This window comes from Pseudomonas sp. lyk4-TYG-107 (assembly GCF_030209055.1).
Lineage (GTDB): Bacteria > Pseudomonadota > Gammaproteobacteria > Pseudomonadales > Pseudomonadaceae > Aquipseudomonas > Aquipseudomonas putida_A.
Window position 1 is genome coordinate 1 of sequence record NZ_JARVST010000009.1, and the last position, 115,343, is coordinate 115,343.

Genomic DNA, 115,343 nt, shown 5'->3' on the forward strand with positions numbered 1-115,343 from the left:
GTGTCGCTGAAGGTGGTTCGGATCGTCTGCAAGAACGCCGTGTCGCTGAAGGTGGTTCGGATCGTCTGCAGGAACGCCGTGTCGCTGAAGGTGGCTCGGATCGTCTGCAGGAACGCCGCGTCGCTGAAGGTGGTTCGGATCGTCTGATCGAAAGCCGCAATGCATAAAACAACGGCTCTAAAGCAGTCAAAGAAGCCCGGCCTGATCAGCCGGGCTTTTGCATTTCGTCGTTTGCCGGAGTGGTTCTTTTCAACAACCCGCGTCAGAAAGGATCTTGCCTTGTAGGGCATTGGCGAAACTTCCGACGGTGCTTATCCGAAGCGACCGACTGGCAGCCCGACGCTTAATGCGCATACCATGCGGCCACAACGTCCAAACAGAATTTGCCTGCCCATGCTCAAAGCCAGTCTGCGAAGTCACCTGACCCTCTGGTTCGCCGGTTTGTCCCTGCTGACCCTGGCGATCGTCGGCTTCTATGTCGGGCATATCGCCACCGAACAGATGAAACAGGTCAGCGGCAATTCACTGCTCAATACCGCGCGTTCTGCGGCAACGTTGCTCGGTGACCAATTACGCGAGCGCCAGCTGGAGGTCTACCTGCTCAGCCGTGCGCCGCATCTGGAACGCGGCGACCTCGACAACCCGGCGATTCTCAAATCGATGCAACTGCGCACCCAGGCCCGGGCCGAGTATGCGTGGATGGGCGTGACCGATGCCGATGGCCATGTGCATCAAGCGGTCAATAATTTGCTGGTCGGGCAATCGGTGCAGCAACGGCCATGGTTCCAGGCTGGCCTGCGGGGTGAGTACACCGGTGACCCGCACGAAGCGGTGTTGCTGGCCAAACTGCTGCCGGGAACGCCCAACGGCGAACCGCTGCGTTTCATCGACTTCGCCGCCCCGATCCGCAACGCCGACGGCCAGGTGATTGGCGTGCTGGGCGCGCACGCGCACTGGAGCTGGGTGACGCGTATCGTCGAATCGGCAGCGTTCTCGCATAAAAATGCGTCGCCGGATATCGAAGCGCTGATCATCGATCACGACGGCAAGGTGCTGTACCCGGAAGCCCTGATGGGCCAGCAACTGGCGGTGAGTGATTCGAAGTCGCCGGGCTGGTCGGTCGGCAACGGTTACCTGACCAGCATGGTTACCGTACCGACGCCTTCGAGTACGGCGTTGTCCTGGTCGATTGCCGTGCGCCAGCCACTGGACACCGCTCTGGAGCCGGCGCGCCTGCTGCTCTATAAATTGTTGCTGCTGGGTGTGGCCGCCGCCGTGGCATTCGGGCTGGTGGCGTACTATCTGGCGCAGTATCTGAGCCGGCCGATCGAGCAACTCGCGCACTCGGCCAAACAGGTGCAGAACCAGCAGCCCGGCGCACACTTCCCGCTGCAGCACCCGGTGCGGGAAATCGCCCAGCTTGGGCAGTCGATCGACGCCATGACCCGGTCGCTGCTGGCCAAGGAGCGCGAACTGCAGGAAGCCAACGCCTCGCTGGAAGCCACCGTAGCCCAGCGCACCGCGGCACTGATGCAGGCCAATGCCGACCTGTTGAACCTGGCGACCCACGACGCCCTGACCGGCGTCTACAACCGTCGCCGCTTCGATGAAAAACTCAGCGAATACAGTCTGCTGTTCCGCCGCACCGGGCGACCGTTTGCCCTGCTGCTGATCGACGCCGATCACTTCAAGCGTATCAACGACACCTACGGCCACGCGATTGGCGACGACGTGTTGCAGCAATTGGCGCAGCTCATTCAGGTCAGCGTGCGCGCCACAGACTTCGTCGCCCGTTATGGCGGCGAGGAATTCGCCGTACTGCTGCCGGAAGTCGCCCAGCCTGATACTCCAGAGGTGGTCGCCGAAAAGATCCGTGTCGCCGTGGCCCAGGCGCACTTTGCCGAGATCGGACAGGTCACGGTGAGCATTGGCGTCGCGCTGGCCGACCCGGCGGACAACAGCCACACGATGCTGATCAAACGTGCCGACCAGCAGCTGTATCAGGCGAAAGCGGCGGGCCGTAATCAGGTGGCTTGATCAGCCCTCTTTGACTTCGCAAATGCCGTTGGCCTGGTTTGCCGGGCCGGCCGAGCAAAATCTTTAATTGGAGAACTGCTGCAGATACGCCAGCAAATTATCGATCTTCTCCTCGTCACTCAGCCCCCAGAAAATCATTCGTGTGCCCGGCACCACGCCCTTTGGATCTTTCAGATACGCAGTCAGCGTTTCGCGGTCCCAGGTCTTGCCCGAATTTTTCATCGCCTCGGAATACACGTAATTGGCCGAGGTTCCGGCCGCTCGACCGATGATGCCGTTGAGTTGCGGGCCGAACCCCGGGCGCGCATCCGGGCCAACCTGGTGGCAGCCGCCGCACAGGCGCGGGAAGATCTTTTCGCCGGCCTGCGGATCGCCTGCGGCGCGGGTGGTCGAGCTGAACAGTACGGCGGTGGCGGTCAGGGCAAGCAAGAGTGCAACAGTGTTTTTCATCGAAGGTTCCGGAACGGCTTGAATCTGGCTGCGCAAGGGTAACATCTGTCCCCCGGGCCTCGTTTTACAGGTAAGCGGCAATGACCTTCCTGACGGTGGTCAAGGCCTGCCGCAACACATCCATTTCCACCGAACCCAGGGCCAGTCGAATCGCATGCGGCACATGGGCCGACACTGCAAACGGCTCGGCAGTGGTGACCGAAATCTGCTTCTGCATCAGCTCCACCACAATCTGATCGGCACGCACGTCTTCCGGCAAGGGCAGCCACAGGAAATACGAGTTCGGATGGGCGACGCATGGCAACCCTTTGAGCAACTCGGCAGCCAGTGCCTGGCGCGCCTGAGCATCTTGGCGTTTTTGCGCTTCCAGCTCGATCACGGTGCCGTCGTCGAGCCAGCCACAGACAATCGCGGTCATCAGTCCCGGGGTGTTCCAGGTGGTTGCGCGAATCACCCGCTCCAGTGCCGGAACGTGGGCCGCAGGCGCAGCAATGAAACCGACGCGCAGGCCGGTGGCGATGTTCTTCGAAAGGCCCGAAACGTAGACCGTGCGCTCAGGCGCCAGGTCGATCAGAGGACGCGGCGGGTCTTCCACCAGAAAAGCGTAGGCCGCGTCTTCGATAAGGGTCAGATCATGCCGCCGCGCGATGGCAGCCAATTCTTCGCGCTGCTCGATTGGCATCACCCAACCAAGCGGGTTATGCAGGGTCGGCATGCTGTACACCGCACGCACCGAGCGACTGCGGCAGAGCTTTTCCAGCGCGGCCAGATCCGGCCCCTGCTCGTTGACCGGGATCGCCACCACTTCCAGATGCAACGCCTCGGCCAGCACTTTGAACCCGGAATAGGTCAGTGCATCGGCGGCGATCACATCGCCGGGCTTGAGCAACGCCATCAGCGTCACCGCCAGCCCCTGCTGGGCGCCGTTGACCAGCAGCACTTGCTCAGCGTCGACGTTGACACCGCGACTGAGCAAATGGCGCGCGACCGAAGCCCGTTCGTGGGCCCGGCCGGCATGGGGCTGATAGCGCAACAACGCTTCCAGATCTCCCGACAACGCCAGCTGGCGCAGTGCGGTGCGCAACAATTGCGTCTGACCGGGCAAGGACGGGTAGTTGAAATTCAGGTCGATCATGCCGACGGCCACGTCTTTCTGGTCGATGCCCTGCCCCGGCGACAACGAGGTTTCGCGCACGAAGGTGCCGCGCCCGGTTTCGCCGCTGACCAGCCCCATGGCTTCGAGTTCGGCGTACACCCGCGAGGCCGTGACCAGCGCCAGGCCTTCCTGCGTGGCCAGTTGCCGGTGCGTCGGCAGACGGGTGCCGGGCGCCAGACGTCCGGTGCGAATGTCGGCGGCGTAAGTGTCGACGAGGGTCTTGTAGCGAGAGCGGGACATGTCGGGATGTATCCATGACAATTTTTTGATTGTCCTGATTCTCAATCATAGGATTCTCTCAAAGCAACCCACAATGAGTGTGAATCGTATGGAACGGACTTCAAACGTGAGCAACCCGGCACTGGAAAAAACCAGCGGCTGGATCAACGGCTTTATTGGCGTGGTGTGCTTCAGCGGCTCGCTGCCGGCGACGCGCCTGGCCGTGCTGGAGTTTGACCCGGTGTTTCTCACCGTCGCGCGCGCCGCCATTGCCGGCGTCCTGGCCGTTGCCCTGTTGTGGTTGTTCCGTGAGCGGCGACCGTCCAGAGATCAGTGGTTTTCGTTGTTGATCGTGGCATTGGGCGTCGTGCTCGGTTTCCCGCTGCTGACGGCGTTGGCATTGCAGCACGTGACATCGGCGCATTCGATCGTCTTTGTCGGCTTGCTGCCATTGGCCACTGCGCTGTTTGGCGTCTTGCGCGGTGGCGAGCGTCCGCGCCCGGTATTCTGGTTCTTCTCGATCCTCGGCAGTGCTCTGGTGGTGGGGTTCGCCTTGTCACAGGGATTGTCCGCCTCGCCCACCGGTGACCTGCTGATGCTGGCCTCGATTCTGGTCTGTGGTCTGGGTTATGCCGAAGGCGCAAAACTGTCGCGCACCCTGGGTGGCTGGCAGGTGATCTGTTGGGCGCTGGTCTTGTCGCTGCCCCCGATGGCAATTGCGAGCCTGTGGCTGGCCCCGCCGTCGTTCAGCGGCATCAGCGTGTCGGCATGGGTCTGTCTGGGCTACGTTTCGCTGTTCAGCATGCTGATCGCGTTCGTGTTCTGGTATCGCGGCCTGGCCCAGGGCGGGATTGCCGCGGTTGGTCAACTGCAGTTGCTGCAACCGTTTTTCGGCCTGGCGCTGGCAGCGACGTTGCTGCATGAGCAAGTCAGCATCGGCATGCTGGTGGTGACGGTGGGCGTGATTCTTTGTGTGGCCGGGGCGAAGAAATTTTCCCGATAGTGATCTTTGGCATCGCCGCTGTGGGAGCGGGCTTGCTCGCGAAGGCGTAATGGCAGTCGATACCGTTTCACCGACATACCGCCTTCGCGAGCAAGCCGCGCCCACAACTGCAATCAGTGGTGTTCGACGCCGGCGCGTTTCAACAGCTTCTTGCAGCGCTCGGAGAGATGAAACACCTGCAGTTCCTTGCCCGCCTTTTCGTAACGCTCGCGCAGGGTCTTCAACGCGGCAATCGCCGAGTAATCGACGAAGCTCAAATGCCGGCAATCGAGGGTCACTCGTACTGGGTCATTGGCCGGGTCGAACTGGTTGAGAAACGGCGTGGTCGAGGCGAAAAACAGCGTGCCGTGCAGGCGGTAGAGCTTGCTGCCGTCGGCTTCCAGATGCTCATCGGCGTACAACTCGCGGGCCTGCTGCCAGGCGAAATTCAGCGCGGCGATGATGATCCCGCAGAGCACGGCGGTGGCCAGATCGGTGAACACGGTGATAGTGGTCACGGCGATGATCACCAGTACATCGTTGAGCGGCACTTTGTTCAACACCCGCAACGAGGCCCAGGCGAAGGTCTGCTGCGAGACCACGAACATCACCCCTACCAGTGCCGCCAGCGGAATACGCTCGATCAGCGGCGACAGAAACAGGATGAACAGCAGAATCAGCACCCCCGCCACCACCCCGGACAAACGCCCGCGGCCGCCGGAGCTGAGGTTGATCACGGTCTGGCCGATCATCGCGCAACCGCCCATGCCACCGAACGCGCCCGAGACCACGTTCGCCGCGCCCAGCGCCACGCACTCGCGATCCGGGTAGCCGCGGGTTTCGGTGATTTCGTCGGTGAGGTTCAGGGTCAGCAGGGTTTCCAGCAGACCGACCAGCGCCATCAGAATCGCGTACGGGGCGATGATGCGCAGGGTTTCCAGCGTCCACGGGATGTCCGGCAGCGCGAAAGTCGGCAGACCGCCGGCGATGTGCGCCATGTCGCCAAGGGTGCGCGTCGGCAGACCGAACAGGTAGACCAGCAGGCCCACGCCGAGGATCGCCACCAAAGCCGGCGGCACCGCGCGGGTCAGGCGCGGCAGGATGTAGACGATGGCCATGGTCAGCAGCACCAGCCCGGTCATCAGGTACAGCGGCGTGCCGCTGAGCCAATGTTCACCGCTCTTGAAATGCTCCAGTTGCGCCAGTGCAATGATGATCGCCAGGCCGTTGACGAAACCGAGCATCACCGGATGCGGCACCATGCGCACCAGTTTGCCCAGGCGCAACAAGCCGAACGCCATCATGATCAAACCGCCGAGCAACACCGTCGCTAGCAAGTACTGCACGCCGTGCTGCACCACCAGCGCGACGATCACCACCGCCATCGAACCCGCCGCCCCGGAGACCATTCCCGGCCGGCCGCCGAACAACGCGGTCAGCGTACAAATGATGAAGGCGCCGTACAGGCCCATCAGCGGATTGAGATGCGCCACCAGCGCGAACGCAATGCATTCGGGCAACAGGGCAAATGAGGTGGTGAGTCCGGCCAGGACATCGGCGCGCAGACGTTTTGGTTTCATGGCTTACCTGACTGAGCGGCCAACGAGGGTGGCCGCGGATGTTCGCGAAAATGAGGGGTGCGGATGTTACGGAATAGTTCGGAATCGGGCCAGTGATCGCTGACACCCGTCGACGCGCGATTTATCCTGACGCGCTTCTGCCCCCATCGAGTACGACCATGACTGCATTGCTGACCGCCCGCGACGTTTGCCAGCGCTTGCGCGAGGCTGCGCTGGGCGTGCTGATGTTCAACAGATCCAAGACACCCAGTGATGCCGGACTGATCGCGGTCGATATCGAGGGCTGGCGCCTGTTGCTTGATTTTGAGGGTGGGCACTTGCATCACTGTGAACAGTGCCGCTGCCCGGATGGCCGCGAATGGCAATTCAACAGCCGTTACGGCACCGACCCGGTGAATCTGCTCAGTACCTGGGAACTGGCGCAGATCGAGAATCTGTTGAAGCTCTGAGCGCTTCACGGTGAAGTCGGTTGCTCAATGATGGCACTCTGCCCATAATTCGCCCCCCTTATTCCTCACGCAAGGAAACGCCGTGAAAAAGTCTCTGTTGTTGATCCCGATGCTGGCAGTGCTGCTGCAAGGTTGTGGCATGACCATGACCCGCTATGAGCCGAGCTTCGAAAACGTTCAGAAGCTCAAGCAGACCCCGCCCCTGCAAGCGATCAGCAATCCTCAGGTAACTGCCGAGTCTGGCGAAGGTTCGCTGACAGTTCGAGCCAACCCGGTGCGCTCGCCATCCGGCAGCATCCCGGCGCATATCCAGGACGCGATCACCGAAGAACTGCGCAAGGCCGGTCTGCTTGATCCGCAGGCTCAGCGTCAATTGAAAGTGCTGGTGGTGAAGAACAACCTGTCGGCCGGCATGGGCACAGGCGAAGGCCAACTCGCGGCACGCTTCACCCTGCTTAATGGGCAGAACGTGGTTTACGACGCGACCAAGCATGTCAGCAGCCAGTGGAGCAGCAGCTTCTTTGGTTTCATCGCGATTCCGAATGCGGTCAACGCCTATAACCCGATGCTGCGTGATCTGTTGAAGGAACTGTACAGCGATCCGCAGTTCATCCAGGCCCTGAAGTAAGGGCGAAAAAAAGAGCCGCGATTGCGGCTCTTTTTTTTGGCATCAGGCCCGTGGATTACGGGGCTCGAGTGCCGAGTATTTCAGGTTGTTGTTGTCGATCATCTGCTTGAGCAGCGCGTTGACCTGGCGGGCGAAGGTGTCGTTGACCGCCGCCTTCGGGGTGTTGCCCATCAGCGGAATGAACCAGATACCGATCCAGGTACCGACCGCATCATGGTTGCTCGCGGTGGTCAGGGCCTGGCCTGTGCCGTCGACGGCTTCGAGGCTCATGGTGTACTGATCGGTACCGTATGCCGGGATCACCCCCAGGCTGAAACCACTGATGAAGCCCAGCACCATCGAACCGGCATTCGGCGGATGGTTGTACATTTTCAGACGCAGGCTGTAGTCGCCCGGTTGCTTCTGGAACTCGTCCAGGGTGACACGGCCGAAAAGGCCTGAATCGCTCAGAATCTTTTGCAGCTCAGGCTTGAGCTGGTCACGCGCCTGCGGCACTTCTACGGCCGAAGCGCTTTTCGGCTCGCCCTGATAGAAGTCGAAGTCCACATAGACATTGGGTTTGTTGGCGTAGCTGGCCATCGATGGCAGTTTGACCGGCGCCACTTCGTCTTTGGTGAAACTGGCACAGCCACCGAGCGCAAGCACCAGGCCCAGCGCCAGGATTTTCCCGAATTGCATGTTGTCTTCCCTATGTGAACCGAGCCAAATGATAGCAATGAGCCTCCATTGCGGAGGCGGGGCGGATTCTAGAGAGAGCGCTCGCTTGAGGAAAGACTGAATCGGGAAATTTACACAAAAATATCCGCTCAGCCCTGTCGCAAGTGGAACAGTTAGCTGGCTTCGCCGCTATATAGTTTTGTATATTGCGAAACCGAAATTGCCCGTATCTGCCCATGCCTTCTATTCACAACGTGTTCCCATGAGCGCCATCCGCGTACGCAACGAGCAACTGATCCTCGCCGCTGCCAGCGAAGAATTTGCCGCCAACGGCTTTGACGCGACCCAGACCCGCGACATCGCCGCCCGCGCCGGCGTGCCCAAAGCCAACCTGTATTACTACTTCCAGACCAAGGAAAACCTCTATTCCAAGGTTCTGCTGGAGTTTGTCGAACCGCTGCTGGAAGCCTCAGCGGCGTTGCGCGAAAGCGACGATCCCATGATCGGCCTGCGCGCCTACATCGCCGCGCGCATCCGCATCGCCCGTGAACACCCGGCGATTGCCAAGGTATTCAGCGGCGAGCTGCTGCTCGGCGGGCGCCAGTTGCCAGACGAATGCCGCGACCTGCTGCACGCCGAAGCCCGACGCAACGTCGAGTGCCTGCGCAGCTGGATCGAGCGCGGCCTGCTGGCCCCGGTGGACCCTGAGCACTTGATGCTGTTCATCTGGTCGGCGACCCGCACCTACACCAATATTGGCTGGCAAATGGGCTGCATCACCGGGCGCGCAGTGCCGCAGGATGAGGATTACGCGACGGCAGCCGAGACCATTACGCGGCTGGTGCTGGAGGGCGTCGTGGCCCCGCGGGTTGGGGAGATTCGTGGGGTTTTGTTTGCGACTTGAGGAATGAGGGCCGCTACGCAGCCCAGCGCGAGCAAGCTCGCTCCCACAGGGGGTTTGTGCTGGGCAAGGGAATCTGTGAACACCACCAATCATTGTGGGAGCGGGCTTGCTCACGAAGGCGTCGGATCAGCCCACACATCCGTCACAGGTCCACCGCTTTCGCGAGCAAGCTCGCTCCCACAGGGGATTTGTGCTGGACGTGGGAATTGGTGAACACCCTCAATCATTGTGGGAGCGGTCTTGCCCGCGAAGGCGTCGGGTCAGCCAACGCATGCGTCACAGGCCCACCGCTTTCGCGAGCAAGCCCGCTCCCACAGGGGTATGCGCTGGGCGTGGGAATTGGTGAACACCATCAATCATTGTGGGAGCGGGCTTGCTCGCGAAGGCGTCGGGTCAGCCAACACATGCGTCACAGGCCCACCGCTTTCGCGAGCAAGCCCGCTCCCACAGGGGTATGCGCTGGTTTTAGAAAGTGATCTCGGCTGCGGGTTTGACGTCGACCCGGGCCGTGGCGCCGGTCAGGTGCGCCAGGTCCTTGTTGTGTTCGGCGATGATGTCTTCGGCGCTCATGTTGCCGTTGTCGACGGTGGAGTGAGCGTCCGCGACGAGCACCACGTCGTAACCCAGCTGATGGGCCTGGCGCACGGTGGCGTTGACGCAGTAGTCGGTCTGCAGGCCGCAGATGATCAGACGTTCGAAGTCTTCGCTGGGCAGCAGCTTGCCCAGCTCGGTGTGGTAGAAGGAATCGGGGGTGGTTTTGCGTACGCGTAGATCTTGCGCGGCCGTCAGCAGGCCGTCGGCGAGTTGCCAGCCTTCGGCCCCATGGGCCAGCGGGCTGTCCTTTTCCTCATGCTGAATCAGCACCACCCGCACGCCCGCCTCACGCGCACGCGTGCTGAGCTGGTTAATGGTGTCGATCACACGGTGGATGTCGAAGCACTGATACTCGCCTGAGCAGAGAGCCTGTTGGACGTCGATGATCAGCAATGCAGTAGACATGATGGGCCTTCCTTGATCGATCCTTGAGACAGGGGGCGGAGCCAAGCCCCGCCGCCTGTTTTACGCCTCTCAGTAACCCAATGACAACCCGGTATTACGCCGTGGATCGTTGGCCCCGTAGAAACGGTTTTTGCCCACGGGTTTACCGCCCAGTGACGGCGCGCCGACCAGGATCGCGGCGATGTGGTTGGCATCCTGCGGCCCGGCGAATTTGTGGCCCCAGCTCTCGAGGATCTTCTTCGTATCCGGGCTGGCGGCGAAGTCTTCGAGGTTGGTTTCTTCCGGCATCCATTGCTGGTGGAAACGCGGCGCGTCGACCGCTTCCTGCAGGCCCATGCCGTAGTCGATGACGTTGAGCATGGTCAGCAAGGTCGCGGTGATGATGCGGCTGCCACCCGGCGTACCGACCACCATCACCACTTTGCCGTCCTTGGTGACGATGGTCGGGCTCATCGACGACAGCGGGGTTTTGCCCGGGGCGATGGCGTTGGCCTCGCCCTGCACCAGACCGTACATGTTCGGCACGCCGACCTTGGAGGTGAAGTCATCCATCTCGTCGTTGAGGATCACCCCGGTCTTGCTCGCCATCACCCCGGCGCCGAACCAGTCGTTGAGGGTGTAAGTCACCGACACTGCGTTGCCCCACTTGTCGACGATCGAATAGTGCGTGGTGTTGTTGCCCTCATGCGGGGCGACGCCGGGTTTCAGTTCGGCGGAGATCCCGGCCTTCTGCGGCTGGATCGCGTTGCGCAGCTTGGTGGCGTAGTTCTTGTCCAGCAGATGCTCGATCGGGTTCTTCACAAAATCCGGGTCGCCCAGATAGCTGTTGCGATCCACGTAAGCGTGGCGCATCGCTTCGATCTGGTAGTGCATGCCCTGGGCCGAATGGAAGCCCAGATCCTTCATCGGATAGCCTTCGAGAATGTTCATGATCTCGCAGATCACCACCCCGCCGGAGCTTGGCGGTGGCGCCGAAACCACATGGTAGCCACGGTAATCGCACTCCACCGGGGCCAGTTCGCGGGTCTTGTATTTGTCGAGGTCGGCCTGGGTGATGATGCCCTTGTTGGCCTGACTGGACGTGACGATGGCGTCGGCCACCCAGCCTTTGTAGAAACCGTCAGCACCTTTTTCGGAAATGGTGCGCAGGGTTTTCGCCAGATCCTTCTGCACCAGCTTCTGCCCGACCTGCATCGGCTCGCCGTTGTGCAGGAAGATCGAGCCGGAATCACGCATGTCCTTCTTGAACACATCGGTGGCGTAGTCCAACAGATCGACGTCGCCCTGCTCCAGCTCGAAGCCGTCTTCCGCCAGTTTGATCGCCGGAGCGATCATGTCCTTGCGCGGTTTGGTGCCGTACTTGCTCAGCGCCAGCTCCATGCCCGACACGGTGCCCGGCACTGCCACGGCGAGGTGACCACGGGTGCTCAGATCCGGGACGACGTTACCGTCCTTGTCCAGGTACATGTTGGCGGTCGCCGCCAGCGGGGCCTTTTCGCGGAAGTCGAGGAAGGTCTTGCGCCCGTCCGCCAGTTGAATGGTCATGAAACCGCCACCGCCGAGGTTGCCTGCGGCGGGATACACCACCGCCAGCGCATAGCCCACAGCGACCGCCGCATCCACCGCGTTACCGCCGTTTTTCAACACATCGACGCCGACATGTGAGGCCAGGTGTTGAGCGGTGACCACCATGCCGTTTTCGGCGGCAACCGGTGCTACGGAAGCGGCGTGGGCCATGAGGCAGCTCAGTGCCAGTGACGTCGCAATCAGCGTTTTGGCCAAAGGTTCGTACTTCATGAGTCGATCTCTTTTTGTTTTCGGGTTCTGTGCAGAACAGAGGGGAACGCAGCAAAAGCACCAAGCAGTATGGTCGCTATTGCGATTTGCGCCTCCCCGCTCAGGCAGTATGCTGGGCGCTCTCGCCGTACCGATCCGGAGTTCTGCCCATGTCGTACACGTTCATCACCCTGCCCTCACCGGTCGGCGAATTGAAGCTGGTTGCGAACGGCTCACGACTGGCGGCCATCCTCTGGGAAAACGACAAACCGGGCCGAGTGCGCCTCGGGCCGATGACGGAAGCGCCGGACAATCCGCTGCTGCAGCAAGCCGCGCAGCAGCTTGAGGAATATTTTGCCGGCAAGCGTGATCGCTTCGACCTGGAACTGGATTTTGTCGGCACCGATTTTCAGAAAAAGGTCTGGGCGGCGCTGTTGACCATTCCGTTTGGCCAAACCCGCACCTACAGCCAGATCGCCGAGCAGATCGGCAACCCGACGGCGGTGCGTGCGGTGGGCGCGGCGAACGGGCGTAACCCGATCTCGATTGTGGCGCCGTGTCATCGGGTGATCGGCGCGTCCGGGAAGTTGACCGGGTTTGCGGGTGGGCTTGAGGCCAAGGAGCGGTTGCTGACACTGGAGGGGGGTGACTGGTCTGATGTCGGTAGAACAGGCGACCTGTTTTAACCCCGTAAATGCCCTCGCCACAATGGATTGGCGTTGAATCAGCTGTCGAAAAGGTTATTCATCGCCGCGTATTGCAACAGCATGATGGTCTTGGCGTCGCAGATCTCGCCGCGCTGAAACGCCGCCAGTGCCTCATCGAAGCGCCACTCCAGCACTTCCAGTTCTTCGGTTTCCTCTTCCAGGCCGCCGCCCTCGCTGACCTTCGACTTCGCGTCGTATTCGGCGATAAAAAAGTGCAGCTTCTCGGTCACCGAGCCGGGGCTCATGTAGGCCTCGAAGACCTTCTTCACCTCATGCACGCGGTAACCGGTTTCCTCTTCGGCCTCATCGCGGATCCGCTGTTCCGGCGCCGCACCTTCCAGCAGCCCCGCCGCCACTTCGATCAACAAGCCGTCGTGGCCGTTGACGAACACCGGCAAGCGAAATTGGCGGGTCAGCACCACCGTGCGCTTTTCGCGGTTGAACAACAGAATCGCCGCGCCATTGCCACGGTCGTAGACTTCGCGAGTCTGCCGCTGCCAGTCACCGTTGTTGCGCAGATAGTCGAAGGTGATTTTCTGCAACAGATACCAGTCGTGGGACAACACCTGAGTATCGACAATGTTGACCCGCTCGGCTGTCTTGGTCATGACGCCTGTTCCTTGTGCCATCGGAAAACGCCCATAGTCGAATAATCGCGCGCACAAAAAAAGCCCGGCAATGCTGTCGGGCCTGTTTACTGGCGTTCGCGGAGGTTGTCAGAGATCGACCAGGTGCCGGTCGATGCGCTTGAGCACGCCTTTGATCAGGTTCATCGCACTGTCGGCGCGAAACGGCAGGTTAAGCGAAGGCTCGCAGATCTCCATTTCCATGATCATCGGCCGACCGTCATAGTCGCGGATCACGTCGACCCGGCCGTAGAGCAACGGCAGCTCAAGCCCGAGCACCTCGGCAGAAGCCACCAGCGCCGATAGCGCCACCGCCTGCTCCTCGGCATCCGCCTCGCGCGGCTGGCGAAATTCGGGGGTCGGCACATTCACCGTACCGTCTGCCATGAGCATGGCACCCTTGCGAATGGAATGGCTGAAGGTGTTATCGAAGAAGGTCAGGTCCGTCTCGCCGTAAGTGTCGATGGTGGTGATGTACGGCTGGATGATCACATGCGAACCGCGCTTTTGCAGCGCGCGAATGTGCGCCAGCGCGGCCTCGGAACCGCCGCGGACAAACCGTTTCACCCCGCGCGAATACGAGCCGATCGTCGGTTTGACGACAAATTCGTGGCTATCGGTGTTCGCATCGAGGAACTCAGCCAGATAACCCTCGGGAGCATCGTCGGGCGCCAGGAACACACTGGGAATAATCGGCACGCCGCGCGCAGCAATGTCCTTCAGGTACAACTTGTTCAAACCCCACCGGGCCACGGACGGCACGTTCAACAGGCAGGTCAGTGCATGCACCTTGTCGCACCAGGCAAAGAATTCGTCGAGGCTTTCAATGCAGTCCCACGGTGAGCGGATCAATACCGCGGTATACGCCGCCCAATCGACTGACGGATCGTCCCAGAAACACACATCGGCGTTGATCGACAGTTGCTTGCAGGCTTCAAGCAATGGCGGCATGTCGTAGTCAATGTGCAGGTTCGGCTTATCGGTGACGAGTGCAAGCTTAATCATGAAGAATCCTTTCTACTGAACAGTTAAAAGCAGAAAAACAGCGACGACTCACCAGGGAATCACGCGGTCCTGATGGCGGTAAGTGCCCGTGGGGCCATCGGCACCGATCAATGCCAGAGCGACACTGGTCCGCGCGCCTTCCTGCACATCGAGATCACCGGCGCCGTCATTCATGCCGGTTTTGGTGTAACCGGGGTGCACGGCATTGACCTTGACGGGCGTGTCGCGAAGCTCGTAAGCCAGATGAACCGTCCACGAATTCACCCCGCTTTTACTGGCGCTGTAGCCCGGCAAGGATTTGAACATCGGTGAATAGGCGTAGGAATCGACGTCCGTATGGGTGGTGAGCGATGCCAGCAGACTGGATACGTTGACGATGCGTCCGGCCGCAGATTGACGAATCAGCGGCAGACAATGCTGGGTCACCGCGACCATGCCGAACAGGTTGGTTTCAAACGTCTGGCGCCACTGTTGAAGTGGTTGTTGCGAAGGGTTCAACCCGTAGGATTCGATACGGATCGCCGCGTTATTGATCAGGATATCCAGTCGACCGAACTTCGCCTCCAGCAATTTGACCGCCGAGGCGATGCTGTCTTCATCCGTGACATCCAGCAGGCACGGGAACGCCTTCAGGCCCTTGCCGGTCAGCTCATCGGCCGCCTGAGCGACAGCCTGATAATTCCTGCCACTGAGCACCACCGTCACGCCCTCGGCGGCCAGTTGTCGCGCCACCTCGAAACCGATGCCACGGTTGGCACCGGTCACCAATGCAACCTTGTCAAAATCGTTCATCGTGCAACTCCAGACAACGCTCCGCCCTGCCCGCAGGAAGGACGGAACCAATACGATTCATGAAATGTTCCAGCAGCGGCCCGAACGCCCGCAGATCGGTCAGAAAGGCGTCGTGGCCGTCCGGGCAATCGAGCCGGACAAAGGTCACCTCGGCACCATCCTGCTCGAGCCCTTGAGCGATGTGCTGCTGTTGCGCAACAGGAAACAGCGTGTCGCTCTCGACGCCGACCACCAGAACCTGCTCCAGCCCGGCAGTCTGAAAACCGCCCTGCGGCGGCGTCAGACAGGCATAAAGATCAATTGCGCGGCTTAGCTGCAGATAACTGTTGGGGTCGAAATCCCGCGCGAATCGCCAGGCATTGGCCTGCAGATAATCCTCGACTTCAAAGTCGTGGATCATGCCGGCGGATTTCCCCGCCGCCTGATCGCAGCGGCTGAAACGGCGATTCAATTGCGCGCCGGAGCGATAACTCAACAGGCCGATCTTGCGGGCCAGCGTCATGCCGTGGATCGGGCGCGCATCCGGCGAATACTCGCCACCGGCCCACAGCGGATCACTGCGGATGGCTTCCCGCTGCAATGAACGCAAGGCTGTGGACACGGGAAGCGAACTGGCCGCGCCGCACAGGTTGATGTGATGCCGGACAAACCCCGGATGCCGGGTCAACAGGGCCAGCGCACACATGCCACCCATCGAAGCGCCGATCAGGCAGGTCACTTGCGCCATGCCCAGCGCTTTCACGGCCATGACGATCGTGTCGACGATGTCTTCGATGCTCAGCTCGGGAAAGCGCGACTGGTAAGGCCTGCCACTCGCCCGCTCGGTGGACAGCGGCCCCGTCGAGCCCTTGCAACCACCCAGATAGTTGAAACAGATCACATACCAGCGGTCTGTATCGATCGGCTTGCCTGAACCGGCAAAGTCCTCCCACCAGCCCGCCTCAGGATCGCGGGCGACACTGCAGACGTGGCTGTTGGCGGACATGCCGGGCAGAACCAGGACGACGTTGTCGCGACGATCATTCAGTTGCCCGAACGTCTCATACGTCAGCCTGAAATCTTCCAGTACACCTCCACGATGCATTGGAAACGGGCGCGCGAACTCGATGTAATCTGCTGCCGGAAGAGTTTCCACCATGATGCTAATCCCTTAGAGCGCCTGCTTCGCCAAGTAACCGGTTGCCTGTTACGGCTCGAGCGACTGCAACCAGTCATCGTCGGAACCTTCGGCGATGCCGTCCATCAGGAACGTCGAGAGATAACGTTCACCGGTATCCGGCAACATGGCCAGCAGCACCGAACCGGCCGCTGCGGTCTCGGCAACCTTCAACGCTGCGGCGACCGAAGCGCCCGAAGAAATGCCGACGAAGATCCCCTCTTCCCTGGCCAGGCGCTGCGAAGTGTCACGTGCTTCGTACTCGTTCACGGTCAGGACTTTATCGATGACGGTCTTGTCCATGATGGTCGGCGTGAAGTTGGGCGCGAGTCCCTGGATCTGGTGCACGCCCCAGGTGCCGCCCGACAGCAACGCAGCATTTTCCGGTTCTGCGGCAACGATCTGCACCGCAGGTCGCGCGACTCGCAGCATCTGGCCAACGCCGGTCAGCGTGCCGCTGGTGCCGAAACCGGTGACAAAGTAGTCCAGGCGTTTACCGGCGAAATCACCGAGGATTTCGGTGGCGGTGGTTTCGCGGTGATAGGAAGGGTTGGCCGGGTTATCGAATTGTCGCGATCTGAACCAGCCAAATTTCTGTGCCAGTTCATCGGCAATCTGGTTGCCGCCGCTGCTGCCCAGATGAGCAGGAAACAGCAGAACCTTGCCGCCATAGGCGCGAATCAGCTTGCGCCGTTCGATCGAGTAACTGTCGGACATGATCGCCACGAAGTTATAGCCGCGCGCCGCGGCAACCATCGCCAACGCAATGCCGACGTTGCCGGAGGTGCATTCGGCGATCGTATCGCCAGGCTTCAACAGGCCTCTGGTTTCGGCGTCGAGTACCACCGCCAGCGCCAGCCGGTCCTTGACCGAACCACCGGGGTTGAACGACTCGACCTTCACATAAATGCTGACGTGTTCCGGGGCGAGCCTTTGCAGCTTGACGATTGGCGTACGGCCGATCGTGTCCAGAATGCTTTCATACAACGGCATGAGCGAGTTCTCCATCAAATACGAATTCAGCAGGGCCGGAGAGGTACATCGCGGACAAGTCACTCTCCCATGTCACTTCAAGGGTTCCGCCGGGCAGTTCGACATCGACCGAGCGGTCGACCCGCCCGGCCCGCGCCAGCACCGCGACCGCCGCGCAGGCACCGCTGCCGCAGGCCAGCGTCTCGCCTGCGCCGAATTCGTAGACCTTGAGTTTTATCCTGTTGCGCGATTGCAGCTGTACAAACCCGACGTTGACGTCAGGGGAGAAATACCCGGAGTTTTGCAGGGCGCTGCCGACAGCTGGAATCTCATACTGATCACGTTCGGCCTCGATCACCGCATGCGGGTTGCCCATCGATACCGCCGCACACGCCAAGTGTTGCCCGGCGAGTTCGAGTTGATAAGCCGACTGCGCCTGGTCGAAGCCGAACACCGGGATGGCGGCGGGCGAGAAATTCGGTGCGCCCATGCTGATCTGATAGTTGCCGTCCTCCATGACCCGGACCCGGTGGGTACCGGAAGGACTGTCGAGGGTGAACTCGGACGCCTCCGTCAGGCCTGCCCGAACCAGCCATGCGGCGACACACCGCGCGCCGTTGCCGCATTGCCGGGAGGACTCGCCCTGCGCCGTCCAGATGTCGAACGAGGCCACGGACGATGGATTGCGCGCAGCCTTGACGCCCAGAACCATATCGGCGCCGATACCTTTATGGCGGTTAGCCAGGTACTTGCACAATTCCCGCGACGGATCCTGCGCATCACGCAGATCGAGGATGATCATGTCATTGCCCGCACCGTGCATCTTGCTGAAACGCAGCCGGGCAGCAGCAGGCGGTTTATGCATGGCACACACTCGCCTCAAGACACGCCTTGGACAGGAGCGGGTCAACGATATCGATGATGCACTGGGTCGCACGCTGTGCCGTCGCCGCATCGCAGGAGGCGTTGAACTCGGCGATTTCCAGGCCGACGATCTGCTCCAGCGGAATTGCTCCCAGGATCGCCGCGAGCTGTTGCGGCAGCAGACCGTCAGGCACTGCGTAGTCAGCGGGAACGTAGCCAGGCTCAAGAGAGTCCCAATCGATGTGCACCCAGACCTTCGATTGGCCGATCGCGCTGCGCACCGCTTCGGCGGTTGCCTGCTGCGGAGAAAGCGTGCGCACATTATTGGCGCTCAGCAGACGCTGCTCTTGCCCGTCGATGTCACGCGCGCCGACCAGAATGACGTTCTCCGCACGCACGCCGGCGCCACAGCCGCTGTCCCAGAGGCCACATAATGCCGACACCACCATCCCGCCCAGGTAGCCCGTGTCAGTGGTCGTCGGAATATTGAAGTCACCATGGGCATCGACCCACACCAGACAAAGGTCCGGGTAATGTCTGGCAACCGCAGGTACGCTGCCCAGGCTGGCCGGGCAGGTGCCGTTGATGACCACTGTGAGTTGCTGCTCCTCTACCGCACAGGCCACGGCGCGATGCAGCGAATCGATCTGCTCACGTCCTGCCGGCAGACTGACTGTCCAGTTATCGGCCGCCGGCTCGCAGCTGCCGTCACCGATATACAGCGGCGCTACACCGTACTTTGCTTCAAGTGCCGACGCGGCCTTCAACGCGCCGATACGGGTAAATGCCGTGCGGTCTGCCACTCTGCCGTTGGATACAATCAACTTGAACATCAGGCTTCCTCTTTATTTTCATGGCTGGAATGTTTGAACGGGCAAACATCCGTGCGCTCTGCATTTTCTTCAATCAAACCGTATTGCCACCACTCTTTGGCGTCAGAGCCGAAGCCGCCCAATTGCAAGGCGTGGGGCACCGAATCATATTTAAGGATGCGTTTGCGAATATTGGCGCGAACATTACGTCCGCCCACGGTATCGCCGGCAAATACATCGAAGCGTTCACGCGGATTAATCACCAACGCAAATCTCGACCCGAGGTTTCTGCTCTTGCGAAGTTTGTGTGCGGGAGAACTCATGTTCACAAACAGTTGCATTCCCGCGAAGCACATCGACCAGAACGGTGACTCCGGTTCGACATCGACGCTGTCCGGCCACGGGCTTTCATCCAGCCAGTGCAGGCTCTGCAGCACGCCCCACCCGGCGGCCTGATACTCCTGCGCGGTACTCGCCGATATCGCATCGGTTGAAAAGAACACGATGAGCGGATAAGCGTCTTCGATTGAACCACTCCATGTTCTGGAAAGCGTTACATACTCTTTTAACCCTTCAGCCAGTTTCGCCAGCCCTTGAGCATCCAAAGTGTCGACAAATACAAACTTGATCGAAGACTTCTTGAATGCATTCTTGGAAAAGATGCAGGGAAAGTCGGACCCTGCTCCAAGTCGCTCTTCCAGTTCATTCAAGGCCTCTTTTTCCCAACCGCCCCCACGATGATTGACCTCATCCTGAGAAAGCATGACCCGATAAGAAACCTGCGCATCAAAGTTCCGCATACTCATTCCTTTATGCTGCACAACTTAGAGAGATGGCCGAGTGTGGCATCCAGCCGTCTGGCACTTTGCGCTGTCACACCTGCCACGAACTTACGTCTGGCATGACAACTTGCTTACTTGATCTGCCTCTGGAATCAGAAGACCGGCCACAGGTCCCGGGCGTTATTCGCCACTCGACGAACGCTCAGGTTGTTGACTGACCTGCTGCTGATGAATCGATGAATCCGCGCCATGGCGTCTTCGATGTCCGGCAATGCCGGCAACGTGACCACGCGGAAATGGTCGGGTGCGGGCCAGTTGAACGCGGTTCCCTGGACCACCAGCAGCTTTTCCGACATCAACAGCTCGAGGACAAACTTCTCGTCATCCTTGATCGGGCAAATTTTCGGATCGATCCTTGGAAACGCGTACAGCGCGCCCATCGGCTTGACGCAACTGACGCCGGGAATAGCGTTGAGCAGTTCATGCACCCGGTTGCGCTGTTCGAGCAGGCGCCCCTGAGGCAAGACCAGGTCATTGATACTCTGGTAACCCCCCAGCGCGGTCTGGATCGCATGCTGGGCCGGAACGTTGGCGCACAGGCGCATGTTCGCCAGCATGTCGATGCCTTCGATGTAGCCGGCGGCATGCTGCTTCGGCCCGGAAATCACCAGCCAGCCGGAGCGGAACCCGGCCACCCGGTACGACTTGGACAACCCGTTGAAGGTCAGGCACAGCAGGTCCGGCGCCAGCGAGGCGGTGCTGATGTGCACAGCTTCGTCGTAGAGAATCTTGTCGTAGATCTCGTCGGAGAACACCACCAGATTGTGCTGGCGCGCGATCTCCAGCATTCCCAGCAGCACGTCTCGCGGATACACAGCACCGGTGGGATTGTTGGGGTTGATGATCACCAGCGCTCGGGTGTTGGGGGTGATTTTGGCCCGTATGTCATCGAGGTCCGGCCACCAGTCCTGATGCTCGTCGCACCTGTAGTGCACCGCATTGCCCCCGGCAAGACTCACCGCGGCGGTCCACAACGGATAATCCGGAGCAGGCACCAGCACTTCGTCGCGGTTGTTCAGCAGCGCCTGCAGTGACATCACAATGAGCTCGGAGACGCCATTGCCCAGGTAGATATCGTCGACGCCGACGCCCTCGATCTGCTTCTGCTGACAGTACTGCATGACGGCCTTGCGGGCGCTGAACAAGCCTTTGGAGTCACTGTAACCTTGCGCCGTCGGCAAATTACGGATCACATCCTGGAGTATCTCGTCGGGCGCCTCGAAACCGAAGGGCGCGGGATTGCCGATATTCAACTTGAGAATGCGCTGGCCGTCCTCCTCCATCTTTCTGGCCTGCTCCAGTGCCGGGCCACGAATGTCATAACACACACTGTTCAACTTCAGCGATTTCAGATACTGCACGACTACACATCCTTGTTTTTTTATCAGGGCCGCAGCAACAGCAAACTCAGGTCCGAGAGACTGCCTTCAACTGCTCATCCGGGGACTTCGACAGTGCCCGCGACATATTCAGGAAAACGAACAACACGACCATCGGAATGGCGATAAACAGTGCCAGGCCACGAACGCCCAGTTCGGAAAAGGAACTGACCAGCAAACCGTAACCGGCCCCCGCCGCCATCTGGAAAAAGAAAAACTGCCCGGAGGAAATACCGATATCACGACTGACACTCTTCAATAGCCCGGCCTGAGTCGCGGGAATCACCATCCCGACCGACAACAGAATGAACACCATCGGAATCAGCAGCGCCGGCAGCACACTGCCAAACACCGACAGCAGAATGCCCAGCAACATGCAACCGGCCATGCCTACCTTGCTTCCAAGCAGCAGGATCTCGTTCAACGCCCACCTGGCGCTCAATGCTCGCGCCAACGTACTGCCAATCACATAACCGACGGCGCACAGGGAGATCACCGCGCCGTAACCCAGGCTGGACATGCCCAGTTCCGTCTGCAACGCATAAGTCGAACAGGACAGGAACACGAAGTAACTCATCCACACCAGACTGATGCCGGCGGCATAAGCCAGATAATCCGCATTTTTGAAGTTGGCGGCATAAACGGCAATGATGCTGCGCCCCGTCGAATCCGATGCCCCCGGAGAGGTGTCGACCTGCCAGAAAAGCACCAATGCCGCGAGATTGAACATCCCCACGCCGCCCATCATCCAGCGCCATCCGAGCGAAGGTAACAACACGCCGCCGAGCAACGGTGCGATACACGGCGTGAGCGCTATCGCCGAGGCAAGGGTGGTGAGAATTCGCAGGCGTTTGCTTTCCGGATAATCGGATTTCACGATCAGCCTGGTGGTTACGGTCCCTACACACCCTCCGAGGGCCTGCATGAAACGCGCAACCGCAAACAGGTAAAAGGAGTCCGAGAACGCTGCAAGCAGGCACCCGGCAGCACAAATCAGCAACCCCGAAATCTGTACGCGACGGGCTCCGATACGATCGGCAAGAATCCCCGCCAATACCACGGACAACGCATACCCGATCATGTAAACAACAAACGTTTCCTGAATCGCCTCATGGGGGACTCGAAACTCCTCCGCCAGTTTTGCAACGGTGGGCGTCATCAGACCGAGTCCGAGCTGCGGCACGATTACGGCCGACAACAACGCTGCAGGTAACAGGATTCCGGGGCGGCTGGATTTCACGCAGAAAGCTCCTTGAGGTATTGATCAGTCGTCAGCAAATGCGGCAGAACCCGATCGATCTGACGTGTGATCATGGCCAGTGAACTGGTGTAGTAATGGTTACCGGCAGCCAGTTGGCCCAAGGCATAAATAGCGTCGCTGGCCTTGCCACTGCGGTCGATGACCTTGTGCGAACCGAATGACACGTGCAGGCCACCAAACGGATGGTGCTGAGCGACGCCATTGTTGACCATCGACGACACCAGCTCGGTACCGGTCTGCCCGACACCACCGGTTTCAGAACGCGTGGCGTTGATGACCCAGTCGGCATGACAGGCGCCTGCCTGGTAATTCAGGACGAAACCGCCTCCGGGACTCAGTTCCACGCCCTTCAGGCCAGGACGAATCACGAGGTGCCCGGATTCGAGCATGTTGCGCAACTTGTTGGCCGTTGCCGGAGGCATCGGGTTGCACAGGCTCATGAAAATCGAGTGATAGTTGGCCATGTAATAACTGCGATCGCCCGCACTCAGGCTGTCCCAGGCCAGCTCGACGTAGTCGTTGGCAATATCAATCAGGATGGACAGCCACTTTTCCCCACGAGCCGATGCTTGAAGATGGCGCTCCAGCCGCTCGAACGGCAGTTGACCTGGCGCCAGTTCAGCCTTGAGCTTCTCCAGATCCACGCCTTGGGCCGTCAGTTCGAAGGTGATCAGGCCAAGCCATTTCGACCAGGAGATCATCCCCGCTTCATCACGCAGCTCTTCGATGCGTTCGCGGGTGATGACCTTGTAAGTGAAGTCGTGATGCGGCATGCGCACCGCTGGCAGCAGCGCATTGCGCGACAGCATGACGATCTTGCCGCGGTGTCCCTGGGCATTCAGGGCCAGGACTGCATCGACAGCGGAGAGGCTGGAACCAATGATCGCCACCTGATCGTCGCCGCCAATCGCGGAAAACTTGGTCCACATCGGATACGGATTGCCGATGTAGTTTTGGGAGCAGGCCAACGAGAAGATATCCGCCGGTTCAGCGGTACCAATGCACAGAATCACCCGGTCGAACACTTGTTGCGGCCCGTTTTCGACACCGACGACCGCTTTGTCATCGTGCATTGTCAGGCTGGTGACCTTTTGCCCGATCACCCGAATCGGCCGCTTGAGGTCGCGCGCCAGCGCCACTTGCTCGGCAAAACAATCGGACAGGTACTCACCAAAATAGTGACGGGGCAAGAAATCAAGTTGCGCCAGTGCACTTCCATATTTATGAGTGACCCATCCTACAAAGTGCCGGGGATCGTCACTTTTCACGGACATGAATCGGGCCTGGCGATTAATCAATCCATAATCACCATCGTTTTGATAAGCGCGACCTGGACCTATTTTCTTGTCAGGCTCATAGAGGGTAATTGCAACATCCATATTTTTCAGCTTAACGTCGCGCTGCAACGCATCAATTACACTAATCGCTGTTGCACCCCCTCCGACTATCGCAATCTTTAGTTGCGGCTCGCGATGATTAGTCTTATTGAGTGTTGACAGTTTTTCAAAAGCAGTCATTGCCGACGATATCCCTATACCAATCCAGTTTCTCTTGACCCCAATGACTCGCGCGCCACCCCTCAACGCGTTAGCTTGAGCGGCGTTGAGCGTATTTGTATGCCGCGCTAAGATGAAGATCCATTAAATGGATTTTGGTGTGTACCACTATGACCAGAGGTAAGCGGCCAGTTGGCCTCGACCTAGTCTTGCCGTTCGAATTGACCGAACATTCGCTGTCCACCAAACATCAGCTTCTGTGCCGTTTCCTTGAACACCTGATCAGTTCCGGTCGGCTCCAATCCGGCGAAGCGCTGCCCTCCACGCGTACGCTTGCGCAAAGATGGGGAGTTTCCCGAGGGACCCTGGAAACTGTTTTCGATCAATTGCGCGAAGAAGGTTTCATCATTCGCAAGCGAGGTGCCGGCTCGGTGGTCTGCGCAACATTGCCGGATAATCTGATCGCCGCCGCCAGAACTAAGGAACTGCAAGTCGAACTTGATACTCACCGGTCATCCGATTCACCTGCTCCCATTACTTATTTACAGCCGTATGTACCGTTTATTGCCAGACTGGCCGATCCGGGATTGCTCGAAGAAAAAGATGTAAAGTCGTTATGCACACCTTCCGCCAAAGACCTCGCCACCGCAGTATCGGCCTCGTCACTCGGCGGTGACGAGAACTTGCGCAAGTCCATTTGCGACCATATCCAGATCTACCGGGGAATTGACTGCTCACCTCAGGACATCGTGATTACCCACGGCATCAGGCACTGTCTCGACCTCATCAGCAGATTATTGGGAAAAGAGGCCGTCGTTGCCATGGAAGATCCCGGCTATTACTGGGCCCGGCGGATATTCAATTGTTCCGGCAACACAATCATCGATATTCCAGTGGACGATGCAGGTCTGATCGTTGAAGCGCTGTCACCCGCCAGTCCGGTTCAGGCCATTTATGTCACGCCCTCTCACCAGGCTCCTTTGGGTGTCTGCATGAGCATGGCACGCCGCAAGGCCCTCCTGGACTCGGCGACCGCAGCCAATGCGATCATCATCGAGGACGACTACGACAGCGAGTACAACTATGGCAGTGCTCCCCTGCCCGCCATCAAATCAATAGATACAAACGACCGGGTGATTTTCTGCGGCAGCTTCAATAAAACCCTGTTCAGCAACTTTCGTCTGGGCTTCATGGTTATTCCCAAACATTTACAGAAGAAAGTCATCAACCTCATCGAAGACACCGGCCAGACGCCAGGCATACTGGGTCAGCTCGCACTCAACCAGTTTCTCTGTACCGGAAAATATGTAAGGCATTTGCGCATCTCGCGACAGACGTATCAACATCGACGCGATTTGCTGATCTCAAAGCTGCGAGAAAACCCTGATCTGCAGATTTCCGGCGAGCAATCCGGATTACATTTTGTGCTCTGGTTACCCGCAGACATTGATGAAAGAGAATTCTGCGCACGGGCTGCACTCTTCGATCTTTGCCTGCAACCGGTATCCGCATTCACCAGCAGTCACGCGGTCAAATCCGGCGTGCTGATTGGCTACGCGGCGCTTACCGATGCGCAGATCAATCAGGCGGCTGCCTGCTTGCTGGATCTCGTCAAGTCATTCACTCAATGTATCGAGCGCGTCCCGATCTGATAAACAACCCGCTCCGCTATGACTCACATCCGGGCATTGTTTGCCTGGCCCACGCAAAAAAGCCCGGCAGCGCTACCGGGCTCTTTAATTGCTGCTAACGGGCGACGCGCGACAACGTGTCATCCGTTTCCTGTGCCGCTGTTTTCGCTCCGTGAATCAGCGGTCCATAACGCCGACTGAATTCCCAGCCATACGGCACGCGATCCTTGCTGACGCCGTTGTCCCAGTTTACCGACCAGGTCATCAGGCCCTTGATCGGCAGCCCTTTGATCGCCAGACGTTTGAGCGCATTGCCGACGGCGGTGCTGTCGATCACGTAACCGGTGGCAGCCGCATCGACGTTGGCCGGCAGGCCGATGACGAATTTGTCCGCCGGGATTTTGGTGAAGCCCCGGGTGCCGGTCACCAGACTTTCGGTCAGGTAGTAGAGGAAGTCCTCTTTCAGCGCATCGTTGTTCTGCGCGATCCACGCACCATTGCCATTATTGGCTTCCGATACCCAGACCCCGTCGCCGCCCTGGTTGTAGAACTGCGGCGCGATGAAGTCGTAATAGCCTTCAAGTGCCTGCAGGTAACCGACGTATTTGCCATTGGTGGTCAGGTACGGAAACTCCGGGGCCATGCTGATGATGAAGTGCTTGCCCTGGCCTGCGTAGTGATCCTTGACCAGTTTCAGCGCGGCCGGCAGCACGGTCTTGTTGGCGGCGAAATCAATCGCGCTCTGTTCAAGATCGATGTCCAGCCCATCGAAGCCGTAGGTTTCCACCAGACGGATGATTTCATTGGCCAGTGGTTGTTCCTGTCCGGCCCGCAACTCGATGTGCGCATCGGCGCCACCCAGGGACAAGAGCACCGCCCGCCCCTGGCTGTTGAGCACGCCGACCTGACGCCGGAACTCGGCATCGGAGACGTTGTAGGGCTTGAAGGTTGGAATCCCGCTGCCCTTCATGAACGCCACCGCGACCACGTTGTACTCCTTGGGCACCGCTTCCAGAGCGATTTCGGCGAAGCGGCCCTGACGATAGCCGTCACTTGGACCCGCCGGCCAGTTGTGCCAGAAGCCCATGAGTATTTTTTTGCCGGCGATGCTCGGCATCAGCGAGGCCGCGTCGGCCGCCTGGTTTTGCACTAGCGTGAAGTCGATATTTGACATGTTCTAATCCTTCAGAACCTGTGAGTTGAGCGTAACGCCGTTATTTGAAGTCGACGTCGAACGCCTGATAGAACGCGTTGCCGGTGTTGGCGACGATCCACATCAGCACGATGACGTGACGGCCCTTTTTGGTGGCCGGCAATTTCACCGAATGATTGACCTTGGCCTTCAATTCCCCCGGATAGCTGTAATACGGCACTTGAGTGTAGAAGTCTTCGGCGAAAGGCTGCGCTTCGAGTTGTGCACGGGAAATGCGCTGTTTCGGATCCCAGCCATCCTTGGTGATCAGCCAGCGATAACCACGGGTGGTGTGTGGCGCGGTGTATTCCCACTTCACTTCCAGCGTCTGGCCCGGGGTGACACTGAGCAGTGGCCAGCTGAACGGACGATTGAGCTTTTTGCTCATTTCCTCGTCGGTGAAGTTCACGCAGTCACGGGCATCGGTCTTGCCACCGCTGAGGATGTAACCGTCGGCGGGCGGCGTGACACTGTCACTGTCGCTGCCATAGGGAGCAGGAAAAGGTCCTGCCGTGAGCGCCGGGAAGTTCTTGCCGCCTTCCATTTCGTTGACCTGCCAGGCACCGAGCAATCCTTGCTCGATGGCTACCGCACCGCGGCTGGCTGGAGAGGTGACGCGACCGTGTCGCAGTTGGGTTTGAGCTTGTGGTTGATTCATGTTTTTCACTCCGTTGATTTAAGAACTCTCCTGTCCGAGGAGAGGCCTTCAAGCTAACGGAGGTGGTTTTTTTGTCCATCGGCGGTTTTGTCGCAGTCAATCGGCGTCTCAAGTCAAAAACGCCGAAAACACTGGATGAATATACAGCTTATTACGACAAGACCCACCCAACGCATGGCCAAAGGCCTACACGCCGACACTGCAAAAACTGGCATTCAGTACTCATGGCAGTTGCGCCTGGTACTCCTTTTCGTACTGGCCAGCGAGTTGTTCCTTTTGCTTGTCATCGAGCAATTTGCCGGCCATCTGGAAGAACTTCTGCTCTTCTTCCTTGAGATGGTGATGGACTTTGTCGGAGAGCTTCTTCGCCGTTGCCAGCCACGCCGGGCTGGACATCTCGGTCTCGTCCAGCTCTTCCATCATCTCGTCCATTTCATGGTGCTCGGAAATGGCGTGGCGACTGAGGTCAACACCGTTGTCGAACTCCATCAGCGGGATGTAGAAGTGGCGTTCTTCGGCGGTTTCATGGGCCTGAAGTTCAGCCTTGAGCTGTTTGTAGGCCTCAACCCGCTCCGGGGTGTCGCCGCTGGTTTCGACCAGGGCTTTGGCGTAACTGCGCTGGCGGTCGTGGCTTTCGCGAAGGGCTTCGAAAATATTCATGGGGGATCCTCATCAACCGCGTTCGGAATGACGCTGTAAAAGCTAGACCCCGGCGCGACAGCGGCGGTTCCAAAGGGATGAGGAAGGACTTGGAAGACGCTCCCCGGGCAGGATAGGCTGGCGGTTCATCTCACAAGGAAGTTGCACATGACGTTGCGAATCGAGCTGTCGCAGAACCCTACGGAAGAACAGCGCAAAGCCATTCTCGAGCCTTTGATTGCGTATAACGACGCCCGGACCGGTGGTTCCACCTCTGAACCTTTCGCCCTGCTGGTGCGCGATGAACACGACGCGATTCTCGGCGGTTTGTACGGCCGTGTGATCTTCCAGTGGATGTACATCGAGTTGCTGTGCGTCCCGGAACAGGGTCGCGGGCAACGCATCGGCTCGGAACTGATGGCCATGGCGGAAAATCTGGCCAAGGAGAAGAACTGCCTGGGCATCTGGCTGGACACCTTCGACTTTCAGGCGCCGGCGTTCTACGAGAAGCTGGGATTCAGCCAGTTTGGCGAGATCGTTGATTACCCGCCGGGGCATAGCCGGCATTATTTCCAGAAGCGCTTGAAGGGTTGAACCTCAAGGACCCTTCGCGAGCAGGCTCGCTCCCACAATGGAATGCATTTCAAAAGTGGGAGCGAGCCTGCTGGCGATAACGGCAGCCGCTTCAACGCAATATCAAAGACAGGTCGCCAACGCCGCCAACCGGCGTTTGGCAACAAAATCGTCCTTCTGCGCGTAGTAGTTGAGCACGGTTCCCGACGCATCGCTGGTCACGTCGACAAATGACTCTGCGGAACGGGTGTACACCGTCGAGCCACCCTTCTTGCCCGGTTGCAGATACGCTCCGGCGTCCACGCCAAACACTGCTTCGTCCTGCCAGCCGAACTGTACGCACTGAGCGACAACTTTCTCCGGCTTGTCCGAAGTCAGAACCTTGTACGGGGCTTTGGTGCGAGAATCGTCCATCACCGAACCCGCGCAGCCAGCCAGCACGGTCGCGGCCAGCGCTACCATCAGAATTCGCATTGCATTCGCTCATTCAGAAAAAAGCGGACTGTATCACCGCAACAGGCAAAATCGTTCTGCTTTACTGCATTTATAGCGCGACATGCGGCAGCCGCTCCGGCACCCTAGGGTCATCAGCCTCACAAGGAACACACATGGCGCCCACCGACCAGCGACATGAACAAGCCCTGAAATTGTTTCTCGACGCGCGCCCCGAATTGCGCGAAACCCTCGATCATCTCAATCCGCTGCTGGCCCAGGCCAAGGGTGAAACCGCTGCGCAGTATCGTGAAGAACGCCTGCACGAAGCCTTCGAGGCCGAGGCGGAGAATCAAGGCCTGTTCGCCTGGGAACTGACCTTGCTCCTGACGGCCGCAACGCCCGAGGACTATCAGGCCCAGCGCATGGAGGTGCATCGCGAGGTAGCGGAAATGGCCCACATGCGCTGGGAAGATTACTGCGAATTGTATGGGCTGGAACCGTAACCGCCGCTGAAGGATATCGTCGCCGATGCTGCCCTCCACTTCGACTCACCGCGCCACCTCCGGGCATCTGCATCGGCAGAAATGGCGCGGGCGCATCGGTCTGGCGCTGGTGGCCAGCCTGTCGGTACTCGCCGGCATGACCGATGCAATCGGCTTCATGGCCAGCGGCGATTTCGTTTCGTTCATGAGCGGCAACACCACGCGGCTGGCGGTGGCGATCAGTGACGGCGACCTCGGACTGACCTTGCGCCTGATCATCCTGGTCGTCACCTTCGTGATCGGTAATGCCTTGGGGATCGTGATCGGGCGCCTCGGTGGCCGGCGCACGCTGCCCTTGTTGCTGTGCATCGCCACCCTGCTCTGTCTGGCGGCCGCCTGGCCGTATGACACGCAACTACCGGCGCTGCTGGCGGCGATCATCGCGATGGGCATGCTCAACGCGGCGGTCGAGGAAGTAAACGGTCTGCCAGTGGGCCTGACATACGTGACCGGAGCGCTGTCGCGGTTCGGCCGTGGACTGGGGCGCTGGATGCTCGGCGAGCGGCGTAATGGCTGGCGGGTGCAACTGGTGCCGTGGAGCGGGATGTTCATCGGCGCGATACTCGGCGCAGTGCTGGAACATCATTTCGGACTTCGGGCATTGTTCGCCAGCGGCTTGCTGGCGGCGGTGCTGGGCGTGCTGTCCCTGAGCATTCCGCGGCGTTGGCAACTGGGCTATATGCCGCGCTGAAATACGATCCTGTGGGAGCGGGCTTGCTCGCGAAAGCGGTGCATCAGTCAAAGATGTGTCGAATGACCCAACGCCTTCGCGAGCAAGCCCGCTCCCACAGAGGGCATGTGCTTCACTTGGGTTTCGCGGCTGCCGTCATAAAGCTTTATCATGGCCGCAGTTTTGCTGATCGAGTCCGTCATGAAGTTCGCCATTGCGCTGTTTTCCGCCGCCCATGCGCCCTCCTCGCGCCGTGCCCTGCTGTTTGCGCAGGCTGCGCTGGCCGGCGGGCATGAGATTGTCCGGCTGTTTTTTTATCAGGACGGCGTCTACAACGCCTCCGACGCGGTGGTCACCCCGCAGGACGAACTGGACCTGCCCAAACAATGGCGCGCGTTCATCAGCGAGCAGCAACTGGACGGTGTGGTGTGCATCGCCGCCGCCTTGCGCCGTGGCGTACTGAATGACGAAGAAGCCAAACGCTACCAGCGTGATGCCGTCGCGGTCAGCGCGCCGTGGGAATTGTCCGGCCTCGGGCAGTTGCACGATGCGGTGCAGGACGCCGATCGACTGATCTGTTTCGGAGGCGCGTGAAATGGCCAAATCCCTGTTGATCATCAGCCGCCAGTCGCCATGGTCCGGCCCCGGCGCCCGCGAAGCGCTGGACGTCGTGCTGGCCGGCGGCGCGTTCGATCTGCCGATCGGCCTGCTGTTTCTCGACGATGGCGTGTTGCAACTGGCCGCCGGGCAGAAAGCCAAGGCCCTGCAACAGAAAGACCTCAGTGCCAATCTGCAGGCGCTGCCGATGTTCGGCGTTGAAGAACTGTTCTACTGCACCGACAGCGCCAGCGCCCGTGGCCTGAGCACGCTGTCGCTGGACGAAGCGCAGCCGCTCGGCGCCAGCGAAATCACCGCCCTTATTGACCGTTACGACCAGGTGATCACCCTCTGATGTCGACTTTGCATGTGTTGTCTCATTCCCCGTTCGGCGATGATCGCCTGAGCAGTTGCCTGCGCGTGATCGGCGCTGCCGACGCCTTACTGTTATCCGGTGATGCGGTTTACGCCCTGCAACCGGGCACTGCGCCATTCGCCACGCTGAACGAGCGCCGGGTCAAGCTGTTCGCCCTCGCCGAAGACCTGCTGGCCCGCGCCATCGTTGCTCCCGACTGGGCTGAAGCCATCGATTACCCGGCGTTCGTCGAACTGTCGATCCACCACGACAAGGTCAACAGTTGGCTATGAACTCGATGACTGTCGGCGCCCGCGCCATCGAACTGGACAAGGACGGCTTTCTGGTCGACCTCGACGACTGGTCCCATGACGTTGCCAGCGCCCTCGCCGCCGCTGAAGACATCGAACTGACCCCCGAACACTGGGAAGTCCTCGAACTGCTACGCAGTTTCTACGCGGAATTCCAGTTGTCGCCAGCCACCCGCCCGCTGATCAAGTACACCGCACTCAAACTCGGCCCGGACAAAGGCAACAGCCTGCACCTGAACCGACTGTTCAAAGGCACCCCTGCCAAACTCGCCGCGAAACTGGCGGGCCTGCCCAAACCGACGAATTGCTTATGACCGACTTTCCAGCGCTGACCCTCGAAACGCCCGCCGAGCACCCGTTCGCACAGTTTGTGCGGATCCTCGGCAAGGGCAAACGCGGCGCCCGCGACCTGACCCGTGAAGAAGCCCGGGAAGCCATGGGCATGGTGCTCGACGACAAAGTCGAAGACACCCAGCTCGGGGCCTTTCTGATGCTGCTACGGCACAAGGAAGAAAGCGCGGAGGAAATGGCCGGTTTCACCGAAGCCTTGCGCGAGCGCCTTTCAGCGCCAACGCTGAATGTCGATCTGGACTGGCCGACCTACGCCGGCAAGAAACGCCATCTGCCGTGGTACCTGCTGTCGGCCAAGTGCCTGGCGCAAAACGGCGTTCGGATTTTCATGCACGGCGGCGGCGCGCACACCGCCGGACGTCTGTACACCGAACAACTGCTTGGCGAGCTGAACATCCCGCTGTGCCGCACCTGGCAGCAAGTCGGCAGCGCGCTGAACCACGGCGGTCTGGCGTTCATGCCGCTGATTGACTGGGCGCCGCAGTTGCAGAAGATGATCGACCTGCGCAACACCATGGGCCTGCGCTCGCCGATTCACTCGCTGGCACGCATCCTCAATCCACTGCGCGCCCGTTGTGGCCTGCAAAGTATTTTCCACCCGGGCTATCAAGCGGTGCATCGCGAGGCCAGCGGTCTGCTCGGCGACACGGCGATCGTGGTCAAGGGCGATGGCGGCGAAATCGAGATCAATCCGGATGCCGACAGTCATCTGTACGGCACGAAGGGCGGCGAGAGCTGGGACGAGGAATGGCCGCAGCTGTCGAGCCAGCGCCACGTCAAACCGGCCACGCTGGACGTTGAACATCTGAAAGCGGTGTGGCGTGGCGAGGTGGTCGACAGCTATCCGCAAATGGCCCTGATTTCGACCATGGCCCTGGCCCTGCGCGGCCTCGGTCAAAGCCGCGAGCAAGCGTTCGCAACCGCCGAGCAATACTGGGCGGCGCGCAACAAATCGATTTAACCGATCATAGACGCCCGATCTTTGCGCTTTTTGTTCGAACTCATCGGAATAGACTCGGCTCCAACGCTTATTGGAATCAGGAGTCTTGATCATGGGTTTACTCGTCGACGGCCACTGGCAGGACAAGTGGTACGAAAGCAGCAAAGACGGCGCCTTTCAGCGCGAACAGGCGCAACGGCGCAATTGGGTCACCACTGACGGCCAGCCCGGGCCGAGCGGTGAAGGCGGTTTCGCCGCCGAAGCCGGGCGCTATCACCTTTATGTGTCCCTCGCCTGCCCGTGGGCGCACCGCACGCTGATTCTGCGCAAGCTCAAAGGTCTGGAAAGCCTGATCGACGTGTCCGTGGTCAGCTGGCTGATGCTGGAAAACGGCTGGACCTTCGACCAGACCCTTGGCTCGACCGGCGACAAGCTCGACCACTTCGACTTCATGCATCAGCGCTACACCGCCGACACGCCGGACTACACCGGCCGTGTCACTGTGCCGGTGCTGTGGGACAAAAAGCTCAAGCGCATTGTCAGCAATGAGTCGGCGGAAATCATCCGCATGTTCAACAGCGCGTTCGATGGCCTGACCGGTAACGAACTGGACTTCTACCCGGCACCGTTACGCGGCGAGATCGATGCACTGAACGAACGGATTTATCCGGCGGTGAACAACGGCGTGTATCGCGCCGGGTTCGCCACCTCGCAACACGCCTATGAAGAGGCGTTCGATGAAGTGTTTGCCGAGCTGGATCACTTGGAACGGGTGCTGGGCGCCAATCGCTATCTGACGGGTGAATACCTGACCGAGGCCGATGTGCGACTGTTCACCACGCTGATTCGCTTCGATGCGGTGTACCACGGGCACTTCAAGTGCAATCTGCGGCGGATTGCCGATTACCCGAACCTGTCGAACTGGCTGCAAGAGCTGTATCAGTGGCCGGGGATTGGCGAGACGGTGGATTTTCAGCACATCAAAAATCACTACTACGGTAGCCACAAGACCATCAATCCGACGGGGATTGTGCCGAAGGGGCCGAAGCAGGATTTCAGTGTGGCGCATGACCGGGCGCGTTTGGCTGGCAAAGGAGTCTGGCGCAGGGGCTGAGATTTTTATTGTTTTTGAGGGCCTCATCGCTGGCAAGCCAGCTCCCACAGGGATTTTGGTGATACTGAAGATTGCAGTTTCAACACAAAAACCTGTGGGAGCTGGCTTGCCAGCGATGGGGTCAACTCGATTTTCAGACCTGCGCCTGAGCACCCTCGAACCACGCCAGCTTCTCGCGCAGCTGCACCACTTCCCCCACGATCACCAGTGTCGGCGCATGCACTTCATGCTCCGCCACCAGACGCGGCAGGTCGGCCAGCGTGCCGGTGAAGACTCGCTGATTGACCGTGGTGCCCTGCTGGATCAACGCCGCCGGGGTGTCCGCGCTGCGACCGTGTTTGATCAACTGCTCGCAAATCACCGGCAAGCCGACCAGGCCCATGTAGAACACCAGCGTCTGCGCCGGGGCAACGAGGTCGGCCCACGGCAGATCGGTGGAACCGTCCTTCAGGTGCCCGGTGACGAAGCGCACCGACTGCGCGTAATCGCGGTGGGTCAGCGGAATCCCGGCATACGCCGCGCAACCGCTGGCCGCCGTGATCCCCGGCACCACCTGGAACGGAATCCCGTGGGCCGCCAGCTCTTCGATTTCTTCACCACCGCGACCGAAGATGAACGGGTCACCGCCCTTCAAGCGCACCACGCGTTTGCCGGCCTTGGCCAGATCCACCAGTTGCTGGTTGATCTGATCCTGTGGCACCGCATGATCAGAGCGACGCTTGCCGACATAGACGCGCTCGGCATCGCGACGGCACAGCTCAAGAATCGCCGGAGCGACCAAGCGGTCGTACAGCACTACGTCGGCTTGCTGCATCAGGCGCAAGGCGCGGAAGGTCAGCAGATCCGGATCACCCGGCCCTGCCCCCACCAGATACACCTCGCCGGTAGTAACAGTCGCTTCGCCATCAATCTTGGCCTGCAACAGCCGCTCGGCCTCAGTGCCCTGCCCGGCCAGTTGCCGGTCGGCAATCGGGCCTTGAAACACGTCTTCCCAGAAACCACGGCGCTGCTGCACATCCGGAAACAGGTTTTTCACCTGATTGCGGAAACGCGCGGCAAGACCGGCCAGTTGGCCGTAGGTCGAAGGAATCCAGGTTTCGATCTTGGCGCGAATCAGCCGCGCCAGCACTGGCGCATCGCCGCCGCTGGACACCGCAATAATCAGCGGCGAGCGATCGACGATCGCCGGGAAGATCACGCTGCACAGCTGCGGCGCATCGACCACGTTGACCGGCACGCAACGCCGATGGGCATCGCTGGAGACCTGCGCATTCAGCGTTTCATCGTCGGTGGCGGCAATGATCAGCCCGCAACCGTCCAGATCCGCTTCCACGTAACCACGCAGCAGACATTCGCCACCGCTGGCGCTGACCAGTTCGCGCAGTTGCGCTTCGATTTCAGGTGCGACCACCCGCAGCAGCGCACCGGCATCGGCCAACAGGCGGGATTTGCGCAAGGCAATTTCCCCCCCACCGACCACCAACACACGACTGCCGCGCAGGTTGTGAAACAGCGGCAGATATTTCATTTAACCGATGACCTCAAGGCCACCCATGTACGGCTTCAGCACGTCCGGCACACGGATCGAACCGTCGGCCTGCTGGTAGTTTTCCAGCACCGCCACCAGCGTACGACCGACCGCCAGACCCGAACCGTTGAGAGTGTGTACCAGCTCAGGCTTGCCGGTTTCCGGGTTGCGGAAACGCGCCTGCATGCGGCGGGCCTGGAAGTCGCCGCAGTTGGAGCACGACGAAATTTCGCGGTACTTGTCCTGGCTCGGAATCCACACTTCGAGGTCGTAGGTCTTGACGGCACTGAAGCCCATGTCGCCGGTGCACAGCGCCAGGGTGCGGTAAGGCAGACCCAGCAGTTGCAAGACTTTTTCGGCGTTGGCGGTCAGGCCTTCCAGCGCTTCCATCGAAGTCGACGGCTCGACGATCTGGACCATTTCAACCTTGTCGAACTGGTGCTGACGGATCATCCCGCGAGTGTCGCGACCCGACGCACCGGCTTCGCTGCGGAAGCACGGGGTGTGGGCGACGAACTTGATCGGCAGCAGTTTCGAGTCGACGATTTCACCGGCCACAATGTTGGTCAGCGACACTTCGGCGGTCGGGATCAGGTACAGATCGGCTTCGCCTTCGCGAGCGATCTTGAACAGGTCTTCTTCGAACTTCGGCAGCTGGCCGGTGCCTTGCAGCGCCGGGGCCTGAACCAGGTAAGGCGTGTAGGCCTCTTCGTAGCCGTGCTCGTTGACGTGCAGGTTGATCATGAACTGCGCCAGGGCGCGGTGCAGACGGGCGATCGGGCCGCGCAGCAGAGCGAAACGGGCGCCGGACAGCTTGGCGGCGGTTTCAAAGTCCAGCCAGCCGAACTTCTCGCCCAGCGCGACATGGTCTTTCACTTCGAAATCGAAAGCAGTCGGCGTGCCCCAGCGGCGCACTTCAACGTTATCGTCTTCGTCTTTGCCAACCGGTACCGATTCGTGCGGCAGGTTGGGGATACCCAGCAGAATCGAGTCCAGCTCGGTCTGGATCGCGTCCAGCTCAACTTTACCGGCACTCAGCTCGCCCGCCATGCGCTCGACGTCCGCCATCAGCGGCGCGATGTCTTCGCCGCGCTGCTTGGCCTGACCGATGGATTTGGAACGCGCGTTACGCTCAGCCTGCAGTGCTTCGGTGCGGGTCTGGACGGTCTTGCGCTGTTCTTCCAGCGCTTCGATGCGCGCGGTATCCAGGGCAAAGCCACGGGAAGCCAGGCGGTCCGCTACGTCCTGAAGGTTGCTACGTAACAGTTTGGAATCGAGCATGTCGGTTTCTCGTTATCAAAGTTTGGTCAGGGACAGGCCGGCCCACGTCGCGAGCAGCCCGCCGAATACGCTGATCGCCGCATAGCCCAGGGCCAGCGGCACTTGCCCGCTTTCCAGCAGGCGCACCGTATCCAGTGAAAAGGATGAAAAAGTCGTCAGCCCCCCGAGGAAGCCGACCATCAACCCGGCACGCACCTCGATCGGCACCTCCGGGCGTATCAAAAACAGGCCGTACAACACGCCAATCAGCAGACAGCCCACGATATTAACGGCCAGCGTCGCGGTATAGAAGTGCCGCGGCCAATTGGCGTTGACCCAATTGCCGGTGGCGAAGCGCAACAGGGTGCCGGCAATCCCGCCGACGGAGACCGCAACGATCAATGGAAGCACTATTTTCTCCGCTGTCTTGGGCTTAAACGGTCGAGTTGGGCGAGGTGGTTGAGCTTCTCGCCGATCTTCAATTCCAGGCCACGGGGCACCGGTTGATAGAACGGGATCGGCTCGAGCTCTTCCGGGAAATAATCTTCGCCGGCGGCATAGGCATCCGGTTCGTCGTGGGCGTAGCGGTATTCGTCGCCATAGCCCAATTGTTTCATCAGCTTGGTCGGTGCATTGCGCAAGTGCAGCGGCACTTCCAGCGAACCGTATTCGGCAGCGGCGCGCAGCGCGGTCTTGAAGCCCATGTACACCGCGTTGCTTTTTGGCGCGCAAGCCAGATAGGTGATGGCCTGAGCCACCGCCAATTCGCCTTCCGGGCTGCCGAGGCGCTCCTGCACCTCCCACGCCGCCAGGCACAAGCTCAGGGCGCGCGGGTCGGCGTTGCCAATGTCTTCGCTGGCCATGCGCACCACGCGCCGGGCCAGGTACAGCGGATCGCAGCCGCCGTCGATCATCCGCGCGAACCAGTACAGCGCGCCATCGGGGTTGGAGCCGCGTACCGATTTGTGCAGCGCCGAGATCTGGTCGTAGAACGCTTCGCCGCCCTTGTCGAAGCGCCGTCGGGTGTCACCGAGCAGACTTTGCAGCAACTCGGTGCCCATCTCGCTGTTGTCTTCGGCCAGATCCGAGGCGTTCTCCAGCAGATTGAGCAGGCGCCGGCCATCACCATCGGCGGCCGACAGCAGCATCTGGAAGCCTTCATCGCTGAGGGTCAGGTTGCGTTTGCCCAGCCCGCGCTCTTCGGTGAGCGCGCGATGTACCAGTTTGCGCAGCGCGGTCTCGTCGAGGCTTTTCAGCACATAGACGCGGGCCCGCGACAACAGCGCGTTGTTCAATTCAAACGAAGGGTTTTCGGTGGTGGCGCCGATGAAAATCAGCGTGCCGTCTTCGACGTACGGCAGGAACGCATCCTGCTGCGATTTGTTGAAGCGGTGCACTTCATCGACGAACAGAATGGTGCGCTTGCCGTATTGGCCGGCCTGCTGTTTGGCGATTTCAACGGCCTGACGGATCTCCTTGACCCCGGCAAGCACCGCCGAGACCGTTTCGAAGTGCGCATCCGAGACTTCCGCGAGCAATCGCGCGAGGGTGGTCTTGCCCACGCCCGGCGGCCCCCAGAAGATCATCGAATGCAGGGCACCCTGCTCCAGCGCCTCACGCAGAGGCTTGCCGCGAGCGAGCACGTGCTCCTGACCGACATACTCATCCAGATTGGTCGCACGCAAACGCGCGGCCAGTGGCTGGGCAATCGGTGCACTGCGAAACAGATCCATCACGTAGCGTTGAAACCTCTGATTGTCTGAAACCGGTTGATGACCTTGTGGTGAGGGGATTCATCCCCGATGGGCTGCGAGGCAGCCCCAAAAAAGGTGACTGCTGCGCAGTCAATCGGGGATAAATCCCCTCGCCACAAAAGCCCACCTCGTGCGCACTATTCCTGGATAACGTCAGCACCCTTCGGGATGTCGAACTTGAACTTCGACGCCGACACCGCTTCGTTGGCCTTGACCCCGGTGAACAGGATGTTGGTGCGCTGACCAACGCTGTCGATCAGTTGCATGTCATTGACCAGGCCGTTGCGGAACGACAGGCGCAGGCTGTCGAACAGGGTGTCTTTGGTCTTCGGCTTGAGGGTGAAGTCGATCACGCCGCCCGCCTCTTTCGCGCTGATCTCGAAGCTCTGGCTGATCTTCGACACGTCACCGGACAGCAGCAGCGCCGGGGTCTGGGTCAGGCGCTCGTCGAGCTTCTTGATGGTGGCTTGTTCCAGGTCCGGGTCCCACAGGGTGACCTTCTTGCCGTCGGAGACCATGGTCTGCTCGTTTGGCGCTTCGGTGTGCCAGTAGAACAGGCCCGGACGCTGCAGAACCATATCACCGCGAGTTTCCTGCAACTGCGTGCCGCTGCCGTCGAGGGTCAGCTGCGAGAAGTTCGCGGTCAGGGTTTTCGATGTTTCCAGCAATTGGGTCAGACGCGCCACGTCCTTGTCATCGGCGTGGGCCGTGAACGTGGTCAGCGCCAGTACTGGCAACAGCATGCGGATAAGACGCATGGGAGTCCTCTTGAATACTCGTTGGGAGAGCGGCGGCACATCATTGTCCCGCCCTTTGCTTTTGCAATCAGTCGCGAACCGGGCCCGGGGCCAGAACTTCACGCGAACCGTTGGTGTTCATTGAGGTGACGACCCCGGCCATTTCCATGGCTTCGATCATGCGCGCAGCGCGGTTGTAACCAATCTTCAGCTTGCGCTGTACCGCGGAAATCGACGCCCGGCGGCTTTCCAGGACGAACTGTACGGCTTCGTCATACAGCGCGTCGGCTTCCGGATCATCACCGTCACCACCACCGCTGCTGCCTTCGAAACCGCTGCCCGCCTCTTCAACACCGCTGAGGATGTCATCGTTGTATTCCGGTGCGCCACGCAGTTTCCAGGCTTCGACCACGCGGTGCACTTCATCGTCGGAAACGAACGCGCCGTGCACCCGGATCGGCAGGCTGGTGCCCGGTGGCATGTAGAGCATGTCACCGTGACCGAGCAGTTGTTCGGCGCCACCCTGGTCGATGATGGTCCGCGAGTCGATCTTGCTCGACACCTGGAACGCCATACGCGTCGGAATGTTGGCCTTGATCAGACCGGTGATCACGTCCACCGAAGGTCGCTGGGTCGCGAGGATCAGGTGAATACCGGCGGCACGTGCTTTCTGTGCGATACGCGCAATCAGTTCTTCAACCTTCTTGCCGACGATCATCATCATGTCGGCGAATTCGTCGACCACCACGACGATGGTCGGCAGCTTCTGCAGTAGCGGCGCTTCGTCGTGAATGCTTTCGCGCTTGTACAGCGGATCGCTCAACGGCTCGCCGGCATCCTGCGCTTCCTTGACCTTGGCGTTGAAGCCGGACAGGTTACGCACGCCCATCTTCGCCATCAGCTTGTAGCGACGTTCCATCTCGGCAACGCTCCAGCGCAGGGCGTTGGCGGCGTCCTTCATGTCTGTCACTACCGGGCACAGCAGGTGCGGAATGCCTTCGTAGATCGACAGTTCGAGCATTTTCGGGTCGATCATGATCAGTTTGGCGTCGTCCGGGCCGGATTTGAACAGGATCGACAGGATCATCGCGTTCACGCCCACCGACTTACCGGAACCAGTGGTACCGGCGACCAGCAGGTGCGGCATCTTCGCCAGGTCAGTGATGACCGGTTTGCCGCCGATGTCGTGGCCCAGGGCCAGGGTGACCGGCGACTTGAAGTTGTCGTACTCGGGGGTCGACAGTACTTCGGAGAAACGCACGATCTGCCGGTCTTCGTTGGGGATCTCGATACCGACCGTGGTCTTGCCCGGAATCACCTCGACCACCCGCACACTGGTCACGGCCAGCGAGCGTGCAAGGTCTTTCGCCAGGTTGGCGATGCGGCTGACTTTGACGCCGGCTGCAGGCTGGATTTCGTAACGGGTAATCACCGGGCCCGGGTGGATCGAGTCCACGGTGACTTCGACACCGAATTCCTTGAGCTTGATCTCCAGCAAGTGGCCGACCGCTGCCAGGGATTCCGGCGAATAGTTGAGTTGTTTCTTTTCCGCAGGATCAAGGATCGAGATCGGCGGCAAGGTGCCTTCCACGGCGCTGTCGACGAACAACGGCACCTGCTTCTCTTTCTGCACTCGCTTGCTTGGCTCCGGCGCCTTGGCCGGAGCCGGGGCGATGACCGGCGGTACCTGCTTCTCGCGATCGGACATGTGTTTGCTCAGGGCCTGCTCGCGCTCGATCAGACGTTCCTTGACCTTGGCCTGTTCACGCTTGTCGGTGACGGTCGGCGCCACCACGTCGTGGACGCGGTCATCGACTTCACGCAGTTGCGCAACCAGTTGCTTACGCTCGGTACGGGCCGACCACCAGCGGTTGATCGCGCCCTGAAAAAGTTCGAACAGATCGAGGGTGATCTTGCCGGTGACGTCCATCACCTTGAACCACGACAGGTCGGTGAACACCGTCAGGCCAAACAGGAACAGCGCAATGAACAACAGCGTGCTGCCCTGGATATTCAGCGCGTTGCGCGCCAGATCACCGAGACTTTCGCCCAGCGCCCCGCCCGCGCCCGCCGGCAGGCCGGTGGCGGCGTGAAAATGGATATGCGCCAGCGCAGCGCCGGACAGCACTAGGAACACCAGACCGATCAGACGCCAGGAGAACAGCCAGCCGCTCCACTGCCACGGCTCGTGACGTTGACGGAAGATCTGATACGCCTTGACCGCCAGCAGCAGCGGGAAGATGTACGCGAAGTAACCCAGCACCATGAACAGGATGTCGGCGCTGTAAGAACCGGCGGGGCCGCCAAAATTCTGCACGTCGTCAATCTTGCTGTTGTGGCTCCAGCCCGGATCATCCTTGCCGTAGGTCAGCAAGGCCATCATCAGGAACAGGCACAAGGCACCGATGGCGATCAATGCACCTTCCTTGAGCCGGTAGTGCAATTGCTGGCGCCAGAGCGGAACGACTGTTTTTGGTGCTGCGGTGGATTTCTTCAAAACGCTTCTTTTCCTGCGCCCGGGGCGCGTCCATCTATTGAATGTCGATAAAAAACTGCCCAATCCAGGCAGGTAAAAAAGTGAACCGGCGCATCTGAGACTACTTTTAACACTGTGCCGCAGCTTTTATAAACACAGCCATAAACACAGCGCTCTACAAATATTCTGTAACAGCCCGGCATTGTACGGGTTTGTGCGGCTGATGCCATGCTTCAAACCCCATAGCTGAGCATAGCCAAGCGCACAAATCCTGCGGTTCAATTTGAGCATGCATTGCCTTTTGTGACAAAGGCTTATGAGGTGTATTTGATGAACGCAGCGAAGCATTCACGCCTGATCATTCTCGGTTCCGGCCCCGCCGGTTACAGCGCCGCCGTGTACGCCGCCCGCGCCAACCTCAAACCGGTGGTAATTACCGGGCTGCAGGCCGGTGGTCAGCTCACCACCACCGTCGAAGTCGACAACTGGCCTGGCGACGTCGAAGGCCTGACCGGTCCGGCGCTGATGGAGCGCATGCAAAAACACGCCGAGCGCTTTGCCACAGAGATCGTTTACGACCACATCCACACCGCCAAGTTGCAGCAGCGCCCGTTCGAACTCATTGGCGACAGCGGCACTTACACCTGCGACGCGTTGATCATCGCCACCGGCGCCTCGGCGCAGTATCTGGGCCTGCCCTCGGAAGAAGCCTTCGCCGGCAAAGGGGTTTCGGCCTGCGCGACCTGTGACGGCTTCTTCTATCGCAATCAGGTGGTCGCCGTGGTGGGCGGCGGCAATACCGCTGTCGAGGAGGCGCTGTACCTGTCGAACATCGCCAAAGAGGTGCATTTGATCCATCGCCGCGACAAATTGCGCTCGGAGAAAATCCTTCAGGACAAACTGTTCGAAAAAGCCGCCAGCGGCAATGTTCGCCTGCACTGGAACCAGAATCTGGACGAAGTGCTGGGCGATGCCAGCGGCGTGACCGGTGCGCGCCTGCGTGACAGCCACAGCGGGCAGACCCACGAACTGACACTGGCCGGCGTGTTCATCGCCATCGGCCACAAACCCAACACCGACCTGTTTCAGGGCCAATTACCAATGCGCGACGGCTACCTGCTGGTCAAGGGCGGCAGCGACGGCGACGCCACCTCCACGGAGATCCCCGGCGTCTTCGCTGCCGGCGATGTGGCCGACCACGTCTACCGCCAGGCCGTGACCTCGGCCGGCGCCGGCTGCATGGCGGCACTGGACGCGGAGAAGTATCTGGACGACATTCCTGTCATTTAACGGCACACTTTATCGCGGGCCTGATGCCCGCACTGCCCTCCCCTTCTGCAAGCCTGGACGCCATGCTGACTTGGTTACAACGCAATTCCCTGACCTTCCCGCCCCTGGAAAAGGCCATGCGCGATCCCAATGGATTGCTGGCTGCCGGTGGCGATCTGTCCGCCGATCGGCTGGTGCAGGCTTACCGGCACGGCTGTTTTCCGTGGTTCTCCGAAGGCCAGCCGATCCTCTGGTGGTCGCCGGACCCACGCACCGTGCTGTTTCCCGACGAACTGCATGTCTCGCGCAGCCTCGGCAAATTGCTGCGCAAGCAACGCTACCAGGTGACTTTCGATCAGGATTTCGACGCCGTGATCCGTGCCTGCGCCGCCCCCAGGGATTACGCCGACGGCACCTGGATCACCGAAGCCATGCAGGACGCCTACCTCGAACTGCACCGCCGCGGCTTCGCCCACTCGGTAGAGGTCTGGGATCATGGCCAACTGGTCGGCGGCCTGTATGGCCTGGCGATGGGTCAGCTGTTTTTCGGCGAATCGATGTTCAGCCGCGCCGACAACGCCTCCAAATTCGGCTTTGCCACGCTGGTGCAGCATTTGAAAGACGCTGGATTCGTTCTGATTGACTGCCAGATGCCGACCGATCATCTGCACAGCCTCGGCGCCCGCGCGATCCCCCGCCACGAATTCGCCGACTATCTGGCTCGCCACCTGGATCAACCGAGTCGTGCCACCTGGGTTTGCTGAGCGACTTTTGCGCGCGTGGCTTACACTTAATTCACCAGCTTATCCCGAGGGTTGATCATGACCGAGTTGGCGCGCTTGAAGTTCTATGCCACTCAGCCTCATTCCTGCAGTTATCTGCCCGAGGAGCAGGCGACGACGCTGTTTCTCGACCCGAGTCAGCCCATGGATGTGCACGTCTACGCAGACCTGTCGGAAATGGGTTTTCGTCGCAGCGGCGATCATCTGTATCGGCCCCATTGCCAGAATTGCAATGCGTGCGTGCCTGCACGCATCCCGGTGGCGCAGTTCCTGCCCAACCGCCAGCAGAAACGTATTTTCAAACGCAATGCCGATCTGCAGGTACGCCCGGTAAAACCGCACTTCAGCGAAGAATATTTCGATCTGTACCAGCGCTACATCGAGCAGCGCCATGCCGACGGCGACATGTACCCGCCAAGTCGTGACCAGTTCTCGACCTTTCTGGTGCGCGATCTGCCCTTCTCGCGCTTTTATGAATTTCGTCTCGACGGACGGTTACTCGCCGTCGCGGTGACCGACCTGCTGCCCAATGGCTTGTCAGCGGTCTATACCTTCTACGAACCTGACGAAGAGCGCCGCAGCCTGGGTCGTTTCGCAATCCTGTGGCAAATCACCGAAAGCCAGCGCCTGGGGCTAGAGGCGGTGTATCTCGGTTACTGGATCAAGAACTGCAAAAAGATGAACTACAAGACCCAGTATCGCCCCATTGAATTGCTGATTAATCAGCGCTGGGTGATTCTTAACTGATCGCAAGCCGTAAACCCCTTGGCTTAAACCCCCTTTTTCGGGCACAATGCACGCCGCTTTTGCCTGGCGCAGTTGCACCGGGCCATTCATTGGACACCGAGGGCTTTACTGCATGTCGAAAGAAGACAGCTTCGAAATGGAAGGCACTGTCGTCGACACCCTGCCCAACACCATGTTTCGTGTGGAGTTGGAAAATGGGCACGTCGTAACCGCGCATATCTCCGGCAAGATGCGCAAGAACTACATTCGTATTCTTACCGGTGACAAAGTGCGCGTCGAGCTGACGCCCTATGACTTGAGCAAAGGGCGCATTACTTACCGCGCTCGCTAATCAAGTCAATACAAGACGCCCGGCTTTGCCGGGCGTTTTTGTTTGTCTGCGATTTGGGTTTGGGTTTGGGTTTTGGGTGTATATCCGTTGCTGCGGTAACGGCCTCCTATGGTTTCGCTCTTACAGCGAGTCACCTTTTCCAAACGCCGAAAAGGTAACCCAAAAGGCTTTGCCCCGGCGTACGGCACTTCGCTGAGGCTCAGTGTTCCCTCGCTACGGTGCCCATCCGGGGGCATCGCCTCCGGTTTGCTTCGCTGCACCTCCTCTCGATGTATGCGGCTTCGCCGCATGGCGCTGCGCGCCTACCCCCTGATGGACACCTTCGCTCGGCCTGCCGAAGGGGCTGAAGATCAAAAGCCACATCAAAAGCCACATCAAAAGCCAAAGCCAAAGCAGATCAAAAGATCACAGCCTTCGGCAGTTCCTACATGGGATTGGGTGTTTTCATTTGGAGTTTGGTCGGCTGACAGGCCGCCTTCGCGAGCAAGCCCGCTCCCACAGTGGATTGGGGTAGGCAGTTGGAGATTGGCAGACTGGTCGGCCGCCATCGCTGGCAGGCCAGCTCCCACAATTGGGCCGGGGGCATCAGCAAGAGATTGGTCGGCTGTCAGGCCGCCATCGCCAGCAGGCTGGCTCCTACAATTCAGAGTGCGTGCACCCCATGCGGCGAAGCCGCCCCACTCAACACAATGAGCGTTAGCTCGAGTAAAGCTTTTGATCTCAGGGCCCGTCGGCAGGCTGAGTGGAGGGGTTTATCCGGGGGTGGGAGCGCAGCGACCGTTTGGCGCAGCCAAACACAGCGAGAGGAGGTGCAGCGAAGCAAACCGTAGGCGCTGCCCCCGGATGAATCCCGCAGCGAAGGAAGCCGAGCCTAAGCGAGGGCCGAACGTCAGGGCACAGACCTTTTGGTTACTTTTGGCTGGGCCGGCATTCCGGGCGCTTGCCAAAAGTGACCCGCCGTAAGGGCGGAACCCCAAGCAGCCATAACCGCAGCAACGGATATACACCCAAAAACATCAGCCAACAAAAAGGCGCCCGAAGGCGCCCTCTAAACCAACAACCAAGCCGTCAGGCCATCTCCGCCGTAGTCTCGAAGTCAAACGTCAACTCACCATCCTTGATGTCGATGTGCACCACACCGCCATGCTCGGCCAGCTCGCCAAACAGAATCTCCTCCGCCAGCGGACGCTTGATCTTGTCCTGGATCAGACGCGCCATCGGACGTGCGCCCATCGCCGAGTCATAACCACCGGCCGCCAGCCAACTGCGCGCCGCATCGGTAACCTCCAGCAACACACGCTTGTCTTCCAGCTGCGCCTGCAGTTCGGTAAGGAACTTGTCCACCACGCTTTTGATGACCTCATGGCTGAGGCGACCAAACTGGATAATGGTGTCCAGACGGTTACGGAACTCTGGCGTGAAGCTCTTCTTGATCACTTCCATCGCATCAGACGAGTGGTCCTGATGGGTGAAACCGATCGAAGCACGCGCCGCGGTTTCGGCACCGGCGTTGGTGGTCATGATCACGATCACATTGCGGAAATCCGCCTTGCGCCCGTTGTTGTCGGTGAGCGTGCCGTGGTCCATCACCTGCAACAGCAGGTTGAAGACTTCCGGATGCGCCTTCTCGATTTCATCGAGCAGCAATACGCAGTGCGGTTGCTTGGTGATCGCTTCGGTCAACAGACCGCCCTGATCAAAGCCGACATAGCCCGGAGGCGCACCGATCAGACGCGATACGGTGTGGCGCTCCATGTACTCGGACATGTCGAAGCGCACCAGTTCGATGCCCAACGCCTTGGCCAGTTGCCGCGCGGCCTCGGTTTTACCGACACCGGTGGGACCGGCGAACAGGAACGAACCGACTGGCTTGTCAGGCGACTTAAGGCCGGCGCGGGACAGCTTGATCGCGGTCGACAGCGAATCGATCGCCGCATCCTGACCAAACACCGTCAGCTTCAGGTCGCGCTCCAGGTTACGCAGCAATTCCTTGTCGGAGCTGGTGACGTGTTTTGGCGGAATCCGCGCGATCTTCGCCACAATGTCTTCAACCTGCGGCACTTCGATGCGTTTGACGCGCATCTCGACCGGCTGCAGGCGCTGATAGGCACCGGCCTCGTCGATCACGTCGATGGCCTTGTCCGGCATATGCCGGTCATTGATGTAGCGCGATGCCAGTTCAGCGGCGGCGCGCAACGACTCATCGCTGTATTCGATGTTGTGGTGCTGCTCGAAACGCCCTTTCAGGCCGCGCAGGATACCGATGGTGTCTTCCACCGACGGTTCGACGACATCGACCTTCTGGAAGCGTCGTGCCAGCGCACGATCCTTCTCGAAGATGCCGCGAAATTCCTGGAACGTGGTCGAGCCGATGCAGCGAATGTCGCCAGACGACAGCAGCGGCTTGAGCAGGTTCGAGGCATCCATTACGCCACCGGACGCAGCGCCCGCACCGATGATGGTGTGGATCTCGTCGATGAACAGGATCGCCTGCGGACGTTTTTTCAGTTCATTGAGCAGCGCCTTGAAGCGCTTCTCGAAATCACCGCGATACTTGGTGCCCGCGAGCAGAGCACCGAGATCGAGCGAATAGACGACGCTGTTGGCCAGCAGATCCGGCACCTGGTTGTCGACAATACGCTTGGCCAGGCCTTCGGCGATCGCGGTTTTACCCACACCAGCCTCGCCGACCAGCAACGGATTGTTCTTGCGCCGGCGCGCAAGAATCTGCGCGACACGCTCGACTTCCGATTCGCGGCCGACCAGCGGGTCGATCCGACCCTGGCGCGCGAGTTCGTTGAGATTGCTGGCATAAGCATCCAGCGGATTGCCTGAAGAAGAAGACTCACCGCCCTCGTCGTCCTGCATATCTTGTTCACCTTCAGAGTGATCGCCGTGCCCTGGCACTTTGGAAATGCCGTGGGCGATGTAATTGACGACATCAATGCGCGCAACGCTCTGCTGTTTCAGCAGGAATACGGCCTGACTCTCTTGCTCACTGAAGATTGCAACCAGCACGTTGGCGCCGGTTACTTCGCGTTTGCCCGAGCTCTGCACATGGAAGACAGCACGTTGCAATACACGCTGGAATCCCAGGGTTGGCTGGGTTTCGCGATCTTCGTCGTGGACGGGGATCAATGGCGTGGTGGAGTCGATGAACTCCTGCAGGTCGTGCTTGAGTTTGTCGAGGTTTGCGCCGCAGGCACGCAATACGGTGGCGGCAGCCTCATTGTCCAATAGGGCCAGCAGCAGGTGTTCGACGGTCATGAATTCATGACGCTTCGAACGAGCCTCCTTGAAGGCAAGATTGAGGGTGACTTCGAGCTCGCGGTTTAACATAGCTTCACCTCATACCCAAGTGGTCGGCGATTAACCGTCCTTCTCGATTTCACAGAGTAGCGGATGCTGGCTTTCCCTGGCGTACTGGTTGACCTGCATGGCCTTTGTCTCGGCGATGTCGCGGGTAAACACTCCACATACTGCCCGTCCTTCTGTGTGAACGGCCAGCATGACCTTGGTCGCCAGCTCGCGATTCAGGTTAAAAAACACCTCGAGCACTTCGACGACGAAATCCATCGGTGTGTAGTCATCATTGAACAAAACCACCTTGTACATCGGCGGCGCCTGTAACGCAGGCTTTGCTTCCTGAACAGCAACGCCTGCCGAATCGTCGTCGTGCTCCTCTGGATGATCCTTTTGGAGAAGCGGGCGATCCTGATTGAATGTTAGTCGAATCTGGCTGATTGCATGCATGGAAAGAAAGGTTCGTCAGTTGTGCAAATACAGTGGTGGGGGCGGCTGTACACCTTTTCAACTCCGACTGCCCGGTCACCTTGACTATCGGGAAAACGGTGTTACAACCAATAGAGCCCACAGTGGGTAAAAAAGATCCGCGGAGTCAATCCTTTTAACGGATTAGATTGCGGATGTCCTGGATGATACTCCAGCGATGGAGTCTGTTGCAGAGGGATTTGAGCATGGCTGTCGGCAAGGTCAAGTGGTTCAACAATGCCAAGGGATTCGGCTTCATCAATACCGATGCCCGCGAGGGGAAGGACGAGGATGGCAAAGAGGTCGATTTCTTTGCGCACTATTCGGCCATTGAGATGGACGGGTATAAAACTCTCAAGGCCGGGCAGATCGTCAGTTTCGACATCGTCCAGGGGCCCAAAGGCCTGCACGCGGTAAAGATCAAAGCGGCAACCGTGGCAGGCGAAACGGCTATGCATGCCCCTCATACAGAAACGGTGTCGGGCTGACATAACCGTCACCCGGTCATGAAAAAACCGCCCGAAGGCGGTTTTTTTGTACCTGCACGATTTACATGTGCTTGATGATCGCCTCACCGAAGCCCGAAGAAGACACCAGTGTTGCACCTTCCATCAGACGCTCGAAGTCATAGGTCACGGTCTTGGCCTTGATGGCGCCATTGGTGCCCTTGATGATCAGGTCAGCCGCTTCGGTCCAGCCCAGATGACGCAACATCATCTCGGCCGACAGAATCACCGAACCCGGGTTGACCTGGTCCTTGCCGGCGTACTTCGGCGCGGTACCGTGGGTCGCCTCGAACATGGCCACGGTGTCGGACAGGTTGGCGCCCGGCGCGATACCGATACCGCCCACTTCCGCCGCCAGGGCGTCGGAGAGGTAGTCACCGTTGAGGTTCAGCGTGGCGATTACGTCGTACTCGGCTGGACGCAGCAGGATCTGCTGAAGCATGGCGTCGGCGATGGCGTCCTTGACGATGACTTCACGGCCGGTTTTCGGGTTCTTGAATTTCATCCATGGACCGCCATCGAGCAGCTCGGCGCCGAATTCTTCCTTCGCCACCTCGTAACCCCAGTCCTTGAAGGCACCTTCGGTGAATTTCATGATGTTGCCCTTGTGCACGATGGTCAGCGACTTGCGGTCGTTGTCCACCACGTATTGCAGGGCCTTGCGCACCAGACGTTTGGTGCCTTCCTTGGAAACAGGCTTGATGCCGATACCGCAATCCTGGTCGAAACGGATCTTGGTGACGCCCATTTCTTCTTTCAGAAACTTGATGACCTTGGTGGCCTCAGGGGAGCCGGCCTTCCATTCGATACCGGCATAAATGTCTTCGGAGTTCTCGCGGAAAATCACCATGTCGACGTCGCCAGGCTTTTTCACCGGGCTTGGCACACCTTCGAACCACACCACGGGACGCAGGCACACATACAGATCGAGTTGCTGGCGCAGGGCTACGTTGAGGGAGCGGATGCCACCACCGACCGGGGTGGTCAGCGGGCCCTTGATGGAGACCACGTAATCCTTGACGGCGTCCAGGGTTTCCTGGGGCAGCCAGGTGTCCTGGTCGTAGACTTGGGTCGCTTTTTCGCCAGCATAAACCTCCATCCAGGAAATCTTGCGCTTGCCCCCATAGGCCTTGGCCACGGCAGCATCAACCACTTTGATCATCACCGGGCTGACGTCGACGCCAATGCCGTCACCTTCAATGAAGGGGATGATCGGGTTATCAGGAACATTGAGAGAATGGTCTGCATTGACGGTGATTTTGTCGCCGACGGCTGGAACCTGAATCTTCTTGTAACCCATGCTGAACTCCATTGTTTGGATTGAACATCTGGCTTGGTTCGAGCGTAACCCAGTTAAATCAACACGCAAACCCTCTGTTCACGGCGCGGGCACATCTGGTCTCGTACAAGCCTGAAAGCAAAGGGAAAAGCGCCAAACTCAAGCATTCGCAGCGACTCTACGCCCCACCCGCCCCTGCGACCTTTAGACCAATGGACGAGAATCGTTGCATATGAACCATCGGCAGATTGCCAGCTACCTATGTATAATGCCGCCCGCTGACCAAAGGGTCACGACGGCTGGCCTCTCTAGCACGAGACTTTCCGCCTGATTGGTCGGGTTGTTACCGCAGTCCGACTGCTTGACGCTCTACTGATGCACCCAACATCACCGCGAAGAATCTCGACATTCGGTTCATGGATGACTTTGAACGAACGCGCTTACCCGGCGCCCCTCGAGTTTCTGCGCACGCTTTAGCAAAGAAGAGAGAGTTAATCCGAATATGCCCACCCGCTCGAAGATCATCTATACCTTCACCGACGAAGCTCCAGCCCTCGCCACCTATTCCCTGCTGCCGATCATCGAGGCTTACACCGCCTCGGCCGATATCGCCGTGGAAACCCGCGATATCTCTCTTGCAGCACGCATCCTGGCCAGCTTCCCCGAGCAACTGGGCGACAAAGCCGTAGCCGACCACCTCGCCGAACTGGGCGACCTGGCCGTTACGCCTGAAGCCAACATCATCAAGCTGCCGAACATCAGTGCTTCGGTGCCTCAGCTGCAAGCGGCGATCAAAGAGCTGCAAGCCCAGGGTTACAACCTGCCGGACTACCCGGAAACCGTGACCAACGACGCCGAAAAAGAAGCCAAGGCGCGTTACGACAAGGTCAAGGGCAGCGCCGTGAACCCGGTTCTGCGTGAAGGCAACTCCGACCGCCGCGCTCCGCTGTCGGTAAAAAACTACGCTCGCAAGCACCCGCACAAAATGGGCGCCTGGGCCAAAGACTCCAAATCCCACGTCGCTCACATGAGCACCGGCGATTTCTACGGCAGCGAAAAAGCTGCCCTGATCGACGCCGCTGACGTTGTGAAAATCGAGCTGATCGCCAAAGACGGCACCGCGACCGTTCTGAAAGAAAAAACCAGCGTTCAGGCCGGCGAAATCCTCGACTGCGCCGTGATGAGCAAAAACGCCCTGCGCGCGTTCATCGCCGCTGAAATCGACAGCGCCAAAGCGCAAGGCGTGCTGCTCTCGGTGCACCTGAAAGCGACCATGATGAAGGTCTCCGACCCGATCATGTTTGGCCAGATTGTTGCCGAGTTCTATAAAGACGCCCTGACCAAGCACGCTGACGTGCTGGCCCAGATCGGCTTCAACCTGAACAACGGCATCGGCGATCTGTACGCGCGCATCAAGGCCCTGCCGGCCGAGCAGCAAGCGCAGATCGAAGCCGATATCGCAGCGGTCTACGCCGCGCGTCCGTCGCTGGCGATGGTCAACTCCGACAAGGGCATCACCAACCTGCACGTGCCGAGCGACGTCATCGTCGACGCCTCGATGCCAGCGATGATCCGTGACTCCGGCAAGATGTGGGGCACCGACGGTCAGCTGCACGACACCAAGGCTGTGATCCCGGATCGTTGCTACGCAACCATCTACCAGGCTGTGATCGAAGATTGCAAAGCCAATGGCGCGTTCGATCCGACCACCATGGGCAGCGTGCCAAACGTTGGCCTGATGGCGAAGAAAGCCGAAGAGTACGGCTCGCACGACAAGACCTTTCAGATCAAGGCTGACGGCGTGGTTCGCGTTACCGACAGCAAGGGCAAGCTGCTGATGGAGCAGGCTGTTGAAGCCGGCGACATCTTCCGCATGTGCCAGACCAAAGATGCGCCGATCCAGGACTGGGTCAAACTGGCCGTCAACCGTGCTCGCGCCAGCAGCACCCCGGCGATCTTCTGGCTGGACCCGATGCGCGCCCACGACGGCGTAGTGATCGAGAAGGTTCAGGCTTACCTGAAGGATCACGACACCACTGGTCTGGACATCCAGATCATGGCGCCGGTCGATGCCATGAAGTACACCCTGCAGCGCACCCGCGAAGGCAAGGACACCATCTCGGTGACCGGCAACGTACTGCGCGACTACCTGACCGACCTGTTCCCGATCATGGAACTGGGCACCAGCGCCAAGATGCTGTCGATCGTGCCGCTGATGAACGGTGGTGGCCTGTTCGAAACCGGCGCTGGCGGTTCGGCTCCGAAGCACGTGCAGCAACTGGTTGAAGAGAACTTCCTGCGCTGGGATTCGCTGGGCGAATTCCTGGCTCTGGCAGCCTCCCTTGAGCATTTGGGTGTGAACTACAACAACCCGAAAGCGCTGGTTCTGTCGAAAACCCTGGATCAGGCCACCGGTCAGTTCCTCGACAACAACAAGTCGCCATCGCGCAAGGTCGGCAACATCGACAACCGCGGCAGCCACTTCTACCTGGCGCTGTACTGGGCTCAGGCCCTGGCCGCCCAGACCGAAGACGCTGCACTGCAAGCGCAGTTCGCGACCCTGGCCAAAACCCTGACCGAGAACGAGGCGACCATCGTTGCCGAGCTCAACACCGTGCAGGGCAAGCCAGTGGACATCGGTGGTTACTACCACGCCGACGCCGAGCTGATCAGCAAGGCCATGCGCCCAAGCGCAACCTTCAACGCGGCGATTGCTGCGCTGGTTTAAGGTTGTAAAGGGAACATCACAAACCCCGGCCGTGTGCCGGGGTTTGTGTTTTCAGAATTCACAAAAATCCCTGTGGGAGCGAGCCTGCTCGCGAATGCGGTTTATCATTCACCACCTTCGTTGACTGACCCAACGCTTTCGCGAGCAGGCTCGCTCCCACAGTTGACCGCGCTACCATCGAGGAAACCCTATGGAATGGCTCCCCCACATCACCGTCGCCACCATCGTCGAAGACAACGGCCGCTTCCTGATGGTCGAAGAGCACAAAGCAGGGCGTAATGTGCTCAACCAGCCGGCCGGTCATCTGGACCCGAACGAGACCCTGATCGACGCCGCCATCCGCGAAACCCTTGAGGAATCCGGCTGGGACGTCGAACCCACCGGCGTGATCGGCATTTATCTGTATACCGCGCCGAGCAACGGCGTGACGTATCAACGCGTGTGCTTCAGCGCCAAAGCAGTGAAACACCACCCCGACTATCAACTGGACGACGGCATCGTCGGCGCCAAGTGGTTGACCCGTAGCGAATTAATCGCTCAACGCGACAACTGGCGCAGCGAGCTGATCATCCGCTGCATCGACGACTATCTGGCCGGCCATCACTTCAGTCTCGAACTGATCCGCCCTTCTCTTTAGCCTTGAGGCCGTGAGCCTGCTAGAATCGCGTCCTTTTTCAAGACACTCATTGAATCCCTATGCGTGATCCAGCCCCTTCTGACACATCCAAGAAGCGCGTCATTGTCGGCATGTCCGGCGGCGTGGACTCTTCCGTTTCCGCTCTCCTGCTGATCGAGCAGGGCTTTGAAGTGGAAGGCCTGTTCATGAAGAACTGGGAAGAAGACGACGGAACGGAATACTGCACCGCCATGGACGACCTGGCGGATGCCCAGGCCGTGTGCGACAAGATCGGCATCAAGCTGCACACCGCCAACTTCGCCGCCGAGTACTGGGACAACGTGTTCGAGCACTTCCTGGCCGAATACAAGGCCGGTCGCACGCCGAACCCGGACATCCTGTGCAACCGCGAGATCAAGTTCAAGGCGTTCCTCGACTACGCCATGATGCTTGGCGCCGACCTGATCGCCACCGGCCACTACGTGCGCCGTCGCGACATCGATGGCCGCACCGAACTGCTCAAAGGCCTCGATCCAAACAAGGATCAGAGCTACTTCCTGCACGCCGTTGGCGGCGAACAGATCGCCAAGACCCTGTTCCCGGTCGGTGAACTGGAAAAGCCGGAAGTTCGCGCCATTGCCGAGAAATACGAGCTGGCGACCGCCAAGAAGAAGGATTCCACCGGGATCTGCTTCATCGGTGAGCGACGTTTCAGCGATTTCCTCAAGCAATACTTGCCGGCGCAACCGGGCGAGATCAAGACCACCGAAGGCGAAGTCATCGGCCGTCACCACGGCTTGATGTACCACACCATCGGTCAGCGCCAGGGCCTCGGCATCGGCGGTTTGAAAGACGCCGGCGATGAGCCGTGGTACGTGCTGCGCAAGGATCTGGACACCAACGAGCTGATCGTCGGCCAGGGCAACAACCATCCGTGGCTGTTCTCCAGCGCCCTGCTCGCTTCGGAAATCTACTGGGTCAATCCGATCGACCTGAGCCAGCCACTGCGCCTGACCGCCAAAGTGCGTTATCGCCAGAGCGATCAGGCTTGCACCCTGGAAAAAACCGAAAACGGCTACCGCGCCGTGTTCGACGAACCGCAACGCGCGGTAACCCCGGGTCAGTCCGTGGTGTTCTATGACGGTGAAATCTGCCTCGGTGGCGGCGTGATCGAAGTGGCCGAGCCGTGGAGCGGCCAGGCATGAGCCCGACTCAGGAGCAACTGACGGCGCTGGGCGGCGTGTTTCTCGCCGCGGTGCTGGTCGATCGCATCGCCAAGACCGGCCAGACCAGCGAGGCCGGCCTGAGCTGCATGCTCGGCAGCCTGCTGGTACGCGACCCGAAGGACACACTGGACGTGTACGGCGGCGACGACCTCAATCTGCGCGAGGGTTATCGGGCATTGATCGGCGCCCTCGAGCGCGACCCGAGCACCCTGCAACGCGAACCGCTGCGCTATGCCCTGTCGATGCTCGGCCTGGAACGCCAACTGGCCAAACGTGACGACATGCTCGACACCATTGGCAAACGCCTGCCGCAGATCCAGTCGCAGGTCGAGCACTTCGGCCCGGCCCACGAAAACGTGATCGCCGCTTGCGGTGCGCTGTATCAGGACACCCTGAGCACCCTGCGCCAGCGGATTCAGGTGCATGGCGACATGCGCAACCTGCAGCAACCGAGCAACGCCTCGAAGATCCGCGCCCTGCTGCTGGCCGGCATCCGTTCGGCACGCCTGTGGCGACAGCTCGGCGGCCACCGCTGGCAGTTGGTGATCAGCCGGCGCAAGCTGCTCAAAGAGCTGTATCCGTTGATGCGCAGCGAGTAAATCGTCGCGCAATAAAAGTTTTGTAGTCTGTAGCGCGTAATACGCCGGTCAGTTGGCAACGGACCGGCGGATTTTTTCATGTATGATACGCGCCCCATTTCGTTGCCCGACTGTCCGAGAACACCCCATGCAGCTCTCTTCGCTCACTGCGGTTTCCCCTGTTGACGGCCGCTACGCCGGCAAAACCCAGGCCCTGCGCCCGATTTTCAGCGAGTACGGCCTGATCCGTGCCCGCGTCCTGGTTGAAGTGCGCTGGCTCCAGCGTCTGGCCGCCCACGCCGGTATCCCGGAAGTGCCAGCCTTCTCCGCCGAGGCCAACGCCGTTCTCAATGAACTGGCTGAAAACTTCTCGCTGGAGCACGCTGAGCGCGTCAAAGAGATCGAGCGCACCACCAACCACGACGTCAAGGCGATCGAATACCTGCTCAAGGAGCAGGCGGCCAAGCTGCCGGAGCTGGCCAAGGTCAGCGAGTTCATCCACTTTGCCTGCACCAGTGAAGACATCAACAACCTGTCCCACGCCCTGATGCTGCGCGAAGGCCGTGACGACGTGATGCTGCCGCTGATGCGCCAGACTGCCAACGCCATCCGCGAACTGGCGATCCGTTTCGCCGACGTGCCGATGCTGTCGCGCACCCACGGCCAACCGGCCTCCCCGACTACTCTGGGTAAAGAGCTGGCGAACGTGGTTTACCGTCTCGAGCGTCAGATCGCTCAAGTCGCTGCCGTGCCGCTGCTGGGCAAGATCAATGGCGCCGTAGGCAACTACAACGCGCACCTGTCGGCCTACCCGCAGATCGACTGGGAAGCCAACGCCCGCGCCTTCATCGAAGACGAACTGGGCCTGGGCTTCAACCCGTACACCACGCAGATCGAACCGCATGACTACATCGCCGAGCTGTTCGACGCGATCGCGCGCTTCAACACCATCCTGATCGACTTCGACCGTGACATCTGGGGCTACATTTCCCTGGGTTATTTCAAGCAGCGCACCATCGCTGGCGAAATCGGTTCGTCGACCATGCCGCACAAGGTCAACCCGATCGACTTCGAAAACTCCGAAGGCAACCTGGGCATCGCCAACGCACTGTTCCAGCACCTGGCGAGCAAACTGCCGATCTCCCGCTGGCAGCGCGACCTGACCGACTCCACCGTACTGCGCAACCTCGGTGTGGGCTTCGCTCACAGCGTGATCGCCTACGAAGCCAGCCTCAAAGGCATCAGCAAGCTTGAGCTGAACGCTGACAAGATCGCTGCCGATCTGGACGCTTGCTGGGAAGTATTGGCCGAGCCGATCCAGACCGTGATGCGCCGCTACAACATCGAAAACCCGTACGAAAAGCTCAAAGAACTGACCCGCGGCAAGGGCATCAGCCCTGAAGCGCTGCAGACTTTCATCGACGGCCTGGACATGCCAGCCGAAGCGAAAGCCGAGCTGAAACAGCTGACCCCGGCCAACTACATCGGCAACGCTGTGGCGCAAGCCAAACGCATCTGATTCACCGCTTGACCCGTTTGAGACGCCCGGCCGCGCCGGGCGTTTTTATTCCCGTCTGAAAAATGCTTTTTTTCAATAGGTTACACATGAATTCTGATACTCCTCTTCAACTCCTGGGCGGTCTCACGGCGCGCGAATTCATGCGCGATTACTGGCAGAAAAAGCCGCTGCTGATCCGTCAGGCCATCCCTGACTTCGAAAGCCCGATCGACGCCGATGAACTGGCCGGCCTGGCCCTGGAAGAAGAGGTCGAGTCGCGCCTGGTGATCGAGCACGGCGAGCGCCCGTGGGAGCTGCGTCGCGGCCCGTTCGCCGAAGACGAATTCAGCAAGCTGCCGGAAAAAGAGTGGACCCTGCTCGTTCAGGCCGTTGATCAATTCGTCCCGGAAGTCAGCGAGCTGCTGGAAAACTTCCGCTTCCTGCCGAGCTGGCGCGTCGATGACGTGATGATCAGCTTCGCCGCCCCGGGTGGCAGCGTTGGCCCGCACTTCGACAACTACGACGTGTTCCTGCTGCAAGGTCATGGCCAGCGCAACTGGAAGATCGGCCAGATGTGCGACTCCGAAAGCCCGCTGCTACAACACGCGGATCTGCGCATCCTCGCCGAATTCCACGAGACCGAAGAGTGGGTGCTGGAACCGGGCGACATGCTCTACCTGCCGCCGCGCCTGGCCCACTGCGGTGTCGCCGTGGACAACTGCATGACCTACTCGGTTGGCTTCCGCGCCCCGAGCGCCTCGGAAGTACTGACCCACTTCACCGACTTCCTCAGCCAGTTCCTGACTGACGAAGAACGCTACACCGACGCCGATGCGAAACCGGTCAGCGATGATCCGCATCAGATCCAGCACGACGCACTCGGTCGCCTGAAAAGCCTGCTCGCCGAGCACATGAGCGACGAACGCCTGCTGCTGACCTGGTTCGGCCAGTACATGACCGAGCCGCGCTACCCGGAACTGGTGGTCGGCCCGGAAGACGTTGAAGAAGATGACTTCCTCAATGCCCTGCAGGACGGCGCGGTGCTGATCCGCAACCCGAGCGCGCGCCTGGCCTGGTCGGAAGTCGATGACGACCTGCTGCTGTTCGCCAGCGGCCAGAGCCGTTACCTGCCGGGCAAGCTGCGCGAGCTGCTGAAGATGATCTGCGCCGCCGATGCGCTGCATGTCGACAACCTCGGCGAGTGGCTCAACGACGAAGACGGTCGCGGCCTGCTGTGCGAGCTGGTCAAACAGGGCAGCCTGGGATTTGCCGATGAATAAGATTCGCGTACGTGTCGCAGACTGGCAAAAGGACAACGCCGAGATCCGGCGCATTCGTGAAACGGTGTTCATCGCCGAACAATCGGTGCCACCCGAGCTGGAATGGGACGCCGATGACGCGACCGCCGTGCATTTTCTGGCGTTCGAAGGCGACTTTCCGATCGGCACCGCCCGCCTGCTGCCCGACGGGCACATTGGCCGGGTTTCGGTACTGAAGGACTGGCGCGGGATGAAGGTGGGCGACGCGCTGATGCAAGCGGTCATCGCCGAAGCCGAAGCCCGCGGCCTGCAGCAGCAGATGCTCAGTGCGCAGGTACAGGCCACGGCGTTCTATGAGCGTCTGGGCTTCAGTCTGGTCAGCGAGGAATTCCTTGAAGCGGGGATTCCGCACGTCGATATGGTTCGGCATACGGCCTGATCAACAGAGATCTTGTGATCTTTTGAGATCCTGTGGTGAGGGGATTTATCCCCGATGGACTGCGAAGCAGGCCCAAGGTTTTTGGGGCCGCTCCGCGCCCCATCGGGGATAAATCCCCTCACCACAAAGGCCCTTGAGCACACCACAAAACGCCCCGACATCAACCGATGCCGGGGCGTTTTGCTGTCTACGATTCAACTTGCCCCACCCCGGGCCGACAAACTGGCAATATCAAGCCTTTCGAAAGCGGAGATAACGGACATGTCCCTACGCACCCTGCTCACCACCCTGCTGCTCGGTTGCAGTTTTTCGGTGATGGCAGCCACAGAAATCGTGCCCCTCAACTACCGCACCAGCGCCGACATGCTGCCGATGGCGCAAGACTTTATCGGCAAGGACGGTCAGGTCAGCGCCTATGGCAACCAACTGATCATCAAGGCCGAGCCGGACAAGATTCAGGAACTCAAAGCGCTGATTACCCAGCTCGATACTGCGCCCAAACGCCTGTTGATCACGGTTGATACCAATGAAAACAACGGTCGCGGCGATGAAGGCTACTCGGTCAACGGCGCGCAGCCGAATCAGACCCGCATTATCAGCCGCAGCACCTCCAGCCGTGACGGCGGCGTGCAGCAAGTACAGGCCACCGACGGCATGCCGGCGCTGATCCAGGTTGGCCAGAGCGTGCCGATCACCAGCAGTCAGACCAACTCCTACGGCGACTACAGTAGCCAGACCCAATACCGCAACGTCACTCAAGGCTTCTACGTCACCGCCAGCGTCACCGGCGACATCGTTCACCTGGCAATCAGTACCAACCGTGACCGCATGAGCCAGGAACGTCCCGATGTAGTGAACGTGCAAAGTACCGACACAACAGTCAGCGGACGCCTGGGCGAATGGATCACCCTCGCCGGCGTAAATCGCCAGACTCAGGCCGACAAACAGGGCCTGACCCGCAGCTACTCGACTCAAGGCCGGGATGACATGACCTTACGGGTCAAAGTCGACGCCCTGGACTAAAGCACCGAAAACTGACTGATTAGTCGTATTAGACGAAAGATGTAGTGCTTTAAAAAAAGCACTACAAAACGTTTGACGAGCCAAAAAAGCGAAGGCATGATGGCCTCGCTCCCGCTAATCAGAGGCCCTGGCAAGGGCCTTCGAAGCGACGTTCGCACCTACCCCGCGAACCGCTTCGTGTCTGTACCGCCCACAAGGTGTGTTTGACGAGGTTGCCGACTGGAACGAAGTTGTCCCGAGGGACGGAAGCGTAATTAGGTAACCCGGCTTCACGCTGTAGTCCGTATAAAGGCCCACGACGCCCGAATGCGCCCGCAGTCCGCCACTACCTGCTCACTTCCCCTCGAGCCCATCGTTCATCCCGTCGCCTACCCCGCCGAACCCGACTTGACCACCTAAGCTTCTGGTCAGCGAGCGCAGGAATTTTCCACCGCAGAACAACTTTTCATAAAGACGCGACGAGGTTTATCTCCATGGCACTGACACGCGAACAGCAAATTGCAGCCCTTGAAAAAGACTGGGCTGAAAACCCGCGCTGGAAAGGCGTGACTCGCACTTACTCCGCTGCTGACGTCGTCCGTCTGCGTGGCTCGGTTCAGCCTGAGCACACCTTTGCGAAAATGGGCGCCGAGAAGCTGTGGAACCTGGTGACCCAGGGTGCCAAGCCGTCCTTCCGCCCAGAGAAAGATTTCGTCAACTGCATGGGCGCCCTGACCGGTGGCCAGGCTGTTCAGCAGGTCAAGGCCGGTATCCAGGCGATCTACCTGTCGGGCTGGCAAGTGGCTGCGGACAACAACTCCGCAGAATCGATGTACCCGGACCAGTCGCTGTACCCGGTGGACTCGGTGCCAACCGTGGTCAAGCGCATCAACAACTCGTTCCGTCGTGCTGACCAGATCCAGTGGAAGGCCGGCAAGAACCCGGGCGACGAAGGCTACATCGACTACTTCGCGCCAATCGTGGCTGACGCTGAAGCCGGTTTCGGCGGCGTGCTGAACGCCTACGAGCTGATGAAGAGCATGATCGAAGCAGGCGCCGCCGGCGTTCACTTCGAAGACCAACTGGCTTCCGTGAAAAAATGCGGCCACATGGGCGGCAAGGTACTGGTTCCTACTCAGGAAGCCGTACAGAAGCTGACCGCTGCTCGTCTGGCGGCTGACGTTGCCGGCACGCCGACCATCATCCTGGCGCGTACCGACGCCAACGCGGCTGACCTGCTGACTTCGGACTGCGATCCGTACGACCAGCCGTTCGTGACAGGCGAGCGTACTCAGGAAGGCTTCTACAAGGTACGTGCCGGTCTGGATCAGGCGATTGCCCGTGGCCTGGCCTACGCACCGTACGCCGACCTGATCTGGTGCGAAACCGCCAAACCGGATCTGGAAGAAGCCCGTCGCTTCGCTGAAGCGATCAAGAAGGAATACCCGGACCAACTGCTGTCGTACAACTGCTCGCCTTCCTTCAACTGGAAGAAAAACCTGGACGACGCGACCATCGCCAAGTTCCAGCGCGAACTGTCCGCCATGGGTTACAAGCACCAGTTCATCACCCTGGCCGGCATTCACAACATGTGGCACAGCATGTTCAACCTGGCGCACGACTACGCCCGCAACGACATGACTGCCTACGTGAAGCTGCAGGAGCAGGAATTCGCTGACGCCGCCAAGGGTTACACCTTCGTGGCTCACCAGCAGGAAGTGGGCACCGGCTACTTCGACGACATGACCACCGTGATTCAGGGTGGCTCGTCCTCGGTGACCGCGCTGACCGGTTCGACCGAAGAAGAACAGTTCCACTGATTCAGCTTCGCTGAGCAAACGGCCTTTGCGGATCGTATAGAAAGCTAACCGCAAAGCCGCAAGACTGACGCCCCGACTGGTTCGGGGCGTTTTTTTTTGCGCGCCGATTCCCCAAACACCACAAAACCCCTGTGGGAGCGGGCTTGCTCGCGAAAGCGTAGTGTCAGCTTGCACATGCGCGACTGACCCACCGCCTTCGCGAGCAAGCCCGCTCCCAAAGGTTCAGCGCCGGCCGTGCGACAAAACATTGATCCAGACCAGTACTCAGGTCAGAAAAATCAGCTAAAACGGGCGCCACCGCTACTTGCAGTAACGGGCATATAAGACAACTTTCTGTTTACTGCACCGCTAAACAGTTACAAAACCACTCCAAACGATATCAATTATCATTTAGCTGCAACTATGTTCGTTACATTCCCTACAAAACATTATTTGCATAAACCCGGCTAATGCCCGCAACGCATGGGCTGCAGGGCATTGGAGGTACGCTATGTCCTTATTCCAATAAATAATTTCGCTATAGGAATTTTACTTGCCGGGTGTTTAGCCATAAAATCAGCGCGATTGATTGCTGCGACATATCGTCACTGCCTATTTCTTTATCAAGCTCAGAGACCTTTGCTCTCTGTTAAGGATTACCAGCATGCCCGAAGCGACAGGACTCATGGCCCACAACTGGGGCTTTGCCATTTTCCTTCTGGGTGTCGTCGGCCTGTGTGCCTTCATGCTTGGCGTCTCCAGCCTCCTCGGGTCAAAAGCCTGGGGCCGCAGCAAAAACGAACCGTTCGAGTCCGGCATGCTACCTACAGGTGGCGCCCGCTTGCGGCTCTCAGCCAAATTCTATCTGGTCGCGATGCTGTTCGTGATCTTCGATATCGAAGCCCTCTTTCTCTTTGCATGGTCTGTGTCCGTCCGCGAAAGCGGCTGGACCGGATTCGTCGAAGCTCTCGTTTTCATAGCAATTCTGTTGGCAGGTCTTGTCTACCTGTTCCGAGTGGGCGCCCTTGACTGGGCTCCGGAAGCTCGTCGCAAGCGGCAGGCGAAGCTGAAACAATGAGGCTTTGGCAATGCAATACAATCTCACCAGAATCGACCCCGATGCTCCTAACGAGCAGTATCCGATCGGCGAACGGGAAACCGTTTCCGATCCGTTAGAGGATCAAGTTCACAAAAACATTTTCATGGGCAAGCTCGAAGACGTGCTGAGTGGCGCGGTCAACTGGGGGCGTAAAAACTCCCTGTGGCCGTACAACTTCGGCCTTTCGTGCTGCTACGTGGAAATGACCACCGCCTTCACGGCGCCCCACGACATCGCGCGCTTTGGCGCCGAAGTTATCCGGGCATCACCGCGTCAGGCCGACTTCATGGTTATCGCCGGTACCTGCTTCATCAAGATGGCGCCGATCATTCAGCGTCTCTACGAGCAGATGCTCGAGCCTAAGTGGGTTATCTCCATGGGTTCGTGCGCCAACTCCGGTGGCATGTACGACATCTACTCCGTGGTTCAAGGGGTGGACAAGTTCCTGCCCGTGGACGTCTACGTACCTGGCTGCCCGCCTCGTCCAGAAGCATTCCTGCAAGGCTTGATGCTGTTGCAGGAATCGATTGGACAGGAGCGTCGTCCGCTTTCCTGGGTCGTTGGCGACCAAGGCGTTTATCGCGCCGACATGCCTTCGCAAAAGGAACAGCGCCGCGAACAGCGAATCGCAGTCACCAATCTGCGCAGCCCTGACGAAGTCTGATCCAGTCTGTTTCAAAGAAACGAGAAGCTGGCTTCATTCTTTACGTTGACCGAAAGCGAAAAAATAACCATGACTACAGGCAGCGCTCTGTACATCCCGCCTTATAAGGCAGACGACCAGGATGTGGTCGTCGAATTGAACAACCGTTTTGGCGCCGAAGCGTTCACCGCTCAGTCGACCCGCACCGGCATGCCGGTGCTGTGGGTGGCGCGCGCCAGACTCGTCGAAGTCCTGACCTTCCTGCGCAACCTGCCCAAGCCGTACGTCATGCTCTATGACCTGCACGGCGTGGACGAGCGCCTGCGCACCAAGCGTCAAGGGCTGCCATCGGGCGCCGACTTCACCGTGTTCTATCACCTCATGTCGCTTGAGCGTAATAGTGACGTGATGATCAAAGTCGCCTTGTCCGAAAGCGACCTGAGCTTGCCGACCGTCACCAGCATCTGGCCGAACGCCAACTGGTACGAGCGTGAAGTCTGGGACATGTACGGCATCGACTTCAAAGGCCACCCGCACCTATCGCGCATCATGATGCCGCCGACCTGGGAAGGTCACCCGCTGCGCAAGGACTTCCCGGCGCGCGCCACCGAATTCGATCCGTTCAGCCTCAACCTCGCCAAGCAGCAGCTTGAGGAAGAAGCTGCGCGCTTCCGTCCTGAAGACTGGGGCATGAAGCGTTCCGGGGCTAACGAGGACTACATGTTCCTCAACCTGGGCCCGAACCACCCTTCGGCTCACGGTGCGTTCCGCATCATTCTGCAACTCGATGGCGAAGAGATCGTCGACTGCGTACCAGACATCGGTTACCACCACCGTGGTGCCGAGAAGATGGCCGAGCGTCAGTCCTGGCACAGTTTCATCCCGTACACCGACCGTATCGACTACCTCGGCGGCGTGATGAACAACCTGCCATACGTGCTCTCGGTCGAGAAGCTGGCCGGCATCAAGGTCCCGGAGAAGGTCGACGTCATCCGCATCATGATGGCCGAGTTCTTCCGGATCACCAGCCACCTGCTGTTCCTGGGGACCTACATCCAGGACGTCGGCGCCATGACCCCGGTGTTCTTCACCTTCACCGACCGCCAGAAGGCGTACACGGTGATCGAAGCCATTACCGGTTTCCGTCTGCACCCGGCCTGGTACCGCATCGGTGGCGTCGCCCACGACCTGCCGCGCGGCTGGGACAAACTGGTGAAAGACTTCGTTGAATGGCTGCCGAAGCGCCTCGACGAATACACCAAGGCGGCCCTGCAGAACAGCATCCTCAAGGGCCGGACCATCGGCGTCGCCCAGTACAACACCAAAGAGGCCCTGGAATGGGGCGTCACCGGTGCCGGCCTGCGTTCGACCGGTTGCGACTTCGACCTGCGTAAAGCGCGCCCATACTCCGGCTACGAGAACTTCGAGTTCGAAGTACCGCTGGCCGCCAATGGCGATGCCTACGATCGCTGCATGGTCCGCGTCGAAGAGATGCGCCAGAGCATCAAGATCATCGACCAGTGCATGCGCAATATGCCGGAAGGCCCGTACAAGGCGGATCACCCGCTGACCACGCCGCCGCCGAAAGAGCGCACGCTGCAGCACATCGAAACCCTGATCACGCACTTCCTGCAAGTTTCGTGGGGTCCGGTCATGCCGGCCAACGAATCCTTCCAGATGATCGAAGCGACCAAGGGCATCAACAGTTATTACCTGACGAGCGACGGCGGCACCATGAGCTACCGTACCCGGATCCGTACTCCGAGCTTCCCGCACCTGCAACAGATCCCTTCGGTGATCAAAGGCAGCATGGTCGCGGACTTGATTGCGTACCTGGGTAGTATCGACTTCGTTATGGCCGACGTGGACCGCTAAGCATGAACAGCACGCTTATCCAGACAGACCGTTTCACCTTGAGTGAAACCGAGCGCTCGGCCATCGAGCACGAGCTGCATCACTACGAAGACCCGCGCGCGGCGTCGATCGAAGCCCTGAAGATCGTTCAGAAGGAACGCGGCTGGGTGCCGGATGGCGCCCTGTACGCGATCGGCGAGATCCTCGGCATCCCGGCCAGCGACGTTGAAGGTGTGGCGACGTTCTACAGCCAGATCTTCCGTCAGCCGGTCGGCCGCCACATCATCCGCGTCTGCGACAGCATGGTCTGCTACATCGGCGGCCACGAGTCGGTGGTCAGCGAAATCCAGAACAATCTGGGCATCGGCCTGGGTCAGACCACCGCCGACGGTCGTTTCACCCTGCTGCCTGTCTGCTGCCTCGGCAACTGCGACAAGGCACCGGCGCTGATGATCGACGACGACACCTTTGGCGACGTGCAGCCTGCCGGCGTGGCCAAACTGCTCGAGGGCTACGTATGACCCTGACATCTTTCGGTCCCGCCAACCGCATCAAGCGTTCGGCCGAGACTCACCCGCTGACCTGGCGTCTGCGTGACGACGGCGAAGCCGTGTGGCTCGACGAATACCAGGCCAAGAACGGTTACGCCGCCGCGCGCAAAGCCTTCGCCGACATGGCTCAGGACGACATCGTCCAGACCGTGAAAGACGCCGGCCTCAAAGGTCGCGGCGGTGCAGGCTTCCCCACTGGTGTGAAGTGGGGCCTGATGCCCAAGGACGAATACATCAACATCCGCTACCTGCTGTGCAACGCGGATGAAATGGAGCCGAACACCTGGAAAGACCGCATGCTGATGGAGCAACTGCCCCATCTGCTGATCGAAGGCATGCTGATCAGTGCCCGCGCACTGAAAACCTACCGTGGCTACATCTTCCTGCGTGGCGAGTACACCACCGCCGCCAAGCACTTGAATCGTGCCGTGGAAGAAGCCAAGGCTGCGGGCCTGCTGGGCAAGAACATTCTGGGCAGCGGTTTCGATTTCGAACTGTTCGTCCACACCGGCGCCGGACGTTACATCTGCGGTGAAGAAACCGCACTGATCAACTCCCTCGAAGGCCGCCGCGCCAACCCGCGCTCCAAGCCGCCCTTCCCTGCCGCCGTCGGCGTGTGGGGCAAGCCGACCTGCGTGAACAACGTGGAAACCCTGTGCAACGTGCCGGCGATCATTGCCGACGGCGTTGACTGGTACAAATCGTTGGCCCGCGAAGGCAGCGAAGACATGGGCACCAAGCTCATGGGCTTCTCCGGCAAGGTCAAGAATCCGGGCCTGTGGGAACTGCCATTCGGCGTCACCGGTCGCGAGCTGTTCGAAGACTACGCCGGCGGCATGCGCGACGGTTACAAGCTCAAGGCCTGGCAGCCAGGTGGCGCCGGTACCGGTTTCCTGTTGCCGGAACACCTCGACGCACAAATGTACGCCGGCGGCATCGCCAAAGTGGGCACCCGGATGGGTACCGGCCTGGCGATGGCGGTGGACGACAGCGTCAACATGGTCTCCTTGCTGCGCAACATGGAGCAGTTCTTCGCCCGCGAGTCCTGCGGCTTCTGCACCCCGTGCCGTGATGGCTTGCCATGGAGCGTCAAGCTTTTGATGGCCATCGAAGAGGGCCGCGGTCAGCCAGGCGACATCGAGACCCTGCTGGGTCTGGTCGGCTTCCTCGGCCCAGGCAAGACCTTCTGTGCTCACGCACCGGGTGCCGTGGAGCCGTTGGGCAGTGCCATCAAATACTTCCGTCCAGAGTTCGAAGCCGGTATCGCGCCCGCAAGCGCCGCCGTCCCGCCTCTGGCAAGGCCGATCGTAGTCGGCGCGTAAACGCTTAAAAAGGCGAAGGGTCCGTGCCCTTCGCCTTTCGTCCGATGACGCCTTTCGGGGCTGACTGGATTCGGACGGATAACAAGATTCCATTAGCCACGCCCGCTGACACCGGGCCAACGAAGACCTTTGAACCATGGCCACTATCCACGTAGACGGCAAAGCGCTCGAAGTCGACGGGGCAGACAACCTGTTACAGGCATGTCTGTCGCTGGGCCTCGACATCCCTTATTTCTGCTGGCACCCCGCGCTTGGTAGCGTCGGGGCCTGCCGCCAGTGCGCGGTCAAGCAGTACACCGACGAGAACGACACCCGTGGTCGCATCGTCATGTCCTGCATGACCCCTGCCACCGACAACACCTGGATCTCCATCGACGATGAAGAATCCAAGGCGTTCCGCGCCAGTGTTGTCGAATGGCTGATGACCAACCACCCGCACGACTGCCCCGTGTGCGAAGAAGGCGGTCACTGCCACCTGCAAGACATGACGGTGATGACCGGCCACAACGAGCGCCGTTATCGCTTCACCAAACGCACCCACCAGAACCAGCAACTGGGCCCGTTCATTTCCCACGAAATGAACCGCTGCATCGCCTGCTATCGCTGCGTGCGTTTCTACAAGGACTACGCCGGCGGCACCGACCTCGGTGTATTCGGCGCCCACGACAACGTGTACTTCGGTCGCGTTGAAGACGGCACCCTCGAAAGCGAGTTCTCCGGCAACCTCACCGAGGTCTGCCCGACCGGTGTGTTCACCGACAAGACTCACTCCGAGCGCTACAACCGCAAGTGGGACATGCAGTTCTCGCCGAGCATCTGCCATGGCTGCTCCAGCGGTTGCAACATTTCCCCGGGCGAGCGTTACGGCGAACTGCGTCGCATCGAAAACCGTTTCAACGGTTCGGTGAACCAGTACTTCCTGTGCGACCGTGGCCGTTTCGGTTATGGCTACGTCAACCGCACCGACCGTCCACGTCAGCCGCTGCTGGCCGACGGCACCAAGCTCGGTCTGGATGCCGCGCTGGATAAAGCCGCTGACCTGCTGCGCGGTCGCAACATCGTCGGTATCGGTTCGCCGCGTGCCAGCCTCGAAAGCAACTACGCGCTGCGTGAGCTGGTGGGCGCCGAGCACTTCTACTCCGGTATAGAAGCCTCCGAACTGGAGCGCATCCGTCTGGTCCTGCAAGTGCTCAAAGACAGCCCGTTGCCTGTGCCGAACATGCGCGACATCGAAGACCACGACGCTGTGTTCGTCCTCGGTGAAGACCTGACCCAGACCGCCGCCCGTATGGCGTTGTCCCTGCGTCAGTCGGTCAAGGGCAAAGCTGAAGACATGGCCGAAGCCATGCGCGTTCAGCCATGGCTCGACGCCGCGGTGAAGAACATCGGTCAGCACGAACTGAACCCGCTGTTCATCGCCAGCCTGGCGGAAACCAAGCTCGACGACATCGCGGAAGAGTGCGTTCACGCCGCTCCGGATGATCTGGCGCGCATCGGTTTCGCCGTGGCTCACGCGCTGGATGCCAGCGCACCGGCCGTTGAAGGTCTGGATGCTGAAGCACTGGAACTGGCCAAGCGCATTGCCGACGCCCTGCTCGCGGCCAAACGTCCGCTGATCATCGCCGGTACTTCGCTGGGTTCCAAAGCCTTGATTGAAGCGGCGGCGAACATCGCCAAGGCCCTGAAGCTGCGCGAGAAGAACGGTTCGATCAGCCTGATCGTGCCGGAAGCCAACAGCCTTGGCCTGGCCATGCTCGGTGGCGAATCGGTCGACGCGGCGCTGCAAGCCGTGATCGACGGCAAGGCCGACGCCATCGTCGTGCTGGAAAACGATCTGTACACCCGCACCTCGAAAGCCAAGGTCGATGCCGCACTGAGCGCTGCGAAAGTAGTGATCGTTGCCGACCACCAGAAAACCGCCACCACCGACCGCGCGCAACTGGTGCTGCCAGCGGCGAGCTTCGCTGAAGGCGACGGTACGCTGGTCAGCCAGGAAGGTCGCGCCCAGCGCTTCTTCCAGGTTTTCGATCCGCAATACATGGATGCGAGCATCCTGGTTCACGAAGGCTGGCGCTGGCTGCACGCCCTGCGCTCGACCCTGCTGAACCAGCCGATCGACTGGACGCAACTCGACCACGTCACCGCTGCCGTGGCGTCGAGCACCGAGCAACTGGCGCGTATCGTCGACGCCGCGCCGTCTGCCGCGTTCCGCATCAAGGGTCTGAAACTGGCACGTGAACCGCTGCGTTATTCCGGTCGCACCGCGATGCGCGCCGACATCAGCGTTCACGAACCGCGCACCCCGCAAGACAAAGACACCGCGTTCGCCTTCTCCATGGAAGGTTACTCGGGCTCGGCCGAACCGCGTCAGCAGGTGCCGTTCGCCTGGTCGCCGGGCTGGAACTCGCCGCAAGCCTGGAACAAGTTCCAGGACGAAGTCGGCGGTCACCTGCGTGCTGGCGACCCGGGCACCCGCCTGATCGAAAGCACCGGTGATTCGCTGAACTGGTTCGCTGCCGCTCCGCGCGCATTCAACCCGGCGCCGGGCACCTGGCAGGCCGTGCCGTTCTACCACCTGTTCGGCAGCGACGAAAACTCGTCGAAAGCCGCACCGGTACAGGAACGCATCCCGGCTCCGTACGTGGCGCTGGCCAAATCCGAAGCGGATCGCCTGGGCGTCAACGATGGTGCTCTGCTGAGCCTGAATGTGGCCGGCCAGACCCTGCGTCTGCCGCTGCGCATCAATGAAGAACTGGGCGCTGGTCTGGTGGCCTTGCCTGCGGGCATCGCCGGCATTCCACCGGCATTCGCCGGCCTGTCCGTCGACGGTCTGCAGGAGGCAGCGCAATGACCTGGTTCACCCCTGAAGTGATCGATGTGATCCTGACGGTCATCAAAGCCATCGTGATTCTGCTGGCCGTTGTGGTCGCGGGCGCGTTGCTCAGCTTTGTCGAACGTCGCCTGCTGGGCTGGTGGCAGGACCGTTACGGTCCGAACCGCGTTGGCCCGTTCGGCATGTTCCAGATCGCCGCCGACATGCTGAAGATGTTCTTCAAGGAAGACTGGACCCCGCCGTTTGCCGACAAGGTGATCTTCACCCTGGCACCGGTGGTCGCCATGTCCGCCCTGCTGATCGCGTTTGCGATCATCCCGATCACCCCGACCTGGGGCGTCGCGGATCTGAACATCGGCCTGCTGTTCTTCTTCGCCATGGCTGGTCTGTCGGTCTACGCGGTGCTGTTCGCCGGCTGGTCGAGTAACAACAAGTTCGCCCTGCTCGGCAGCTTGCGTGCCTCGGCGCAGACCGTGTCCTACGAAGTGTTCATGGGCCTGGCCCTGATGGGCATCGTGGTGCAGGTCGGCTCGTTCAACATGCGCGACATCGTCGAGTACCAGGCGCAGAACCTGTGGTTCATCATTCCGCAGTTCTTCGGCTTCTGTACCTTCTTCATCGCTGGCGTCGCCGTGACTCACCGTCACCCGTTCGACCAGCCGGAAGCGGAACAGGAACTGGCAGACGGTTACCACATTGAATACGCCGGTATGAAATGGGGCATGTTCTTCGTCGGTGAATACATCGGCATCATCCTGATCTCGGCGCTGCTGGTCACCCTGTTCTTCGGTGGCTGGCACGGTCCGTTCGGCATCCTGCCGCAACTGTCCTTCGTCTGGTTCGCACTGAAGACCGCGTTCTTCATCATGCTGTTCATCCTGCTGCGCGCTTCCATCCCGCGTCCGCGTTATGACCAGGTGATGGATTTCAGCTGGAAATTCTGCCTGCCACTGACCCTGATCAATTTGCTGATAACCGCTGCGGTTGTGTTGTGGAACACACCTGCGGTTGCGGTTCAGTGAGGATTTGACCCATGTTCAAATATATTGGCGACATCGTTAAGGGTACCGGTACCCAGTTGCGCAGCCTGGTCATGGTCTTCGGCCATGGCTTCCGCAAGCGCGACACCCTGCAATACCCGGAAGAGCCGGTCTACCTGCCACCACGCTACCGTGGTCGCATCGTCCTGACCCGTGACCCCGATGGCGAAGAGCGTTGCGTAGCCTGCAACCTGTGCGCCGTGGCTTGCCCGGTAGGTTGCATCTCGCTGCAGAAAGCTGAAACCGAAGACGGTCGCTGGTACCCGGACTTCTTCCGTATCAACTTCTCGCGCTGCATTTTCTGCGGTCTCTGCGAGGAAGCCTGTCCGACCACCGCAATCCAGCTAACTCCGGATTTCGAGATGGCCGAGTTCAAACGTCAGGACCTGGTGTACGAGAAAGAAGATCTTTTGATCTCCGGCCCCGGCAAAAACCCTGATTACAACTTCTATCGTGTTGCAGGTATGGCAATCGCTGGCAAGCCGAAAGGCTCTGCGCAGAACGAAGCCGAACCGATCAACGTGAAGAGCTTGCTGCCTTAAGGAAGAACGATGGAATTCGCTTTCTATTTCGCATCGGGTATCGCGGTTGTGTCCACGCTTCGTGTGGTCACCAACACCAACCCTGTGCACGCCCTGCTCTACCTGATCATCTCGTTGATCGCCGTGGCCATGACCTTCTTCGCCCTCGGCGCACCGTTCGCCGGCGTGCTGGAAGTGATCGCCTACGCTGGCGCCATCATGGTGCTGTTCGTGTTCGTGGTGATGATGCTGAACCTGGGCCCGGCCTCGGTTCAGCAGGAACGCACCTGGCTCAAGCCCGGCATCTGGGCAGGGCCGGTGATTCTCGCCGCCCTGCTGCTGGCCGAACTGCTGTATGTGCTGTTCGCTCACCAGAGCGGTCAGGCCATCGGCCACACCACCGTCGATGCAAAAGCCGTGGGCGTCAGCCTGTTCGGTCCGTATCTGCTGGTGGTCGAACTCGCCTCGATGCTGCTGCTCGCTGCAGCCGTCACGGCGTTCCATTTGGGCCGTAACGAGGCGAAGGAGTAAGACATGCCTGCTATCCCTCTCGAACATGGATTGGCCGTTGCCGGCATCCTGTTCTGCCTTGGTCTGGTCGGCCTGATGGTCCGCCGCAACATTTTGTTCGTGTTGATGAGTCTGGAAGTGATGATGAACGCCTCTGCCCTGGCCTTCATCGTTGCGGGCGCCCGCTGGGCGCAACCGGATGGACAGATCATGTTCATCCTGGTGATCAGCCTGGCAGCCGCCGAGGCCAGTATTGGCCTGGCGATCCTGCTGCAACTGTATCGCCGCTTCCACACGCTCGATATCGACGCTGCCAGTGAGATGCGCGGATGAACCTAATCTTTCTGACTTTTGTATTCCCTCTGATCGGTTTCCTGCTGCTGTCGTTCTCCCGTGGACGCTGGTCGGAAAACCTCTCGGCGCTGATCGGCGTGGGTTCCATCGGCCTGTCGGCGATTGTCGCCGCCTACGTCATCTGGCAATTCAACGTCGCGCCGCCCGAAGGCGGTCACTACACCCTGGTGCTGTGGAAGTGGATGGCGGTCGAAGGCTTCAAGCCTGACTTCGCCCTCTACATCGATGGCCTGTCGATCACCATGCTCGGCGTGGTGGTGGGCGTAGGCTTCTTGATCCACCTGTTCGCGTCCTGGTACATGCGCGGCGAAGCGGGTTACTCGCGCTTCTTCTCGTACACCAACCTGTTTATCGCCAGCATGCTGTTCCTGGTACTCGGCGATAACCTGTTATTCCTGTACTTCGGCTGGGAAGGCGTGGGCCTGTGCTCGTACCTGTTGATCGGTTTCTACTACAGCAACCGCAACAACGGTAACGCCGCACTCAAGGCCTTCATCGTGACCCGGATCGGCGACGTGTTCATGGCCATCGGCCTGTTCATCCTGTTCCAGCAAGTGGGCACGCTGAACATCCAGGAACTGCTGGTGCTGGCACCGCAGAAATTCCAGGTCGGCGACTTCTGGATCACCCTGGCGACCCTGATGCTGCTGGGTGGTGCGGTCGGTAAATCGGCGCAACTGCCACTGCAAACCTGGCTCGCGGACGCGATGGCGGGCCCGACCCCGGTGTCGGCACTGATCCACGCTGCAACCATGGTAACTGCCGGTGTCTACCTGATCGCCCGTACCCACGGTCTGTTCACCCTGGCGCCGGAAATCCTGCACCTGGTCGGCATCGTTGGCGGTGTGACGCTGGTTCTCGCAGGTTTCGCCGCACTGGTACAAACCGACATCAAACGTATCCTCGCCTACTCGACCATGAGCCAGATCGGCTACATGTTCCTGGCGCTGGGCGTGGGTGCCTGGGATGGCGCGATTTTCCACCTGATGACCCACGCCTTCTTCAAGGCCCTGCTGTTCCTTGCTTCCGGTGCGGTGATCGTTGCCTGCCACCACGAGCAGAACATCTTCAAGATGGGCGGTCTGTGGAAAAAACTGCCACTGGCCTACGCCAGCTTCATCGTCGGTGGTGCTGCACTGGCCGCCCTGCCACTGGTCACCGCAGGCTTCTACTCCAAGGACGAAATCCTTTGGGAAGCGTTCGCCAGCGGCAACCACGGTCTGCTTTACGCAGGTCTGGTCGGCGCGTTCATGACTTCGCTGTACACCTTCCGCCTGATCTTCATCACGTTCCACGGTGAAGCCAAGACTGAAGCCCACGCCGGTCACGGCATCTCGCACTGGCTGCCACTGTCGGTGCTGATCGTGCTGTCGACTTTCGTCGGCGCCATGATCGTCCCACCGCTGCACGGCGTACTGCCGGAAAGCGTTGGCCATGCCGGTGGCGAAGCCAAGCACAGTCTGGAAATCGCCTCGGGCGCCATCGCCCTGGCCGGTATCCTGCTGGCGGCCCTGCTGTTCCTCGGCAAGCGTCGCTTCGTGACGGCGATCGCCAACAGCGGCATCGGGCGTTTCCTTTCGGCCTGGTGGTTCGCTGCCTGGGGCTTCGACTGGATCTACGACAAACTGTTCGTCAAGCCGTACCTTGCGATCAGCCATGTACTGCGCAGAGACCCGCTCGACCAGACCATCGGTCTGATCCCGCGTATGGCCAAAGGCGGTCACACCGCCCTGAGCCGCACCGAGACCGGTCAACTGCGTTGGTATGCCGCCTCGATGGCTGCTGGTGCCGTGCTGGTAATCGGCGCCATCGTGCTGGTAGCGGTCTGATATGAACCTTGCGAATTTGCGAAAGGAAACGAGCCCGTCATGATTCTGCCTTGGCTAATCCTGATCCCCTTCATCGGCGGCCTGCTGTGCTGGATGGGTGAGCGCTTCGGCGCTACCCTCCCCCGCTGGATTGCGCTGTTGACCATGACCCTGGAACTCGCCCTCGGCCTCTGGCTGTGGGCCCACGGTGACTATTCATTTGCTCCGGCGCCTGGCGCCGATCCGACCTGGGCGCTTGAGTTCAAGCACGTCTGGATCCAGCGCTTCGGCATCAACGTGCACCTGGCCCTCGACGGCCTGTCGCTGTTGATGATCCTGCTGACCGGCCTGCTGGGTATCCTCTCGGTACTCTGCTCGTGGAAAGAGATTCAACGTCACGTTGGCTTCTTCCACCTGAACCTGATGTGGATCCTGGGCGGCGTTGTCGGCGTGTTCCTCGCCCTCGACCTGTTCATGTTCTTCTTCTTCTGGGAAATGATGCTGGTGCCGATGTACTTCCTCATCGCGCTCTGGGGTCACAGTTCTTCGGACGGCAAGAAAACCCGGATCTACGCGGCGACCAAGTTCTTCATCTTCACTCAGGCTTCCGGCCTGATCATGCTGGTGGCGATCCTCGGTCTGGTGCTGGTCAACTTCAACAACACTGGCGTGATTACCTTCAACTACGCCGACCTGTTGAAGACCAAGATGTCGATGACCACCGAGTACATCCTGATGCTCGGCTTCTTCATCGCCTTCGCGGTCAAGCTGCCAGTCGTACCGTTCCACTCGTGGCTGCCTGATGCGCACGCCCAGGCGCCGACTGCCGGTTCCGTCGACCTCGCCGGTATCCTGCTGAAAACCGCGGCCTACGGTCTGCTGCGTTTCGCCCTGCCGCTGTTCCCGAATGCTTCGGCCGAGTTCGCGCCGATCGCCATGACCCTCGGTCTGATCGGGATCTTCTACGGCGCGTTCCTCGCGTTCGCGCAAACCGACATCAAGCGTCTGATCGCCTTCTCGTCCGTTTCCCACATGGGCTTCGTGCTGATCGGCATCTACTCCGGCAGCCAACTGGCGCTGCAAGGTGCAGTGATCCAGATGCTGGCGCACGGTCTGTCGGCCGCGGCCCTGTTTATCCTCAGCGGTCAGCTGTACGAGCGTCTGCACACCCGTGACATGCGTGAGATGGGCGGTCTGTGGTCGCGTATCGCTTACCTGCCGGCGATCAGCCTGTTCTTCGCCGCCGCTTCGCTGGGTCTGCCGGGTACCGGTAACTTCGTCGGCGAGTTCCTGATCCTAATCGGTACGTTCGCCAGTGCGCCATGGATCACCGCGATTGCCACCTCCGGTCTGGTGTTCGGTTCGGTCTACTCGCTGATCATGATCCACCGTGCCTACTTCGGTCCGTCGAAATCGGATTCGATCCTGCACGGCATGGACGGTCGCGAACTGACCATGGTGCTGGGCCTTGCGGCGCTGCTGATTTACCTCGGCGTCTACCCGCAACCGTTCCTCGACACTTCCGCCGCCACGATGCATGGCGTGCAGCAGTGGCTCGGCACCGCCTTCACTCAACTCGCTTCGGCCCGGTAAGAGCGCTATGGAATTCACGATTCAACACTTTATTGCGCTAGCGCCACTGTTGATCACCAGCCTCACCATTATCGTGGTGATGCTGGCAATCGCCTGGCGCCGCAACCACTCGCAGACCTTCCTGATCTCGGTCGCCGGTCTGAACCTGGCCCTGCTGTCGATCCTGCCAGCCCTGAAAGTCGCGCCTCTGGCCGTGACCCCGTTGCTGCAAGTCGACACCTTCGCCTGCCTGTACATGGCGCTGATCCTGGTCGCCACCCTCGCCTGTGTAACCCTCGCCCACGCCTACCTCGGCGATGGCGGTTCGGGTTACCCGGGCAACCGTGAAGAACTGTACCTGCTGATCCTGATGGCCGCCGCCGGGGGTCTGGTTCTGGTCAGCGCGCAGCACCTGGCCGGTTTGTTCATCGGTCTGGAACTGCTGTCGGTGCCGGTCTACGGTCTGGTGGCTTACGCCTTCTTCAACAAGCGTTCGCTGGAAGCCAGCATCAAGTACATGGTGCTGTCGGCCGCCGGTTCCGCGTTCCTGTTGTTCGGTATGGCCCTGCTCTACGCTGACGCCGGCACCCTGAGCTTCGTCGGTATCGGTCAGGCGCTGGCCACCACCAACCTGCCGAGCTCGCTGGCTCAGTTGGGTCTGGGCATGATGCTGATCGGTCTGGCATTCAAGCTGTCGTTGGTACCGTTCCACCTGTGGACCCCGGACGTGTACGAAGGTGCTCCGGCACCGGTCGCCGCGTTCCTCGCCACGGCGTCGAAGGTTGCCGTGTTCGCGGTGATGGTGCGTCTGTTCCAGATCTCCCCTGCCGCGAGCAGTGGCGTGCTGAGCGACGTACTGAGCGTGATCGCCGTCGCCTCGATCCTGTTCGGTAACCTGCTGGCCCTGACCCAGAGCAACCTCAAGCGTCTGCTCGGTTACTCGTCCATCGCGCATTTCGGCTACCTGCTGATCGCCCTGGTGGCGAGCAAGGGTCTGGCGGTGGAAGCCATCGGCGTGTATCTGGTGACTTATGTGATCACCAGCCTCGGCGCGTTCGGCGTGATCACCCTGATGTCCTCGCCGTACAACGGCCGTGACGCCGACGCGCTGTACGAGTACCGCGGCCTGTTCTGGCGCCGTCCGTACCTGACCGCGGTACTGACCGTGATGATGCTGTCGCTGGCCGGTATCCCGCTGACTGCCGGCTTCATCGGCAAGTTCTACATCATCGCCACCGGTGTCGAGTCGCATCAATGGTGGCTGGTCGGTTCGCTGGTACTGGGCAGCGCCATCGGCGTGTTCTACTACCTGCGTGTGATGGTCACCCTGTACCTGATCGAACCGAACCTGCGCCGCCACGACGCCCAGCTGCACTGGGAACAGAAGGCAGGCGGCGTAATGCTGCTGGCCATCGCCCTGGTCGCGTTCTTCCTCGGTGTGTACCCGCAGCCATTGCTGACTCTGGTTCAGCAGGCGGGTCTGGCGGGCTGATATTCGGCTGGCTGGAACGGAAACGGCACCTTCGGGTGCCGTTTTTGTTTTAGTGCGATCTTTTGATCTTTACAACCTCTTCACCATCGGCACGCACGCCAGTTGCAGACCCGAAGGTGATTGATAAACCGCGCTCTCCTCCCCGACGTAACCGCAGCGCCGGTAAAAATCGGCAGCGTTCAACGTCGCGTCCAGACACACCTCGGTCAGCCCGAGATCCCGCGCCAAATCTTCGAGAAAGTACAGAACACGCTTGCCCAGCCCACGCTGCATGAAATCCGGGCGAATGAAGATCGCGCCGATTTCACGGTAATCCAGATCGAGCATGCCGGTCGCTACGGCTTCACCCTCGATGCAGCCCAGATAGAAATGTCTCTCCATCAGCGTGTCGTAGCCGTCTTCGGCCGCTCCTTTGGTCCAATCGAGCATTTGCTGCTCGCTATAGGCACCGATGCACTGATGCCGAATCGCTAGTCGCCGGATATCGAAGGCAATCTGGGCATCGTCCGGGGTAGCTCTTCTGATGTCGAACATTTCTCTCTCCATGAGGTATGTGCGGACGGGGCATGAAAAAGCCCCGTCCATTGCTGGCGGGGCTTTGGGTAACACGTCAAATGACAAACACGTATGACCTCATGGCCCGCCGGAAGCGGTCATGGAGAAGCACATCATGTTCATTCGAAGTTGGACAGTCATGGGGCGATAGTGCTGCGGATTGTTCCGACACGTCAATTGCTAAGCCTCCTCTCTACTCAATCGAACGTTCTCACCACACTCGTCGATTCGTCCTACAGGTGTTTTTACGACCGGCGTCTACCGTTGAAAAAGGGACGAAAAGCAAGGCCAGGAGGCCTTGACCGATTCGATTATCGAGACAACACTATACGTAGGTAACGTACAGAACATGGATGCTCTATTTATCGAATTGCCTGTGTTTCAGAAGCACCGAGACGACTATCTGGATGACGATCTGTTTCGCAGCTTTCAACTGGAGTTGCTGAAAAATCCGGAGGCGGGCGATCTCATCGAGGACACAGGCGGGCTTCGTAAAATTCGCTTCAGCGACCAACGAAGAGGGAAAGGCAAGCGCAGCGGATTACGAGTGATTTATTACTGGTGGTCAGGCTTCGATCAGTTCTGGCTCTTTACCGTCTTCAACAAAAACGAGCAGGACGATTTGACGCCTGCCCAGAAAAAGCTTTTCAGAAAAACACTGGATAGAGAACTCAACGCGAGAAGCCACTATGAAACGTGACATTTTTTCCGAACTGATGGATGGACTGGAAGCACTGGCCGATGAACGCCAAGGCAAAATCACCTTGCGTACCCACAAGGTTCAGCTGCCAAAACTGATGCCGATCACTGCTGAGGAAGTGGTAGCCATCCGTCAGCAACTTAATCTCTCCCGGTCAGTATTCGCGATGTATCTACGCACCAATACGCGAACGCTCGAGAACTGGGAGCAAGGACGAGCTACGCCCAATGCTCAGGCCACAACCCTGATCCGTCTGGTCGAGCGTTTTCCACAGACAATCGAACAACTCGCAGCCCTGACCTGACACGGGGTTTTGATTCCAGCCACATGACGAAATTGTAATTCCCCCATCACCTTGGCGTTATCCGCAGCTTGCAACGATGTTACCCGGCGACCAATGCCGGCGGGCCCTGCCCCGCCGAACAATAAAACCACGCCGACGCACGTTCCCGTTCTGCCGAACCCAAGGAGTGTTTGATGGTTAACAATACAAAAATGTCGATGGCCGCTTTAGCGGTGGTGGTCGGCACCGGGCCGTCCATGGTGTTTGCAGAAGACAAGCCTGAGGGCTTTGTCGAGGGCAGCAGCCTGACGGTGCTCAATCGCAACTTCTACTTCAATCGTGATCATCGCAACGGCCAGTCCAGCCCCACCGGCAACGGTTACTCCGAAGCCTGGGCGCATGCCGTGATCAGCAAGTTCGAATCCGGTTTCACCCAAGGCACCGTCGGGGTTGGAGTCGATGCGTTTGCGATGATCGGTCTGAAGCTCGATACCGGAGACGGGCGCGACGGCGGGCGCAGTTCGTTCGATGTGTTGCCGGTCAACAGCGACGGCGAAGCACGGGACGAATACACCAAGGTCGGTGGCGCTGCGAAAATTCGGGCGTTCGATACGGTGGTCAAGGTTGGCGATGTGTTCCCGGCCAATCCGGTGGTCGCGGCGGGTGACTCGCGCTTGCTGCCGGAAAGCTTTCGCGGGGTGACGGCGAGCAACACCAGCATTGAAGGTCTGTCGGTGCAGGGCGGTCGTTTGCATGCGATGAGCCAACCGGTGTCCAGCGACATGCGCGAAAATTTCGCCACGTTCTACGCAGGCCCGGTCAACTCGCCGTGGATCGCTTATGGCGGTGGTGATTATGTGCTGAACAAGAACCTTAGTCTCAGCCTGTATTCCAGTCGCCTCAAGGATGCCTGGAACCAGTATTACGCCGGCACCGCATGGACCTACCCACTGTCGGATGACCTGTCGCTGTTCGGCGGCTTGAACTATTACAAGGCAGTCGACGAAGGCAAACAACTGCTCGGCGAATTCGACAACAACATCTGGAGCGGCCGCGTCGGCGTGAAACTCGGCGCGCACTCCGTCGCCCTCTCCCACCAGCGCAACAACGGCAACGACGACTTCGATTACCTGCGCCAGTCCGACTCGATCTTCCTCGACAACTCGATCCAGTACAGCGACTTCAACTCGCCGAAGGAGCGTTCGTGGATGGTGCGTTATGACCTCGACATGAGCACCTACGGCGTACCCGGTCTGTCGTTCATGACCCGTTACGCACGTGGCACCGACGCCGACTATTCCAACGCCAACGCCGTGTACATGCGCCGCGATGCCGAAGGCAATCCGCTTACCGACCAGAAGCGCTGGGAGCGCGACATCGAAGTCAAATACGTGGTGCAGAGCGGTTCGATGAAAGACCTGTCACTGCGTTTGCGCCAGGCCACCACCCGTGCCACGGCGTTCGAATCGGACCTGGATGAAGTGCGGGTGATCGTCGAATACCCGCTGGCGATTCTCTGAGTTTCCCCGAGCAATACCATTCACCTTTAGAAGCTCCTTGCTCCTTTGGTCAGAGGTGAATTTTTTGGCGTCCTTCGGGGCGCCTTTTTTGCTCTGCGGTTGCGACATAATCAACCCGCTATCGAGACAACCTGGCGGATAGCTGATTAATCCAAGCTTTTAGCGTAAAGGCAGCATCAGTGTTATAGGGGAAATGTCGGGGCACGGAATAAATCCCGCGTACTTGATATAAAAGCTCGACAGCCGATCATTCAAGGGATGAACAATTATCGCGCTGGATCCGATCGACTGAGACGCGTTGAGAGCTCTTTCAATCGCATCTTGCAGTAAATCGATGGCGAAGCCCTGGCCCTGAGCTTCCCGTGTTACGCCCATACGTCCCAATAGAGTTACCGGATGGACACTGGGCGAGTTGCGTTGACGGCTTTTCGGCATGACGCTGGCGCGGGCGACTGATCCGCTGGATAGCGTGTAGTAGGCCATCACATTCGACGTACCTTTGAGGCAACTGACGTACACAACAGCCTGCTTGGTGGATTGGGCTTTTCGCGCCTTCCTCTGCAGGTATTGGTCAATGGTCACCTCACCAGAATCGAAGGCATCAAGTTCGTGTTGGTCGTTGAGCTTCTCGGGCGCGGTCAACTCCAACGTTTTGGACGAGCGAGCAGTTGGTGCAGGCATTCGTTACCTCGAGCCGGATTGGCTTCAATAGCCTGTTCGAATGCGTCAAATGCGCTGTCGTCGAGAAGGAACAGTCGTTTATCCAGAATCACCTCTTCAGCTTTTTGGCAGGCAGCTTCCAGGATAAAACTTGTGCGATCACGACCAGACATGGCGGCTGCCAAATCGATCAGATTACGTTTCTTTTCGTCCGCTCTCATGTTGATTGGAACGGGTTTGGATTTTTCAACGCTTTCAGTTGTGGACATTGTTCTGTTTCCCATCTGGGTAGGTGATGTTGGAGCTGGAGCCTCCTTATGGCGTTAGCACATCAGCTTTTGTTTATTTTTCATTTTCTGACTCCTTGAGTGGCCCGGAGAGGTTTAGGCCATGCTCTTAACGTGAGATCTAACGTTTGAGGTGCGAAGCCATGAGAGCGACTTCGGAGTCGATTCTATACCGACCGTGTAGCTAATGCATATACGCGTATAGCTTTCAGATACACGGTCATTTTATTCAGGTCTGGCGAGAAAAGGATCCTCGTCAAAGGACCTTCGCCTACGTCGCGACTTCCACGTTATCCAGCGCTTTGTTCACCGCCAGTTCACCGAGCATGACCACCTGCGCGATGCCGAGCAGCGTCTTGCGATGCGTGCCCTCCAGCAACGCGGCGAAGTCGCCGAGCATCACCGTGGCCGAGGCCAGGGATTCGCAGGCGTTGGCCAGCAGGGATTCGGTGTCGGCGTTGGGATTGACCAGAAACAGCGCGTTGGCGGTGTAAGGCGTGGCCATGATGGGCGCTGCGGGCTTGAGGTAGTAGTCGAGGGCGCGCTCGGCGGCTTCGTGGAGTTTGTGGGTGTCGATGGCGGCGTAGGGGGATGTTGGATCGGGGTCTGCAGCAGCGTTCGCTTCGGGCGGATTGGGTGTTGGCTTTTTCATGGTGTATCTCCAGTCTTGCGGTGGAGCTGGCCCATTCGGTTCCACGCGATGGGTGGCAGCTGTACGCAGGTTGGAACCCGGGGACCAGAGAAAACCCGGCAGACTCGAAGTCTCCCGCGCACAGCCGCCATAACAGAGTGCACACCATGAAGGTGCGCAAGCATACGTCATGAAAGCCTCTTTTGCGCTTCTTGGGTCCCGGGGTTCCAATCCCGATCGCTGATTTGGCAGCGACCCACACAGGCTAGAGAGCGGACGTCCGAGGGACAACCTGAAAACATTGTGGGAAGGTTCAGCTTTTCCCACACAACCTTTAAACATTCCGAATCTAAATACAGATCGTGATACTGAAAATGTGCCCCGTGTAGGAGCTGCCGAAGGCTGCGATCTTTTGACTTTGAAGACCAAGATCAACAGAACGCAGCCTTCGGCAGCTCCTACAGGGATTAGGTGTTGGTTAGCCACCACTGTTGCGGCACACGCCTGCCACGCTGTACTTGAGCGTATTGAGCTGCCTTTGCGAGTCTTCGTAAGTCATGGCCGTCGGCACCACCGAGCAAGCCGGCTGCGGCTTCACCACGCTGACGATTTTCACCACGTCGAGCTTCATGCCGTATTCGTATTCCTTGACCACCGGCGCCGCTTTGCCGCGCTCGGCGGCGTATTGCTCCATGGCTTTGGCGTTGGCGCTGAAAGCACGTTCGAAAGTGCGATCGCCGCCGCCTTCACCCAGTGCATTTACCGACATCGCCATGACGCCGGCGAAGGTCATCCATTTGATCAACTGCATGTTTACTCCTCCGTAAAAAAGCCCGGCATCGGCACACGACAACGGGCTTGTTCCAGTGCGCCGGGCTTACAGGTCTTTGGTGCTGACGTCTTTCTTCTCGTTGACGACGACCGGGTCGCGGGCCTGTTCCTTGGCCACGAACAGCTCCACGGCGCGATCATTGGCAGTCATCATCCGGTCGAACGTGCGGTCACCGCCGCCTTCGGCCATGGCCAGGGACGACAACATCAGAGCGGCTGCGAAGGTGCTGAGTTGGGCGAATTTCATGGTTGATTCCTCGTTTAAGTAACTGACGGGATCAAGGTAACAAGGCGCACCTTTCGTGACGGTGGCGGGGGAATTACATATCCGTTATCTGCCGGATCAGTGCACGGAACCCATGTGGGAGCGGGCTTGCTCGCGAAAGCGGTGTGTCATCCAACATTGATGTCGACTGACACGGCCTCTTCGCGAGCAAGCCCGCTCCCACAAGGGATCACCTATTCAGACGGTACGGTGTCCTCATCCCGGCGATGGGCGATCTGGTACAGCGCGGGCAATATCAGAAGCGTGAGGATCGTCGAGGACAGAATTCCGCCGATCACCACGGTTGCCAGTGGCCGCTGCACCTCGGCGCCGGTGCCGGTTGCCAGCGCCATCGGAATAAACCCCAGCGACGCCACCAGCGCGGTCATCAACACCGGCCGCAAGCGCGTCAGCGCGCCGACGTTGATTGCCTCCGTCAGTGAGCGCCCTTCCTCGCGCAAATTGCGAATGAACGCGATCATCACCAAACCGTTGAGCACCGCCACCCCGGACAACGCGATAAACCCCACGCCCGCCGAAATCGACAACGGAATATCCCGCAGCCACAGCGCCATCACCCCACCGGTCAACGCAAACGGAATCCCGGTAAACACCAGCAACCCGTCCTTCAGATTGTTGAACATCATGAACAGCAAGCCGAACACCAGCAGCAGCGCCACCGGCACCACGATCTGCAAGCGCTTGGCCGCCGACTGCAGTTGCTCGAACTGCCCGCCCCAACTGGTCCAGTATCCGGCCGGCACCTGCACCTCGCGCTCGATCAGCGCACCGGCCTCGCTGACGAACGAGCCGATATCCCGCCCGCGCACGTTTGCGCTGACGATCACCAGACGCTTGCCGTTTTCGCGGCTGACCTGGTTCGGCCCGAGCACCAGATCAAGGCTGGCGACGTCCTTCAGCGCGATAAAACCGATCTGATTCGCCGCACCGCTCAGCGCCGGCACCGGAATCAGCAACGCCGACAAGCCGTCGATGTCCTTGCGCATGGCATCGGACAACCGCACCACCATGTCGAAGCGCCGATCGCCTTCGTACAAGGTGCCGGCCTGACGCCCGCCCACTGCCACAGCGATGGTGTCCTGCACATCGCCAACGTTGAGGCCATAACGCGCCGCCTTGTCGCGGTCGATGTTGATGGTCAGCACCGGCAACCCGGTGGTCTGCTCGACCTTTACTTCAGAGGCGCCGTTGACCTTTTGCATCGCCGCCGCGATCTTCGCTGCCGTGGCGTTGAGCACGTCCATGTCATCGCCGAACACCTTCACCGCGACATCGCTGCGCACACCGGAGATCAGTTCGTTGAAGCGCAACTGGATCGGCTGCGACAGTTCATAGTTGCTGCCCGGCAACGTCGCGGCGGCTTGTTGCAACTCGGCCATCAGGGTTTCGCGGGACTTGTTCGGGTCTGGCCATTGATCCTTCGGTTTGAGCATCACGTAGCTGTCAGAGATGTTCGGCGGCATCGGGTCGGAAGCGATTTCCGCCGTACCGGTGCGGGCGAACACCCGTTCAACCTCCGGCACTTTGGCCAGGATCAGCGTCTCCAAACGCTGCTGCATGTCCACCGATTGCGTCAGGCTGGTGCCCGGCACGCGCAGCGCTTGCAGGGCAAAATCCCCCTCACTGAGGCCCGGTACAAACTCGCTGCCCATGCGGCTGGTGAGCACGCCGCTGAGCACGATCACGCCCAACGCCGCGCCCACGGCCACCGTGCGATGGGTCATGACCCAGGCCAGCGCCGGCGCATACACCCGACGTGCACCGCGCATCACCACGCCCTCTTCTTCCTTGACCTTGCCGGTGACGAACAGCGCAATCGCTGCCGGCACAAAGGTCACCGACAGCAGCATCGCACCGAGCAACGCGATGACCACGGTGAACGCCATCGGGTGGAACATTTTCCCTTCGACGCCGCTCAACGCGAAGATCGGCAGGTACACCACCATGATGATCAACTGGCCGAAAATCAGCGGTCGGCGCGCCTCTTTCGCCGCCGCGAACACTTCCTTGAAACGCTCGGCACGAGTCAGCAAACGGCCGTGATGCTGCTGTGCGTGAGCCAACCGGCGCAGGGTGTTTTCGACGATCACCACCGCACCGTCGACGATGATGCCGAAGTCCAGCGCGCCGAGGCTCATCAGGTTGGCGCTGACTTTGTTGCTGAACATGCCAGTGAAGGTGAACAGCATCGACAGCGGAATCACCATCGCCGTAATCAGCGCGGCGCGGATGTTGCCGAGGAACAGGAACAGAATCGCGATCACCAGAATCGCGCCTTCGATCAGGTTCTTTTTCACCGTGGCGATGGCTTTGTCGACCAGGTGCGTGCGGTCGTACACCGGCACCGCGATCACGCCTTGCGGCAGGGATTTATTGATCTGTTCCAGCTTGCTGGCCACCGCTTGCGAAACGGTGCGGCTGTTCTCGCCGATCAACATGAACACCGTACCCAGCACCACTTCGCGACCGTTTTCGGTGGCTGCACCGCTGCGCAACTCACGGCCGATTTCCACGGTGGCGACGTTCTTCACCCGGATCGGCGTGCCATCGACATTGGCCATGACGATGTTGGCGATATCCTCGGTGCTCGCCACTTGCCCCGGCGCGCGGATCAGCAACTGCTCGCCGCTGCGCTCGATGTACCCGGCGCCGACGTTGGCGTTGTTGCGCTCTAGCGCGGTGATCAGATCGGTGAGGGTTAGCTTGTACGCGGCGAGGCGTTTCGGGTCCGGCGCGATCTGGTATTCCTTGGCGAAACCACCAATGGTGTTGATCTCGGCGACGCCCGGCACGTTGCGCAATTGCGGTTTGATGATCCAGTCCTGAATCACCCGCAGATCGGTCGGCGTGTAGGCAGTGCCGTCGTCCTTCAACGCGCCCTCCTGCGCCTCGACCGTCCACAGAAAGATTTCACCGAGGCCGGTTGAGATCGGCCCCATCACTGCTTCCGCGCCTTCGGGCAATTGCTCCTTGGCGATCTGCAGACGCTCGTTGACCAGTTGGCGAGCGAAGAACAGGTCGGTGCCGTCCTTGAAGATCACCGTCACTTGCGACAGCCCGGAGCGCGACAGCGAGCGGGTCTGCTCCAGCGCCGGCAAACCGGCCATCGCGGTTTCAATCGGGAAAGTGATGCGCTGCTCGGTTTCCAGCGGCGAGAACCCGGCGGCGCCGGTGTTGATCTGCACCTGGACGTTGGTGATGTCGGGCACGGCGTCGATCGGCAGTTTCTGATAACTGGCGATGCCGAGGCCGGCCATGAGCAGAACGGCAAGCAGCACGATGATGCGCTGCTCGATGGCAAACTGGATCAGGCGTTCGAACATGGGGACCTTCCAGAATTAATGGCTGTGCTCGGCTGAGGCTTTGCCCAGCTCCGACTTGAGGACGAAGCTGCCGGCGCTGGCGACTTGCACGCCCGGTTCCAGCCCTTGAGTGACTTCCACGTGGCCGGCGGCACGGTTGCCCAGTTCCACCGCCTGCGCCTTGAAGCCGTCGTCGGTACGCACGAATACCGTGGGTTTGTCCTCGACGCTCTGGATCGCGGTTTCCGGTACGGCGACTTTGGCCTGGCGGCTCTCGGTGGCGACCAGTGCGGTGACAAACAGCCCCGGACGCCAAGAACCCTGCGGGTTCTCCAGGGTCACGCGTACGGTCGCGGTGCGGGTTTGTTCGCCGAGCAGGCTGCCAACGTAAGCCACGCTGCCGCTCACTTCGGCTTTCAATTCCGGCGCGCTGACGGTGACCGGTTTGCCCACCTGCACCTGGGTCAGATCCTTGGGTGAAACGCCGAAGGTCACCCACACCCGGGACAAGTCCGAAAGGGTGAACGCGGCGGTGGTTTCATCGACCACCTCGCCCGGCGTCAGGTGTTTTTCCACCACCACACCGTCGAACGGCGCGCGCAGTTCGTAGCGATTGCCGCCGGTGGCGACCACGCTGCCGCTGAGCACGCTGATTTTTTGCCGGGCGTTGTTCATGGCGATTTCCGCCTCTTCCAACGCCTGCTTGGCTTGGAGGAAATCCTGTTCGGCGGAGATCTTGTCCTGCCACAGCTTCTTCTCGCGCTCGTAAGTGGTGCGCGCCAGCGCCAGGCGACGTTGCGCGGCGGCCTGTTCACTGCGCTGATCGGAGATCTGCTGACTGGCGATCACGGCCAGCAACTGGCCCTTTTTCACCGGTTGCCCGAGGTTGACCGCCACCGACTCGACCACCCCCGGCACGCGCGGCACGACGTGGGCAGTGCGGTCCTCGTCGAAGCGCACTTCGCCGGGAAACGACAAGCCGAGACTGATGCTTTGCGCCCGGGCCTCGGCCAGTTGAATGCCTGCGGCGGCGATCTGCTCGGCGCTCAATTCGATGTGGCCTTCTTCGGCATGTTCGCCTTCGGCGGCAGCGCCCTCCTCGGCGTGATCGGCATGTTCGGAAGCCTCATCGGCATGCGCGTCGATGTTTGAATTGGCCGGCCACAGCGAACCGAGGCCAATGCCTAGCGCCAGGGTCGCCACCGCGACCACCATCAGTTTTTTATCCATGGAAACTCCTCTGCGCCGTGCCATCGCGCAGTTGTCTGAAAAGTGAAATTCAAGGGCTGACGCTGAGGTCGCCGAAGATCCGTTCGAGGCGCACACGGGCGTCGGTCGCCTCGCTGACGGCCTGGATGTATTGGCTGCGCGCAGCGATCAGGGTGCGTTGGGCATCGAGTACATCGAGGAAAGCGAACTTGCCCATTTCGAAACCGCGTGTGGCGCTGTCCACTGCGCTTTGTGCGGCGGGCAGGATGGTCTGGTTGAACGCGTTGACTTCGCCGTTGGCGGTCTGCCATTGCTCAAGGCTGGTCTGGACTTCGGTGCGCAAACGCAACTCGGTGGCGTTGCGCAGATCCCGCGCCTGATCGGTGCGCCGTGCGGCGGCGAGCACGTTGCCCTGATTGCGGTTGAACAGCGGAATCGGCATCGACAGCCCGACCACGTTGACCCGTTCGCGCTCGGTTTCGCTGTACTGACTGCCGATGCTCACGGTCAGATCGGGAATGCGCTGGGACTTTTCCAGGCCCAACGAGGCTTCGCGCTGATCGATCTGCAGTTTCGCCAGACGCAGCTCGGCGGTCTGGTTCAGACGCTCGAGCAAACGGCCGGGCGGTGGCAGCGTGGCGAGGCTTTGCGTGGCGGCCTGGACGTTGGTCGAGGTCGGTAACGGCGCGCCCATGACTTGCGCCAGTTGCTGATAGGCGTTGGCCTGATCGCGCTCGGCGCGGCTCACCTCCAGGCGCACTTCCGAGAGCTGCACTTGCGCCCGCGTGCCTTCGACCGGCGACGATTTACCGGCCTCGATCCGCCCTTGGGCCACGCGCACACCGTGCTCGGCCAGTTGCAGCGACTGGCGCGCCAGCTGCAAGCGTTGCTGCGCGGTTTGCGCGCTGTTGAACGCCTGAATCACATCGGCGCGCAGGGCATTGCGCTTGCGCTCCAGTTCGATGCCGGCGGTGTCCTGCGCACGGCTGGCGACATCGATGCGCGCACCGCGTTTGCCGCCCAGCTCAATCGGCTGACTGAGCATCACCGTGGTGGTGCGCGAGTTGCGCCGGGTGTCTTCGGCCTCCGACGACACCTCGGGATTGGGGATCAGCCCGGCCTGCTGGCGATCGCCCTCGGCAATACCGATTTCCCATTGCGCGGCAGCGAGATCGGGGTTGCCGGCGAAGGCACTTTGCAGCGCCTGATCCAGTGTCAGGGTCGATGCGCTGGCCAAGCTGCTGCCAACCAGCAACAAGAGGCCGCTGGCAGCTTTTTTCAGGCGTGATCGCGCCGTCAGTTCGATTAAACCGGGCAATGGAGGACTTCCTTTAATTCAGGATTTTTCGATGCCGCCACGTTAGGGTTTTGAACTTATCGACAAGGTGACTGGAACATTACAAATCCGTTATCCACGGTTCAGCAAAGTTGTTTTGTTCTAGGATGCGAAGTGCAATCGGCTTTGCCGCAATACATGGAAACAAATACTCGGTAGTTATCTGCCGAACAGCCCTTGCCTGAATGCAATACAAGTCTGTTGGCGCATTCAGGCTGCGACAGGCTGTCGCGGATGGCCGTTTTAAAGACCTCCAAGATTGACCCTGTAGCCACTACAGCCTTTACCGTGTTCGTCATTCAGTTATTGAACAACGTCCGGAAGACCTTACAAAAACCATAACTTTCCCGGCCACCTTAATTAAATATCCCTTAAATAAAAGTGGTGATAGATCATGCGAATCCTTGTCGTCGAGGACGAGCTTAAAGCTGCCGAATACTTGCATCAGGGTTTGACCGAAAGTGGTTATATCGTTGATCACGCCGCCACCGGTGCCGATGGATTGCATCTGGCGCAACAGCAGGCCTATGACCTGATCATTCTCGACGTGAACTTGCCGGAACTGGACGGTTGGGGCGTGCTGGAACAACTGCGCCGCACCCACTCGACGCGGGTGATGATGCTCACCGCGCGCGGGCGGCTGGCGGACAAGATTCGCGGTCTGGACCTGGGCGCAGACGACTATCTGGTCAAGCCGTTCGAGTTTCCCGAACTGCTGGCGCGGGTGCGCACCCTGATGCGCCGCAGCGAAAACATACCGGTGCCGCAGGTGTTGAAAGTCGCTGATCTGGAACTGGATCCGGGCCGGCATCGGGCGTTTCGGGGGGCGCAGCGCATCGACCTGACCACCAAGGAATTCGCCCTGCTGCACTTGTTGATGCGCCAGTCCGGCGAGGTGCTGACCCGTACGCAAATCATCTCGCTGGTGTGGGACATGAATTTCGACTGCGACACCAACGTGGTCGAAGTGTCGATCCGGCGCTTGCGGGCGAAGATCGACGACCCGTTCGACAACAAACTGATCCACACCCTGCGCGGTGTCGGCTACGTGCTGGAGGCGCGGGAATGAAGCCGGCCAGCCTGTCGATGCGCCTCGGTCTGACGGTGAGTATTCTCGGCGCGCTGTTGGTGGTGTTTCTGGCGATCCTTGCCTATTTCGCCCTGACCCATGAGCTGAATGCACTGTCCCGCGACAGCCTGCAAAAGAAGATGGCGCAGGTGGAGCACAGCCTGTCGCTGTATGTCGACGCCAACGAAGTCAGTGGCAGGCCGCACATTCTGCTCGATCAGGTCATGGGCCATGACAACCTGACGCTGACGATTTATGACCGTTCGAACCTGCGTACGCCGCTGCTCAAATCCGGCTCGGGACTCAAGGATCCACGCGCCGAATTGCGCGCAGTGCGAACCACCACCGAACAATTGGCCTATAGCGAAAGCATCGATGACGAGGGTGCGAAGTTCCTTACCGCGTCGAAGCTGATTCGGCTCAAGGACGGCAGCAGCGTGCCGGTGCTGTTGTCGATGGACAACGCGCACGATCAGGCGCTGCTCAGCGCCTATCTGCGCTCGACGCTGATTGCCTTGCCGCTGTTGCTGGTGTTCATCGGCCTGACGGCGTGGGGCGCGGTGCAGCGTGGATTGGCGCCGCTGCGCGAGTTTCGCAAAGTGGCGGCGAGGGTCTCGACGCAGGATCTGGAGCATCGGCTGTCGGTGGTGAACATGCCGCAGGAGTTGAGCGAACTGGCGCAGGGCATCAACTTCATGCTGCATCGGCTGGATGCCGGGGTGCAGCAGTTGTCGCAGTTCTCAGATGACCTGGCGCATGAGTTGCGCACGCCGATCAACAACCTGATGGGCAAGGCCCAAGTGACGCTGTCTCGCGAGCGCACGAGTGAGGAATACCAGGATGTGCTGGTGTCCTGCACCGAAGAGCTGGAGCGCGTGGCGCGGATTGTTTCGGACATGCTGTTTCTGGCGCAGGTCAGTCATCCGTCGGCACTGGCGCCATTTGAAACGGTGCCGCTGGAGGCGGAAGCGGCGAAGGTTGCGGAGATGTTTTCGCTGGCGGCGCAGGACAAGCAGATTCATTTGAATGTTGTTGGCAGCGCATCGGTGTTAGGCGATCGGCTGATGATCCAGCGGGCGATTTCCAATCTGCTGTCGAATGCGCTGCGTCATTGCCCGAACGGCAAAACCATCACCTTGCTGATCGAGCAAGGCGCAACGCAGGCTTCACTGCTGGTGAGCAATCCCGGTGCCGGCATCGAGGCGCAGCACCTGCCGCACCTGTTCGACCGCTTCTACCGCGTCGACAGCGCCCGCTCGCGCTCACAGGGCAGCACCGGGCTGGGACTGGCGATCGTGCGCTCGATCATGAGCCTGCATCAGGGCGTGGCGGAGGTGAAGAGCTTGCCCGGCGTCATGACCGTATTCCGCCTCGGTTTTCCCGCTGTAACCCCCATGGCCCCATCGCTGGCAAGCCAGCTCCCACAGTGAGTCGCGGTGAACCCGGACTTTGATGGCGTCACAAAATCTGTGGGAGCTGGCTTGCCAGCGATGGCGGCGGGTCAGTCACATCTTTGTTGTCTGACACTCCGCTATCGCGAACAGGCTCGCTCCTACAGTGAATCGCGGTGAACCCGGACTTTGCAGGCGTCACAAAACCTGTGGGAGCTTGCCTGCAGCGATGGCGGCAGGTCAGTCACATCCTTGTTGTTTGACACACCGCTATCGCTGGCAAGCCAGCTCCCACAAGAGTTTGTGGTGTGCCCAGATTGTGTGAGCAACACAGAAACCTGTGGGAGCTTGCCTGCAAGCGATTACGGTAGATCGGGCAACAAAACAAACGGCACCTTCCGGTGCCGTTCGCTTTTCACATTTCAGCCTTTACTTACGCGCATCCGCCCACGATTTCAGCAGTTCGTTGTAGCTCACGGTCTCGCCCTTCGGCTTCTCGTTGGCCAGTTTCGGTTTCGGTGCGCCTGGCTGGTCGAACCAGTACTGTGCGTCGCGCTCCGGGTTCATTTTCGGGGCGCATACTGCTTGCGCCTTGGAGCGTTCGAGGCGCGACATGATCGCGTCCTGATCCTTGGCCAGGCCGTCCAGCGCCTGTTGCGGAGTCCTCTCGCCGCTGGCCGCTTCGGCGATGTGGCTCCACCACAATTGCGCCAGACGCGGATAGTCCGGCACGTTGGTGCCGGTCGGGGTCCATTGCACGCGGGCCGGGCTGCGGTAGAACTCGACCAGGCCACCGAGTTTCGGCGCCAGATCGGTCATCGCCTGCGAGTTGATGTCCGACTCGCGGATCGGCGTCAGGCCGACGATGGTTTTCTTCAGCGACACGGTTTTCGAGGTGACGAACTGCGCGTACAGCCACGCCGCGAGCTTCTGTTTCTCAGGCGTGGATTTCATGAATGTCCACGAACCCACGTCCTGATAGCCGAGCTTCATGCCCTCTTCCCAATACGGCCCGCGCGGCGACGGCGCCATGCGCCATTTCGGCGTGCCGTCGGCGTTGACCACCGGCAGGCCCGGTTTGGTCATGTCGGCGGTGAACGCGGTGTACCAGAAAATCTGCTGAGCGATGTTGCCTTGGGACGGCACCGGGCCGGACTCGGAGAAGGTCATGCCCGCCGCTTCCGGTGGCGCGTAGGCCTTGAGCCAGTCGACGTATTTCTGCGTGGCGAACACCGCCGCCGGGCCGTTGGTGTCGCCGCCGCGGGTCACACTGGAACCAACCGGATGGCAGTCCTCGACGCGAATCCCCCACTCGTCCACCGGCAAGCCGTTGGGCAGGCCCTTGTCGCCGCCACCGGCCATGGAGAACCAGGCATCGGTGAAGCGCCAGCCCAGCGACGGGTCTTTCTTGCCGTAGTCCATGTGGCCGTAGACGCGTTTACCGTCGATTTCCTTGACGTCTTCGCTGAAGAATTTGGCGATATCTTCATAGGCCGACCAGTTCACCGGCACGCCCAATTCGTAGCCGTACTTTTCCTTGAACTTGGCTTTCAGATCGGCGCGTTCGAACCAGTCGGCGCGGAACCAGTACAGGTTGGCGAACTGCTGATCGGGCAATTGATAGATCTTGCCATCCGGCGCGGTGGTGAACGAGATGCCGATGAAGTCCTTGATGTCGAGGGTCGGTGAGGTGAAGTTCTTGCCTTCGTTGGCCATCAGGTCGGTGATCGATTCGGTCTTGCCGTAGCGAAAGTGCGTACCGATCAGGTCCGAGTCGTTGACCCAGCCGTCGTAGATGTTCTTGTCCGACTGCATCACCGTCTGCATTTTCTCCACCACGTCGCCTTCTTGCAGCAGGTCGTGGGTGAGCTTGATCCCGGTGATTTCGGTGAACGCCTTGGCCAGCACCTTGGACTCGTATTCGTGGGTGGTCAGGGTCTCGGAAACCACTTTGATTTCCATGCCGCGAAACGGCTCGGCGGCCTTGATGAACCACTTCAGTTCTTCGAGTTGCTGATCGGCCGTCAGGGTCGACGGTTTGAACTCGCTGCCGATCCATTTTTTCGCCGCGTCTTCGTAGGCATCGGCCCAGGCAGATGCGCTCAAACCGCTGAGTGCCAGCATGGCTGCCAATGAAATGCTATGTCGCAGCTTATTGTTTTTGTCGAACATAGAGACCTCCAGTTTGAGTTACGGAGCACGATTGCCGAGCGACTCGACTAGCCCCAGCGCATCACAACCAACAGCCACACCAGAGACAGCGCGGACGCTACCCAGATGCTCCAGTCGGTGACGCCGATTACCAGCAGATGCAGGTAGGCGCTGCCGAGAAGACCGATGAACAAGCGATCGCCACGGGTGGTGGCAATCGGCAGAAAACCGCGTCGCAGGATGCTCGGCGAGCGCAATTCCCAGGTGGTCATGCCCACCAGCAACAGGCCGATGGCGATAAAGAACCCCGCCGTGGGGGTGGTCCAGCTCATCCATTCCATCATGTGTTCCTCAGACCCGACCCAGGGCAAAGCCCTTGGCCACGTGGTTGCGAACAAACCAGATCACCAGCATGCCCGGCAGGATGGTCAGCACCCCCGCCGCCGCCAGCACGCCCCAGTCGATGCCCGAGGCCGACACCGTGCGTGTCATCACCGCGGCAATAGGTTTGGCGTTGACCGAGGTCAGCGTGCGCGCCAGCAGCAGTTCGACCCAGGAAAACATGAAGCAGAAGAACGCCGTGACGCCGATGCCCGAGCCGATCAGCGGGATGAAAATCTTCACGAAGAACTTAGGGAAACTGTAGCCGTCGATGTAAGCGGTTTCGTCGATTTCCTTGGGCACGCCAGACATGAAGCCCTCCAGAATCCACACCGCCAGCGGCACGTTGAACAGGCAATGCGCCAAGGCCACAGCGATGTGCGTATCGAACAGGCCAATCGACGAATACAACTGAAAGAACGGCAACAGAAACACCGCCGGTGGCGCCATGCGGTTGGTCAGCAGCCAGAAGAACAGGTGCTTGTCGCCAAGGAAGCGATAGCGCGAAAACGCATAGGCCGCCGGCAACGCCACACTCAGCGAGATCACCGTGTTCAGGCTGACGTAATACAGCGAATTGAGATAACCGGTGTACCAGCTCGGGTCGGTGAAAATCACCTTGTAGTTGTGCCAGGTGAAATCCTGGGGGAACAGGGTCAAGCCGCCGAGGATTTCGGTGTTGCTCTTGAACGACATGTTCAACAGCCAGTAGATCGGCACCAGCAGGAACAGGATGTACACCAGCAACGGAACAAGTTTTCTTTTGCTCATGGCCGGGCCTCAACGGTTGGCGTCGGAATGGGTCATGGCGGTGTAGAACAGCCACGAGACCAGCAGGATGATCAGGAAGTACACCAGCGAAAACGCCGCCGCCGGCCCCAGATCGAATTGGCCGACGGCCATCTGCGTCAACGTCTGACTGAGGAAAGTCGTGGCATTGCCCGGCCCGCCGCCGGTGAGCACGAACGGCTCGGTGTAGATCATGAAACTGTCCATGAAACGTAGCATCACCGCGATCAGCAGCACGCTCTTCAGCTTCGGCAACTGAATATGGCGGAACACTGCCCACGCCGAGGCGCGGTCGATCCGCGCCGCCTGGTAATACACGTCGGGAATCGCCCGCAGCCCGGAGAAACACAGCAACGCCACCAGCGAAGTCCAGTGCCAGACGTCCATCACCAGCACCGTGACCCAGGCGTCCATGGTGTTGGCCGCGTAGTTGTAGCTGATGCCCAGCGCATTCAGGCTCGAACCGAGCAGTCCAATGTCGGCACGGCCGAAGATCTGCCAGATGGTGCCGACCACATTCCACGGGATCAGCAGCGGAATCGCCAGAATAATCAGCACCACCGACGACCAGCGGCCCTTGGTCGGCATGGTCAGGGCGACGGCGATTCCCAACGGAATTTCGATCAGCAGCACGCAGGCAGAATAAATGAACTGACGCAACAGCGAGTCATGCAGGCGCGGATCGAGCAGCACCTGTTTGTACCAGTCGGCGCCGACGAAGTAGCGGCTGGACTGGTCGAAAATGTCCTGCACCGAATAGTTGACCACGGTCATCATCGGGATCACCGCACTGAACGCCACCAGCAGGAACACCGGCAACACCAGCCACCAGGCCTTGTTGTTCTGCACCTTGTTCATGGCTGCACCTCGTCGTCGGCTTCGAGCAGAAACTCATCGGCATAAACCATCAGCCACTGCGCCGGAAAACTGATATACGCCGTGCCCTGCGGCACTGGTTTGTCTTCGGCCAGACGCACCTTCAGCGGCGCGCCATCGAGGTCGAGGGTGAGAATCTTGTAGGTGCCAAGGTCTTCGACGTGGACCACCCGCGCCTGCATCGCCTCGTCAAACGGCTCGTCCCAGACATGGATGAACTCCGGGCGGATGCCGACCTTCAGATTTTTCCACTGACCATGTTCGATATGCCGTTGCAAGGCGTCGGACAGTGGCAAGTGCGTCGAAGCGAAACCGACCCCACCCGGCTGCGGCTGCACCTCGATCAGGTTCATCCCCGGGCTGCCGATGAAGTAGCCGACAAAGGTGTGAGTCGGCCGCTCGAACAATTCCCGTGGCGTGCCGAACTGCACGATCTGTCCGCCGTACATCACGGCGATCTTGTCGGCGAAGGTCGAAGCTTCGAGCTGATCGTGGGTGACGTAGACCATGGTGATGTTGAACTGCTCGTGGATCTGCTTGAGCTTGCGTCGCAGTTTCCATTTCAGGTGCGGGTCGATCACCGTCAGCGGCTCGTCGAAGAGAATCGCCGAGACATCGTCGCGCACCAGACCACGGCCCATGGAGACTTTCTGTTTTTCGTCGGCGGTGAGGTTGCGCGCCTTCTTGCTCAGCAGGTTTTGCAGGTCGAGGACTTCGGCGATTTCCTGCACCTTGCTGTGCACTTTCGCCTCGGCCATGCCCTGATTGCGCAGGGGGAAGGCCAGGTTGTCGAACACGGTCATGGTGTCGTAGACCACCGGGAACTGGAACACCTGAGCGATGTTGCGCTTCTCCGGGGTCAGATCGTTGACCGCTTTGCCATCGAACAGCACGTGCCCTTGCGAGGGGCTGAGCAGACCGGAAATGATGTTGAGCAAGGTCGATTTGCCGCAACCCGAAGGGCCGAGCAAGGCATACGCGCCGCCCTGCTCCCAAATGTGGTCCATCTCGCGGATCGCGTAATCGTCAGGCCCGCTCGGGGTTTTGCTGTAGCTGTGGGCGAGGTGCTGCAAACGGATTTCGGCCATCAGGCAACCCTCGCGACACGTTGGCCCGGTGCCTGCACCAGACGGCCCTGCGCATCGAACACGAACAGTTTGTGAGTCGGGATGTAGATGCGGATCGGCGCATCGACGTCGTATTCGTGAACCCCCGGCAGGTGCAGCACCAGCAGGAAATGCTCGTTGCGCACGTGCAGGAAGGTTTCCGAACCGCTGATCTCGGCCACTTCGACGGTCACCGCCAACTCCAGATCGTCATCGTTGCTCGGCACCAGCGAGATATGGCTGGGGCGCACGCCAAAGCGAAACTCGCCCTCACCCACCGGGCGCAGATCGACGTTCAGCGGGAAGTGCACGAAGTTGGCGAAGCTGACTTCGTTGCCGGCGATGCGCCCGGGCATCAGGTTGATCGGCGGCTCGGAAAACAGCTCCGCCGCCAGCACGGTTTGCGGCTGGTGGTAGACCGAGGTCGACGGGCCGCTCTGGATCACCCGGCCCTCGTGCAGAATCGTCGTGGTGCCGCCCAGCGCCAACGCTTCGTTGGGTTCGGTGGTGGCGTAGATCGCAATGGTGTGGCGCAGCTTGAACAGCTCGCGCATTTCCTGGCGCAGTTCTTCGCGCAGCTTGTAGTCGAGGTTGACCAGTGGCTCGTCGAACAGGATCAGCTCGGCGTCCTTGACCAGCGCCCGGGCCATCGCCGTGCGCTGCTGCTGACCGCCGGACAGCTCCAGCGGATAGCGCTGCAGGAACTTCTCGATGCGCAGCATCTTCGCGGTTTCCAGCACTTTGCTATGAATGATTTCTTTGGAAACACCGGCCTGACGCAGCGGCGAGGCGATGTTCTCGAACACGGTCATGGTCGGGTAATTGATGAACTGCTGATAAACCATCGACACGTTGCGCAGGCGCACCGGGCGCTGGGTGACGTCGACGCCGTTCATCAGGATCCGGCCACTGTCGGGCTTGTCCAGGCCTGCCATCAGGCGCATCAGGCTGGTCTTGCCGGACAGCGTGCGGCCGAGCAGAACGTTGAAGGATCCGGGTTCGAATTTCAGGCAGGCATCGTCGATCCAGGTCTGGCCCTCGACGGTGCGGCTGACGTGCTCCAGGGTGAGTGACATGGCTCGGCCTTTTTATTATTGGAGTCAAGCGACCTGTGCAGCAGAGCGACATTCGTGCCAGAAATGGCAAGTGGTTGATTTGTCGCGAAAAGGGCTGAAAACGCGGGGATCGGGCGTTCATTGCTGAACACATTTGAACAGTTGGGCGATTGACAATGAACAATAGTGAACAACACTCTATGAACGCTTTTTGCCCAAATTCTGTGAACGATGAAAATCCAATGTGGGAGCGGGCTTGCTCGCGAAGGCGGTGTGTCAGTCGATGTAAATGTGTCTGATATACCGCTTTCGCGAGCAAGCCCGCTCCCACAGTTTTGATCTGTGTTGGTTTTGAAAGCAGTGCCATAACAACAATAAAATGCCCTTCAGAGGCCCACCACCATGGCCTTACCTGCCCCGCCGCTGTCCCACGACGCTATTGTCCAGACCTCCTGGCAACGTTGCCGCGCCTTCGGCCTTGACCACCAGAGCGCCCCGGCCTTCGATCAATTGCCCGCCGCCGGGATCGCGCAGCTGCTCGACCGTCACCACGCGCTGGTGCAGACCACCCATCAGGAAGTGCTGCCGTACTACGAGAACATCCTCAGCAACTCCAATTGCCTGATCATGCTCGCCGACCATCAGGGTCAGGTGCTGACCTCGTGGGGCACTCAGCGCTTTATCGAGCCGAACCTGGCCCGAGGGTTTAGCGCCGGGGCGAGCTGGATGGAACGCTGCAGTGGCACCAATGCGATCGGCACCGCGCTGGCCTGCGAACAGGCGGTGCACATCGAGCACGATGAACACTTTCTGAAAGCCAACCGTTTCATGACCGGTTCCGCCGCGCCGATTTTCGATGCCGAGCGCAAGGTTATCGCCGTGCTCGACGTGTCCAGCGACAGTTACCTGCCGCCCTCGCACACGCTGGGCATGGTCAAGATGATGAGCCAGACCGTGGAGAACCGGCTGATCCTCAACCTGTTCCACGGCCAGCACTTTCAACTGACGTTCAACACCGGGTTGAACAACCTCGACAGTCAGTGGGCTGGTTTGTTGATTTTCGACGAGAGCGGTCAAGTGCTGTCGGCCAATCGTCGCGCCGACAATCTGCTCGGCGTGCGCTTGTCTCGGGTCAGTGTCGAGAGTCTGTTCAACGTGTCGCTGCTGGAGTTGATCAATCAGCCGGACGGCTTGCCGTTTGCCTTGCAGACCTCGGGGCGCAACCGTTTCCAGTGCCTGTTGAAGCGACCGCAACAGGCGCCTGTTCAGCCTCGGGTATTTGCCGAACCGAAAACGGCGCCGATCAAAGCGCCGGGCGTGATCAGCCTCAACTCTCTGCATTTTGGTGACAGCCGCGTAGAAAAAGCCGTGCGCCAGGCCGAACGCCTGCTGGAAAAAGACATCCCACTGCTGATCCACGGCGAAACCGGGGTCGGCAAGGAAGTCTTCGTCAAAGCCCTGCACCAGGCCAGTTCGAGAAGCAAACAGGCATTTATCGCCGTCAACTGCGCGGCGATCCCCGCCGAACTGGTGGAATCAGAACTGTTCGGCTATGAAAAAGGCGCGTTCACCGGCGCCAACCAGAAAGGCAGCATCGGCCTGATCCGCAAAGCCGACAAAGGCACCCTCTTCCTCGACGAAATCGGTGACATGCCGTTGCCGACTCAGGCCCGGCTGCTGCGGGTGTTGCAGGAGCGCTGCGTGCAACCGGTGGGCAGCAGTGAGCTGTTCCCGGTGGATCTGCGGATCATCTCGGCGACCAACCGCTCTTTACGCGAGCAAGTGCAATTGGGCCGATTTCGTGAGGACTTGTACTACCGAATTGGCGGTTTGACACTGGAACTGCCGCCGCTCAGAGAGCGCAGTGATAAAGAGGCGCTGTTCAAACGCCTGTGGGAGCAGCATCGCGAACCGACGCAATGGGCCGGACTCAGCCGCGAAGTGCTGGAGCTGTTCGAGCGGCACCCGTGGCCGGGCAATCTGCGTCAGGTCAGCAGCGTGATGCAGGTGGCGCTGGCAATGGCCGAGGAACAGCCGGTGCGGCCGGAGCATTTGCCGGATGACTTTTTTGTCGATCTGGAGATGGAGCCGGTGGAGAGCGTGCAGCCGCTGGGGCTGGATCTGAATGATGTGGAGGCGTTGAACCGGGAGTTGAAAGCAGCCGGGGGGAATATTTCGCATCTGGCACGCAGGCTTGGGGTGAGCCGTAATACCCTGTACAAGCGCTTGCGGCAGGCCGAATGACTGGTTGCCTGGGCGGACCCCATCGCTGGCAAGCCAGCTCCCACAGAGTTTCGGGTTGTACGCAACACTCGTGAACAACAAAAAACTTGTGGGAGCTGGCTTGCCAGCGATGGCGTCAGCCCTGTAACCACAAGACCCAAAGCCCAAAAAACAAAACCCGCACAAGGCGGGTTTTGTCTGTCACAGGTCAGGCAATCAGTCAGCCAGACGCCAGGTCGTACCACCCTTGCCGTCTTCCAGCACCACGCCCATGGCGGTGAGCTGGTCGCGGATGCGGTCGGATTCGGCCCAGTCTTTGCCAGCGCGTGCCGCCAGACGTGCAGCAATCAGCGCGTCGACTTCAGCCGCATCGACACGCCCTTCGGCGCCCGCTTGCAGGAAGTCATCGGCTTCCAACTGCAACACCCCCAACACGCTCGCCAGTTCTTTCAGGCGCGCCGCCAGACCGGCCGCCGCGTCGAGATCGCTGTCGCGCAGACGGTTGATCTCACGCACCATCTCGAACAGCACCGCGCAGGCTTCCGGCGTGCCGAAGTCGTCGTTCATCACCGTGGTGAAACGCTCGACGAAGGCTTCGCCGCCAGCCGGAGCAACGCTCGGCAGGCCTTTCAACGCGTGGTAGAAACGCTCGAGTGCGCCCTTGGCGTCCTTGAGGTTGTCTTCCGAGTAGTTGATCGCGCTGCGGTAGTGGCTCGACACCAGCAGGTAACGCACGACTTCCGGGTGGTACTTGTCGAGCACGTCGCGAATGGTGAAGAAGTTGTTCAAGGACTTGGACATCTTCTCGCCATTGATACGGATCATGCCGCAATGCATCCACGCGTTGGCGTAGGTCTTGCCGGTGGCCGCTTCGCTCTGGGCGATTTCGTTTTCGTGGTGCGGGAACTCGAGGTCGCTGCCGCCGCCATGAATGTCGAAGGTTTCACCGAGGCAGCAGGTGGACATCACCGAGCACTCGATGTGCCAGCCCGGACGCCCGGCGCCCCACGGCGATTCCCAGCTCGGCTCGCCCGGCTTGGCGGCTTTCCACAGCACGAAATCCAGCGGGTCTTCTTTCGACTCGTCGACTTCGATGCGCGCGCCGATGCGCAGGTCTTCGATCTTCTTGCGCGACAGCTTGCCGTAGCCCATGAACTTGGCGACGCGGTAGTACACGTCGCCATTGCCCGGGGCGTAGGCGAAGCCCTTGTCGATCAGGGTCTGGATCATCGCGTGCATGCCCGGAATGTGATCCGTGGCGCGCGGTTCCATGTCCGGCTTCTTGATGTTCAGGCGCGCTTCGTCTTCGTGCATCGCGGCGATCATGCGCTCGGTCAGCGCGTCGAACGACTCACCGTTCTCGCGGGCACGATTGATGATCTTGTCGTCGATGTCGGTGATGTTGCGCACGTAGGTCAGGTCGTAACCGCTGAACCGCAACCAGCGGGTCACCAGGTCGAACGCGACCATGCTGCGGCCGTGGCCGAGGTGGCAGTAGTCGTACACGGTCATGCCGCACACGTACATGCGCACCTTGTTGCCATCCAGCGGCTTGAAGACTTCTTTGCTCTTGGTGAGCGTGTTGTAGATCGTCAGCACTTTATATTTCCTTGACGCTAAATCACTGGCCCCACGAATCACGCAGGGTCACGGTACGGTTGAATACCGGCTGACCTGGTTTCGAGTCCTTGATGTCGGCGACGAAGTAGCCTTCGCGCTCGAACTGGAAACGGTCTTCCGGCTGTGCATTGCCAAGCGATGGCTCAGCACGACAACCGGTCAGCACTTGCAGTGAGTCAGGGTTGATGTTGTCGAGGAAACTCGCGCTGTCTTCGGCCTTCTCCGGGTTCGGAGAACGGAACAGGCGATCGTACAGACGCACTTCGCACTCGATGCTGGCAGCGGCCGGCACCCAGTGGATCACGCCTTTGACCTTGCGGCCTTCAGGGTTCTTGCCGAGGGTGTCCGGGTCGTACGAGCAACGCAGCTCGACGATGTTGCCGTCGGCGTCCTTGATCGCTTCGTCGGCACGGATCACGTAGCTGCCACGCAGACGCACTTCGCCGTTCGGCTCCAGGCGCTTGTAGCCCTTTGGCGGTTCTTCCATGAAGTCATCGCGGTCGATGTAGATCTCACGGGCGAACGGCAGCTGGCGCACGCCGAGTTCTTCTTTCTGCGGATGACGCGGCAGTTCGAGGTTTTCGACCTGACCTTCCGGGTAGTTGGTGATCACCACTTTCAACGGACGCAGCACGCACATGGCGCGCGGCGCGTTGGCGTCCAGGTCCTGACGGATGCTGAACTCGAGCATGCCGAAATCGACCACGCCGTCGGACCGGTTGGTGCCGATCATGTCGCAGAAGTTGCGGATCGACGCCGGCGTGTAGCCACGGCGACGGAAGCCGGACAGCGTCGACATGCGCGGGTCGTCCCAGCCATTGACGTGCTTTTCATCGACCAGTTGCTTGAGCTTGCGCTTGCTGGTGATGGTGTAGTTCAGGTTCAGGCGGCTGAATTCGTACTGGCGCGGGTTGGCCGGCACCGGCAGGTTGTCCAGGAACCACTCGTACAGCGGACGATGGCTTTCGAATTCCAGGGTGCAGATCGAGTGGGTGATGCCTTCGATGGCGTCCGACTGACCGTGGGTGAAGTCATAGTTCGGGTAGATGCACCACTTGTCACCGGTCTGATGGTGATGGGCGTGGCGGATGCGGTACATGATCGGGTCGCGCAGGTTCATGTTCGGCGAGGCCATGTCGATCTTCGCGCGCAGCACGCGGGCACCGTCCGGGAACTCACCGGCACGCATGCGCGCGAACCAGTCGAGGTTCTCTTCCACCGAACGGTCGCGGAACGGGCTGTTCTTGCCCGGCTCGGTCAGGCTGCCACGGTATTCCTTGGCCTGTTCAGGGGTCAGGTCGTCGACGTAGGCCTTGCCGGCCTTGATCAGCTCGATGGCCCAATCGTGCAACTGGTCGAAATACTGCGAGGCGTAGCGCACTTCGCCGGACCACTCGAAGCCCAGCCATTTGACGTCGGATTCGATCGCGTCGATGTATTCCTGGTCTTCCTTGGCCGGGTTGGTGTCGTCGAAACGCAGGTGCGTGACGCCGCCGAACTCCTGGGCCAGGCCGAAGTTCACGCAGATCGACTTGGCGTGGCCGATGTGCAGGTAGCCGTTGGGCTCAGGCGGAAAACGGGTGACGATCTGGGTGTGCTTGCCCGAGTCCAGGTCTGCCTGGATGATCGGCCGCAGGAAATTGACCGGCACGGCAGGGCCGGACTTGGCATTCGAGGTAGGGTCGACAGTGGGCTTGCTCATAGGATCCTTGACTTACATGTGCGCGGCCGCAAAGGGGGCCAGACAAAACAAAGCCGCTATCATAGCCGATGCTGTCAAGGGCCTGACAGAGCGCGGCCTATAAAGGAGCGCATTTAATCGCCGGGTTTTCGAAAAACAGCCTCGAAATTCGCGCCTGTCACGCTAAACTGCGCTCCTTGGCCGAAGCAGGCTGAACCGGTTGTGGGGCTGAATGTCCCAGAACCACGAATTCCTTATAAAGAGTAGCGATCATGACTCAAGTCAAACTGACCACCAACTACGGCGACATCGTCATCGAACTGGACGCGGAAAAAGCGCCAATCACCGCTGCCAATTTCATCGAATACGTCAAGAAAGGTCACTACGAGAACGTAGTGTTCCACCGCGTGATCAAGGGCTTCATGATCCAGGGCGGCGGTTTCGAGCCTGGCATGCAGGAAAAGAAAGACAAGAGCCCAAGCATTCAGAACGAAGCTGACAACGGTCTGAAGAACGAGAAGTACACCGTTGCCATGGCCCGCACCATGGACCCGCATTCGGCCTCGGCGCAGTTCTTCATCAACGCCACCAACAACAGCTTCCTCAACCACACCGCCAAGACCGCTCAGGGCTGGGGTTATGCCGTGTTCGGTAAAGTGGTTGCCGGTACCGACGTAGTCGACAAGATCGAAGGCGTCGCCACCACTTCCAAGGCCGGTCACCAGGACGTGCCGAAAGACGACGTGATCATCGAGAAAGCCGAGATCATCGAAGCGTGATATTGCTGATTTCAGACTTGCATCTGGAAGAGGAGCGCCCGGACATTACCCGGGCGTTTCTGGATTTGCTCGCCGGACGCGCCCGCTCGGCGAGTGCGTTGTACATCCTCGGCGATTTTTTCGAGGCGTGGATTGGCGACGACGCCATGACGCCCTTCCAGCGTTCCATCTGCCAGGCCCTGCGCCAGTTGAGCGACAGCGGCACGGCGATCTTTCTGATGCACGGCAATCGCGACTTCCTGCTCGGCAAGGCCTTCTGCAAAGAAGCCGGCTGCACGCTGTTGAAGGACCCGAGTGTCGTGCAGTTCTATGGCGAGCCGGTGCTGCTGATGCACGGCGACAGCCTGTGCACCCGCGACGTGGGCTACATGAAGTTGCGGCGCTACCTGCGCAACCCGATCACCTTGTTCATCCTGCGCCACCTGCCGCTGAGCACCCGCCACAAACTGGCGCGCAAGCTGCGCAGCGAAAGCCGCGCGCAGACGCGGATGAAGGCCAATGACATTGTTGATGTCACGCCTGAGGAAATTCCGCGGATCATGCAGCAATACGCGGTGAAAACCCTGATTCACGGCCACACCCATCGTCCGGCGATCCACAAGCTGCAACTCGGCGAGCAGGCAGCTAAGCGGATTGTGCTGGGGGACTGGGATCGTCAGGGTTGGGCGTTGCAGGTGGATGAGAACGGGTATGCCCTGGCGCCGTTCGACTTTGCCCCGCCACTGGCTTTGCCGCACGGCTGAAGATCGCTACCCCCTCACCCCAGCCCTCTCCCCCAGGGGGGCGAGGGGGAAAGGGAGCCGATCTTCATGCTATTCAAAACCTGAGCTCAACTCGGTGGCTCAGGTCGGCGGACCTCGAAAGAAACCCTCAGTCAGTCCCCTCTCCCTCCGGGAGAGGGTTAGGGTGAGGGGCTTTTGACCTTAGTGTCCTGAAGCAGCAGGCCCGGCCTTCGCCGCAAACGGCGGCTTCGCCAGCCACACAATCAGAATCAGCCCCATAAAGCCCCAGCCCAACAACGTGAAGTAATCCACGGTGGAGAGCATGTACGCCTGGCTGGTGAGGATCTGATCCATCTGCGCGTACGCCGATTGGCTCGCGCCGCCTAAATGGTTCAAGGTCTCGCGGGTCGCCGGTTCGAAGGTGCTGATGCTTTCGCTCATGTACGCATGATGCTGATCGGCGCGGCGGATCCAGATCCACGTGGTCAACGATGCCGCAAAGCTGCCGCCCAAGGTGCGCAGGAAGGTTGCCAGGCCTGCGCCGTCGGCGATCTGGCTTGGCGGCAGGTCGGACATCAGGATGCTCAGGGTCGGCATGAAGAACAGCGCCACGCCAATACCCATGAACAGCTGCACCAGAGCGATGTGCTGGAAGTCCACCTCGTTGGTGAACTCGGCGCGCATGAAGCAGCTCAGGCCAATCGCGAGGAACGCCAGACCGGCCAGCAGGCGCAGGTCGAACTTGTTCGCGTACTTGCCGACAAACGGCGACAGCAACACCGGCAGAATGCCGATCGGCGCCACCGCCAGACCGGCCCAGGTCGCGGTGTAACCCATCTGGGTTTGCAGCCACTGCGGCAGGATCAGGTTGATGCCGAAGAACCCGGCGTAACCCAACACCAGCACCAGCGTGCCGATGCGAAAGTTGCGGTGCGCGAACAGGCGCAGATTCACCACCGGGTGCTGGTCGGTCATTTCCCAGATCACAAACACCGCCAGCGCGATCACCGAAATCGCCGCGCCGATGATGATGAAGTTCGACTCGAACCAGTCCAGGTCATTGCCCTTGTCGAGGATCACCTGCAGCGCGCCGACGCCGATGATCAGCGTGATCAGACCGACGTAGTCCATCGGCTGGCGACTGGTCTCCACCGGGCGCTTGGCCAGTTGCGAGCGCACCACCATCACCGCAAAGATGCCGATCGGTACGTTGATGAAGAAGATCCACGGCCAGCTGTAGCTGTCAGTAATCCAGCCACCAAGAATGGGACCTGCAATTGGCGCGACCACCGTGACCATCGCCAGCAACGCCAGGGCCATGCCGCGCCTCGCGGGGGGATAGACCGCAATCAACAGGGTTTGCGTCATCGGGTACAGCGGCCCGGCCACCAGGCCTTGCAGCACGCGGAAACCGATCAGTTCCGGCATCGAGGTGGAGATGCCACAGAGAAACGAGGCCAGCACGAACAGAATGGTGGCCCACAAAAATAGCTTCACCTCACCGAAACGGCGGCTGAGCCAACCGGTCAGCGGCAGCGCAATCGCGTTGCTCACGGCAAACGAGGTGATCACCCAGGTGCCCTGCTCCGAACTCACCCCGAGGTTGCCGGAAATGGTCGGCAGCGCCACGTTGGCGATGGTGGTGTCGAGCACTTGCATGAACGTCGCCAGCGACAGGCCGATGGTGCTGAGCAACAGGCTGGGCGGCGTGAAAGAGGCGTTATTGCTCATTGTGAATCCTTTGGAACCGGGTTGACACTGCGTCCCTTCAGACGCAGCCGCCCTTGTGGGAGCGAGCCTGCTCGCGAAAGCGGCTGTTCAGCCAACAAAGATGTTGAATTGAAAACCGCCTTCGCGAGCAGGCTCGCTCCCACAGGGGGAAAGGGGTCAGCGTTGCGCAGTCTTGCTCACCGCTGCGCTGTTGTCGTGGATCAGTTGCGCAATCATCGCGTCGGCTTCGGCCAGTTGGCGGTCGTAGACGTTGGTGCTGAACGAGGCCTTTTGCGGCGGTTGCTGCGCCAGCACCGGACCGCTCTGGTCATGCAGGTTCACTTCAACGTTGGTCGACAGGCCGACCCGTAGCGGGTGCTTGGCCAGTTCTTCGGCGTTGATGTGAATCCGCACCGGCACACGCTGCACGATTTTGATCCAGTTACCGGTGGCGTTCTGCGCCGGCAACAGGGCGAACGCGCTGCCGGTGCCGGCGCCGAGGCTGTCGACGGTGCCGCTGTACTTCACGCTGCTGCCGTAGATGTCGGACTCGATGTCCACCGGCTGGCCAATGCGCATGTCACGCAGCTGGGTTTCCTTGAAGTTGGCGTCGATCCACAGTTGATCCAGCGGAATCACCGCCATCAGCGCGGTGCCCGGCTGTACGCGCTGACCGAGTTGCACGGTGCGCTTGGCGACGTAACCGGTGACTGGCGCGATCAGCGTGCTGCGGGCGTTGGTCAGGTACGCCTGACGCAGATCGGCAGCGGCCGACATCACGTCCGGGTGCGACGAAACCACGGTGTCATCGACCAGCGCGCTGGTGGTTTTCAGTTGCTGCCTGGCGTTGGCCAGGGCATTTTGCGCCGAGGTCAGGTCGTCGCGGGCGTGGGACAGTTCTTCCTGGGAAATCGCCCCGCCAGCAGCGAGGTTTTTCCGGCGGTTGTAGTTGTCCTGTGCTTTCTGTACTTCTGCCTGTTGCGCGTTGACCTGGGCTTTCATGCCATCGACGTTGCTGTACAGGCCGCGCACCTGACGCACGGTACGCGCCAGTTTTGCCTGAGCACTTTGCAGGCCGACTTCGGCGTCGTTCGGGTCAAAGTTGATCAGCACCTGACCTTCGTGAACCAGATCACCATCGTCAGCGCCAATGCTGACCACGGTGCCAGTGACCAGCGGGGTGATCTCCACGACGTTGCCGTTGACGTAGGCGTCGTCGGTGCTTTCGTTGAAGCGCCCGATGAATTCGTGATACGCCCAGACGCCGGCCCCGGCGAGCAGGACCACGACGGCCAGCACCAGCAGCATGAATTTGCGCTTGCGCGGATTGCCGGTGTCGGGGGTGTTGATTTGAGTTTGGGTGTTTTCGGCAGTGGCCATGACAAATACCTGAATTAGTTGTGCGACGTGGCTGGGGTGGCGTTGGCTGCGGTCAGGGTTTCACCCTGAAAGCCGCCGCCCAGCGCTTGCATCAGTTGAATCGACAGGTCGATCTGCTCGGCATTGAGGTTGGCCAGCTGACGCTGGGCCTGCAGCAATTGCTGCTCGATGCTGAGCACGTCCAGGTAGTTGCCGATGCCGGAACCGTAACGCTGAACGACGGTGTTGTAAGAATCCTGAGCAATCTCGGTGGCGTGTTGCTGCGCGCCGATCTGCCGGCCGATGTCACGCAACTGGTTGATCGTGTCGCTGACATCGCCCAGTGCTTTCACCAGACTTTTGTTGTACTGCGCCACCGCCAGATCGTAATCGGCGTCGCGCGCATCGAGGTTGGCGCGCAGGCGTCCACCGTCGAAGATCGGCACCGAAATGGTCGGGGCGATGCTGAAGAAACGACTGGCCGACCCGAACATCGCGTCACCCAACAAGGATTCGGCACCGGCGGACGCGGTGAGGTTCAAGTTGGGATAGAAGCGGGTTTTCGCCGATTCGATGTCTTTGCTCGCCGCCTCTACGCGCCAGCGCGCAGCGACCAGATCCGGACGCCGACCGAGCAGTTCCGCAGGCAATACCGACGGCACCGCTACAGCGCTGGCTTGCAGGACTTTCGGCCGGGCGATTTCGTTGCCGCGATCCGGGCCTTTGCCGAGCAGCACGGCCAGGGCGATTTTCGCGCTGTTCAGACGTTTTTCAGCGTCGATCAGGCTGGCTTCGGAACTGGCCTCAAGGCTTTGGGTTTGCTGGAACTGGTACTGGCTGTCGATCCCGGCACTCAAGCGGCGCTGGCTCAGATCGAGCATCTGTTTGGTGCGTTTCAGATCGTCGTTGGCCAGGTCGTAAACGATATGCGCTTGCCCCAGATCGCTGTAGGCGCGGGCCACGTCGGCGGCGAGGGTCAATTGCGCGGCCTGACGGTCGACTTCGGCAGCGCGAGCCTGACCGAGTGCAGCTTCCCAGGCATCACGCTGGCCGCCCCAGAGGTCGAAGTTGTAATTGAAACCGGCGCTGACGTTACGCACGGTGGCGTAAGCATCGCCCTGCCCGCGCGGATCCTGATCCTTGGCCAGGCGCGAACGGCTGATGCCGGCGCTGGCGTCGAGGGTCGGATAGCGTTCGGCATCGGCGGCATACGCGGCGGCGCTGGCCTGATGCGCGCGGGCTTCGGCGATCTGCATGTCCGGGCTGTCGTGCAGCGCTTCGCGGATCAGCCCGTCGAGTTGCGGATCGCCAAGGCTGGTCCACCAGTCGCTCTTCGGCCAGGCGGCCGGCGACAGGGTCACGCCGTTGAGCGACTGGCCGACTTTCAGGCTTTTCGCATCCAGGCTTTTGCCCTGAGTGTCGAGGCCGCTGTAGTTGGCGCAGCCGGCGAGGATCATCGCCGACAGCACCAGGGTCAGGCTGCTGCGCAAGGTTTTACCGCTCATTGTGTTCACCTAACCGCTGGATAGTGATCGGATCACCGGCTGCCAGCAGGATTTTCTTGAGGATGTATTCCAGGGTCTTCAGCTCTTCGCGGGAGATCGCGCCGGCCAGTTCATTCATCGCATCGGCACCGATGTATGGCAGGCGATCGGCCAATTGCTGGCCCTGCTCGGTGAGCTTGAGCTGCACCTGACGGCGATCGCCTTCGCTGCGTTGGCGAGCCAGGAAACCTTTCTGCTCCAGACGATCGAGCATGCGTGTCATCGAACCGCTGTCCAGCGACAGGTGCCGGCACAACTCGGCCGGGGTGTCGACGCCGAACTGGGCCATGATGATCAACACCTTGAACTGCGCGGCGGTGATGCCGTGGGGTTCCATGTGGGTGTCGATGATCCGGTCCTTGAGCAGCGCGGCACGGCCGAGCAACAGGCCGAGATGGCAGTGTTTGAATTCGTCCGGGGTGAAATGCTTCATGTGCCCACCTAATAACTGCCTAGGCAGTGAATGTATGTCGAGATGTTACTGCCTAGGCAGCGAATGTCAACGTAATAGTTAGGTTGCTTTGTAATTAGTTGACCAGTGGAGTGGATTTTTGTGTTGCCCGCACTGACGCTTTCGCGAGCAGGCTCGCTCCCACAGGGTCATGCGTCAGCCAGACAATATTGGCAAGGACCCAAAACCTGTGGGAGCGAGCCTGCTCGCAAAGGCAGCGACTCGGTGTAACGTCGGTCAGGATTTGTCGGAAGGATGCACAGCCGGCGGCTGGAGGGGATGCACTTCACGCCCGCGCAAAGCAGTCACTGCATAACCGCAAGCGCGTTTGATCACCGCATACATGCTGTGCCAGCCCGGCGGTGCCGGCTCGATGGCGGCATGCAGCGCCCGTGCGTAATCGAGCACCAGACCGGGCGTCCAGGCCATCACTTCGGCGCGTTTACGCACCTGCGCCGCCACCCAGAACTCGGGGCTGAGTATCACTCTGGCGAAATCGAGCATGCTCGAATGCCCGCGATTCATCGCTCCTTCAAGGGCTGCTTCGAGGCTATGGGCGACGGCACTCGAGCAGTTGCGGCTGGTGAGATTGTACGTGCTGTTCTGCCGATATTCGCTCCAGAACGCCTGCAACCGCCGGGCGTCGTAGTGAGCAAAACTGACCTGAACCGAAGACGGGCACCAGTCGGCCACCTCGCCGGCATAGTCCGGCAGAAACCGCCCGTCGACATCGTTGTTCGGCGTCGCCCGCAACAAGCGCACGAAATCCCCCGCCGAACGATCGATGTCGTCCAGCGGGTAATGGCTGATGTAAATGTCCGGGCCACATTCCAGTGCCGCGTGGCCGGCGGAGATCACGCCGTTGATGTCGACCGCGGCGATATAGCGGTTGAGCAGGCGATTGCGCACCAGAGTGTCATCGACGGTGCCGCTGGGGGTCCAGACATGAATGACCAATGCGTCGCTGCTGGCCGGCGCACTGAGCGCAACAGGGTTTGTCAGCGGCGGCAGGTGCCTGAAGCGCACGGCTTGGCGCAACAACGCACACCCCGAGAGAAACAGGCTCATGCCGATGCAGAACGGAACCGTGCCCTTGTACAGCGTCGGATACGGCTCAAGGATAAACACGCCAAAGCCGAGTTCGAACAACCCGGCCAGCAGCGACACTTGCCAGCCGACAAAGCGCACCACCACCGCAGCCGCCAGCCTGAAGACCCCATCAACGATGAAAGCCCCGCCAAACAGCACCGCCAGAATCAGCCCGGCAGCATGTTGCCGGTCAACGATCAGCAGCCCCAGCAAGAGAAACGCCAGACCTCGCGCTTTACGCAGGGCCGCAGCGGTCCCGGTCTGCGGTGCCGGCACCAGCAGCAGGATCAGCGCTTCGAGCAACAACAGATAGCCGAAGAGATGCAGCGGGAAATACAAAACGCCATCCAGCGCATCGATGAAGATCGCCACCCCGGCCGCGCCCCAGACAATGCCGGTCAGCGCCAGTGCTGACCAACGCTTGCGGACAAAGTCATTACCGAGCAAGACCATACTCAAGCGGACCATAGGCGCAACCGGCAAGGTTTTGAGGGTTCGGTGAGTCTAATACATCCTGGAAAAACCGGATCGCAGCGTCACGACCCGGCTATTGGCCACGTTCTCAGAAATCGCGCTTGTAGAAGATATCCAGCGAACTGGCGACACCGCTGGCGGCTTCGACATATACCTTCTTGCTCAGCTTGTAACGCAGCGCGATGGTGTTGGCTGGCTCGAACACGCCGACGCCATAACGCAGGCTGAGCTTTTCGGAGATGTTGCCGCTGGCGACCACGCTGGTGGTGTTGCCGCTGCCCTGGGTGTCGAGCTGGAAGTCCTGAATCCCAAGGTCTTTGGCCAGGCCGCTGGTGACCCCGGAACTGCCCATCAAGCCCAGGCCCAACGCCGCTTGCGCGAGCATGTTGTTGTCTTCGCCGTTGGTGCTCAGCGGACGCCCCAGTACCAGGTAGGACAACGCCTGCTCCTGACTCATGGCCGGTTCGGAGAAGATTTGCGTGGTCGGTTGCTCGGCGCTGCCGCTCAGGCGGATACCGGCGATCACGTCGTCGGTCTGGCGGATCGCTTCGATGTCCAGATACGGCTGATCGATCGGGCCGGCAAACAGCAGCCGCGCACGACGCACGTTCAGGCGCTGGCCGTAGGCACGGTAACGGCCGTCGTTGAGCCACAGCTCGCCACGGGTGTCCATGTTGTCGCCGATGTGCACGTGACCTTGCAGGTTGGCGGTCAGGCCGAACCCGGCGAAGCTCAGTTTGTCTTCGCCGACCACCACGTCGATGTCCATCTTCATCGCCAGCGGTGGTTTGCCCTCTTCGGTCTGCGCGCCGACGATGATCGTGTCGTCGGAAACCTTTACCGTCGATGGCGGCAGTTCACGCACGGTAATTTCGCCTCGCGGCACCTGTACCTTGCCGGCAATCTTCAGCTCATCGCCGGCCATGGAAATCTTCAGGTCCGGCGCCACTTCAAGCTTGGCGTACGGTTCAACGGTGACCGGCAATTGCGTGCCCTTGAGCGCCAGATCGACTATCAGCGCCTGCCCCCACGCGACGTTGCCATTGAGGCTGCCCTGGCCGGTCTTGCCGCTGTTCCAGCCACCGTCGAGGCGCACCGATTCGCCGGCAATCACCGCTTGCAGTTGCAGGTTCTTGAGTTCCATCGGCAGCTCGGCGCCGGAAACTTCGCCGTCGCTGAGTTTCACCGTGCCGTTGACCAGCGGCGCCAGCAGCCCGCCGGAAATCGTGCCGCTGCCGTTCAGGCGCCCGGTCAGTTTCTCGACCATCGGCACAAACGGCCGCGCCACCGAAAGGTCCAGCCCGCTGAGACGGAAAGAACCACTCAGCGGTTTGTTTTTCGGCAACGGATTGAGCTGTGCCTGCACCATCAGTTCGCCGAGCTTGCCGCCGACGAAGTTGAGTTCGGTATCGACGCGCTTCGGTGTGAGTTTGCTGGTGAGCTTCAGGGTCTGGTACGGGAAGTCCAGCCACTGATCCTTTTCCTTTATGCGCAAGGTGCCGCCGCTGGCGTCGACGCTGACCACACCGTTGGGGCCGCTGGCCGGCAGATCCAGTTGCAGGTCGGCGTTGAGCTTGCCCTGCCAGGCGAAGTCTTTCGGTAGCCATTGTGCGAGGCTTTCAATCGGGAACTGCTTGAGGTGGTAACGCAGTTTCGGCTCCGGCAGCAGGCGCTGATCTTCACCGCACAGGCTGGCATTGCCGGACATCCAGCAGTGCGCGCCGAAGTTGATCTTGCCGTCGGCGAGGCGTTCGAGTTTGGCCGGGCTCTGCAGTTTCCAGTCTTGGCCGCCGGCCTGAATATCGCCGCTGGCCAGACGGCCGCGCCAGTTGCCCTTGTCCAGATTGCCGTCCAGACCGAGGGCCAGTTTCAGCTTCGGCCCGAGCAGGTCGAGGTTGAGTTTCTGGCTCTTGATGTCGCCCTGCGCGCTGGCGGTCAACACACCGAGGTTGGTGTCGCCGGCCTGAATCCCGCTGCCCTTGAGGTCGATCTTCGCCCGTTGCGCGCTGTCGAGCGTGGCATCGAGGTTGAGGCTTTGCAGGCGATTGTCCTGGAACGCCAGTTGCGAACCTTGCAGGCCGAGTTTGCCTTGCGGTGCTTTCAGCGTACCGGCAACGTTGACCTGACCCGTGACCTGCCCGCGCAACTGCGGCCAGAGCTGGGCCAGACGCGTCAGTTTGATGTCGATCTGGCCGGTGAGTTTCTGTTGCAGGCTGCCCTTGCCGCTGATGCTGTTGTCGCCGAGGCGGATTTGCAGGGCGTTGAGGTTCCATTGCTCACCGGCACCGTCGGCCTTGGCCTGGAGGATTGCCGGTTGCCCGCGCAATTTGCCTTTGAGGTCGAGGTCGGCGCTGAGGCTCAGGCGATCGTTCTTCATTTCGCCTTTGCTGCGCAGCGGCCCGGCCAGGGTGCCCGGCAGCTCCGCAACCCAGTACGCCGGGTTGAGTGCCGACAGATCCAGCGCCGTGTCCCAGGCGATGCCATCGGCGAACTGCACGTTGACATGCCCTTCAGCCTTGCCCTGCCCCGCTTCCATCTTCAGCTGTGGCAAGGCGATTTGCTTCAGGCTGCCGCTGAACGGACTGCTCAGGCTGAACGCTCCCGCCGGGCCATCGAGGTCGGCGGCGAAGTTACCGAGGTACTGACCGTCGGTGTAGGAGACTTCGCCGGTGAAGGTGCGCAAGGCGACTTGCGGCTCGTCGATTTCGTTATACAGCCGATGCCACGGGAAATCCTGCCAGTTGATGTTGGCCTGAGCCGTGAGGCCCTTGCTCCAGTCAACGCTGCCGGTGAGCTTGAGGCTTTGCTTATCGTTGGCCGTCAGGTCGAGGCCGGCGATCTGCGCGCCGCTGGCATCGACCTTGCCTTTGAGCAGCAGCACCACCGGGCCTTTATCGGCGGGCAACGTGGCATTGCCGTTTAACTGGTAACCGTTTTTCAAGTCACCTTCGCCGGTCAAAACCAGTTGATTGAGTTGCAGAGTGTCCGGCAGATCGGCGCTCGGTTTGAATGCGTCCGAGGTGATGCGCACCGTGGCCGGCAGGTTTTCCGCCAGCGGTTGCAGTTCGCCGCTCAACTGGCCGTCGAGGTAGCCACGACTATCGGCGTGCAGGTTGAGGGTTTTCAGCAGATCGCCGTCGACTTTCAACGCCAGCGTCCATGGGCCAGTGCCTGGGGACGGCAGGCTCAGGTCACCGGCGATGTTCAGCGGCCAGTTGCCGGTCGGTTGCAGCAAGCCGGAGAGGTTCAGGCTCAGGTCGTCGCGCTGCAGTTTCACGCTGTCGATCTGCATGCCTTGAGCGGTCCAGTGCGCCGCCAGTTGCAGGCCCTTGAGCTGCTCGCTGCCGTTGAACAGCAGGCTGCCGACTTGTACGTCGCCGAGTTCGATGGCCACCGGCAGTTGCAGATCCGGCAGTTTGATCGGGCCGCTTTCAGTGGTTTCTTCACTCGGCGGGAATTGCAGAATGACCTGATCGGCCTTGAGCTGTTCGATGCACAAAGTCATGCGAGTCAGGCATAGCGGTGACCAGGCGAAGATTGCCTTGTTCAGCTCGACGCGACTGCTGTCCTGCTGCCACAGCAGATGATCGGCGCTCCATTGGCCACCGAGACGGCCCTGGAAATTCTCCACACTCAAACCCGGCACCAGACCCAGCACCCAGCGGCTGCCGGCTTGCGTTCCGAGTACCGCGCTGATGCTCAATACAATTAACAACAGCAACGCCAGCAGCGTCAGTGCCGCTATTTTCAAACCACGCTTCACAGCTCAGGCCCCATGGAAAAGTGCAGCCGGATGCCGCCGTCGTCGTCCAGCGCGTGGGCCAGGTCGAGGCGGATCGGCCCCACCGGCGAGACCCAGCGCACACCGATACCGACCCCGGTCTTGAGGTTCGGCAGTTCGAGTTTGTTGAAGGAGTTGCCCTGGTCGACGAAAGTCGCGACCCGCCATTTCTCGGCAATCGAGTACTGATACTCGACGCTGCCGGCCACCATGTAGCGGCCGCCGATGCGATCGCCCTTGGAGTTTTCCGGGGACAGGCTCTGGTAGTCGTAACCGCGCACGCTCTGATCGCCACCGGCGAAGAAACGCAGCGACGGTGGTACCGAGTTGTAGCCATTGGTGGCGCTGCCGCCGACCTGCACCCGACCGAGGAAGCGGTGGTTGTCGAACACCGTGGTCAGGCCTTTGATCAACGCCGTGCCATATAAAAGGTTGTTGTCCGAACCGAGGCCTTCCTTCGCCACCTTGCTTTCAAAGGTCAGGCGATAGCCGTTGTGCGGATCGATGCGGTTGTCGCTTTTCAGGTACGAGTAACTGATGCCGGGCATCAA

At 60.1% G+C, this 115,343-nt stretch carries 103 protein-coding genes and 3 pseudogenes (1 of these 106 running past the window's edge); 52 read left to right on the forward strand and 54 right to left on the reverse strand.

Features of this window, described 5'->3' with window-relative positions:
- Positions 1–167, forward strand: a pseudogene (locus QRN61_RS27600) (phage infection protein); the annotation flags it as partial.
- A gap of 226 nt (positions 168–393) precedes the next feature.
- Positions 394–2,037, forward strand: coding sequence for a sensor domain-containing diguanylate cyclase (locus QRN61_RS09330; RefSeq protein WP_285373649.1), 1,644 nt, complete (start codon positions 394–396; stop codon positions 2,035–2,037).
- 63 nt (positions 2,038–2,100) lie between these two features.
- Here QRN61_RS09330 and QRN61_RS09335 read toward each other — a convergent pair whose 3' ends face one another.
- Together QRN61_RS09335 and QRN61_RS09340 are read right to left on the reverse strand one after the other, a co-directional pair.
- On the reverse strand, positions 2,101–2,487 hold the full coding sequence (locus tag QRN61_RS09335) for a c-type cytochrome (protein ID WP_027614707.1): 387 nt from the start codon (positions 2,485–2,487) through the stop codon (positions 2,101–2,103).
- Between the two features lie 64 nt (positions 2,488–2,551).
- Positions 2,552–3,883 carry an aminotransferase-like domain-containing protein gene (locus QRN61_RS09340; RefSeq protein ID WP_027614706.1) on the reverse strand — a complete coding sequence of 444 codons (1,332 nt, stop codon included), beginning with the start codon at positions 3,881–3,883 and terminating at the stop codon, positions 2,552–2,554.
- A gap of 88 nt (positions 3,884–3,971) precedes the next feature.
- Here QRN61_RS09340 and QRN61_RS09345 point away from each other — a divergent pair, with 88 nt between their 5' ends.
- Positions 3,972–4,865: a DMT family transporter gene (locus QRN61_RS09345; protein ID WP_096795618.1), complete on the forward strand. Its 894-nt coding sequence runs from the start codon at positions 3,972–3,974 to the stop codon at positions 4,863–4,865.
- Positions 4,866–4,978: 113 nt separating this feature from the next.
- Here the strand turns inward: QRN61_RS09345 and QRN61_RS09350 are convergent, their stop codons facing one another.
- Positions 4,979–6,424, reverse strand: a complete 1,446-nt coding sequence (locus QRN61_RS09350; protein WP_135295457.1) for a SulP family inorganic anion transporter — start codon at positions 6,422–6,424, stop codon at positions 4,979–4,981.
- A gap of 158 nt (positions 6,425–6,582) precedes the next feature.
- Here QRN61_RS09350 and QRN61_RS09355 point away from each other — a divergent pair, with 158 nt between their 5' ends.
- Together QRN61_RS09355 and QRN61_RS09360 are read left to right on the forward strand one after the other, a co-directional pair.
- On the forward strand, positions 6,583–6,873 hold the full coding sequence (locus QRN61_RS09355) for a DUF7693 family protein (protein WP_027614703.1): 291 nt from the start codon (positions 6,583–6,585) through the stop codon (positions 6,871–6,873).
- An 82-nt stretch (positions 6,874–6,955) separates the two neighbouring features.
- Positions 6,956–7,501 (forward strand): hypothetical protein, encoded by a 546-nt coding sequence (locus tag QRN61_RS09360; RefSeq protein WP_027614702.1) that lies wholly within the window; start codon positions 6,956–6,958, stop codon positions 7,499–7,501.
- Positions 7,502–7,543: 42 nt separating this feature from the next.
- Here QRN61_RS09360 and QRN61_RS09365 read toward each other — a convergent pair whose 3' ends face one another.
- On the reverse strand, positions 7,544–8,179 hold the full coding sequence (locus QRN61_RS09365; RefSeq protein ID WP_027614701.1) for a hypothetical protein: 636 nt from the start codon (positions 8,177–8,179) through the stop codon (positions 7,544–7,546).
- 241 nt (positions 8,180–8,420) lie between these two features.
- Between QRN61_RS09365 and QRN61_RS09370 the strand changes: the two genes are divergently transcribed.
- Positions 8,421–9,062: a TetR/AcrR family transcriptional regulator gene (locus QRN61_RS09370; RefSeq protein ID WP_096795620.1), complete on the forward strand. Its 642-nt coding sequence runs from the start codon at positions 8,421–8,423 to the stop codon at positions 9,060–9,062.
- A 465-nt stretch (positions 9,063–9,527) separates the two neighbouring features.
- Here the strand turns inward: QRN61_RS09370 and QRN61_RS09375 are convergent, their stop codons facing one another.
- Positions 9,528–10,061, reverse strand: a complete 534-nt coding sequence (locus QRN61_RS09375; RefSeq protein ID WP_285373650.1) for a cysteine hydrolase family protein — start codon at positions 10,059–10,061, stop codon at positions 9,528–9,530.
- A 69-nt stretch (positions 10,062–10,130) separates the two neighbouring features.
- Positions 10,131–11,858, reverse strand: a complete 1,728-nt coding sequence (gene ggt / locus QRN61_RS09380) for a gamma-glutamyltransferase (RefSeq protein ID WP_027614698.1) — start codon at positions 11,856–11,858, stop codon at positions 10,131–10,133.
- A 149-nt stretch (positions 11,859–12,007) separates the two neighbouring features.
- Between ggt and QRN61_RS09385 the strand changes: the two genes are divergently transcribed.
- Positions 12,008–12,523: a methylated-DNA--[protein]-cysteine S-methyltransferase gene (locus QRN61_RS09385; RefSeq protein WP_285373651.1), complete on the forward strand. Its 516-nt coding sequence runs from the start codon at positions 12,008–12,010 to the stop codon at positions 12,521–12,523.
- A 38-nt stretch (positions 12,524–12,561) separates the two neighbouring features.
- Here QRN61_RS09385 and QRN61_RS09390 read toward each other — a convergent pair whose 3' ends face one another.
- The 11 genes and pseudogenes from QRN61_RS09390 to QRN61_RS09440 form a co-directional block, all read right to left on the reverse strand.
- A complete protein-coding gene (locus QRN61_RS09390) occupies positions 12,562–13,152 on the reverse strand; it encodes an NUDIX domain-containing protein (RefSeq protein ID WP_096795624.1) in 591 nt (196 codons plus the stop codon).
- Positions 13,153–13,260: 108 nt separating this feature from the next.
- Complete coding sequence (gene dcsG / locus QRN61_RS09395) at positions 13,261–14,175, reverse strand: D-cycloserine synthetase (RefSeq protein WP_285373652.1); 915 nt, start codon at positions 14,173–14,175, stop codon at positions 13,261–13,263.
- A 48-nt stretch (positions 14,176–14,223) separates the two neighbouring features.
- Positions 14,224–14,967: an SDR family oxidoreductase gene (locus QRN61_RS09400; RefSeq protein WP_285373653.1), complete on the reverse strand. Its 744-nt coding sequence runs from the start codon at positions 14,965–14,967 to the stop codon at positions 14,224–14,226.
- Positions 14,954–16,105, reverse strand: coding sequence for a homoserine O-acetyltransferase MetX (gene metX / locus QRN61_RS09405; RefSeq protein ID WP_183782679.1), 1,152 nt, complete (start codon positions 16,103–16,105; stop codon positions 14,954–14,956). Before metX ends, QRN61_RS09400 begins: the two co-directional genes overlap by 14 nt.
- Positions 16,106–16,153: 48 nt before the next feature.
- Positions 16,154–17,116, reverse strand: coding sequence for a cysteine synthase A (gene cysK / locus QRN61_RS09410; RefSeq protein WP_285373654.1), 963 nt, complete (start codon positions 17,114–17,116; stop codon positions 16,154–16,156).
- The gene (dapF, locus tag QRN61_RS09415) at positions 17,103–17,960 is read right to left on the reverse strand and encodes a diaminopimelate epimerase (protein WP_225138532.1); all 858 of its coding nucleotides are present in this window, start codon (positions 17,958–17,960) and stop codon (positions 17,103–17,105) included. Before dapF ends, cysK begins: the two co-directional genes overlap by 14 nt.
- Positions 17,953–18,792 (reverse strand): arginase family protein, encoded by an 840-nt coding sequence (locus tag QRN61_RS09420; protein ID WP_285373655.1) that lies wholly within the window; start codon positions 18,790–18,792, stop codon positions 17,953–17,955. The genes dapF and QRN61_RS09420 overlap by 8 nt, the downstream gene beginning before the upstream one ends.
- Complete coding sequence (locus tag QRN61_RS09425) at positions 18,792–19,571, reverse strand: YqcI/YcgG family protein (protein ID WP_285373656.1); 780 nt, start codon at positions 19,569–19,571, stop codon at positions 18,792–18,794. Before QRN61_RS09425 ends, QRN61_RS09420 begins: the two co-directional genes overlap by 1 nt.
- A 209-nt stretch (positions 19,572–19,780) precedes the next feature.
- Positions 19,781–20,974, reverse strand: a pseudogene (locus QRN61_RS09430) (pyridoxal phosphate-dependent aminotransferase); the annotation flags it as partial.
- A gap of 46 nt (positions 20,975–21,020) precedes the next feature.
- A complete protein-coding gene (locus QRN61_RS09435) occupies positions 21,021–22,232 on the reverse strand; it encodes an MFS transporter (protein ID WP_285373657.1) in 1,212 nt (403 codons plus the stop codon).
- The gene (locus QRN61_RS09440; protein ID WP_081730309.1) at positions 22,229–23,770 is read right to left on the reverse strand and encodes an FAD/NAD(P)-binding protein; all 1,542 of its coding nucleotides are present in this window, start codon (positions 23,768–23,770) and stop codon (positions 22,229–22,231) included. Before QRN61_RS09440 ends, QRN61_RS09435 begins: the two co-directional genes overlap by 4 nt.
- 188 nt (positions 23,771–23,958) lie before the next feature.
- On the opposite strand from QRN61_RS09440, the gene pdxR reads away from it, so the two are divergent.
- Complete coding sequence (gene pdxR / locus QRN61_RS09445; RefSeq protein ID WP_285373658.1) at positions 23,959–25,401, forward strand: MocR-like pyridoxine biosynthesis transcription factor PdxR; 1,443 nt, start codon at positions 23,959–23,961, stop codon at positions 25,399–25,401.
- Positions 25,402–25,531: 130 nt separating this feature from the next.
- Here the strand turns inward: pdxR and QRN61_RS09450 are convergent.
- From QRN61_RS09450 to QRN61_RS09460, 3 genes and pseudogenes are all read right to left on the reverse strand, one after another.
- Positions 25,532–26,554, reverse strand: a pseudogene (locus QRN61_RS09450) (chitinase); the annotation flags it as partial.
- 40 nt (positions 26,555–26,594) lie between these two features.
- Entirely contained in the window at positions 26,595–27,230 is a 636-nt protein-coding gene (locus QRN61_RS09455) for a lytic polysaccharide monooxygenase auxiliary activity family 9 protein (RefSeq protein ID WP_027614688.1), read from the reverse strand.
- Between the two features lie 222 nt (positions 27,231–27,452).
- Complete coding sequence (locus QRN61_RS09460; RefSeq protein WP_027614687.1) at positions 27,453–27,890, reverse strand: hemerythrin domain-containing protein; 438 nt, start codon at positions 27,888–27,890, stop codon at positions 27,453–27,455.
- Positions 27,891–28,037: 147 nt separating this feature from the next.
- On the opposite strand from QRN61_RS09460, the gene QRN61_RS09465 reads away from it, so the two are divergent.
- Positions 28,038–28,463 (forward strand): GNAT family N-acetyltransferase, encoded by a 426-nt coding sequence (locus QRN61_RS09465; protein WP_027614686.1) that lies wholly within the window; start codon positions 28,038–28,040, stop codon positions 28,461–28,463.
- 102 nt (positions 28,464–28,565) lie between these two features.
- Here the strand turns inward: QRN61_RS09465 and QRN61_RS09470 are convergent, their stop codons facing one another.
- Positions 28,566–28,916, reverse strand: coding sequence for a hypothetical protein (locus tag QRN61_RS09470; RefSeq protein WP_047601654.1), 351 nt, complete (start codon positions 28,914–28,916; stop codon positions 28,566–28,568).
- A gap of 134 nt (positions 28,917–29,050) precedes the next feature.
- On the opposite strand from QRN61_RS09470, the gene QRN61_RS09475 reads away from it, so the two are divergent.
- The 8 genes from QRN61_RS09475 to QRN61_RS09510 all read left to right on the forward strand — a co-directional run bounded on the left by QRN61_RS09475 (position 29,051) and on the right by QRN61_RS09510 (position 33,757).
- A complete protein-coding gene (locus QRN61_RS09475) occupies positions 29,051–29,380 on the forward strand; it encodes a DUF6388 family protein (protein WP_027614684.1) in 330 nt (109 codons plus the stop codon).
- Between the two features lie 25 nt (positions 29,381–29,405).
- Complete coding sequence (locus QRN61_RS09480; RefSeq protein ID WP_027614683.1) at positions 29,406–30,110, forward strand: YoaK family protein; 705 nt, start codon at positions 29,406–29,408, stop codon at positions 30,108–30,110.
- A 180-nt stretch (positions 30,111–30,290) separates the two neighbouring features.
- Positions 30,291–30,683 (forward strand): sulfurtransferase complex subunit TusD, encoded by a 393-nt coding sequence (gene tusD / locus QRN61_RS09485; RefSeq protein ID WP_027614682.1) that lies wholly within the window; start codon positions 30,291–30,293, stop codon positions 30,681–30,683.
- 1 nt (position 30,684) lies between these two features.
- Positions 30,685–31,041: a sulfurtransferase complex subunit TusC gene (gene tusC / locus QRN61_RS09490; protein WP_285373659.1), complete on the forward strand. Its 357-nt coding sequence runs from the start codon at positions 30,685–30,687 to the stop codon at positions 31,039–31,041.
- The gene (gene tusB / locus QRN61_RS09495) at positions 31,041–31,334 is read left to right on the forward strand and encodes a sulfurtransferase complex subunit TusB (RefSeq protein ID WP_285373660.1); all 294 of its coding nucleotides are present in this window, start codon (positions 31,041–31,043) and stop codon (positions 31,332–31,334) included. Before tusC ends, tusB begins: the two co-directional genes overlap by 1 nt.
- Positions 31,331–31,666, forward strand: coding sequence for a TusE/DsrC/DsvC family sulfur relay protein (locus tag QRN61_RS09500; RefSeq protein WP_097088100.1), 336 nt, complete (start codon positions 31,331–31,333; stop codon positions 31,664–31,666). The genes tusB and QRN61_RS09500 overlap by 4 nt, the downstream gene beginning before the upstream one ends.
- Positions 31,663–32,664, forward strand: coding sequence for a glycosyl transferase family protein (locus QRN61_RS09505; protein WP_285373661.1), 1,002 nt, complete (start codon positions 31,663–31,665; stop codon positions 32,662–32,664). Before QRN61_RS09500 ends, QRN61_RS09505 begins: the two co-directional genes overlap by 4 nt.
- 91 nt (positions 32,665–32,755) lie before the next feature.
- Positions 32,756–33,757 (forward strand): glutathione S-transferase family protein, encoded by a 1,002-nt coding sequence (locus tag QRN61_RS09510; RefSeq protein WP_285373662.1) that lies wholly within the window; start codon positions 32,756–32,758, stop codon positions 33,755–33,757.
- Between the two features lie 133 nt (positions 33,758–33,890).
- Here the strand turns inward: QRN61_RS09510 and cysG are convergent, their stop codons facing one another.
- From cysG to QRN61_RS09540, 6 genes are all read right to left on the reverse strand, one after another.
- A complete protein-coding gene (cysG, locus tag QRN61_RS09515) occupies positions 33,891–35,285 on the reverse strand; it encodes a siroheme synthase CysG (protein ID WP_027614676.1) in 1,395 nt (464 codons plus the stop codon).
- Positions 35,286–36,566: a serine--tRNA ligase gene (serS, locus tag QRN61_RS09520; protein ID WP_007908080.1), complete on the reverse strand. Its 1,281-nt coding sequence runs from the start codon at positions 36,564–36,566 to the stop codon at positions 35,286–35,288.
- A gap of 15 nt (positions 36,567–36,581) precedes the next feature.
- A complete protein-coding gene (gene crcB / locus QRN61_RS09525) occupies positions 36,582–36,956 on the reverse strand; it encodes a fluoride efflux transporter CrcB (protein ID WP_027614675.1) in 375 nt (124 codons plus the stop codon).
- The gene (locus QRN61_RS09530) at positions 36,956–38,278 is read right to left on the reverse strand and encodes a replication-associated recombination protein A (RefSeq protein ID WP_003223849.1); all 1,323 of its coding nucleotides are present in this window, start codon (positions 38,276–38,278) and stop codon (positions 36,956–36,958) included. Before QRN61_RS09530 ends, crcB begins: the two co-directional genes overlap by 1 nt.
- 158 nt (positions 38,279–38,436) lie before the next feature.
- Positions 38,437–39,057: an outer membrane lipoprotein periplasmic chaperone LolA gene (gene lolA, locus QRN61_RS09535; RefSeq protein WP_007966612.1), complete on the reverse strand. Its 621-nt coding sequence runs from the start codon at positions 39,055–39,057 to the stop codon at positions 38,437–38,439.
- 67 nt (positions 39,058–39,124) lie between these two features.
- Entirely contained in the window at positions 39,125–41,533 is a 2,409-nt protein-coding gene (locus QRN61_RS09540) for a DNA translocase FtsK (protein ID WP_285373663.1), read from the reverse strand.
- A 309-nt stretch (positions 41,534–41,842) separates the two neighbouring features.
- On the opposite strand from QRN61_RS09540, the gene trxB reads away from it, so the two are divergent.
- From trxB to infA, 4 genes are all read left to right on the forward strand, one after another.
- Positions 41,843–42,802, forward strand: a complete 960-nt coding sequence (trxB, locus tag QRN61_RS09545) for a thioredoxin-disulfide reductase (protein WP_097088110.1) — start codon at positions 41,843–41,845, stop codon at positions 42,800–42,802.
- Between the two features lie 62 nt (positions 42,803–42,864).
- Positions 42,865–43,545 (forward strand): leucyl/phenylalanyl-tRNA--protein transferase, encoded by a 681-nt coding sequence (aat, locus tag QRN61_RS09550; protein WP_096795635.1) that lies wholly within the window; start codon positions 42,865–42,867, stop codon positions 43,543–43,545.
- Positions 43,546–43,602: 57 nt separating this feature from the next.
- Entirely contained in the window at positions 43,603–44,310 is a 708-nt protein-coding gene (locus tag QRN61_RS09555) for an arginyltransferase (protein WP_027614671.1), read from the forward strand.
- Between the two features lie 112 nt (positions 44,311–44,422).
- Entirely contained in the window at positions 44,423–44,641 is a 219-nt protein-coding gene (gene infA / locus QRN61_RS09560) for a translation initiation factor IF-1 (RefSeq protein WP_002553999.1), read from the forward strand.
- A 1,068-nt stretch (positions 44,642–45,709) separates the two neighbouring features.
- On the opposite strand, the gene clpA is transcribed toward infA, so the two are convergent.
- A complete protein-coding gene (gene clpA, locus QRN61_RS09565; RefSeq protein WP_007964841.1) occupies positions 45,710–47,980 on the reverse strand; it encodes an ATP-dependent Clp protease ATP-binding subunit ClpA in 2,271 nt (756 codons plus the stop codon).
- A gap of 30 nt (positions 47,981–48,010) precedes the next feature.
- Positions 48,011–48,394 carry an ATP-dependent Clp protease adapter ClpS gene (gene clpS, locus QRN61_RS09570; RefSeq protein ID WP_027614670.1) on the reverse strand — a complete coding sequence of 128 codons (384 nt, stop codon included), beginning with the start codon at positions 48,392–48,394 and terminating at the stop codon, positions 48,011–48,013.
- Between the two features lie 224 nt (positions 48,395–48,618).
- Between clpS and QRN61_RS09575 the strand changes: the two genes are divergently transcribed.
- A complete protein-coding gene (locus QRN61_RS09575) occupies positions 48,619–48,900 on the forward strand; it encodes a cold shock domain-containing protein (protein ID WP_103369331.1) in 282 nt (93 codons plus the stop codon).
- Positions 48,901–48,961: 61 nt separating this feature from the next.
- Here the strand turns inward: QRN61_RS09575 and icd are convergent, their stop codons facing one another.
- Positions 48,962–50,218 (reverse strand): NADP-dependent isocitrate dehydrogenase, encoded by a 1,257-nt coding sequence (gene icd / locus QRN61_RS09580; RefSeq protein ID WP_003223831.1) that lies wholly within the window; start codon positions 50,216–50,218, stop codon positions 48,962–48,964.
- Between the two features lie 481 nt (positions 50,219–50,699).
- Between icd and QRN61_RS09585 the strand changes: the two genes are divergently transcribed.
- The 22 genes from QRN61_RS09585 (at position 50,700) to nuoN (ending at position 76,941) form a co-directional block, all read left to right on the forward strand.
- Positions 50,700–52,925 carry an NADP-dependent isocitrate dehydrogenase gene (locus QRN61_RS09585; protein WP_285373664.1) on the forward strand — a complete coding sequence of 742 codons (2,226 nt, stop codon included), beginning with the start codon at positions 50,700–50,702 and terminating at the stop codon, positions 52,923–52,925.
- A 190-nt stretch (positions 52,926–53,115) separates the two neighbouring features.
- Entirely contained in the window at positions 53,116–53,562 is a 447-nt protein-coding gene (locus QRN61_RS09590; RefSeq protein WP_285373665.1) for an NUDIX hydrolase, read from the forward strand.
- Positions 53,563–53,621: 59 nt separating this feature from the next.
- The gene (gene mnmA / locus QRN61_RS09595; RefSeq protein ID WP_285373666.1) at positions 53,622–54,746 is read left to right on the forward strand and encodes a tRNA 2-thiouridine(34) synthase MnmA; all 1,125 of its coding nucleotides are present in this window, start codon (positions 53,622–53,624) and stop codon (positions 54,744–54,746) included.
- The gene (gene hflD / locus QRN61_RS09600) at positions 54,743–55,366 is read left to right on the forward strand and encodes a high frequency lysogenization protein HflD (RefSeq protein ID WP_003223824.1); all 624 of its coding nucleotides are present in this window, start codon (positions 54,743–54,745) and stop codon (positions 55,364–55,366) included. The genes mnmA and hflD overlap by 4 nt, the downstream gene beginning before the upstream one ends.
- A gap of 127 nt (positions 55,367–55,493) precedes the next feature.
- Positions 55,494–56,864, forward strand: coding sequence for an adenylosuccinate lyase (gene purB / locus QRN61_RS09605; RefSeq protein ID WP_027614666.1), 1,371 nt, complete (start codon positions 55,494–55,496; stop codon positions 56,862–56,864).
- Between the two features lie 86 nt (positions 56,865–56,950).
- Positions 56,951–58,123 (forward strand): ribosomal protein uL16 3-hydroxylase, encoded by a 1,173-nt coding sequence (locus QRN61_RS09610; RefSeq protein ID WP_285373667.1) that lies wholly within the window; start codon positions 56,951–56,953, stop codon positions 58,121–58,123.
- Positions 58,116–58,541 carry a GNAT family N-acetyltransferase gene (locus QRN61_RS09615; protein WP_150369664.1) on the forward strand — a complete coding sequence of 142 codons (426 nt, stop codon included), beginning with the start codon at positions 58,116–58,118 and terminating at the stop codon, positions 58,539–58,541. The genes QRN61_RS09610 and QRN61_RS09615 overlap by 8 nt, the downstream gene beginning before the upstream one ends.
- A gap of 261 nt (positions 58,542–58,802) precedes the next feature.
- Positions 58,803–59,564 (forward strand): secretin N-terminal domain-containing protein, encoded by a 762-nt coding sequence (locus tag QRN61_RS09620; protein WP_027614665.1) that lies wholly within the window; start codon positions 58,803–58,805, stop codon positions 59,562–59,564.
- Between the two features lie 473 nt (positions 59,565–60,037).
- Complete coding sequence (aceA, locus tag QRN61_RS09625) at positions 60,038–61,363, forward strand: isocitrate lyase (protein WP_003223815.1); 1,326 nt, start codon at positions 60,038–60,040, stop codon at positions 61,361–61,363.
- 643 nt (positions 61,364–62,006) lie between these two features.
- Positions 62,007–62,420, forward strand: a complete 414-nt coding sequence (locus QRN61_RS09630) for an NADH-quinone oxidoreductase subunit A (RefSeq protein ID WP_003223812.1) — start codon at positions 62,007–62,009, stop codon at positions 62,418–62,420.
- Between the two features lie 10 nt (positions 62,421–62,430).
- Positions 62,431–63,105, forward strand: a complete 675-nt coding sequence (locus tag QRN61_RS09635) for a NuoB/complex I 20 kDa subunit family protein (protein WP_003223809.1) — start codon at positions 62,431–62,433, stop codon at positions 63,103–63,105.
- Positions 63,106–63,174: 69 nt separating this feature from the next.
- Positions 63,175–64,959 carry an NADH-quinone oxidoreductase subunit C/D gene (nuoC, locus tag QRN61_RS09640; RefSeq protein WP_027614664.1) on the forward strand — a complete coding sequence of 595 codons (1,785 nt, stop codon included), beginning with the start codon at positions 63,175–63,177 and terminating at the stop codon, positions 64,957–64,959.
- A 2-nt stretch (positions 64,960–64,961) separates the two neighbouring features.
- A complete protein-coding gene (nuoE, locus tag QRN61_RS09645) occupies positions 64,962–65,459 on the forward strand; it encodes an NADH-quinone oxidoreductase subunit NuoE (protein WP_003223804.1) in 498 nt (165 codons plus the stop codon).
- Positions 65,456–66,811 carry an NADH-quinone oxidoreductase subunit NuoF gene (nuoF, locus tag QRN61_RS09650; RefSeq protein WP_285373668.1) on the forward strand — a complete coding sequence of 452 codons (1,356 nt, stop codon included), beginning with the start codon at positions 65,456–65,458 and terminating at the stop codon, positions 66,809–66,811. Before nuoE ends, nuoF begins: the two co-directional genes overlap by 4 nt.
- Positions 66,812–66,947: 136 nt before the next feature.
- Positions 66,948–69,662: an NADH-quinone oxidoreductase subunit NuoG gene (gene nuoG, locus QRN61_RS09655; RefSeq protein ID WP_096795641.1), complete on the forward strand. Its 2,715-nt coding sequence runs from the start codon at positions 66,948–66,950 to the stop codon at positions 69,660–69,662.
- Positions 69,659–70,666 carry an NADH-quinone oxidoreductase subunit NuoH gene (gene nuoH, locus QRN61_RS09660; protein WP_007964859.1) on the forward strand — a complete coding sequence of 336 codons (1,008 nt, stop codon included), beginning with the start codon at positions 69,659–69,661 and terminating at the stop codon, positions 70,664–70,666. The genes nuoG and nuoH overlap by 4 nt, the downstream gene beginning before the upstream one ends.
- A gap of 11 nt (positions 70,667–70,677) precedes the next feature.
- On the forward strand, positions 70,678–71,226 hold the full coding sequence (nuoI, locus tag QRN61_RS09665) for an NADH-quinone oxidoreductase subunit NuoI (protein ID WP_003223795.1): 549 nt from the start codon (positions 70,678–70,680) through the stop codon (positions 71,224–71,226).
- Between the two features lie 9 nt (positions 71,227–71,235).
- The gene (gene nuoJ, locus QRN61_RS09670) at positions 71,236–71,736 is read left to right on the forward strand and encodes an NADH-quinone oxidoreductase subunit J (protein WP_003223793.1); all 501 of its coding nucleotides are present in this window, start codon (positions 71,236–71,238) and stop codon (positions 71,734–71,736) included.
- 3 nt (positions 71,737–71,739) lie between these two features.
- Entirely contained in the window at positions 71,740–72,048 is a 309-nt protein-coding gene (gene nuoK / locus QRN61_RS09675) for an NADH-quinone oxidoreductase subunit NuoK (protein ID WP_003180046.1), read from the forward strand.
- On the forward strand, positions 72,045–73,898 hold the full coding sequence (gene nuoL, locus QRN61_RS09680; RefSeq protein WP_007964862.1) for an NADH-quinone oxidoreductase subunit L: 1,854 nt from the start codon (positions 72,045–72,047) through the stop codon (positions 73,896–73,898). Before nuoK ends, nuoL begins: the two co-directional genes overlap by 4 nt.
- 39 nt (positions 73,899–73,937) lie before the next feature.
- A complete protein-coding gene (gene nuoM / locus QRN61_RS09685) occupies positions 73,938–75,470 on the forward strand; it encodes an NADH-quinone oxidoreductase subunit M (RefSeq protein WP_027614661.1) in 1,533 nt (510 codons plus the stop codon).
- A gap of 7 nt (positions 75,471–75,477) precedes the next feature.
- The gene (gene nuoN / locus QRN61_RS09690) at positions 75,478–76,941 is read left to right on the forward strand and encodes an NADH-quinone oxidoreductase subunit NuoN (protein ID WP_285373669.1); all 1,464 of its coding nucleotides are present in this window, start codon (positions 75,478–75,480) and stop codon (positions 76,939–76,941) included.
- 69 nt (positions 76,942–77,010) lie between these two features.
- Here the strand turns inward: nuoN and QRN61_RS09695 are convergent, their stop codons facing one another.
- On the reverse strand, positions 77,011–77,475 hold the full coding sequence (locus tag QRN61_RS09695; RefSeq protein ID WP_285373670.1) for a GNAT family N-acetyltransferase: 465 nt from the start codon (positions 77,473–77,475) through the stop codon (positions 77,011–77,013).
- A gap of 370 nt (positions 77,476–77,845) precedes the next feature.
- Between QRN61_RS09695 and QRN61_RS09700 the strand changes: the two genes are divergently transcribed.
- The 3 genes from QRN61_RS09700 (at position 77,846) to QRN61_RS09710 (ending at position 79,999) form a co-directional block, all read left to right on the forward strand.
- A complete protein-coding gene (locus QRN61_RS09700; protein WP_027614658.1) occupies positions 77,846–78,196 on the forward strand; it encodes a type II toxin-antitoxin system RelE/ParE family toxin in 351 nt (116 codons plus the stop codon).
- Positions 78,186–78,500, forward strand: coding sequence for a helix-turn-helix domain-containing protein (locus QRN61_RS09705; protein WP_007964870.1), 315 nt, complete (start codon positions 78,186–78,188; stop codon positions 78,498–78,500). The genes QRN61_RS09700 and QRN61_RS09705 overlap by 11 nt, the downstream gene beginning before the upstream one ends.
- A 173-nt stretch (positions 78,501–78,673) precedes the next feature.
- Positions 78,674–79,999: an OprD family porin gene (locus QRN61_RS09710; protein WP_285373671.1), complete on the forward strand. Its 1,326-nt coding sequence runs from the start codon at positions 78,674–78,676 to the stop codon at positions 79,997–79,999.
- Between the two features lie 159 nt (positions 80,000–80,158).
- Here QRN61_RS09710 and QRN61_RS09715 read toward each other — a convergent pair whose 3' ends face one another.
- The 8 genes from QRN61_RS09715 to QRN61_RS09750 all read right to left on the reverse strand — a co-directional run bounded on the left by QRN61_RS09715 (position 80,159) and on the right by QRN61_RS09750 (position 88,523).
- Positions 80,159–80,680, reverse strand: a complete 522-nt coding sequence (locus QRN61_RS09715) for a GNAT family N-acetyltransferase (RefSeq protein ID WP_052510612.1) — start codon at positions 80,678–80,680, stop codon at positions 80,159–80,161.
- A complete protein-coding gene (locus tag QRN61_RS09720; protein WP_041073246.1) occupies positions 80,638–80,928 on the reverse strand; it encodes a type II toxin-antitoxin system TacA family antitoxin in 291 nt (96 codons plus the stop codon). The genes QRN61_RS09715 and QRN61_RS09720 overlap by 43 nt, the downstream gene beginning before the upstream one ends.
- 289 nt (positions 80,929–81,217) lie before the next feature.
- On the reverse strand, positions 81,218–81,598 hold the full coding sequence (locus QRN61_RS09725) for a DUF6124 family protein (protein ID WP_095138906.1): 381 nt from the start codon (positions 81,596–81,598) through the stop codon (positions 81,218–81,220).
- A 457-nt stretch (positions 81,599–82,055) separates the two neighbouring features.
- The gene (locus tag QRN61_RS09730) at positions 82,056–82,388 is read right to left on the reverse strand and encodes a DUF2790 domain-containing protein (protein ID WP_285373672.1); all 333 of its coding nucleotides are present in this window, start codon (positions 82,386–82,388) and stop codon (positions 82,056–82,058) included.
- Between the two features lie 66 nt (positions 82,389–82,454).
- On the reverse strand, positions 82,455–82,655 hold the full coding sequence (locus QRN61_RS09735; RefSeq protein WP_285373673.1) for a co-regulatory protein PtrA N-terminal domain-containing protein: 201 nt from the start codon (positions 82,653–82,655) through the stop codon (positions 82,455–82,457).
- Between the two features lie 212 nt (positions 82,656–82,867).
- On the reverse strand, positions 82,868–86,017 hold the full coding sequence (locus QRN61_RS09740; RefSeq protein WP_285373674.1) for a CusA/CzcA family heavy metal efflux RND transporter: 3,150 nt from the start codon (positions 86,015–86,017) through the stop codon (positions 82,868–82,870).
- 15 nt (positions 86,018–86,032) lie between these two features.
- Positions 86,033–87,226, reverse strand: coding sequence for an efflux RND transporter periplasmic adaptor subunit (locus QRN61_RS09745; RefSeq protein WP_285373675.1), 1,194 nt, complete (start codon positions 87,224–87,226; stop codon positions 86,033–86,035).
- A gap of 49 nt (positions 87,227–87,275) precedes the next feature.
- On the reverse strand, positions 87,276–88,523 hold the full coding sequence (locus tag QRN61_RS09750) for a TolC family protein (protein ID WP_285373676.1): 1,248 nt from the start codon (positions 88,521–88,523) through the stop codon (positions 87,276–87,278).
- Positions 88,524–88,935: 412 nt separating this feature from the next.
- Here QRN61_RS09750 and QRN61_RS09755 point away from each other — a divergent pair, with 412 nt between their 5' ends.
- Both QRN61_RS09755 and QRN61_RS09760 read left to right on the forward strand, forming a co-directional pair.
- Positions 88,936–89,610, forward strand: a complete 675-nt coding sequence (locus QRN61_RS09755; RefSeq protein ID WP_027614650.1) for a heavy metal response regulator transcription factor — start codon at positions 88,936–88,938, stop codon at positions 89,608–89,610.
- Positions 89,607–91,040: a heavy metal sensor histidine kinase gene (locus QRN61_RS09760; RefSeq protein ID WP_285373677.1), complete on the forward strand. Its 1,434-nt coding sequence runs from the start codon at positions 89,607–89,609 to the stop codon at positions 91,038–91,040. Before QRN61_RS09755 ends, QRN61_RS09760 begins: the two co-directional genes overlap by 4 nt.
- 390 nt (positions 91,041–91,430) lie before the next feature.
- On the opposite strand, the gene QRN61_RS09765 is transcribed toward QRN61_RS09760, so the two are convergent.
- From QRN61_RS09765 to QRN61_RS09790, 6 genes are read right to left on the reverse strand one after another with little or no spacing between them, the layout of a single operon-like run.
- Positions 91,431–93,173: an ABC transporter substrate-binding protein gene (locus tag QRN61_RS09765; RefSeq protein WP_285373678.1), complete on the reverse strand. Its 1,743-nt coding sequence runs from the start codon at positions 93,171–93,173 to the stop codon at positions 91,431–91,433.
- Positions 93,174–93,220: 47 nt separating this feature from the next.
- Entirely contained in the window at positions 93,221–93,493 is a 273-nt protein-coding gene (locus QRN61_RS09770; protein ID WP_027614647.1) for a DUF2160 domain-containing protein, read from the reverse strand.
- A gap of 10 nt (positions 93,494–93,503) precedes the next feature.
- On the reverse strand, positions 93,504–94,304 hold the full coding sequence (locus QRN61_RS09775) for a carbohydrate ABC transporter permease (RefSeq protein ID WP_096795652.1): 801 nt from the start codon (positions 94,302–94,304) through the stop codon (positions 93,504–93,506).
- Between the two features lie 9 nt (positions 94,305–94,313).
- Complete coding sequence (locus tag QRN61_RS09780; RefSeq protein WP_007961995.1) at positions 94,314–95,180, reverse strand: carbohydrate ABC transporter permease; 867 nt, start codon at positions 95,178–95,180, stop codon at positions 94,314–94,316.
- Entirely contained in the window at positions 95,177–96,286 is a 1,110-nt protein-coding gene (locus QRN61_RS09785; RefSeq protein ID WP_225138464.1) for an ABC transporter ATP-binding protein, read from the reverse strand. Before QRN61_RS09785 ends, QRN61_RS09780 begins: the two co-directional genes overlap by 4 nt.
- Positions 96,286–97,380: an ABC transporter ATP-binding protein gene (locus QRN61_RS09790; protein WP_095138884.1), complete on the reverse strand. Its 1,095-nt coding sequence runs from the start codon at positions 97,378–97,380 to the stop codon at positions 96,286–96,288. Before QRN61_RS09790 ends, QRN61_RS09785 begins: the two co-directional genes overlap by 1 nt.
- A 381-nt stretch (positions 97,381–97,761) precedes the next feature.
- On the opposite strand from QRN61_RS09790, the gene QRN61_RS09795 reads away from it, so the two are divergent.
- The gene (locus QRN61_RS09795) at positions 97,762–99,603 is read left to right on the forward strand and encodes a sigma-54-dependent Fis family transcriptional regulator (protein WP_285373679.1); all 1,842 of its coding nucleotides are present in this window, start codon (positions 97,762–97,764) and stop codon (positions 99,601–99,603) included.
- Positions 99,604–99,798: 195 nt separating this feature from the next.
- Here the strand turns inward: QRN61_RS09795 and cysS are convergent, their stop codons facing one another.
- Together cysS and QRN61_RS09805 are read right to left on the reverse strand one after the other, a co-directional pair.
- Positions 99,799–101,181 carry a cysteine--tRNA ligase gene (cysS, locus tag QRN61_RS09800; protein ID WP_115990196.1) on the reverse strand — a complete coding sequence of 461 codons (1,383 nt, stop codon included), beginning with the start codon at positions 101,179–101,181 and terminating at the stop codon, positions 99,799–99,801.
- Between the two features lie 22 nt (positions 101,182–101,203).
- Entirely contained in the window at positions 101,204–102,904 is a 1,701-nt protein-coding gene (locus QRN61_RS09805) for a glutamine--tRNA ligase/YqeY domain fusion protein (protein ID WP_285373680.1), read from the reverse strand.
- A gap of 251 nt (positions 102,905–103,155) precedes the next feature.
- Here QRN61_RS09805 and QRN61_RS09810 point away from each other — a divergent pair, with 251 nt between their 5' ends.
- Both QRN61_RS09810 and lpxH read left to right on the forward strand, forming a co-directional pair.
- Positions 103,156–103,662: a peptidylprolyl isomerase gene (locus QRN61_RS09810; protein WP_027614639.1), complete on the forward strand. Its 507-nt coding sequence runs from the start codon at positions 103,156–103,158 to the stop codon at positions 103,660–103,662.
- Complete coding sequence (lpxH, locus tag QRN61_RS09815; RefSeq protein WP_285373681.1) at positions 103,659–104,405, forward strand: UDP-2,3-diacylglucosamine diphosphatase; 747 nt, start codon at positions 103,659–103,661, stop codon at positions 104,403–104,405. Before QRN61_RS09810 ends, lpxH begins: the two co-directional genes overlap by 4 nt.
- A gap of 180 nt (positions 104,406–104,585) precedes the next feature.
- On the opposite strand, the gene QRN61_RS09820 is transcribed toward lpxH, so the two are convergent.
- The 7 genes from QRN61_RS09820 to QRN61_RS09850 form a co-directional block, all read right to left on the reverse strand.
- On the reverse strand, positions 104,586–106,115 hold the full coding sequence (locus QRN61_RS09820; RefSeq protein ID WP_027614637.1) for a DHA2 family efflux MFS transporter permease subunit: 1,530 nt from the start codon (positions 106,113–106,115) through the stop codon (positions 104,586–104,588).
- 156 nt (positions 106,116–106,271) lie between these two features.
- Positions 106,272–107,474: an HlyD family secretion protein gene (locus QRN61_RS09825; protein WP_285373682.1), complete on the reverse strand. Its 1,203-nt coding sequence runs from the start codon at positions 107,472–107,474 to the stop codon at positions 106,272–106,274.
- A 14-nt stretch (positions 107,475–107,488) separates the two neighbouring features.
- Positions 107,489–108,958, reverse strand: coding sequence for an efflux transporter outer membrane subunit (locus QRN61_RS09830; RefSeq protein ID WP_285373683.1), 1,470 nt, complete (start codon positions 108,956–108,958; stop codon positions 107,489–107,491).
- Positions 108,948–109,430 (reverse strand): MarR family winged helix-turn-helix transcriptional regulator, encoded by a 483-nt coding sequence (locus QRN61_RS09835; protein WP_027614634.1) that lies wholly within the window; start codon positions 109,428–109,430, stop codon positions 108,948–108,950. Before QRN61_RS09835 ends, QRN61_RS09830 begins: the two co-directional genes overlap by 11 nt.
- 255 nt (positions 109,431–109,685) lie before the next feature.
- Positions 109,686–111,005 carry an HdeD family acid-resistance protein gene (locus tag QRN61_RS09840; RefSeq protein ID WP_285373684.1) on the reverse strand — a complete coding sequence of 440 codons (1,320 nt, stop codon included), beginning with the start codon at positions 111,003–111,005 and terminating at the stop codon, positions 109,686–109,688.
- A 94-nt stretch (positions 111,006–111,099) separates the two neighbouring features.
- On the reverse strand, positions 111,100–114,774 hold the full coding sequence (locus tag QRN61_RS09845; RefSeq protein ID WP_285373685.1) for a translocation/assembly module TamB domain-containing protein: 3,675 nt from the start codon (positions 114,772–114,774) through the stop codon (positions 111,100–111,102).
- A protein-coding gene (locus QRN61_RS09850; RefSeq protein ID WP_150369679.1) for an autotransporter assembly complex protein TamA crosses the window boundary here: on the reverse strand, positions 114,771–115,343 show its final stretch. The gene runs 1,155 nt beyond the window's last position; the window shows 573 of its 1,728 coding nt (coding positions 1,156–1,728); the start codon falls outside the window, past its right edge; the stop codon is at positions 114,771–114,773. The genes QRN61_RS09845 and QRN61_RS09850 overlap by 4 nt, the downstream gene beginning before the upstream one ends.

Bases quoted from the DNA above. Each gene is read 5' to 3' on its own strand.
- QRN61_RS09480 (WP_027614683.1), top strand. From the start codon at position 29,406: ATGCTGCCCTCCACTTCGACTCACCGCGCCACCTCCGGGCATCTGCAT.
- QRN61_RS09425 (WP_285373656.1), bottom strand. From the start codon at position 19,571: ATGCGGAACTTTGATGCGCAGGTTTCTTATCGGGTCATGCTTTCTCAG.
- QRN61_RS09755 (WP_027614650.1), top strand. From the start codon at position 88,936: ATGCGAATCCTTGTCGTCGAGGACGAGCTTAAAGCTGCCGAATACTTG.
- QRN61_RS09330 (WP_285373649.1), top strand. From the start codon at position 394: ATGCTCAAAGCCAGTCTGCGAAGTCACCTGACCCTCTGGTTCGCCGGT.
- QRN61_RS09820 (WP_027614637.1), bottom strand. From the start codon at position 106,115: ATGAGCAATAACGCCTCTTTCACGCCGCCCAGCCTGTTGCTCAGCACC.
- QRN61_RS09715 (WP_052510612.1), bottom strand. From the start codon at position 80,680: ATGCCTGCACCAACTGCTCGCTCGTCCAAAACGTTGGAGTTGACCGCG.
- QRN61_RS09585 (WP_285373664.1), top strand. From the start codon at position 50,700: ATGCCCACCCGCTCGAAGATCATCTATACCTTCACCGACGAAGCTCCA.
- QRN61_RS09730 (WP_285373672.1), bottom strand. From the start codon at position 82,388: ATGCAGTTGATCAAATGGATGACCTTCGCCGGCGTCATGGCGATGTCG.
- nuoF (WP_285373668.1), top strand. From the start codon at position 65,456: ATGACCCTGACATCTTTCGGTCCCGCCAACCGCATCAAGCGTTCGGCC.
- QRN61_RS09630 (WP_003223812.1), top strand. From the start codon at position 62,007: ATGCCCGAAGCGACAGGACTCATGGCCCACAACTGGGGCTTTGCCATT.
- nuoM (WP_027614661.1), top strand. From the start codon at position 73,938: ATGATTCTGCCTTGGCTAATCCTGATCCCCTTCATCGGCGGCCTGCTG.
- lolA (WP_007966612.1), bottom strand. From the start codon at position 39,057: ATGCGTCTTATCCGCATGCTGTTGCCAGTACTGGCGCTGACCACGTTC.
- QRN61_RS09765 (WP_285373678.1), bottom strand. From the start codon at position 93,173: ATGTTCGACAAAAACAATAAGCTGCGACATAGCATTTCATTGGCAGCC.
- hflD (WP_003223824.1), top strand. From the start codon at position 54,743: ATGAGCCCGACTCAGGAGCAACTGACGGCGCTGGGCGGCGTGTTTCTC.
- trxB (WP_097088110.1), top strand. From the start codon at position 41,843: ATGAACGCAGCGAAGCATTCACGCCTGATCATTCTCGGTTCCGGCCCC.
- QRN61_RS09555 (WP_027614671.1), top strand. From the start codon at position 43,603: ATGACCGAGTTGGCGCGCTTGAAGTTCTATGCCACTCAGCCTCATTCC.
- QRN61_RS09475 (WP_027614684.1), top strand. From the start codon at position 29,051: ATGGCGCCCACCGACCAGCGACATGAACAAGCCCTGAAATTGTTTCTC.
- QRN61_RS09505 (WP_285373661.1), top strand. From the start codon at position 31,663: ATGACCGACTTTCCAGCGCTGACCCTCGAAACGCCCGCCGAGCACCCG.
- QRN61_RS09795 (WP_285373679.1), top strand. From the start codon at position 97,762: ATGGCCTTACCTGCCCCGCCGCTGTCCCACGACGCTATTGTCCAGACC.
- icd (WP_003223831.1), bottom strand. From the start codon at position 50,218: ATGGGTTACAAGAAGATTCAGGTTCCAGCCGTCGGCGACAAAATCACC.
- QRN61_RS09825 (WP_285373682.1), bottom strand. From the start codon at position 107,474: ATGGCCACTGCCGAAAACACCCAAACTCAAATCAACACCCCCGACACC.
- nuoL (WP_007964862.1), top strand. From the start codon at position 72,045: ATGAACCTAATCTTTCTGACTTTTGTATTCCCTCTGATCGGTTTCCTG.
- QRN61_RS09725 (WP_095138906.1), bottom strand. From the start codon at position 81,598: ATGAAAAAGCCAACACCCAATCCGCCCGAAGCGAACGCTGCTGCAGAC.
- mnmA (WP_285373666.1), top strand. From the start codon at position 53,622: ATGCGTGATCCAGCCCCTTCTGACACATCCAAGAAGCGCGTCATTGTC.
- QRN61_RS09355 (WP_027614703.1), top strand. From the start codon at position 6,583: ATGACTGCATTGCTGACCGCCCGCGACGTTTGCCAGCGCTTGCGCGAG.
- tusB (WP_285373660.1), top strand. From the start codon at position 31,041: ATGTCGACTTTGCATGTGTTGTCTCATTCCCCGTTCGGCGATGATCGC.
- clpA (WP_007964841.1), bottom strand. From the start codon at position 47,980: ATGTTAAACCGCGAGCTCGAAGTCACCCTCAATCTTGCCTTCAAGGAG.
- ggt (WP_027614698.1), bottom strand. From the start codon at position 11,858: ATGAAGTACGAACCTTTGGCCAAAACGCTGATTGCGACGTCACTGGCA.
- nuoN (WP_285373669.1), top strand. From the start codon at position 75,478: ATGGAATTCACGATTCAACACTTTATTGCGCTAGCGCCACTGTTGATC.
- serS (WP_007908080.1), bottom strand. From the start codon at position 36,566: ATGCTCGATTCCAAACTGTTACGTAGCAACCTTCAGGACGTAGCGGAC.
- QRN61_RS09375 (WP_285373650.1), bottom strand. From the start codon at position 10,061: ATGTCTACTGCATTGCTGATCATCGACGTCCAACAGGCTCTCTGCTCA.
- cysG (WP_027614676.1), bottom strand. From the start codon at position 35,285: ATGAAATATCTGCCGCTGTTTCACAACCTGCGCGGCAGTCGTGTGTTG.
- QRN61_RS09810 (WP_027614639.1), top strand. From the start codon at position 103,156: ATGACTCAAGTCAAACTGACCACCAACTACGGCGACATCGTCATCGAA.
- QRN61_RS09400 (WP_285373653.1), bottom strand. From the start codon at position 14,967: ATGAACGATTTTGACAAGGTTGCATTGGTGACCGGTGCCAACCGTGGC.
- QRN61_RS09345 (WP_096795618.1), top strand. From the start codon at position 3,972: ATGGAACGGACTTCAAACGTGAGCAACCCGGCACTGGAAAAAACCAGC.
- QRN61_RS09785 (WP_225138464.1), bottom strand. From the start codon at position 96,286: ATGGCCGAAATCCGTTTGCAGCACCTCGCCCACAGCTACAGCAAAACC.
- nuoE (WP_003223804.1), top strand. From the start codon at position 64,962: ATGAACAGCACGCTTATCCAGACAGACCGTTTCACCTTGAGTGAAACC.
- QRN61_RS09420 (WP_285373655.1), bottom strand. From the start codon at position 18,792: ATGTTCAAGTTGATTGTATCCAACGGCAGAGTGGCAGACCGCACGGCA.
- QRN61_RS09610 (WP_285373667.1), top strand. From the start codon at position 56,951: ATGAATTCTGATACTCCTCTTCAACTCCTGGGCGGTCTCACGGCGCGC.
- QRN61_RS09590 (WP_285373665.1), top strand. From the start codon at position 53,116: ATGGAATGGCTCCCCCACATCACCGTCGCCACCATCGTCGAAGACAAC.
- QRN61_RS09510 (WP_285373662.1), top strand. From the start codon at position 32,756: ATGGGTTTACTCGTCGACGGCCACTGGCAGGACAAGTGGTACGAAAGC.
- QRN61_RS09720 (WP_041073246.1), bottom strand. From the start codon at position 80,928: ATGTCCACAACTGAAAGCGTTGAAAAATCCAAACCCGTTCCAATCAAC.
- QRN61_RS09440 (WP_081730309.1), bottom strand. From the start codon at position 23,770: ATGACTGCTTTTGAAAAACTGTCAACACTCAATAAGACTAATCATCGC.
- QRN61_RS09830 (WP_285373683.1), bottom strand. From the start codon at position 108,958: ATGAGCGGTAAAACCTTGCGCAGCAGCCTGACCCTGGTGCTGTCGGCG.
- aat (WP_096795635.1), top strand. From the start codon at position 42,865: ATGCTGACTTGGTTACAACGCAATTCCCTGACCTTCCCGCCCCTGGAA.
- QRN61_RS09370 (WP_096795620.1), top strand. From the start codon at position 8,421: ATGAGCGCCATCCGCGTACGCAACGAGCAACTGATCCTCGCCGCTGCC.
- nuoH (WP_007964859.1), top strand. From the start codon at position 69,659: ATGACCTGGTTCACCCCTGAAGTGATCGATGTGATCCTGACGGTCATC.
- nuoI (WP_003223795.1), top strand. From the start codon at position 70,678: ATGTTCAAATATATTGGCGACATCGTTAAGGGTACCGGTACCCAGTTG.
- QRN61_RS09635 (WP_003223809.1), top strand. From the start codon at position 62,431: ATGCAATACAATCTCACCAGAATCGACCCCGATGCTCCTAACGAGCAG.
- QRN61_RS09710 (WP_285373671.1), top strand. From the start codon at position 78,674: ATGGTTAACAATACAAAAATGTCGATGGCCGCTTTAGCGGTGGTGGTC.
- nuoJ (WP_003223793.1), top strand. From the start codon at position 71,236: ATGGAATTCGCTTTCTATTTCGCATCGGGTATCGCGGTTGTGTCCACG.
- QRN61_RS09455 (WP_027614688.1), bottom strand. From the start codon at position 27,230: ATGAATCAACCACAAGCTCAAACCCAACTGCGACACGGTCGCGTCACC.
- QRN61_RS09575 (WP_103369331.1), top strand. From the start codon at position 48,619: ATGGCTGTCGGCAAGGTCAAGTGGTTCAACAATGCCAAGGGATTCGGC.
- QRN61_RS09465 (WP_027614686.1), top strand. From the start codon at position 28,038: ATGACGTTGCGAATCGAGCTGTCGCAGAACCCTACGGAAGAACAGCGC.
- metX (WP_183782679.1), bottom strand. From the start codon at position 16,105: ATGGTGGAAACTCTTCCGGCAGCAGATTACATCGAGTTCGCGCGCCCG.
- QRN61_RS09620 (WP_027614665.1), top strand. From the start codon at position 58,803: ATGTCCCTACGCACCCTGCTCACCACCCTGCTGCTCGGTTGCAGTTTT.
- QRN61_RS09365 (WP_027614701.1), bottom strand. From the start codon at position 8,179: ATGCAATTCGGGAAAATCCTGGCGCTGGGCCTGGTGCTTGCGCTCGGT.
- nuoK (WP_003180046.1), top strand. From the start codon at position 71,740: ATGCCTGCTATCCCTCTCGAACATGGATTGGCCGTTGCCGGCATCCTG.
- QRN61_RS09470 (WP_047601654.1), bottom strand. From the start codon at position 28,916: ATGCGAATTCTGATGGTAGCGCTGGCCGCGACCGTGCTGGCTGGCTGC.
- tusC (WP_285373659.1), top strand. From the start codon at position 30,685: ATGGCCAAATCCCTGTTGATCATCAGCCGCCAGTCGCCATGGTCCGGC.
- infA (WP_002553999.1), top strand. From the start codon at position 44,423: ATGTCGAAAGAAGACAGCTTCGAAATGGAAGGCACTGTCGTCGACACC.
- QRN61_RS09805 (WP_285373680.1), bottom strand. From the start codon at position 102,904: ATGAGCAAGCCCACTGTCGACCCTACCTCGAATGCCAAGTCCGGCCCT.
- nuoC (WP_027614664.1), top strand. From the start codon at position 63,175: ATGACTACAGGCAGCGCTCTGTACATCCCGCCTTATAAGGCAGACGAC.
- QRN61_RS09705 (WP_007964870.1), top strand. From the start codon at position 78,186: ATGAAACGTGACATTTTTTCCGAACTGATGGATGGACTGGAAGCACTG.
- QRN61_RS09335 (WP_027614707.1), bottom strand. From the start codon at position 2,487: ATGAAAAACACTGTTGCACTCTTGCTTGCCCTGACCGCCACCGCCGTA.
- QRN61_RS09340 (WP_027614706.1), bottom strand. From the start codon at position 3,883: ATGTCCCGCTCTCGCTACAAGACCCTCGTCGACACTTACGCCGCCGAC.
- QRN61_RS09385 (WP_285373651.1), top strand. From the start codon at position 12,008: ATGTCGTACACGTTCATCACCCTGCCCTCACCGGTCGGCGAATTGAAG.
- clpS (WP_027614670.1), bottom strand. From the start codon at position 48,394: ATGCATGCAATCAGCCAGATTCGACTAACATTCAATCAGGATCGCCCG.
- dapF (WP_225138532.1), bottom strand. From the start codon at position 17,960: ATGCATAAACCGCCTGCTGCTGCCCGGCTGCGTTTCAGCAAGATGCAC.
- QRN61_RS09695 (WP_285373670.1), bottom strand. From the start codon at position 77,475: ATGTTCGACATCAGAAGAGCTACCCCGGACGATGCCCAGATTGCCTTC.
- QRN61_RS09500 (WP_097088100.1), top strand. From the start codon at position 31,331: ATGAACTCGATGACTGTCGGCGCCCGCGCCATCGAACTGGACAAGGAC.
- purB (WP_027614666.1), top strand. From the start codon at position 55,494: ATGCAGCTCTCTTCGCTCACTGCGGTTTCCCCTGTTGACGGCCGCTAC.
- QRN61_RS09780 (WP_007961995.1), bottom strand. From the start codon at position 95,180: ATGAACAAGGTGCAGAACAACAAGGCCTGGTGGCTGGTGTTGCCGGTG.
- QRN61_RS09350 (WP_135295457.1), bottom strand. From the start codon at position 6,424: ATGAAACCAAAACGTCTGCGCGCCGATGTCCTGGCCGGACTCACCACC.
- QRN61_RS09700 (WP_027614658.1), top strand. From the start codon at position 77,846: ATGGATGCTCTATTTATCGAATTGCCTGTGTTTCAGAAGCACCGAGAC.
- dcsG (WP_285373652.1), bottom strand. From the start codon at position 14,175: ATGATTAAGCTTGCACTCGTCACCGATAAGCCGAACCTGCACATTGAC.
- QRN61_RS09740 (WP_285373674.1), bottom strand. From the start codon at position 86,017: ATGTTCGAACGCCTGATCCAGTTTGCCATCGAGCAGCGCATCATCGTG.
- nuoG (WP_096795641.1), top strand. From the start codon at position 66,948: ATGGCCACTATCCACGTAGACGGCAAAGCGCTCGAAGTCGACGGGGCA.
- QRN61_RS09760 (WP_285373677.1), top strand. From the start codon at position 89,607: ATGAAGCCGGCCAGCCTGTCGATGCGCCTCGGTCTGACGGTGAGTATT.
- QRN61_RS09745 (WP_285373675.1), bottom strand. From the start codon at position 87,226: ATGGATAAAAAACTGATGGTGGTCGCGGTGGCGACCCTGGCGCTAGGC.
- QRN61_RS09530 (WP_003223849.1), bottom strand. From the start codon at position 38,278: ATGGATCTGTTTCGCAGTGCACCGATTGCCCAGCCACTGGCCGCGCGT.
- QRN61_RS09840 (WP_285373684.1), bottom strand. From the start codon at position 111,005: ATGGTCCGCTTGAGTATGGTCTTGCTCGGTAATGACTTTGTCCGCAAG.
- QRN61_RS09775 (WP_096795652.1), bottom strand. From the start codon at position 94,304: ATGAGCAAAAGAAAACTTGTTCCGTTGCTGGTGTACATCCTGTTCCTG.
- QRN61_RS09735 (WP_285373673.1), bottom strand. From the start codon at position 82,655: ATGAAATTCGCCCAACTCAGCACCTTCGCAGCCGCTCTGATGTTGTCG.
- QRN61_RS09460 (WP_027614687.1), bottom strand. From the start codon at position 27,890: ATGAATATTTTCGAAGCCCTTCGCGAAAGCCACGACCGCCAGCGCAGT.
- QRN61_RS09390 (WP_096795624.1), bottom strand. From the start codon at position 13,152: ATGACCAAGACAGCCGAGCGGGTCAACATTGTCGATACTCAGGTGTTG.
- QRN61_RS09790 (WP_095138884.1), bottom strand. From the start codon at position 97,380: ATGTCACTCACCCTGGAGCACGTCAGCCGCACCGTCGAGGGCCAGACC.
- aceA (WP_003223815.1), top strand. From the start codon at position 60,038: ATGGCACTGACACGCGAACAGCAAATTGCAGCCCTTGAAAAAGACTGG.
- QRN61_RS09835 (WP_027614634.1), bottom strand. From the start codon at position 109,430: ATGAAGCATTTCACCCCGGACGAATTCAAACACTGCCATCTCGGCCTG.
- QRN61_RS09770 (WP_027614647.1), bottom strand. From the start codon at position 93,493: ATGGAATGGATGAGCTGGACCACCCCCACGGCGGGGTTCTTTATCGCC.
- tusD (WP_027614682.1), top strand. From the start codon at position 30,291: ATGAAGTTCGCCATTGCGCTGTTTTCCGCCGCCCATGCGCCCTCCTCG.
- QRN61_RS09615 (WP_150369664.1), top strand. From the start codon at position 58,116: ATGAATAAGATTCGCGTACGTGTCGCAGACTGGCAAAAGGACAACGCC.
- cysK (WP_285373654.1), bottom strand. From the start codon at position 17,116: ATGCCGTTGTATGAAAGCATTCTGGACACGATCGGCCGTACGCCAATC.